Consider the following 113221-nt stretch of genomic DNA (forward strand, 5'->3'; position numbering starts at 1 on the left):
GCGACTTGGTGATGGTGGCGAAGGCACCGCCGATGATCACGCCGACCGCCAGGTCGAGCACATTGCCTCGAGCGATGAACGCCCTGAAATCCTTCAACATGTTCGTCTCCCTGCCGCTCTCGTTGCGGGCAGATCCAGGTTAAGCCCGGATTGTCGCTTCGCCAACCCGCCCCGCTGACCTAGAGAGGCGCCTCCCGACGCCAGCACTTAGCGAGACCCCCATGAGCAAGCCGCATCGTGACGCCGACGCCCCCGCCGAAACCGCCTGGGCCGGCCGCTACATCGAGGTCAAGACGCAGGGGCAGTGGGAGTATGTCGCGCGCCGCAACGGTATCCAGGCCGCGGTGATCGCCGCGATCGACGACGCCGATCGGGTCGTGCTGGTCGAACAATATCGCGTGCCGCTCGGCCGCCGCTGCCTCGAACTTCCCGCCGGACTGATCGGCGACGAGACCGCGGGCGAGGCGGTGGCGGCCGGCGCCGCGCGCGAACTGGAGGAGGAGACCGGTTATCGCGCGGGGCGGATCGAAGAGCTCGGCTTCTTCTACTCGTCGCCCGGGATGAACAGCGAGGGCTTCACGCTGGTGCGCGCGCACCAGCTGGAGAAGGTCGGACCGGGGGGCGGCGAGGCCGACGAGGACATCGAGGTGCATCTGGTCCCACGCGCCGAGCTGGCGCGCTTCGTGCTGGCGAAGCGCACCCAGGGCGTCGCGATGGACGTCAAGATGCTGTTGCTGCTGGCGGACGGGCTGTTGGGGTAAATCCTCCCCAGCACGGGTAGGGGGATCGCCGGGCGCAAGGCCGGTGGTGGAAGGGGCTGTCCGCGAGTGCTCCGCCTGCGGGGAGCCCCTTCCACCAGCCTGCGGCTCGTCCCTCTCCCCGCGAGCGGGGACGAGTTGTGAGCGGAACCCACCGACCTGAAAGCGATTATCTCCGCAATGACTGCCACACCGCGCAAGGTCGGTATCCTGACCTTCCACCGCTGCATCAATTATGGCTCCTACTGGCAGGCGCGCTGCCTGACGGAGGGATTGCGTTCGCTCGGCCATGACGCGCGGCTGCTCGATCATCACAGCGATCAGGTCGCGCGCGCCGAGTGGCGCTGCTCGTTCCAGCCGACCTTGCCCGAGCGTACCCGCCGCGCCGACCTGCCCGCCTACAAGGTCAAGGGGCGCAAGTTCGTCGCGGCCTTCGATCGCCTGCCGCAGTCGCCGCGCTTCCCGCTGCATCGGCCGGACACCAGCGGCTATGACGCGATCGTCGTCGGCAGTGACGAGGTGTGGAACTTCCGTCACCCCTGGTACGGCGGCGCACCGATCTTCTTCGGCGAGGGGCTGAGTGCGCCGCGGCTGGTCTCCTATGCCGCCAGCTTCGGCAACCATGACGCCGCCGACGGCATCTCGGACGATTGGGCCGCCAAGCTGCGCCGCTTCACCGCGGTATCGGTGCGCGACGCCAACTCGCGCGCACTCGTGCAGACCGCGCTGGGCGCGACCCCGCCGCTGGTGCTCGATCCCGTGCTCCAGTTCGGCGATCGCGTCCACGCAGCCGCTCCGCCGACAGGCAAGGGCGGCTATGCCTTGGTCTATGGCCACGGCTTTCCGGAGTGGCTCCAGCGCCAGATGCGCGAATGGAGCCGGCGCAGCGGGGTTCGACTGGTCAGCATCGGCTATCGCAACGACTGGGCCGACGAGCAGGACATCGCCGCCGGCCCCGAGGAGTTCGCGCAACGCGCGGCGAACGCCAGCGCGCTGGTGACCAACTTCTTCCACGGCTGCGTCTTCGCGCTCAACAATCGGACGCCGTTCGTCACCGCGCCGTCGCCCTATCGCTTCAACAAGGTGCGCGACCTCGCCGCGGCGCTCGACGCGCGCCGGCACATCGTCTCGCCCGAGCTGGAGAGCGCCGACTACGACGCGCTGCTCGGCGCGCCGCCCGCTTCCGCGGTCTACGAGCGTATCGACGACCTGCGCGCCGAGTCGCTCGCTTATCTGCGCCACGCGCTTGGCTGAGCCGCTCTCGCCACGCGACGTGGTGCGTTCGGGGCTGTGTATCGGCTGCGGCGGGTGCGCGGCGGACTCCCCCGTCGGCGGGATGGCATGGGATCGCTACGGCACGTGGAAGCCCGATGGCGCCTTCGCTGCCGCGCCGAGCGAGGAGTTCGCGCAGCGCTGCCCCTTCTCGCCCGACGCGCGCGACGAGGACATGATCGCCGCTGAGCGCTTCCCCACCGCGCCTCGCGCGACACCCCTGCTCGGCCGCCATGAATCGACCTGGGTCGGCCATGTCGCCGAGGGGGCATGGCGCGAGTCGGGCAGTTCGGGCGGCATGGTGAGCTGGGTCGCCGCCGAGCTACTGCGCACCGGCGCGATCGACGCGGTCGCGCATGTCGCCCCGGTCGCGGCGCCGCAGGAGGACGGGCGATACTTCGCCTATCGCCTGTCGCGCGACGCGGGATCGTTGCTGACGGGCGCCAAGTCACGTTATTTTCCGGTCGAGCTCTCCGCGGTGCTGCGAGAGATCCGCGCCACGCCGGGGCGCTACGCGATCGTCGCGGTGCCGTGCTTCGCCAAGATGATCCAGCTGGAGCGGGCGCGCGACCCGGTGCTGCGCGAGCGCGTGCCGCACGTGCTCGGGCTGTTCTGTGGGCATCAGAAGAGCGCGCGGTTGGTCGACAGCTTCGCCTGGCAGCTGGATACGCCGTTGGCGCGCGTGCGCGCGGTCGACTATCGCATCAAGGACGCCGGGCGACCGGCGAACTGGTATCGCGCGCACCTGACGCTCGACGATGGCAGCGCGCGCGCCGAGGACTGGTGGCATCTCGCCGACGGTGACTGGGGTGCGGGGTTTTTCCAGAATAGCGCGTGTGACATGTGCGACGACGTTGTCGCCGAGACCACCGATGTCGCCTTCGGTGATGCCTGGGTCGAGCCCTACTCGTCCGACGGCCGCGGCACCAACGTGGTGGTGGCGCGTACGCCGCTGATCGACGGGCTCATCCGCGCCGCGGCGGCCGAAGGGCGGCTCGCGCTGGAGGAGGTCGACGCGGCCTTCGTTGAGGCCACGCAGGCGGCCGGGTTCCGCCACCGCCGCGAGGGGCTGGCCTACCGGCTGACGTGGCGGCGCTGGCGCGGCGGCGTGGCCAAGCGCAAGCGCGTCGCGCCCGCCGCCCGCGCGCTGCCGCTGCGCCGCCGCCTGGTGTATCGCACGCGCGGCGGCATCGCGCGCTGGAGCCACCGGCTGGCGTGGCTGTCGGCGCGGACCGGGGCTCCCGGGCTCTACCTGCGGTGGGCGCGGCCGGTGCTGTCCTTCTATCGCGCGCTCGCCTGGTCACACGGTCGTCTCGGCGGCTGGATCGATCGGGTGCTGCCCGACGCACGGCGCCAGTAGCTTCGGGCGCTACGGCGTCAGAAGAACCGCAGCCAGCGGCTGGCGCTACGCCGCTTCACGCCGGCGAACCAGCGCGTCGCCCACCAGAGAGGCGGCGCCACCACGGCGGCGAGCAGCCAGACGTGGCCGATCGTCGGCAGCTCGCGCCCGCCCGCGGCGACCGCCAACAGGTGCAGGGCGTAGAGGTGGAGCAGGTAGAAGAACATCGGCGCGCTTCCCAGCACCGTCAGCCAGCGCGGCGCGCGCTGCTCGAGGCCGGCGAGCAGCAGCGCGCCCAGGCCCAGGGTCGCGAGAAGGAAGCCGAGCGAGGGCGGGTATTTGGTCAGGTTGAGGAAGGACAGCAGCGTTGGTAGCGGCGACGTGCCCGCCTGCCACGGCACTGGGTCACCGTAGCGATTGATCGCGCGCAGCAGCACGAAGCCCAGCAGCAGGAGCGCGCCCGTCGCCGACAGGGCGCGTCGCCGCGACGCCGGGGATGCCTGGAACCACGGGCCGACCGCGTAGCCGAGCGCGATCACCCCGATCCACGGCAGCACCGGATAGGAGGTCCGCGCGGTCACTCCGCCGCCCAGTGCGATCAGGTCGCGCTGGTGGAGGATCGCCCACAGAGGATGCAGCGGATGGTCGGCGGCGAGCCGCACCGGATCGAGCAGGTTATGCCCTGCAACCAGCACGACCGCCGCCGCGACCACCGCCGCGCGCGGCAGCCAGAGCAGTCCCGCCAGCGCGATCATCGACCAGCCGATCGCCCAGATCACCTGCAGGTAGATCATCGTCGGGGAGAGGGAGAAGCTCCAGGCGAAGCCGACCAGGGTCAGCTCGAGCAGCAGCAGGAACAGCCCGCGCTCGATCAGGAAGCGCGCGGCCGCCGCGCGCGGTCTCGCCGCGCCGTAGAGCCACGCCGAGATGCCGGCGAGCGCGACGAAGACGGGCGCGCACAGGTGCGCAGCGAGCCGCGCGGCGACGAGGCCGGGCGTCGCGGCGCGCAGGTCCATCGGGTCGCTGACCGGCGCGCTGAGGAAGAAATACTCGCGCGTGTGATCCGCCAGCATCAGCAGCATGGCCAGCCCGCGCAGGGCATCAATCGAGTCGAGCCGACGGTTCGCCGCCGCACGTGATGTATCCTGTGGCGGGGGAGAGGCGGTCAGCTGGAGCATGACATCGCCAATGATATATTATCACGTGGGGCGCAACGCCTGGATCGGCGCCTAGCGGTGACCGCGTCGCTACACCGCGGTGCGGCGTTCGCGTCCCACCATCACCGTCGCCACCGCGCCGAGCAGCATCAGCGTACCGGCGAGCAGCAGCACCGCGCGGGCGTCGCCGCCGAGCAGATTGTGGTAGAACAGCGGTATAGACAGGCTCTCGATCATCATCGGGATGACGATGAACATGTTGAAGATCCCCATGTAGACGCCGTTGCGCTCGGGCGGGATCATGTCGGTGAGCATCACATAGGGGTTGCCCATCATCCCGGCCCAGCCGATCCCGATCCCGACCATCGCGACGTAGAGCCACGTCTCCTGCCCGATCGCGGGGATCGCCAGCATCGCCGCGCCCGAGGCGGCGAGACAGCAGGCATGGACCCGCTTCGCGCCGTGTCGCCGCGCCAGCGGCATCAACGCGAGGGCAGCGACGAAGGCGACCGCGTTGTAGAAGGCGCCGAGCTGCCCGACGGTCAGCGTAGTGTCGCGGAACGCCTGGCTGGTCGCGTCGGCGGTGCCGTGGAGCGAGCGCGCCAGCGCGAAGGCGATGAACTGCCAGTAGGCGAACATGGCGTACCACTGGCACAGCATCGCCAGCGCGAGCTCGCGCATCGGGCGCGGCATCTCGACCAGCGCGGTGCGGAGATCGGCGAGGGCGGAGCGCAGGGTCAGCGGCTCGGCGTCGAGTCGCGCGCGTTCCTCGCATGGCAGCGGTAGCTCCGGGACCCGCCAGACCGACCAGAGGATCGTCGACAGCGACAGCACCGCGCCGATCACGAAAGCGATGCGAGTGATGTCGGGGATGCCGTTGGCGTCGACCGCGTCCTTGTTCAGCCCGAACCAGACCAACAGGCTGGGCGCGAGATAGGAGAGCGTCTGCGCCAGCCCGGTGAAGGCCGACTGCGTGAGGAAGCCGGTCGGCCGCTGGTCGGGCGCGAGCCGGTCGCCGACATAGGCGCGATACGGCTCCATCGTCACGTTATTGGCGGCGTCGAGCACCCACAACAGGCTCGCGGCCATCCACAAAGCGCGGCTGTACGGCATCGCGAACAGGCACAGGCTACACAGCACCGCGCCGACGAGAAAGTAAGGCGTGCGACGGCCGAGGCGCGAGTTGGTCCGGTCGCTCATCGCCCCGATCAGCGGCTGGACGAGCAGACCGGTGACGGGTCCGGCGAGCCACAGCAGCGGCAGCGTCGCCTCGTCGGCGCCGAGATAGCCGTAGATCGGCGCCATATTGGCCTGCTGCAGCCCGAACGAGAATTGCAGGCCGAGGAAGCCGAAGTTCATCTCGACGATTCGCGCGAGCGACAGGCGGGGGCGCGACGCGCCCGGTGCGGCCCCTGTCGTCGCCATCATCGCTCTCCCTCCAGCCAGACCATGCCCCAGCCCGGCGCAGTGTCGGAGAATGTGCCGGTCAACCGATCGCGGCCGGCCGAGGCGAGAGCGACGGGCGCCGCGCCGAAGTTGAGGAACACGCGGTCCCTCCCGCATCGCACGCCGAGCAGCGCCGGAACGCTCGTCTCGATCAGCGCCGGTGCTCCCGCGCCGCCACTCGCCACCCGCGCCGCGCGGAGCGAACACAGATCGCCGCTGATCCGCTGCGCCGCCGCGCCGTCGACGGCGTCCCAGTCCATCTCGGGCCGGTGCAGCCAGCGACCCTCGTGGGCGCGTTCCAGGTCGCCGCGATAGGCATAATCGTTGAGCAGCCCGAGCTCGTCACCCATGTAGGTCGTCGCCAGCCCGCCGCTCGCGATCGCCAGCGCATTGAGGAGCGCGATGCGCCGGTAAGCCGCCTCACGCTCCTCGTCGTCGCGCGCCGCCTCGAGCCCGGCGAACGAGGCCATCGTGCCGTTGCTGCCGTGGAGCACCGCGCCATCGGTCTGGAACGGCGCACCGCGGCCCCAGCCGCCGTCCGCGCCCTCGAGAAAGTGCGCCGCCGCGGCGAGCCGCCGCTCGGGCGCGGGATCGATCGCGCGCAGGTCGCCCAGCACGGAGCCCCAGCCAATGTCGTCGTGGCAGCGCGCGTAGCTCAGCCAGTTGGCGCCGCGCGGCAGCCCGCCGCTCGCGCCGATGATCGCCGCCGGCAGCGCCGCCGACTGCTCCGCGAGGCCGACCCAGCCCGCCACCATCAGCGAGTTGTTGTAGACGAGGTGGCACTCCGGCTCGAATCCCTCGCCCTCGTCCAGTCCGAAATAGGGCGGCACGAACGCCGTGGGCACGATCGCCTCCGCCTTGAGCAGGGTCGCGGGCGCGGCGATGTCGAGCGCGGCGCGCAGCGCGCGGACGATGTAGTGAGTCTCGGGCAGGTTGCGGCAGTCGCTGCCCGGCTGCTTCCACAGGAAGGCGATGCTATCGAGCCGGAACGCCTCGAACCCCTTGTTGGCGAGCCGCAGCGCGACGTCCAACATCGCCAGGAAGACCTGCGGGTTGCGCCAGTTCAGGTCCCATTGGAAGGGGTAGAAGGTGGTCCAGACCTGGCCGCCCATCTCCGGCACGAGCGTGAAGTTGCCCGGCGCGGTGGCGGGAAAGACCTGCGGCAGCTCAAGGTCGCGTGCCGCGGCCTCGGCGGCGTCGACGGTGATGTAGAAGTCGCGGTAGAAGGGATCTCCGGCCTTTGCCGCTTTGGCCCAGAGATGGTCGTCGGCGGTGTGGTTGAGCGCGAGATCGACGCACAGGCTGATCCGCGCCTCGCGCAGCCGCTCGGTGAGCGCCCCGACCTCGTCGATCGTGCCGAGCCGCGGCTCGACCGCGAGATAGTCCGAGACCGCGAAGCCCCCGTCGCTGTCGCCTTCGCGCGCCTTGAGCAGCGCGAGGAGGTGGAGGTAGCGCACGCCGAGCGCCTCGAGATGGTCGACCCGCCCGGCCAGACCCGCCACCGTGCCGGCGTAGCGGTCGACGTAGGTGGAATAGCCCAGCATGTCGGGGCGGACGAACCAATCGGGATCGGCCAGCCGCGCCGCGTCGAGCTCGCGCAGCGCCTCGGGCCGCTCGGCGTGGCGCTCGCGCAGCAGCGTCTCGGTCGCGGCCCATAGCGCGTCGGTGTCACCCTGCGCGCCGTAGAGCCGGTCGAGCTGCCGCCGCAGCCGCGGTGCGATCGCGGCGAGCCGCTCCTCCATCGTCATCCTCCCAGTCACATCGCGCACCATAGACGCGCCGGGTGCCGCCGCCACGCCGCGCGTCAGAAATCGAAGCGGACCGAGGCGGCGATGGTGCGCCCGTTGATCGAGCGCGCGCGCACCAGCCCGTTGGCGGGGATGCTCGCGTCCTCGGCCTCGGTGATGCCCTTTACGTCGAAGATGTTGTTGGCGTTGAGGTTGAAGCTGACGTTCTCGGCCGCGCGCACCAGCAGGAAGCCGTTGACCTGGGTGTAGGCGGGCATCTTCAGGTCGTTGATCGGCTGGGTGTAGCTCGAGGTGGTGCCGATCACGTTGGCGCCGAAGCTCACCCGACCGAAGTCGAGCTGCGGCGTCGCCTGGTAGACGAACGCGGCCTGGCGCTGCGGGCGGTTGCCGTCGAGCGTCGCGTCGGTGGCGTCGCGCTTGATCTTGGCGTCCGTATAGGTCCCCGCCGCGGTCAGCGAGAAGGGGCCCGCGCGGAAGCGGCCCTCCAGCTCGACGCCGGTCGCCTCATAGTCGCGGCTGGTGAACTGCTGCTGCGACAGCAGGTAGTTGGTCTCCTGCGTGCGCGCGTTGAACACGGTGGCGTAGAGCGCCAGCGGTCCGGTCGAGAACTTCAGCCCGCCCTCCGCCTGCTTGACGAAGTCATACGGCTTGGCGCCCGCGACCAGCCCGCCGGTAGTGGTGTCGATCTGCGGGCCGAACAGCAGCCGGTCGGCGTTGACGCGGCCGCCGCGGCTGTAGCGCGCGAACGCCGCGAGCGTGTCGCTCAGCCGATAGTTGATGCCGGCCGAGTAGGAGAGGTAGCGGTAGGTATAGTCGACCGGCGTGCGGTTGGCGGGGATGAACGCCACCGCCTGCTCGGCCGCTGAGAGGAAGCCGTCGCCGTCGATGTCCTGCGCGCGCGTCGTGGTGGCGCCGGGCAGGTCGCCCGCGATGCTGCCCTTCGCGCTGCCGAAATCGTAGCGCAGCGAGCCGTCGACGTTGAGCCGGCCGAGCTCGAAGCCGAGCTGCGCGAACGGCGCGTTGGTGGTGTAGCGCATGTCGTAGCTGCGGCGGCAGCAATTGCCGAAGAAGGACGACGAGTAGAGCGTGCCCCCCGCGGTACGCGCCACGCCGCTCGAGTCACGCACGTCGACCAGCACCGATCGGCCGTCGCCCTGCACGGTCTGGTAGAAGCTGGTCCACAGCCAGTCGGTGACGATGTCCTGGCGCGAGTTGTAGATGCCCGCCGCGAGCGTCACCGCGCCGCCCCCGAGATCGACCTTGCCGTTGACGCGCAGGTCGTTGGTGATGTTGTTGAGGCTCTTCAGGTCGACGTCGAACAGCACCACGCTGGCGAGCAGGCCGTTGCCGCCGAGCGTCGACGGGCTGGCGATACGCTGACCGGAGAGCGGCCCGCTCGCGTAGTAGAGCTGCGCGTTAGGTCCGGCGAGCGCGTTGGCCGCGGTCTGCGCGTCCCCCACCGCGGCGGGGAAGGGAGAGACGAAGTCGCCCGAGATGTCCGAGTAGCGGAACCTCTCGGTCACGTTCCAGCCGTCCGCGATCTCGAACTGGCCCTCGAAGCCGACCGACTTGACGTCGGGGTGCATGCCGTCGCCGATGTTGCGGCGCACGGGATCGTTGTCGCCGTCCAGCGTCAGCACCGAGCCGATGTAGCGGCTGTGCAGCGTGTCCTGGTTGATCGAGAAGCCGGGCACGTTGCTGTAGCTCGGGTCGCCACCGCTGCCGCTCACGCGCACCGGGTTGGGAAGATAGGCGATGCTGCGGTCGTCGAGATACTTGCCGTACAGGCGGATGTAGCCGCCGTCGAACTCGCGCGTGATGTTCGCCTTGATCTGGCCGCCGCGCATCGCGTCATAGCCGACGTCGCGCGGACCGTCGCCGAGGCGGTAGAAGCCGCTCAGCTCGTAGCGCGTGTTGGCGTCGATCCGGCCGCCATAGGCGAAGTCGGCGCGATACTCGCGATAGTCGATGCCGGACGACAGCTGGAATGAGCCACCCTCCTGCTCGCCCGTCTTCGAGATGAAGTTGATGATGCCGCCGGGCGAGTTGCTGGCGAAGGTGGAGGCGGAGCCGCCGCGCACCGACTCGATGCGCGCGAGCGACAGGTCGTTGCGGATGAAGATGTCGGCGTTGCCGAAAATGATGTCGCCGAACTCGAGGACGGGCAGGCCGTCTTCCTGGAGCTGGAGGAACTTGGAGCCGCCCGAGGCGACCGGCAGGCCGCGCACGGCGATATTGGCGTTGCCCTCGCCGCCCGACGCCTCGACGCGCACACCGGGCAGGTTGCGCAGGATCTCGGCGGTGTTGCGCGGCGGGATCTTGCTGGTGAGGTCGGCGTCGAGCGAGCTGACCGACACCGAGGTGTCGAGCCGGTTACGCCCCTGCGCGACGCCGGTGACGACGATGTCCTCGGCGGGCGCCGGTGTGTCGCTAGTCTGGTCCGCCGTCCCGGTAGCGGGGGCGGTTGTCTGCGCCTGGGCAGCAGTGGCGAGCAACAGCGCCGGTATCCCGGCGAGCAGGCGGTAACGCGCGATCATGATATCCTCCCCAGCGGGCCTGTCGGTCGTCTCTGCGACCCGATGGCGAGCTAATGCACGTTATCGCAATCGATTGCAACAAATTTTGCAATCGATTGCGGCAGCAGGTTGGGGGCTTGTTCTCCAGGGTTCACGTTGTGGACGAGGCGTTCACCCCGCGGTATTGGCTCAGGTCGAGGCGCGCACCACCAGCTCGGGCGCGATCACCGCGTGCTCCGCCGGTTCCCCCGCGACGCGCGCGAGCAGCCGCTCCACCATCAGCGCCGCGCCGCGGGCGAGGTCCTGGCGAATGGTCGTCAGCGGCGGTGAGGTGTGCGCGGCGAGCGTGACGTCGTCGTAGCCGATGACCGCCACCTCGCGCGGCACGTCCAGTCCGGCCTCGCTCACGGCACGCAGCACGCTCATCGCGGCGACGTCCGAGGCGGCGAAGATCGCGTCCGGCAAGGTGCCGACCGCGAGTCGGGTCCGCATCGCGGCGTGGACGCGATCCGGGTCCATCGCGGTGGCGAGCACCTCGGCGCGCACCCCGGCCGCGCGCGCGGCCGCGGCGAAGCCGGCGAAGCGATCGCCGAATTCGGGTGGGGCGGGGTCGCCGACGAAGAGCAGCCGGCGGCGACCGCGCTCGAGCAGATGCTCCGCCGCCAGCCGCCCGCCAGCGACATTGTCCGAGCCGATCGCGAGATGACGCTGCCCGTCGCGGTGGACGCCCCAGGCGACGAGCGGCCCGTAGCGCGACGCGACCCGTTCGATCGTCTCATATTGGTCGGACTGGCCGACGAGTAGCAGCCCGTCGACCCGCCCGGCGTCGACCAGCCGATCGAGCCAGTCGCCGTTCTCCGGCAGCACGCGCGACAGCAGCACGTCATAGCCGCGATCGACCAGCAGGTCAGCGATGTAGCCGAGCAGCGAGAGGAAGAAGGGGTCGGTCAGATGCTGCGTGCGCGCGTGTCCCAGCGGCATCGCCAGGCCGATCGCGCCGGTGCTGCGCAGCCGCAGGTTGCGCGCGAGTTGGTTGGGCCGGACGTCGTGCTCGCGCGCCAGCGCCTGGATCCGCGCCTGCGTCGCCTTGCTCACCGACGGGTGACCCGACAGCGCGCGCGACACCGTGGCGGTCGACACGCCCGCGAGCGCCGCTATGTCCGCGAGCTTCGTCGGCTTCGACAACAAACGCAAACCCCCCTGAAATTGCTCGGACATTTAGCCGCGAGGGCGGCATGGCCGCAACCGCCTCGGGGTCGTAGTCGGCGGCGATCAGTCCTGCGCGGCGAGACGGTCGATCTCGCGGTCGACGAAGTCCATCAGCAGCGCCATGACCGCGGCCGGCGTCTCCTGCTTCTTCACCACGCGGCGCTGGAAGATTCCCGCCGAGACGACGAGGATCGACTCGGCGAGGCAGCGCAGCGGCTCGGCCGCGCTAGGTTGCGGCACGATCGCGCTCAGCGCCTGGATCAGCCGCTCGCGTAGCCGCTCGTCGACCGAGCGGAAGATCGCGGCGAGGCGCGGGTTACGGGTGGTCTCCGCGATGATCTCGGAGACGAGCCGCTCGTCCGGCATGTCGGCGCAGGTGATGAAGCGTTCGACCCAGGCGCGCACCGCGGCACGATCGACCACGCAGGCGCCGGGGCAGAGCTCGTCACCGCCGAGGAACTCGGCGAGGTCCTGCTCCGCCAGCTCGGCGACGATCGCCTCCTTGTTGGCGAAGTCGCGGTAGATCTGCCCGACCAGCACGCCCGAGCGTTCCGAGATACGCGCCATGCCGGTGGCGTGGAAACCGTTCTCGGCGAAAAGTTCCCGCGCGGCCTGAACGATCTTGGCGCGGCGCGCGTTGGCCTTGGCACTGCGATCGCGCGGCTCCTGCACCGCATCGCCCTCTGAAATCATGTTCATACTCGTCTTGACGATCCACCTTCTTCGCAGTAGCAGCATAAGTGAGTGAGCGATCACTCACACACATTCGACGAGAAGTCCATGGCAAAACAGGGGTTGGCGCTCGCGGCGCTGGTGATGGTTCCGCTCGCTGCGTGCAGCGGCGGCGGGAATGAGCAGGGTGCTGCCAAGGGCGGCGCGCAGCAGCAGGGACAGGCGGCCCCGCCGCAGGTCGGCGTGGTCACGGTGCAGCCCGAGTCGGTCACGCTGACCAATGTGCTGCCTGGGCGTACCAGCGCCTACGAGACCTCCGAGGTGCGCCCGCAGGTCAACGGCCTCGTCACCGCGCGGCTGTTCACTGAAGGCGATTCGGTCAAGAAGGGCCAGGCGCTCTACCGCGTCGATCCGCAGCCCTATCAGGCGCAGGTGGCGAACGCCCGCGCCGCACTGGCACGCGCGCGTGCCGCGATCGCGTCGAGTGCCGCCTTGCAGCGGCGCTACGGCGAGCTCGTCAAGATCAACGCCATCGCCCGTCAGGATTTCGAGAACGCGGTGACCTCCGCCGAGCAGGCGCGCGCCGATGTCGCCGCGCAGCAGGCGGCGCTGCGAACCGCCCAGATCGATCTCGCGCGCACCACGATCCGCGCGCCCATCTCGGGGCGGATCGGGCGCTCGATCGTCACCACCGGCGCGCTCGTCAGCTCGGGGCAGACCACCGCGCTGACCACGATCCAGCGGCTCGACCCGATCTACGTCGACGTCAGCCAGTCGAGCGGTGACCTGCTGCGGTTGCGCCAGCAGATCGCCGCGGGCGCGCTGTCGCGCGGCGGCGGCGCCGCGCGCGTTCAGCTGCGGCTCGAGGACGGCTCGGTCTATCCGATCCAGGGCAAGCTCCAGTTCGCGGACGTCAGCGTCGATCCCAACACCGGCACGCAGACGATACGCGCGCTTTTCCCCAACCCGCGTGGGCTGCTGCTCCCGGGCATGTACGTCCGCGCCGAGCTGGTCGAGGGTACGCAGGCCAACGCGCTGCTGGTGCCGCAGCGCGCGGTGACGCGCGACGAGAAGGGCAACCCGAGCGTGCTGGTCGTCGGTCCCGACGGCAAGCTCCAGCCGCGCGCGCTGACCGCGCCGCGCACGATCGGCGAGAACTGGCTGGTCACCGCCGGGCTCAAGCCGGGCGACAAGGTGGTGGTGGAGGGCGCGATGATGCTGCGCCCGGGCATGCCGGTGAAGGCCGTGCCGTACAATCCGAACGCGGCCCAGGCTGCCCCAGGGCAGGGCGCGCCGGGCCAGCAGGGTGGCGGGCAGGGCGCGTCGCAGCAGGGCCAGCCGGCCCAGGGAAAGTAACGCCGCATGTCGCGCTTCTTCATCGACCGGCCCATCTTCGCGTGGGTCATCGCCTTGGCGCTGATGCTGGCGGGGATCATCGCGATCCGCAGCCTGCCGATCGCGCAATTTCCCGAGATCGCGCCCCCCGCGGTCGCGATCACCGCCAATTACCCGGGTGCCGACGCCGAGACGCTCGAGCGCACCACCACCCAGATCGTCGAGCAGCAACTGCGCGGCATCGACAACCTGCGCTATTTCTCCTCTTCCTCCTCCTCGGCGGGCGTGGTCACGATCACGCTGACCTTCGAGCAGGGCACCGACCCCGACATCGCGCAGGTGCAGGTCCAGAACAAGTTGCAGGCGGCGACCCCGCTGCTGCCGCAGGAGGTCCAGCGCCAGGGCATCCAGGTGACCAAGTCGGCGGCGAGCTTCCTCGCGGTCGTCGGCCTCGTCTCCACCGACGGGTCGCACAGCAACAACGACCTCGCCGACATGGTCGTCTCCAAGTTCCAAGACCCTGTCAGCCGCATCAACGGCGTCGGCGAGCTCCAGGTGTTCGGCTCGCAATATGCGATGCGCATCTGGCTCGACCCGCTCAAGCTCAACAATTACGCGCTGACCGTGGCCGACGTGACGTCGGCGGTGCAGGCGCAGAACGCACAGGTCTCCGCCGGCCAGATCGGCGCGCAGCCCGCGCCCAAGGAGCAGATGCTCAACGCGACCGTCTCGGTGCAGTCGCGATTGCAGACCCCCGAGCAGTTCGGCACCATCCGGCTGAAGACCGGCACCGACGGCTCGGTGGTGCGGCTGCGCGACGTCGCCAGGGTCGAGATCGGCGCCGAGAATTACGGCTTCGACGTGCAGTATAACGGCAAGCCGGCGTCGGGCTTCGGCGTCCGGCTGGCGGCGGGGGCGAACGCGCTCGACACGGTCGACCTGCTCAAGGCGCGAGTGGCCGAGATCGGCAAGACGCTGCCTGCCGACGTCAAGGTGATCTATCCCTACGACATCACGCCGTTCGTGCGGCTGTCGGTGGAGCAGGTGATCCACACGCTGATCGAGGCGGTGGTGCTCGTCTTCCTCGTCATGTTCCTGTTCCTGCAGAACTGGCGCGCGACGCTGATCCCGACCATCGCGGTGCCGGTGGTGCTGCTCGGCACCTTCGCGGTGATGGCGCTGGCGGGCTTCACGATCAACACGCTGACGCTGTTCGGCATGGTGCTGGCGATCGGCCTTCTGGTCGACGACGCGATCGTCGTGGTCGAGAACGTCGAGCGCCTGATCGTCACCGAGCATCTCAGCCCCAAGGAAGCCGCGCGCAAGTCGATGGACGAGATCAGCAGCGCGCTGGTCGGCATCGGCATGGTGCTCTCGGCGGTGTTCCTGCCGATGGCCTTCTTCGGCGGCTCGACCGGCGTGATCTATCGCCAGTTCTCGATCACGATCGTCTCGGCGATGGTGCTCTCCGTGCTGGTCGCGCTGATCCTGACGCCGGCGCTCTGCGCGACGATCCTGAAGCCGCACGATCCGGACAAGCAGGAGGGCAACGGCCCGCTCGCGCGCTTCTTCCGCTGGTTCAACCGCAACTTCGACCGCGCCCAGCATCGCTACGAGGGTGGTGTGAAGAGCACCGCGCGCCACTGGAAGCGCTCGCTGCTGGTCTATCTGCTGATCGTCGCCGGCATGGCGCTCGTCTTCATTCGGCTGCCCTCGGGCTTCCTGCCCGACGAGGATCAGGGCTTCGTGCTCGCGCTGGTGCAGGGCCCGGCGGGCGCGAGCACCGCGCGCACCGAGAAGGGGCTGGCGCTGACCCGCGATCACTTCCTCAAGCAGGAAGGCAAGAACGTCCAGGGCGTCTTCACGATCAACGGCTTCAGCTTCGCCGGCCAGGGCCAGAACACCGGCCTCGTCTTCGTCAACCTCAAGCCGTGGGAGGATCGCTCGGGCGGCGACAATCGCGCCCAGGCGATCGTCGGGCGCGCGATGGGCTCGTTCTCGCAATATAAGGACGGCCTGATCTTCGCGCTGATCCCGCCCGCGGTGCAGGAGCTCGGCAACGCCACCGGCTTCGACGTGCAGCTGGTCGATACCGGCGGCGTCGGGCACGAGAAGCTGACGCAGATCCGCAACATGATGCTCGGCATGGCATCGCAGGACCCGCGGCTCGCCCAGGTGCGCCCGCTGAGCCTGGAGGACGCCCCGCAGCTCAAGGTGAAGATCGACGAGGACAAGGCGCGCGCGCTTGGGCTCGACCTCGCCGACGTCAACAGCACCATCGCGACCGCGTGGGGAGGCGGCTATATCAACGACTTCATCGACCGCGGTCGCGTGAAGCGCGTGTACGTCCAGAATGACGGGCCGTACCGCATGGCGCCCGAGGATGTCGGCGAGCTGTATGTCCGCGGCGCGAACGGGCAGATGGCGCCGTTCACCGCCTTCTCGACGCTGGAATGGGCTAACGCGCCCGTCTCGCTGACCCGCTACAACGGGCAGCCGGCGATGCAGCTGCAGGGCTCGCCCGGGCCGGGGCAGAGTACCGGCGCCGCCATGGAGGCGTTGCAGGAGATCCACGCCAAGCTGCCCCCGGGCACGACGCTGGAATGGACCGGCCTCTCCTATGAGGAGCGGCTGTCGGGCGGGCAGGCGCCGGCGCTGTACGGCCTGTCGCTGCTGATCGTCTTCCTCTGCCTCGCCGCGCTGTACGAGAGCTGGTCGGTGCCGATCTCGGTGCTGCTGGTGGTGCCGCTCGGCATCATCGGCGCGGTGCTCGCGGCGTGGCTGACCGGGCTGAACAAGGACATCTACCTCCAGGTCGGCCTGATCACCACGATCGGCGTGTCCGCCAAGAACGCGATCCTGATCGTCGAGTTCGCGGAGGAGCGCATGGCGGAGGGGATGAACTCCTTCGACGCGGCGGTGGAGGCGGCCAAGCTGCGCCTCCGCCCGATCCTGATGACCAGCCTTGCCTTCGTCTTCGGCGTGATGCCGCTGGCGGTGTCGACCGGCGCGGGCGCGGGCGGCCAGAACGCGATCGGTCGAGCGGTGGTGGGCGGCATGCTGTCCGCGACGGTGCTGGCGATCTTCTTCGTGCCGATGTTCTTCGTCGTCGTGCTGCGGCTGTTCGGGCATAGCGGTCACGCCGCGACGCCCGACCGGATCGACGGCGCCGACCCCCGGGCGGACGACGCCTCCCCCGACCATCATCCCGGGGCGCCGCGCCCCGAGGGAGCCTGACGTGACCCGTTCCGCGATCCTCGCCGCGCTGGCGCTGTCCACCGCGCTCGCCGGCTGCAATCTGGCGCCCAAGTACGAGCGCCCCGGCGGCGCCGTCCCCGCCGCGCTGCCGCAGGGCGGGGTCTATCCCGCCGCGGCGAGCGACGCCGCCGACGTCAGCCAGATCGGCTGGCGCGACTTCTTCCTCGATCCCCGCCTGCGCGGTGTGATCGAGACCGGGCTCGCGAACAACCGCGACCTGCGCGTCGCGGCGGCCAACGTGCTCCAGGCGCGGGCGCAGTATCGCGTCCAACGCGCCGACCTGGTGCCGAGCACCACGATCTCGGGATCGGGCACGTTCACCAACAACATCTTCGGCGCCGCTGGGGCGGCGGCAGGAGCGGGCACCGGCACCGGCACCGGCACCGGCACCGGCACTGGAACGGGTACTGGAACCGGCACCGGCACCGGCACGGGTGGCAGTACCGGCGTAGGTACTGGCGGTGCTGTCGGCAGCACCTCGTCGAACGTTGAGTTCTTCTCGGTCAACGCCGGCTTCTCCGCGTTCGAGCTCGACCTGTTCGGGCGCGTGCGCAATCTCAACCGCGCCGCGCTCGAGCAGTATTTCGCCTCCGAGGAGGCCCAGCGCTCCACCCGCATCAGCCTGATCGCCGAGATCGCGACGGCATGGCTGACGCTCGCCTCCGACCAGGAGCAACTGCGGCTGAGCCGCGAGACGCTCAAGACCTTCGAGGAGACCGTGCGGCTCACCAGCGCGCAGTTCCGCATCGGCGTCGCCTCCGAGCTGGAGGCGCGGCAGGCCGAGACCAACTACCAGGCCGCGCGCAACGACATCGCGGTGCTCACCACGCGCGTGGCGCAGGATCAGAACGCGCTCAACCTGCTGGTCGGTACCACCGTGCTCGCCGAGCAGCTGCCGACCGCGCTCGACGACACGCCGCTGACACGCGACGCATTGCCCGGGGACGTCTCGTCCGAGGTGCTGCTGCGCCGCCCCGACGTGCTCCAGGCCGAGCACCAGCTGATCGCGCAGAACGCCAATATCGGGGCGGCGCGCGCAGCCTTCTTCCCACGCATCTCGCTGACCGCGACGATCGGGACGATCTCGTCCGCGCTGTCCGGCCTCTTCGGCGGGGGCAGCTTCACCTACACCGGCTCGCCCTCGGTCGGGCTGCCGCTGTTCGATGGCGGGCGCAACGCGGGCAACCTCGACTATGCCAAGGCATCGCAGCAGGCCGCGGTCGCGACCTACGAGCGCGCGATCCAGACCTCCTTCCGCGAGGTGGCGGACGCGCTGGCGCAACGCGGCACCATCGGCGAGCAGGTATCGGCGCAAACCGCGCGGGCCGAGGCAGCCTCGATAGCGGCGCGCCTGTCCGACGCGCGCTATCGCGCGGGCGTGGACTCGTTCCTGACCTCGCTCGACGCGCAACGTACCGCTTATTCGGCGCAGCAGCAGCTGGTGAGCACGCGGCTGAGCCGGGCGAGCAACCTGGTGGAGCTGTATCGCTCCCTGGGCGGAGGGCTGCGCTGACGCGCGAACCTCTGCTTGCTAAGGTCTAGATACAGCGTACTCTCCTCTCAAACTAGGTGAGGAGAGAGCGATGCTGTCGAACGAGCGCGCCGGTGACGAGAGCATCGTCATCCTTCAGTCGCTGCTGTGCCTGATGCGCGAGAAGAACCTGCTGTCGCGCGCCGACATCGAGACGCTGTGTGAGCGCGTCGCCGTCCGCGCGGCGCAGGCCGAGCGCGACCCGATGCCGTGCTGCGCCGAGGCGACGACCGCCGCGGCGCATGAGATGGCGCGGATCGGCAGCTACATCGGCCAGCGCTACGGTGGCAAACACAAGCGGCTGTGAGGGGAGCGTCAAAGGTCGCGGCAGTGGTCAAGTAGCGGCTCCCCGCGAGCGGGGAGGATTGAAGAAGGACCCTTGTCACCACTTCGTTAACCAGCGACAGTCGCCGCCGTGGCCAGCGTCGACATCCAGGGGCTAGCGAAGCGCTTCGGCGCCAGCGACGTGCTCCGCCCCACCGATCTCCAGATCGCCGATGGCGAGTTCGTGGTGATCGTCGGCCCTTCGGGCTGCGGCAAGTCGACCCTGCTCCGCCTCATCGCCGGGCTGGAGGAGCCGAGCGCGGGCCGCGTGCTGATTGACGGCCGCGATGTCACCGACGCGGCGCCAGCGGACCGCGAGCTGGCGATGGTGTTCCAGTCCTACGCGCTGTATCCACACCTCACCGTCTACGAGAACATCGCCTTCCCGCTGAAGGTGGCCCGGCTGGCCAAGGCCGAGGTGCGCCGCCGCGTCGAGGAAGTGGCCGAGGCGCTCGATCTGCTGCCGCTGCTCGCCCGCCGGCCCAAGGCGCTGTCGGGCGGGCAGCGCCAGCGAGTCTCGATCGCGCGCGCGATCGTGCGCCGCCCCAAGGTGCTGCTGCTCGACGAGCCTTTGTCCAACCTCGACACCGCACTGCGCGTGCGGATGCGCCACGAGTTCGCGCGGCTGCATCAGCAGCTCGGCAGCACGATGATCTACGTCACGCACGACCAGCTCGAGGCGATGACACTCGCCAACCGCATCGTCGTGATGAGTGCGGGCCGGGTCGAGCAGGTGGCGCCGCCGCTCGAGCTCTACGCCGCCCCCGCGACGCTCGAGGTGGCTGCCGCGATCGGCTCGCCGGGAATGAACCTGCTGGTGGTGACGATCGCCGCGGCCGACGACGACGGCGCGACGGTGCGGCTGGCGGACGGCGCCGCGCTGCGCATCGCGGTCGCGGTGCCGCCCGCCGCGGTGGGTACCGCCGCCACGCTCGGCGTGCGCCCCGAGAACCTCCATCCCGCCGACGACGGCGCCTTCACGGGCGCGGTCGAGCTGTTCGAGCGGCTCGGCCCGCTCTCCTTCGCGCACCTCGGCACGGTCGGCGATCACCCCGCGGTGGTGGCGCAGCTCCCCGGCGACCGCGCGGTGACCCTGGGCGAGCGGCTGCGCTTCGCGGTCGCGCCCGGGGCGGCGCATCTGTTCGACGGCGACGGTCGCGCCTATCCGCGCCCGGCCTCAGCCCTTGACGCTGCCGCCGAGTAGGCCGCTGATGTAGTAGCGTTGGAGCGGCACGAAGAGGATCAGCACCGGCAGTGTCGTCACCACCGCCGCCGCCATCATCAGCTCGCCGTCGGCGGCATGTTCGCGCGAGATCGCGGCGACCGCCACCGGCAAGGTGTACAGGTGCTGGTCCGCCAGCACGATCAGCGGCCAGAGAAAGTCGTTCCAGCTGCCCAGGAACATGAACAGCGCCAGGGTCACCGTGATCGGCGCGAGCAGCGGCAGCACGATCTGCGCGAAGATGCGCCGCTCGCTGGCGCCGTCGAGTCGCGCCGCGTCGAGCATCTCGTCGGGGATCGACAGCGCCGCCTGGCGGACGAACAGGATCGCGAAGATGCCCGCGAGCGAGGGCAGGATCACCCCCGCGTAGCTGTTCACCAGCCCGAGCTCCTTGAAGATCAGGAACAAGGGCAGCATCGCAACCTGCCCCGGCACCACCAGCGCGCCGACGAGCAGCTGGAGCAGCCGCTCGCGCCCGCGGAAGCGCAATTTGGCGAAGGCGTATCCCGCCGGCACGGTCAGCAGCAGCCCGAGCAGCGTCGAGAGCCCGGCCACCGCGAGGCTGTTCCACAAGGCGGGGACGATGCGATAATCGAACCAGGCACCGTCGATCAGCCGCCGCGCGAGCAGCTCGTGGTAATTCTCCCACGACCAGCGCGAGGGCCACAGCCGCGGCGGGAAGCGGCTCGACTCGCCGCGCGGCATGAACGAGACGAGCACCATCCACAACAGCGGCGCGGCGGTGAGCAGCGTCGCCGCCGCCACGGCGGCGTTGGTGGCGATCGCGCGCCAGCGGCGGCGGGTCACAGCCACTCGTAGCGCCGCCCGATCCGCGCCTGCACGAGGGTGAGCGCGAGAATCATGAGGAAGAGGATGAACGCCACCGCCGAGGCCTGGCCGAGGTTCCACCATTTGAACCCCTCGTCGAACATGAAGTACAGCACCGTCGTCGTGCTCTGCGCCGGCCCGCCCAGCGTCATCACATAGGGTTCGGCGAAGATCTGGAGAAAGCCAGCGACGCTCATCACCGCGGCGAGCAGCAGCGTCGGCCCGATCGCGGGCAAGGTGACGTGGCGGAAACGAGTCCAGCGCGACGCGCCGTCGAGCCGCGCCGCCTCCATCAGGTCGTGCGGCACCGCTGACAGTGCCGCGGTGAAGACGATCATGTTGTAGCCGAAGATCTTCCAGGTGACGAACAGCAGGATGGCAGGGATCGAGGCGTGCGGGTCGCCCAGCCAGTCGACCGGTGGCACGCCGACCCAGCCGAGCGCGTGGTTGAGCAGCCCGAAGCGTGTGTTGAGCAGGAAGCGCCATACCACCGCGGTCGCCACCACGCTGGTGACATAGGGCGCGAACAGCAGCACGCGCCACAGCGGCTTCCAGCGGACGCTGGCGTCGTGGAGCAGCAGCGCCGCCGCGAGCGAGGTGCCGACCGCCATCGGCACGCCGAGCAGCGCGAACAGCGCGGTGTTGCCGAGCGCGCGCCAGAACAGCGGCGTCGTGAGCAGGTCGGTGAAGTTGCCGAGCCCGACGAAGCGCAGCGCGCCCCAGTCGGCGAGCGCGTAGATCGAGTAATCGGTGACGCTCAGCGCCAGCGCGAGCACAGTCGGCAGCGCGAAGACGAACAGGATGATCGCGAGCACCGGCAGCACGAAGCCCCAGGCGGTGCGCTCCTGCCGCGTCATGCCAGCCGCGCCGTTTCGACCAGCGCGCGGCGCTTGGCGAGCAGCCGGTCGACACGGTCGTCCATCGCCACCAGCGCGGCGTCGATCCCGAGCTGGCCGCGGACCACGCGCTCGGCGATCAGCTGCACCTCGATCCGGATCCGTTCCCACTCGACGATCATCGGCTCGCGCGTGGGATCGCGCATCTGCTCGGCGAAGGCGCGTAGCGCGGGCTGGCGCAGCTGCGGCGTCTCCCAGGCGGCGGCGTTCGCGGGCAGCGTGCCGATCAGCCGCTGATAGGTCAGCTCGCTCGCCGACGAGGTGAGATGGCGGACCAGCGCCCAGGCCGCGGCGGGCCTGCGCGAGCGCGCCGAGACGCACAGGCTCGCGGCGATCCCCGATACCCGCCCCGGGCCATGCGGTCCGGGCATACGCGCGGTGCTCCACAGCGCCGGCGGGATCTCGGCGGCGCGGCGATGCAGGTCGAGCGTCAGCGTCGGACCATAGGGATAGACCGCGAAATAGCCCTGCGCGAAGGCGGCGACCGGGTCCTGCACCTCGGTCGACAGCGCCGGCGGGGCGAGTCCCTCGCGAAACAGCGAGACGTAGAAGGCCAGCGCCTCGCGGAAGCGCGGGTCGCGGAAGTTGCCGCGGGTGTCGCGCTCGCGCAGCGGACCCGCGCCGGTCTGGCCGGCGAAGGTGAAGAGCGTGTCCCACCAGTTGAGCAGCATGAGGAAGGCGAAATTGTCGGGCGCGCGCCCCTTGAGCCGCTGCCCCATGCGGCGCCACGAATCCCAGTCCTCGGGCGGCGCGGCATAGCCGGCGCGATCGAGCAGGTCGCGGCGATAATATTGCACCTGCGGGGCGACCGACCAGGGCACCGCATAGGGCTGACCGTCAGCCCCGACGACGGCGGCGACGCCGGGGAAGAGGCCGCCGAGCAGCGTCGCGTCGGTCACCGGCGCGAGCGCGCCGATCATGGCGAACTCGCCGACCCAGCCATCGGGCAGCATCAGCACGTCTGGAAGCGAGTCGCCGGCTTGGGCGGTGAGCAGTTTCTCGTGCGCCGCGGTCCAGGGCAGGGATTGTACCTCGACGCGTAGACCGGTCGCACGCGTGAAGGCGGGCATGAGCATGGGGGAATAGTCGCCCTCGTAGCTCATCGCCCAGAGGTTGACCGTATCGGACGAGTGTCGGGCTACGCAGCCACCCGTCGCGGTCAGCGAGAGCGCCGCGACTATCGAGCGCCGGGACCAGGCCGCGGCACCCGCGAGCTTCCCCCCGTCTGTCACGCCGCGTCAACGTCTTGCCCGAAAGTAGGTTGCGCCAGATTGTTAACAATTAGAAACTTTTGGGACCGCGGAGAGTTGAGGCGGGAAAGAAGAAGCCGGCGTGCAGGGGCCGGCACGGCCTGAAGGGGGATTAAGGATGCCGTCTCACCTATCGCCGCGAGCCATGTTGCTCGCGGGCGCACTCGCCTGTGTCGCTGCCGCGCCGGCCTGGGGGCAGGCCGCGGCACCCGCCGACGCCGCGCCCGATACGTCGGGGACGGGATCGAGCGAGGACATCGTCGTCACCGGATCGCGCATCGCTCGCCCCGACTATGAGGCGCCCAACCCGATCGTCTCGTTCGACAGCCAGCGTATCCAGCAGTCGGGCAACACCAACGTCACCACCTTCCTCCAGCGCGTCCCCGCGCTGACGACCTCGCTCGACAATGCCGACAGCGCAGGGCCGAACCGGCCCGACAACCAGCTGTACGGTGCGGCGGGGCTCAACCTGCTCAGCCTGCGCGGGCTCGGCTCGGCGCGCACGCTGGTGCTGGTCAACGGGCGGCGTCACGTCTCGGGGCAGATCGACACCGCCGCGGTCGATATCAACTCGCTGCCGACCGACCTGATCGAGCGGGTCGACGTGCTCACCGGTGGCGCATCGGCGGTGTATGGTGCGGACGGCGTGTCGGGCGTGGTCAACTTCATCCTCAAGCGCGACTTCGACGGCGTCGCGGGCCGCACCCAGTTCGGCATCTCGGAGCAAGGCGACGCGGGCAACCGCTTCGCCTCCCTGATGGCGGGCAAGAATTTCGCGGACGGGCGCGGCAACGTCACCGCTTACTACGAGTATAACGCCGACGATCCGCTCCAGAACGACGACCGCTCCTTCCTGCGTCGCCAGAACCGGCTCTACACCGTCTCCAACCCCGCTTATGGAGGGCTTGGCTCGGGGACCTACCAGCAGGTGCTGGCGGGCGACCTGCGCTACCCCGGCGGATCGCCAGCGGGCGTGATCGACGTCGGCGGCACGCTCTACAACGGCGACGGCTCGCGCTACGACCCCGGCACCGATGCGGGCGGCGGCTTCGTCAGCGGCGGCAGCGCCACCTCGGTCGCGGGCTACGTCGGCGACCTGCTGCCCAAGACCGAGCGCCACGCGGTCAACCTGCTGACCCACTATGATGTCTCGGACGCTTTCCAGCTCAGCCTGGAGGGCAAGTTCGTTCAATCGACCGCCACCACCTTCGGCGGGTTCACCGGCAATTACACCGGCGACTTCACGCTGGATAACCCCTTCCTGCCGCTCAACCTGCGTGATGTCGCACTCGCCAACGCGCAGCGCGTGATCTCGTCCAACCGCAACAACACCGATTTCCCGCGTTTGGGCGAGAGCGACCGCCGCCGCACCTGGCGCGGCGTGATCGCGGCGACCGGCGCGGTGAGCGACCATGCGCGCTACGACGTCTCCTATACCTACGGCCAGACCGACGTGCGAATCACCAAGCTCAACGATCGTTGGGAGGACCGCTACTACGCCGCGCTCGACGTGGTGACCGATCCCTCGACCGGCCGCCCTACCTGTCGCTCCAACCTCAACCCCGCCGCGGTGCAGGTGCCGACGGTCAGCTTCACGCCGGGGCCGAACAGCGGCTGCCTCCCGATCAACACCTTCGGCGTCAACGTCACCGATCCCGCGGCGCTCGCCTGGGCGACCAACAACAATGTCAGCAGCGCGCGCGTCACCCAGTCGGTCGCGAGCGCGGCGCTGACCGGCGATCTCGGCGCGCTGTTCGCGCTGCCCGGCGGACCGATAAAATTCGCGCTGGGCGGCGAATATCGCCGCGAGACCAGCCGCTTCGATCCCAACAGCTTCCTCACCGGGGAGCAATGGTACCAATATGACGAGGGCAACAAGTTCGACCCGACCTTCGTGATCTCGCCCTCGCGCGGCGCCTTCGACGTGTGGGAGGTGTTCGGCGAGGTCGACGTGCCGCTGCTGCGCGACCAGCCCTTCTTCGAGACGCTATCCGTCGGCGCGGCGGGGCGCTATTCCGACTATTCCACGATCGGCAGCACCAAGGCCTATCAGTTCAACGGCGTCTGGGCGCCCGTGCGCGACATCAGCTTCCGCGGCAGCTACAGCCAGGCGGTGCGCGCGCCGAACATCGGCGAGCTGTTCGCGCCCGTCGGGCCGACCAATAACTTCTTCTCTGACCCCTGTTACGTCGAGAACCGCAACGCGGGCACCTCGACCCGCGCCGCCAATTGCGTGGCGTTGGTGAGCGGGCTTGGTGCCGACCCCGCGAGTTTCACCGCGGCGAACAACCCTGACGCGGCGTCGCTGATCAACGGTTCGCGCAGCGGCAACCCGGGTCTCAAGGAGGAGACCGCGCGTACCTGGACCGCGGGCACGGTGCTACGCCCGCGCTTCTTGCCAGGGCTGACGATCTCGGCCGACTGGTACGACATCCGCCTGAACGACGCGATCAGCATCGCCGACGCCAACACGATCGCCAATCTCTGCGTCGACCAGCCGACGCTCGACAACGTCTATTGCGCCGCAATACGGCGCCGCCAGGGCACGGGCTACATCAACGGCTATACGGTGCAGCCGCAGAACGTGGCGCGCTTCGCCACCGCGGGGCTCGATCTCAACGTCAGCTACGTGCTGCGCACCGCCTCGGCGGGGACGTTCGATATCCGCTTCGTCGGCGGCTATCTCAACAAGCTCGAGCAGATCGCGACGCCGGGCGCGCAGGTCGAGGACCAGGTCGATCAGTTCAACCGCCCCAAGTACAATTTCGTCTTCTCGCCGACCTGGTCGCTGGGCGCGGTTACGCTGAGCTATAACCTGCGCTGGTTCGACGCGACCCGTCGCTTCGCCAAGCTGACCACCGACAATAACCCCGACTATGCGCCCGCCTCGCTGCTGCGCTACAAGGAGCTGTGGCAGCACGACGTGCAGGTGCAGCTCGCGCCGGACGAGGGCGTCGGCTTCTACGTCGGCGTCAACAACCTGGCGAACCAGCGGCCGTCAGTCGACTCGGTCGATCAGCCGATCTCGTCGCTCGGCCGCTACTTCTACGCCGGTGCGAAGGTGCGGTTCGGGGCGTAGGTTTTCGTGTCCGGCGAAGGTCGGGCCCAGTTGGGAGAGGCCTCCGGCCACACGAACGACGTCCCACCTGTGCCCCGGCCTCCGCCGGGGCACAACGATCAAAGATGCCGCTTGCCCAGCTTCCGCGCGAGGGTGCGCCGGTGCATGCCGAGCCGCCGCGCGGCCTCGGAGACGTTGAAGCCGCAGTCCGCCAGCGTCTGGTGGATATGCTCCCACTCCAGCGTGCGCAGCGAGGTGGGATGCGCGACCAGCTCGACCGAGGCGTCGCCCTCGCCCGAGGCCTGGAAGGCGGCCTCGATATCGTCGGAGTTGGCCGGCTTGGACAGGTAGTTGGTCGCCCCCAGCTTCACCGCCTCGACCGCCGTGGCGATGCTGGCGAAGCCGGTGAGCACCACGATCCGCATGGCCGGATCGATCGCGTGGAGCCGCTCGACGCAGGTCAGGCCCGAGGCGCTGCCGAGCCGCAGGTCGACCACCGCGTGATCGGGCTTGAGCTCGGTCGCGGCGGAGTCCAGCTGCTCCGGATCGGTGATCGCGCGCACTTTGTAGCCGCGCCGCTCGAACGAGCGCGCCAGCGTGCGAGCGAACACCGCGTCGTCCTCGATGATCAGCAAGCGGCGCGCGCTCATGCGGTCTCCTCCGGGATCGAGATGGCGGCGAGCGGCAGCGTCAGCGTCACCTCGCTGCCGCCGCGCTCGCGCGCACGCGCGGATACGGTGCCGCCGAGCGTCCGCAGCACGTTGACCGCGAGGAAGAGGCCCAGCCCCGCGCCGCGCCGCGCCTTGGTGCTGAGATAGGGCTTGCCCAGCCCGTCGAGGATCGATTGCGGGAAGCCGGCGCCGTCGTCACGCACCGACAGCACTAGCCGGTCGCCGTCCCACCAGGCACACAAGGCGATCGTCCTGGCACCCGCCTCGACGGCATTGTCGAGCAGGTTGGTGATCGTCTGCGCCAGCGCCTTGTCCGCGACGATTCGAGGGTCGCTCGTCATCAGATGCTCGTAGGCGGCGGTCGGCCCCTTGCTCTCGTTCCACGAGCCGACGATCCCCGACAGGAAGGTGTGCAGCGTGGTGCGCACCGGCGCGTGGCCGCGCACCTCGCCCGAGGCGAGCAGCACCTGGCCGAGGATGTCCTTGCAGCGGGTCACCTCGGCGCGCATGTCGTCGAGGTCGGCGAGCAGGGCCGGCGAGCGCGCGATCGCGGGCTCGCGCCGCCAGTCGCCGAGCATCACCGCGATCGAGCTGAGCGGCGTGCCGAGTTCGTGCGCCGCGCCGCTGGCGAGCAGCCCCATGCGGACGATATGCTCCTCCTCGGCGGCGCGCTGGCGCAGCGCGGCGAGGCGCGCGTCATGCTCGGAGACGTTGCGGACGATGCGCGTGACGAACAGCGCCAGCAGCGTCGCGGTGAGCGTGTAGTTGAACCAGCTCGCCGCGACATAGGGGATCGAGAGCTCGGACGCCCAGAAGTGCGGCAGCGGGAAAGGCGGGGCGGCCCAGGCGAGCCAGGCGAACAGCGTGCTGGTGATCACCACCATCGCCCAGCTCGTCCAGCCGCGCAGCAGCAGTGCGGCGATCACGACCTGGAGCAGGAAGAGCGTGACGAAGGGATTGCTCACCCCGCCGCTGAGGTAGAGCTGGGTGGTGAGGCAGGCGACGTCGACCAGCAACGTCGCGAACAGCGCGGCATTGGTGATCGGTCGTCGCTCGACCACCTGGTTGACTGCGACGTTGAGCGCGACCAGCACCGCCAGCGCGCCCAGCATCGGCAGCAGCGGCAGGTGGACGCCGATCACGAAATGCACGAGCAGGATCGCGGCGAGCTGCCCCGCCACCGCGAGCCAGCGCAGCAGCGCGAGCAGGCGGACGTTGCGTCCGCCCGGTCCGCCGCGCGCGAGCGGCCCGAGCATGTTGGCGAGGTGCGGCATAGGGTTCAGTCTATCGCTTTTCGCGCGAGAGCAGAACGCCCTCGAGCCCACGTCCTTCGTGTTGCTGCGTCTGCAGGAATCCAGGGTCACGGAGGATGACGCTCGTGGCTCTGGACTCCTGCGTCCGCAGGAGTACGGGACCGGCGCTCACGGGTCCCGCGGCGCGCGGGCGATGCGATACGCGAGATAGCCCATCATCGCCGCGAGCGTGAACCAGGTCAGCGCGTAGATCAGGTGCGTGTTGCGGAAGCGGACCACCGTCAGGCCGCCGCGCGGCCAGCCCGCCGCGCCGCTCGCGTCGGCGTCGATGAAATAGGGGGCGACCTCGCCCAAACGCCGCGCGCGCGCGATCGCGGCGGTGTCGCGCGAGTACCAGCGGTCGGCGGCGGGATCGTTGTCGCGCAGGAAGGCGCCCTTGGGCTCGGTCACCCGCAGCAGGCCGGTGACGCTCGCGTTGCCGACGGGCGCCAGAACCGCGGCGCGGTCGCCGAGCGGCACGAAGCCGCGGTTGATCAGGATCGTGCCGCCCGGCGCGTCGAGCGGGGCGAGCACCCAATAGCCACCGCCATAGTCGGTCACTGCCTGGACGAACACCGGCGCGCCGGCGCGCCAGCGGCCGCTCGCGCGGACGCGAAGATAGGCGCTGTCGTCGTCGATCGCGCGCCACGCCGCGCGCGGCGGCGCTGTTACCGGCGCCGCGGCGAGGCGGCGCTCGACCCGGTCGATCAGCGCGAGCTTCCACGCGCGCCGCTCGACCTGCCACACGCCCAGCCCGGCGAGCAGCGCGGTGCCGAGCACCGCCAGCGCCAGGAAGACGTGCCGCCGAGTCACATGCCCGCGCTCGACATCTCCGCCTGCATCGATGGCATCATGTTGAGGTTCATGTGATACATGACCCAGAGCGAGCCCGAGATCACGATGAACACGATGATCGCGGTGAAGATCAGCGCCATCATCGTCCAGCCCGCCTCGGACTTGGTGTTCATGTGCAGGAAGTAGATCATGTGGACCACGATCTGCACCATCGCGAGTGCCATCACGATCCCCGCGGTGAGCCGAGGGTCGGCGATGACGCCGCTCATCACCAGCGCGAAAGCGGGCGCGGTGAGCAGCACCGAGAGCAGGAAACCGATCCAATAGCCCTTGCGCGAGCCATGTGCGGAGCCGCCGTGCGGGGCGTCGTGGCCATGGTCATGCCCGTGGCCGTGCGCGTGATCGGCGGCGTGGCCGTGATGCGTCTCGGCGCTCATCAGCGCAGCACTCCCAGCAGATAGACGAAGGTGAAGACGCCGATCCAGATGACGTCGAGGAAGTGCCAGAACAGCGACAGGCACTGCAGCCGGCGCAGGTTGGCGTCGACCAGCCCGCGGCGCGACACCTGCACCATCAGCGTCCCCAGCCAGACCAGGCCGAAGGTGACGTGCAAGCCGTGCGTCCCCACCAGGGTGAAGAAGGACGACAGGAATGCGGAGCGCTGCGGCCCCGCGCCCTCGTGGATCAGGTTGCTGAACTCGTAGAGCTCGATCGCGAGGAAGGCGGCGCCGAACAGCGCCGTCACCGCGAGCCAGCCGAGCACCGCGCCCTGCTTGCGCTCGTCCGCGCTGATCATCGCGAAGCCGTAGGTGATCGACGACAGCAGCAGCATCGTCGTGTTCACCGCCACCAGCGGCAGCTCGAACAGCTCGCGCGCGGTCGGCCCGCCCGCGTAGCTGCCGCCGTAGACGCCGTATGCGGCAAACAGCATCGCGAAGATGAGGCAGTCGCTCATCAGGTAGAGCCAGAAACCCAGCATCGTGCTGTGCCCGGGCGGGTGCTCGTGCTCGTCCAGGTCGTAGAAGACCGGGTTCTCCGCGCCGGGCGGAGTCTGCGTCAACGTGCTCATGTGTCTCAGATCCCCGCGCTCTGGAGCGCGCGGGTGCGCACGTCCTCGTTCTTCACGACATCCTCGGCGGGGATGTGGAAGTCGCGGTCATAGTTGAAGGTATGGCCGATCGCGACGGCGAGCAGCGCGACGAAGCCAAGCGCGGCGAGCCACCAGATGTACCAGATCATGGCGACGCCGACGACCGTCGACAGCCCGGCCAGGATGATCCCAGCGCCCGTGTTCTTGGGCATGTGGATCGCGCGGAAGCCCTCGGTCGGCCGCTCGGCCTTGCGCTGCTTCATGTCGTGCCACGCGTCGAGGTCGTGGATCACCGGCGAGAAGGCGAAATTGTACGCCGGCGGCGGCGACGAGGTGGCCCATTCCAGCGTGCGGCCGTTCCACGGGTCTCCGGTGGTGTCGCGCAGCTTCTCGCGGTCGCGGATGCTCACGTAGAACTGCATCAGCATGGCGCCGATGCCCGCGGCGATGATCAGCGCGCCCACCGCAGCGATCACGAACCAGATCTGCAAGCTGGGATCGTCGAAGGCGCGCAGCCGGCGGGTGACGCCCATCAGGCCCAGCACGTACAGCGGCGTGAAGGCGACCCAGAAGCCCACCACCCAGCACCAGAAGCTGACCGTGCCCCAGAACTTGTCCAGCTTGAACCCGAAGGCCTTGGGCCACCAGTAGTTCACGCCAGCGAACATGCCGAAGAGCACGCCGCCGATGATCACGTTGTGGAAGTGCGCCACCAGGAACAGCGAGTTGTGGAACTGGAAGTCGGCGGGGGGCACCGCCAGCATCACGCCGGTCATGCCGCCGACGACGAAGGTCAGCATGAAGGCCACCGCCCACATCATCGGCAGCTCGAACCGGATGCGCCCGCGATACATCGTGAACATCCAGTTGAAGATCTTCGCTCCCGTCGGGATCGAGATGATCATTGTCGTGATGCCGAAGAAGCTGTTGACGCTCGCGCCCGATCCCATCGTGAAGAAATGGTGCAGCCACACCAGGTACGACAGGATGCAGATGACGATCAGCGCGTAGACCATCGACGTATAGCCGAACAGCCGCTTGCCCGAGAAGGTGGAGACCACCTCCGAGAAGACGCCGAACGCGGGCAGGATCAGGATGTACACCTCCGGGTGGCCCCAGATCCAGATCATGTTGGTGTACATCATGGGGTTGCCCCCGCCGGTGTTGGTGAAGAAGTTGGTCCCGACGTAGCGGTCGAGGCTCAGCATCGCCAGCACCGCGGTCAGCACCGGGAAGGCCGCGACGATCAGCACGTTGGTGACCAGCGCCGACCAGGTGAAGATCGGCATCTGCATCAGGCCCATGCCGGGCGCGCGCATCTTGATGATGGTGGCCAGCAGGTTGACGCCGGAGAGCAGGGTGCCGACACCCGCGATCTGGAGCGCCCAGACGTAATAATCGACTCCGACATCGGGCGAGTAATCGATCCCCGACAACGGTGCCATCGCCAGCCAGCCGGTCCGCGCGAACTCGCCGACGAACAGGCTCATCATCACGATGACCGCGCCGCTGACCGTCATCCAGAAGCTGAAATTGTTGAGGAACGGGAAGCTGACGTCGCGCGCGCCGATCTGGAGCGGGACGACGAAGTTCATCAGCCCGGTGACGAACGGCATCGCCACGAAGAAGATCATGATCACGCCGTGCGCGGTGAACACCTGGTCATAATGGTGCGCCGGCAGGAAGCCCTCGTTACCACCGAAGGCGATCGCCTGCTGCGCGCGCATCATCAGCGCGTCGGCGAAGCCGCGCAGCAGCATGACCAGCGCCAGCACGATGTACATGATGCCGATCTTCTTGTGATCGACGCTGGTGAACCACTCCTTCCAGAGATAGCCCCACAGGCGGAAATAGGTCAGTGCACCCAGCAGTGCGACGCCGCCGAGCGCGACCATCGCGAAGGTGCCGACCAGGATCGGCTCGTGGATCGGGAAACTCTCGATCGAGAGCCGACCGAAGATCGTCTTGGTGAGATCGTCCGACATAGGTCCTCAAGCCTCCTTCGAGGCACGGGCGCGGAGCGGCGCCGGCAGGTGGAGTTCAGTCATGTTGCGGTTGCTGCCCGCGCCGGGATCGTTCTGCCCGGGCGCCTGACCGCGCGGTGCGCTGAGATGTGGCGACTCGCCCTTCTCGGACGGCTCGCGCGTCAGCGCCCCCTTGGCTTCGCCTTCGCGTGGCGCGCGGTCGTTCACTGCCGGCCCGGCATGCGACATGCCTTCCATGCAATTGGTCCCGGGCTTGACGCAGATCGCGACGACGCGGCGGAACAGCGTGGGGTCGACGCTGCCGAAGCCGAGCGGCGGCACCTTCTCGGTCGGCTGCTCCAGTTTGACATAGGTCGCGGTGTCGAGCCGCCAGCGATTACGCTTCACGCCCGCGGCCCATTGCTCGAACCGCGCCGGCGAGACCGAATGCGTCCAGAAGGTCATGTGCGAGAAGCCGGCGCCGGAATAATTGGCCGAGCGGCCGGCGAACTTGCCGGTCCGGTTGAGCACGCCGTGCAGCACCGTCTCCATGCCGGGCATGGTATAGACCATGCCCGCCATCGCCGGCACCCACAGTGCGTTCATCACGCTCGACGACGTCATCGTGAACTTCACCGGGCGATTGACCGGCACGACCAGCTCGTTGACGGTGGCGATCCCCTGCTCGGGGTAGATGAACAGCCATTTCCAGTCGAGCGATATGACCTGCACCTCGAGCGGGCGATCGGTCGCGGTGACGACCTTCCCGGGCGCGGTGCGCGCGAGCGGGCGATAAGGGTCGAGCGTGTGGGTGGCCACCCAGGTCAGCGCTCCGAGCGCGATGATGATCAGCAGCGGCGCCGACCAGATCACCAGCTCGAGGCCGGTCGAGTGGTCCCAGTCGGGCTCGTAGGTCGCCTCGGTGTTGGTCTCGCGGTAGCGCCAGGCGAACACCACCGTTAGCGCCATCACTGGCAGGATGATCAGCAGCATCAGCACGACCGACCAGATGATCAGGCTCGACTGCTGCACGGCGACGTCACCGGCGGGGTTCATCACCACGGTATCGCAGCCGCCGAGCAGGGCCAGCGCGCCGAGCGCGAGCAGGCGCGCCGAGACGGGGGCCACACGCGGCGCGGGTGAGGGAGAGGGCAGGGAGATCATGGGCGCGCAGCTAAGCTTTGCTGCGGCGCAGCGGAATAGGACATTTTGTCCCATCCCCGCGTTGTGGCACTTAGGCTAGGGAGCCGTGAGATACGTCCGATCGGGAACATGTAATGGCCACCGCACATTCCGCGCCGCTCGAGCGCGGCGCTCGCAACGTCAACACCCGGGGCGACCATCAGGTCCGTCCCGGCGAGATCGCGATCGGTGTGATCATCGGGCGAACGTCGGAATTCTTTGACTTTTTTGTCTACGCCATCGCCTCGGTGCTGGTCTTCCCGACGGTAGTGTTCCCGTATATGGAGCGGATCACGGGGACGCTCTGGTCGTTCGCGCTGTTCCCGCTGGCATTCATCGCGCGGCCGATCGGCACGCAGATCTTCATGTGGGTTGACCGCCGACACGGACGCGGCACCAAGCTGACCATCTCGCTGTTCCTGCTCGGCACCTCGACCGTGCTGGTCGCCTTCCTGCCGGGCTATGCCGAGATCGGCGGCTGGTCGGCGATCCTGCTGGCGCTGTTCCGCGTCGGCCAGGGGATCGCGCTGGGCGGCGCGTGGGACGGTCTGGCCTCACTGCTCGCGCTCAACGCGCCCGAGAAGCAGCGCGGCTGGTGGGCGATGGTGCCCCAGCTCGGCGCGCCGCTAGGCCTGGTGGTGGCGAGCGCCCTCTTCGCCTTCTTCGTCTCGACGCTGCCCGCGGTGGACTTCATCTCCTGGGGCTGGCGTTACCCGTTCTTCGTCGCCTTCGCGCTCAACGTGGTGGCGCTGTTCGCTCGGCTACGCATCGTCGTGACGCCGGAATATACCGAGCTGTTCAAGAGCCGCGAGCTCACTCCCTCGCCGGTCGGCGCGACGGTGAAGGCGCAGTGGCGCAACATCGTCATCGGCGCGTTCGCGCCGCTCGCCAGCTTCGCCTTGTTCCACATGGTGACGGTGTTCCCGCTCTCCTGGGTCAACCTCTTCACGCGCGAGGACATCGCCAGCTTCCTGCTGATCGAGACGATCGGCGGCGTGGTCGGGCTTGGCGCGATCGTGCTGTCGGGGCTGCTCGCCGACCGGATCGGTCGACGCAGCGTGCTCGGCTACACCGCGGCGGGGATCGCCGCGTACAGCGGGTTCGCGCCGCAGCTGCTCAACGGCGGGCGCGCCGGCGAGGTCTTGTTCATGGTGATGGGCTTCCTGCTGCTCGGCCTGTCGTTCGGCCAGTCGTCGGGTGCGGTGACGAGCAACTTCCCCAAGCGCGCGCGCTACACCGGCGCGGCGCTCACCTCGGACCTCGCCTGGCTGTTCGGCGCGGGCTTCGCGCCGCTCGCCGCGCTCGCGCTGACCCAGGCGTTCGGTCTCGTGGCGGCAGGAGCGTATCTGCTCTCGGGCGCGCTCGGCACGCTCGCGGCGCTGGGGCTCAACGTCGAGCTGGCGCGTCGGCTCGACTGAGCCGCGCCGCCGCCTCGGCGAGCGTCGCGGCGATCGCCCGCGGCACCGCCGGGCTGGTGCAGACATAGGTGGGAGAGGGGTGCGGCATCGTCAGCACCTCGACCTGAGGCCGCTCGCGCTCGACCAGCGCGGCGGCCTCCCGCGCGACTCGGCCGGCGAGCACGACGACCGCGAGCCGCGGGAGCAGGTGAAGGAGTGGCGGGACGAGCGTGAGCCCCTCGGCGATCTCGCCGCGGCGGAGCGGGCGGTTGCGTTCACCGGGGGCGTGGACGTTCCACGGCACCGCGTTCCACAACAAAGTGTCGCGTCGCGCGATCCCGGCTTCGGCGAGGAAGCGCTTGAGGTTGCGCGACGTGCCCGTGGCGTGATCGCGCGAGACGATCGCGGGGCCGTGCGCGCCAGGGGTCTCAAGTAGCAGCAGGAGGCGCGCCGCGGCGCCGCCGTCGTTCGGGTCGAAGCCGGGGACGTCGCGGCCCGTCGCCGCGAGCTGCGAGCGCCAGTGCTCGAGGGCCGTGTGCGCGTCGGCGTTAGGGGGCATCACTTTATTTTATCACGCGCCGAGATGAGCGTCTGCCGGTGTAGCGATCCGGCAGACGCAAGATCGAGTTCGAGCCATCTGACGTAGCGGCGTCCGCAACGTAGATCCTCCCCGCTCGCGGGGAGGAATGCTTGCCACTCGCCCTGACGCGCCGTCGCGCTCACGCCGCAGCGCGTTCGCCCGCGTCGTCGTTCGCCGCCGGGACGGTGAGCCCGCCGTCCGCTGCGAGCTGCGCGAAGGCGCCGCCGCGCGTGAGCAGCTCGTCGAAGCCGCCCTGCTCGACGATCCGGCCCTGGTCGAGCACCACGATCCGGTCGGCAGCGCGCACGGTCGAGAGGCGGTGCGCGATCACGAAGGTGGTGCGGCCCTGGCGCAGCCGCTCCAGGCTCTCCTGCAACCGCGCCTCGGTGGCGACGTCGAGCGCGCTGGTCGCCTCGTCGAGCAGCAGGATCGGCGCGTTCTTCAGCAGCGCGCGCGCGATCGCGATGCGCTGGCGCTCGCCGCCCGACAGGCCGGCGCCGCGGTCACCGACCGGGGTGGCGAAGCCCTGCGGCTTGCGCATGATGAAGTCGTACGCGCCGGCGATCCGCGCCGCGTCCTCGATCTGTTCCATCGTCGCGTCCGGGTTGCCCATCGCGATATTCTCCGCGATCGAGCGGTTGAACAGCCCGGCCTCCTGGAACACCACCCCGGTCGCGGCGCGCAGCGATGCGAGCGTCACGCCGCGGATGTCCTGCCCGTCAACCAGGATGCGGCCGCTCTCCGGATCATAGGTGCGCTGGAACAGGCTGAGCGCGGTCGACTTGCCCGAGCCGGTCGGGCCGACGATCGCGACCGTTTGGCCGGGCTCGACCTCGAAGCTGAGATCGCGCACCGCGCCCGAGCCGGTGGGATAGCGAAACGAGACATTCTCGAAGGTGACGCGGCCGTGTCGCACGGCGAGCGGCTGTGCATTGTCCGCCTCACCGATATGGCTCTGCTGGTCGAGCACGTCGAAGAACTGGACCAGCGCGGGGAGGCGCTGCGCCTTGTCGACGATGAAGCTGGTGATCGTCTCGAGCCGCGCGATCAGCAGCGTGGCGAACCCGACGAAGGAGACGACGTCACCGATCGTCGCCAACCCGCGCGACACCAGCGCCGCACCGAAGCCGAAGATCGAGACGATCGCGATCGACGAGGCGCCGCGCGTCAGCACCGCCGAGACCGCCCACCAGTTGAGCACCGGATATTGGGCGTGGAGCAGGTCGTGGAGCGAGCGACGCACGTTGCCGAGCTCGCCCGGCACGGCGAGGAAGCTCTGCAGCACCGTGACGTTGCCGAACAGGTCGCCGAGGTTGCCCGAGATGTCGGTGAACCGGTCTTCCACCTGCGCCTGGCCTGTCGAGGTATGGCGCATCACCACGACGTTGACCGCCGAGTAGACGACCATCAGCGCGACCAGCACCAGGGCCAGTCGCCAGTTGGTGGCGAGTGCGATCGGTAGCAGCACCAAGACGATCGCGAGGTTGGTGATCTGGTCGCGCAGCAGCGGCAGCCACAGGTTGAACAAAGCGTCGCAGCCCGAGATCATGATGCGCATGAGCCGGCCCGAGCGCGCCTGGGTGTGGAACGACGGTGGCAGCGCGAGCAGATGCTCGACGTAGGACGACATGGCGGTGAGGCGGCGGCGGTGCGCCATGCGATCGGCGAGCAGCGAGATGACGACGCTGGCGAGGAACACCGCGACGCTGATCCCGCACCACATCGCGACATAGCGCATCGGCCCCGCACCCGAGGTGAGCCCGTTGACCGCCTTGCCGAACAGCAGCGGCTCGCTGACCTGGAGCAGCGCCACGAGCAGGCCGGCGCCGATCAGCGAGCCGGCCTTGATCTTCTCGGGTCGCAGCAGCGCGAGGGCGCGGACGAAATACAGGTGCGAGCGCTTGGGCTCGACGTGCGGAAGGGGGGCGGACATGGGCAGGGCCATGATCGGTCTCGTCGCTGGAGCTGGAAAGGTGTTCCGCCGTCGCCGCTTGCTGATCGTTCGGAACGAGGTCCCTCTACGCCCGCGATGGTTAATGCTTGATGATGGAGCGCCAGAATGAGGCCTATCATCGATGAGGCGATCGGATCGCGTGGAACTCTGTCGCCGCAGCGGATCTCATTTACCTCGTCATCCCCGCAGAGGCGGGGATCCAGACGCGCGAACGTCCGTGAGCAGAGGGCGCCGTTTGTCATGGACGACTCGGACGCGGGGCGATCCCGACCAGCCTACAGCGACGCCCGGCTTGCCCTCAAAGGTGGGATAGCGCGTCTGGATTCCCGCCTTCGCGGGAATGACGGAAAAAGGGCGGGCACGGGTGCGTGACAGGAGCGCGCCGGCCCCTTCGCACGACCTCAATGCTCGCGGAACGAGGCCCAGAAGCCACCCACTAGCGGCTCCACCGCATAGTCGAGCGCGGTGCGCTTGCGCAGCGGGATCAGCACCTGCGCGGGCATGCCGGCGCGCAGCTGGAAGTCCTTACCGCGGAAGCTGGACAGCAGCCGCAGCTGCGACGGCGGCACCACCACCTCGCCAGTGAAATAGCTGCGTCCGGTCTTCTCGTCGGTGAAGCTGTCCGCCGACAGGCGCGTCAGCTCGCCGGTCAGCTCGGGCAGGTCGCGCTCGTGCAGGCTGGGGAACTTGACCAGCGTCTTCTGGCCGACGTTGAGGTCGTCGGCGTCGTCGGGCGAGATGCGCGCCTGGATGCGCAGCGGGGTGCGCTCGGGCACCACGTCCATCAGCTTCTGCCCCGGCGCGATCACGCCGCCGGGCGTGAACACCGTGAGCCCCACCACCGCGCCGGTCGCGGGCGAGCGGATCTCGGTGCGCGCGAGCTGGTCGCGCGCCGCGCCTAGCTTGGGCAGCACGTCGCCGAGCTTGGTCTCGACGTCGCGCAGGTCCGCCGCAGTGCGCTCGCTGAAGGTGCGCTCGGCCTCGAGTCGCTCGATCTGGCTCTCGCGCGCGGCCTCGCGCGTCTGCGCCACGCTGGCGGCATATTGGCCGCGCTGGCCCCGCAGCTCGGCGCGCATCCGCTCCAGCTCGCGCAGGCGGGTCTGCGAGACGAACCCCTTGGCGGCGACGGGGCGCAGCGCGTCGAGCTGCGAGTCGAGCAGCTTCAACTGCTCCTGCGCCGAGGTGACCTGCTCGCCGTAGCCGCGACCCTGCTCACGCGACTGAGCGCCGCGCTGGCCGAGCGCGTCGCGCTGCGCCGACAGGGTGGCGGTACGCGCGCGCAGCTCGGTCTGCTGGAGCCGCATCGCCAGCGCGATCTCGGGCTTGTCCTCCTCGGGCATGGCGGCGAACTCGACCGGCACCGCGATCTGACCCTGACCGAGTTGCTCGGCCTGGAGCCGCGCGCGCTGTGCCAGCAGCCGGATCGCCTGCGACGCGAGCGCGCGCTCGGTGGCGCGCACCTCGGGCGAGGCGAGTCGGATCAGCAGCTGGCCGCGCCGGACGCGCTCGCCCTCGCGGACGAGGATGGTCTGCACGACGCCGCCGTCGCGGTGCTGCACCGTCTGGCGCTGGCCCGAGACCTGGAGCACGCCCTCGGCATAGGCCGCGGCGTCGAGCCGCGCGAACGCGGCCCAGCCGAGGAACAGCACGAAGAACAGTACCGCGATCACGACGCCGGTGCGGATGTCGCGGCGCGGGTCGGCGGGCAGGTGGACGGTGTCGGTGATCGGCAGGCTGGCCATGTCAGGCGCTCGCGGCGGGAGTGGGGAGGTCGGCGGCGGGGGCGGGAGCGGCCCCGCCGGCGGGAACGGTGCGCAGCTTTGGCGGCGCGATGCGCTGGAGCACCTCGTCGCGCGGGCCGAAGAGCTCGACCCGGCCGCCGCGCATCAGCAGCAGTTTGTCCACCACGGGCAGGATGCCGAGCTTATGGCTGACCACCAGGATGGTGTGGCCGGCGCGCTTATAGTGATCGATCGCGGCGAGCAGCGCGGCGTCGCCCTCCGAGTCGAGGTGGGCGTTGGGCTCGTCGAGCACCAGCAGCGCCGGGTCGCCGTACATGGCGCGCGCCAGCGCGACTCGCTGCGCCTGGCCGGCGGAGAGGCCGCGCCCGCCGGGCTTGAGCAGATGGTCGAAGCCGTTCGGGAGCCGTTGCACCAGCTCGCGCGCGCGGGCGCGCTCGGTCGCGGCGATCGCGGCGGCGTCCAGCGCTGCGCTCTCCTCGCCCAGCTCGCCGCGGAAACGCGCGATGTTCTCCTTGATCGTGCCCGCGAACAGCGTCGGCTCCTGCGGCAGGTAGCCGACGTGCGCGGCGAGCCGCTCCGGATCCCAGTCGCCGAGATCGGCGCCGTCGATCCGCACGCGCCCGCGGTCAGGGCGGACCGCGCCAGCGATGATCCGCGCCAGCGTCGACTTGCCCGCGCCGCTCGGGCCGATCATCGCCACCACCTCGCCCGGCGCGATCTGGAGCGTGACGTCGGAGACGATCGTGCCGTCGCGCGTGTCGTTGAGCAGCGTCACGCCCTCCAGCGCGATCGCGCCCCGCGGGGCGGGCAGCAGGGTCGCGGGCGCGGCGTGCTGCGTCTCGATCAGCAGCTTGTCGAGTCGGCGATAGCTGCCGAACGCCTGCGCGATGCCCTTCCAGCCGCCGATCAGCTGCTCGATCGGCGCGAGCGCGCGCGCGATCAGGAAGGAGGAGGCGAAGATCGCCCCCGCCGAGATCTGATTATCGATCGCCAGCAGCGCGCCCAGTCCAAGCGCCAGACTCTGCAGGGCGAGACGGACGAATTTGGTCGCCGTAAGATAGTTGCCGCCGGTGAAGCCCGCCGCGGTCTGCTGCGCCAGCATCGCCTCGCGCAGCCGCAGCTGGCGCGCCACCATCGCACGGCGCATGCCGAGCGCGCGCACCGCCTCAGCGCCGCCGAGCATCGCCTCCTGGCTGGCATAGCTGTTGGCGGCAGAGATTTGCGCGCGCTCCAGTGCCGTCCTGGTGGCGCGCTCGTTGCGCCACGCCAGGATCGGCAGGATCGTACCGCCCGCCAGCGCCACCGCGCCGATCGCGGGATGCACCAGGAAGCATACGAAGATGTAGATCGGCGTCCAGGGCGCGTCGAACAGCGCGAGCACGCCCGCGCCGCTCAGCGTCTGGCGCAGCGTGTCGAATTCGCGCAGCGCCTGGCGGGCGATCGGCAGGTCGGGCCGGCCGAGCGTCGAGTCGAGCAGCGCCGGCGCCAGCGCGGCGTCGAGCTGCACGCCGGCGCGCACGAGCAGTCGCGTGCGGACGCGGTCGAGCAGCGACAGCGTCACCAGCGCGAACAGCAGCACCAGCGTCAGGAACAATAGCGTGAGCTGGCCCTGAGTCGGCACCACCCGGTCGTAGACCTGGAGCATGTACAGGGTCGGTGCGATGTAGAGTATGTTGACGAGAGCGCTGAATCCGAAGGCCGCCGCGATATGGCGGCGGCACAGCGCCACGGCACGGCGCATCGGACTGTCGGCGGCAGGATCGATCATTCGTCGCGCTCCACGGGATGAGCGCACCATCGCCGATTTTGGTTAACGACGCTATAACTCCGGCGCCCTCACCACGCGTAGCGCACTGTGCCCACCACCGTCCGTGATGCGCCATAGTAACAGCTGTTGTTGAAGAAGCAGCTGGCGATATGGCGCGTGTCAAACAGGTTGCTGGCGTTGACGCTGAGGCTCAGCCCGTCCCAGCGGCGATCGATCGCGCCGAGGTCATAGCCGAGCAGCGCGTCCGCCAGCACATAGCCCGGCGAGTCGAAGCGCTCGACGACCGTGGCATTGTTCCGGACATAGCTCGCGGTGCCGTCCGACTCCCCGACGTATCGTACGCCGCCGCCGATCGTCAGCCCGCCGAGCGCGCCGGCGACCGAGTCGCCCAGATCCCAGGAGAGGAAGCTCGACGCGCTCCACCGCGGCACCCCGAGCGGGCGCGTGCCGGTGACGCCGGCGAGCTGGCCGCCGCTGCCGACCGCGACGGTGCCGCTGGTGACGAGCGGGTCGGTGTAGCTCCCCGCCACGACGACGGTGACGCCGGGCGCCACCTCGCCGCGACCGTCGAGCTCGATGCCGCGCACCTTGACCTCGCCGACCTGGATCTGGAAGTTCGGGCGCGACGGGTCGGCGACGGGCACGTTCTGCCGGCGCAGGTCGAAGGCGGAGAGCGTGAACAGCGCCTCGGTGCCGCGCGGCTGGAACTTGAGCCCGGCCTCATATTGGCGCCCGGTGACCGGCACGAAGGCCGTTCCCTCGAAGGTGGCGCCGGTCTGCGGCTCGAAGCTCTCGGCATAGCTGGCGAACGGCGCCACGCCCCACCTGGTCTCGTACAACGCGCCGAGGCGCGCGGTGAAGGCTGTCTGCGACGAGCGCGTCACCGCGCCGCTGGTGCGGTTGCGCGTGAGCTGGTCGTACCAGTCCCATCGCCCGCTCGCGATCAGGTTGAGCCCGCCGAGCGTCATCTGGTCCTGCAGATAGGCGCCGGTCTGATCGATGCGGCGGAAGTTGCGCGTCTGCGTCAGCGCGAATCTGGGCAGGGTGCCGCCGTAGCGCGGCGCGAACAGGTCGAAGTCGCTGATGCTCGTGGTGGGATCGCTGGTCTCGCCGGTGAGGAAGCCCTGGTCGTTGCGCCCTTCGTTGTGCGCATAGTCGAGCCCGGCGAGCACGACATGACGCACCGGCCCGGTGGCGAGCTCGGCGGCGAGCCGATTGTCGAGCGTGATCGTGCGGAAGCGCTCGTCCGATCCGCCGCCGCCGCGCACGATCGTCGCGAAATCGGTGCCGCGCGCCGCGCCGGCACCGATGGTGCGGAACGCCGAGAGGTAGATCTGGCGATAGTGGAGGTCGACGTCATAATAGCGCGCGTTGGTCGTCCAGGTCAGCGCGTCCGACAGGCGGTGGCGGAACAGCAGCGTCGCCGACTTCTGCTTGCGGTCGAACGCCTCATAGCCCGGCTCGGAGACGTTGAGGTCGACCGGCAGCGTGCCGAGGGGATTGGGCAGCGCCGAGCCATAGGCCGGCACGCCGCTGTAGGACGCGGCATCGGGGTCGCGCTGGTAGCTCAGGATCAGCGTCACGCTGGTCCGATCGTCGGGCGTGAAGGTCAGCATCGGGCGCGCGTAATAGCGGCGGTTGCGGGTGTAGCGCAGGAAGCCGTCGCTGCGCTCGCCGCCGGCGATCACGCGGAACTGCCAGCGACCGTCGCGGTCGAGCGGCTGGTTGAGGTCGATCGCCGTGCGCAGCAGGTCGAAATTGCCGCCGGCCAGCTCGATCCGCCCGCCCGCCTCGGCATAGGGGAGCTTGCTCGTCAGGTTGATGAGCCCGCCTGGCGTGCCGCTGCCGTAGAGGACCGAGGCCGGGCCCTTGATGACGTCGACCGACTCGGCCAGGTGGAAGTCGGTCTGCGGGCTCGAATACACGCCGCCCTGCTGGCGCATGCCGTCCATGAAGACAGCGGGCGTGAAGCCGCGCAGGAAGAGCTGGTCATAGCGCGTCGCCACGTTGCCGCGCTGGTTGGGTGCGACGCCCGCGACATAGCCGAGCGCCTGGTTGATCGACAGCGCGTTGCGGCGCGTGAGCTCGTCGTCGTCGATCACGGTGACGGTCTGCGGCAGCGCGATCAGCGGCGTGTCTGTCTTGGCGCCGGTGCGCCCGTCGCGCCGCGCGCGCTCGCCGGTGACGAGGATGTCGTCGCGCTCGCTTGAGTCGTCCGCGGAAGCGTCGGCGCGCGCGAGCGGCTCGACGACCGCGAGATCGGCGAAGGGCCGCGCCAGCGCGGGTGCGGCGGTCAGCGCGATACCGCCGGCGAGCGTCGACGCGAGTAGCCGAACGGTGCGCTTGTTGTTCATGATGACCCCTAATTTCGCTATTGCTAGTGACTCGCAAAGACCGCTATAAGCCATCGGGCGACAGGGCAAGGGGAAAGGTCGAATGCTGATGCAGCGAGGGGAGATGCCGCGACGCCGGGTGCTGATCCGCCCCGCCGCGCTCGCCATGCTCGCGCGCTGCATCACCGCGCTGCTGGGCGGCTATGCCGCCACCGCGGCACTGGTGAGTCTCGTGTCGCGGCTGCTGCCGCTGTCGCGGGCGGAGGCGACGGCCTGGGGCATGATCACCAGCTTCCTGGTCTATTCGGTGATCGGCCTGTGGTGCTTCCACGAGCCCAAGCTGGTGCGCGTCGCGGCGCTGGTGTGGGGCGTCGCGCTAGTCGGTGGCGGGACGATCTGGCTGATCGGCGCGCGCGCGTGACTCGCTCGCTGCGGCAGTCGATGGCGTGGATACACGGCTGGCTCGGCCTGCTCGCGGGCTGGATCCTGTTCGCCATGTTCCTCACTGGCACCGCGAGCTATTTTCGCCCCGAGATCACGCAGTGGATGCAGCCCGAGCAGCCCGCCAACCGCCTGAGCGGGTCGGCGGCGGCACAATCGGCGGTGCGCTACCTCTCGCGTGTCGGGGTCGGCGACGAGCAATGGTACATCTATCTGCCCGACGACCGCACCGCGACCACGCGCGTCTTCGCGATTCCCGGCGCCGAGGCAAAGCCCGCCAAGCGTCGGCGCCCACCAGAGCTGGAGCTCGACCCGCGCAGCGGCGAGCCGATCCACGCGCGCGAGACCCGCGGCGGCGAGCATTTCTACCGCTTCCACTTCCAGCTTCAGCTGCCGCATCCCTGGGGGCGCTGGCTCGCTGGGCTGTGCGCGATGTTCATGCTCGGCGCGATCGTCTCGGGCGTGGTGACGCACAAGCGCATCTTCGCCGACTTCTTCACGCTGCGCTGGAACAAGGGGCAGCGCAGCTGGCTCGACGCCCATAATGTCTCGGCGGTGCTCGCGCTGCCCTACCACGCGATGATCACCTACACCGGGTTGATGACGCTGGTGCTGATGTACATGCCCTGGCCGATCACCGCCAATTACCAGCAGCCCGAGGACTTTAGCAAAGAAGCTTATGGCTATGTCTTCGACGACAAGGCGAGCGGCCGCGCCGCGCCGTTGGTCGCCGTGGCACCGCTGATCACTGACGCCGAGCGCCGGCTCGGCCAGCGCGCGCAGCGGGTCGTGGTCCGCTTCCCCGGCGACGCCGCGGCGACCGTGGCGGTCGCGTCGGGCGGGGCGAGCGGTCTCAACGCGCGCGGCGGCACCGTGACCTATGCGGGCGCGACCGGTCGCGTGACCGCGGCGGACGTCGGCGCCGGGCCGGCGCTGTCCACCGCCGGGGTCATGCTGGGGCTGCACACCGCGCAGTTCGCCGCGCCGGCGCTGCGCTGGCTGTTGTTCGCGCTCGGGCTCACGGGAGCGGCGATGGTCGGCACCGGCCTGCTGCTCTGGACCGCGGCGCGACGCCGGCCGAACGCCGCGCCGTTCCTGGGGCTACAGCTGGTCGAGCGGCTCAACATCGCCGCGATCGCCGCGCTGCCGATCGGCATGGCGAGCTATCTGCTGGCCAACCGGTTGATCCCCGCCACGGCGGCGGGCCGCGCCGACACCGAGGTTGCAACGATGTTCTACGCCTGGGGCGGTGCCGCGCTGCTTCAGCTGGCGCGCCCGGCCAGACGCGCCTGGTGCGAGCTGTTCGCGCTGGGGGCGCTGCTGTTCGGCGCGATCCCGTTCGTCAACGCGGCGACGACCGACCGCGGCTTCGTCGCCTCGATGCGCGCCGGCGACGGTCTGTTCGTCGGCTTCGACGTGGCGATGCTGGCGATCGCGGCGCTGCTCGCCGCGGCGGCGTGGAGCGCCGGGCGCGAGCGGAAGGTGAAGACACGCAGGAAGGTGGGGGAATTGGCGCATGTGTGAGGGTTTCATGCTGTGCGCGCTGGCGTTCGTGCTGCTGGCCGCCGCGTCACACCGCTTCCACCGCGAAGCGGGTGCGACGTTGCACGCGCAGCGGCGCTGGCTGCGCGGCCTGGGCACGGCGCTGATCGTGGTGGCGCTGCTGCGCGCGGGCACCGCGATCGACGGCGAGCGCTGGGTCCGGCTGCTGGTGTGCGCCTCGCTCGCCGCGGTGACGGTGGTGCTGACGCTGTCGGTGCGCGCGCCGGCGGTGCTGTATCCGCTGCGCCGGCTGCTGACGCGCCGCGCGGAGACGGCGGCGCGCACGCGCGAGGTGGAGGTGCTTGCGGGGGTGCGGGGATGAGCGGGCGCTGACAATTGCCCCTGGCACTGGCGTCATCCTGAACTTGTTTCAGGATGGACTGGCCCGCAGGCACTGCCGCCGCGGCGTACGCGGCACGGTGGATCCTGAAACAAGTTCAGGATGACGCAGGGGAATGAAGCGGAAGCGCATCCGCCATTCCTCACTCCGCCGCGAGCAGCGCCGCCGCCTGCAGGTCGACCGACACTAGCCGGCTCACGCCGCGCTCCACCATCGTCACCCCGAACAGGCGGTGCATGCGGCTCATCGTCACCGCATTGTGCGTCACGATCAGATAGCGCGTGTCCGTCTCGCGGCTCATCTGCTCGAGCAGGTCGCAGAAGCGCTCGATATTGGCGTCATCGAGCGGGGCGTCGACCTCGTCGAGCACGCAGATCGGTGCCGGGTTGGTGAGGAACAGGCCGAAGATCAGTGCCACGGCGGTCAGCGCCTGCTCGCCGCCCGATAGCAGGGTGAGCGACTGGAGCCGCTTGCCCGGCGGCTGCGCCATGATCTCGAGCCCGGCCTCGAGCGGATCGTCCGAGTCGACCAGCGCCAGATGCGCCTGGCCGCCGTCGAACAAGGTGGTGAACAGCCGTCGGAAATGGCCGTTGACCGCCTCGAAGGCGGCGAGCAGCCGCTGTCGGCCCTCGCGATTGAGCGTGCCGATCGAGCCGCGCAGCCGGTTGACCGCCTGACCAAGCTCCTCGCGCTCGGCCGCGGTGGCGGCGCCGCTCGCCTCCAGCTCCTCCAGCTCGCGCTCCGCGACGAGATTGACCGGGCCGAGCCGCTCACGGTCGAGCGTCAGCCGCTCGTGCGCGCTCGATTCGTCCTGCGGCGAGCCGACATCGGCCGAGGCGAAGCCGATCTTCTCCGGCAGCACCGGCGCGGGGCATTCGAAGCGCTCGCCCGACACGCGCCCCATCTCGACGCGGCGCAGCTCGTGGTTCTCGGCGCGGGCGGTGGCGCCGGCGCGGGCCTCTCGCGCGGTGGCGTGCGCCTCGGCGGCGCGGGCGTGCGCGGTGTCGGCCTCGCGCAGCGCGGTCTCGGCGGCGCGCTCCTCGGCCTGGGTCGACTCGGCGGCGGCGCGCGCCGCGGTCACCTCCCGATCCAGGTCGGCGATCTCGGCGGCGAGCGCGTCGGGGCGCGCGGCGAGCCCGGTAAGCTCGCGTTCCAGGTCGCCGGCTCGCTGGTCCATGTCGGCGATGCGCTTGGCCGCCTCGCCGGCGCGTGTTCGCCAGCCCTGCGCCTCGCTCTTGCCCGCGGCGCGGCGCTCGCGCGCGTCGGTCAGCTCGCGCTCGCGCGTCGCGCGGTCGGCGCGCGCCAGCGCCACCTTGGCGCGCGCCGCCTCGGCCTCGCCGCGTAGCCGAGCGGTCTCGCCCGCCGCTGTCGCCCCGTCGGGCAGCGCGGCGAGCGTATCGGCGGCGCGCTCCTGCTCGGCGAAGGCCTCGGCCGCCTCGGCGGTGACCCGCTCGGCGCGCTGTGCGAGATCGGTCCGCTGCCCGGCGAGCCGTTCGAGCTGCGCCGCGGCGCGGTCCTCGTCGCGCTGTGCCGCGCGGACGTCGGTCTCGCCCTGGGAGAGCAGCCCGCGCGAGGACTGCGCCGCGGCGCGCGCGCGGGCGATACGCTCGTCGATCTGCGTGCGGCGCTGCGTCGCGCGCCCCACCGCCGCCTCGGCCGCTGGCCGCTCTGCCTCGAGGGCGGTGAGGCGGTTGCGGCGCTCCAGCCGCTCCGCCGCGGCGACGCCGCCGCTGGTGCTGACATAACCGTCCCAGCGCCGCACGCGCCCCTCGCGGGTCACGAGCCGCTGGCCGGGGCGGAGCGGTTGCGCCGAGTCGGTCTCCACCAGGAACACCTGCGACAGCCGCCGCTCCAGCTCGGGCGGCGCGGTGACCCGCGCGGCGAGCGGCAGCGTGCCGATCGGGGCGGGGGGATCGTCCTCACCGAGCGGCGAGCCGTGCCAGTCGGCCAGCGCGGTCTCGAGCTCGTCGCCGAGCGCGGCGGCGAGCGCGCGCTCGAAGCCGGGCTCAGCGCTGACCGAGTCGAGCAGTTTCTCACCCTTCTGTTCGATCGCGCGCGCGAGCGCCGCCGCCTCGCCGTCGAGCGCGGCCAGCGCCGCCAACGCGGTGGCGCGCGCGGCCTCGGCCGGATCGCGCTCCTCGCGCGCCTCGGCCTCGCTCGTCTCGGCCCAGTCGAGCGCGGCGCGCGCCTTGGCGACGCGCCCCTGCGCGTCGGTCTGCGCCGCGCGCGCGGCGTCACGCGCCGCCTCCAGCGTGGCGGGATCGTCGAGCGCCTCGATCGCCTCGGCCAGCCGCATCGCCTCGCGCCGCGCGCGCTCGTGGCGCGCCGCGGCGGCGACGTGCGCGGCGGCGGCGACGCGGCGCTCGGCCGCCTCCGCCGCCTCGGCCGACAGGGCCTGGGCGAGCGCCACCTCGACGTCGCGCGCGTGGCGTTCCGCCTCCGCGAGCGCGGCGTCGAGCGCCGGCAAAGCACCGCTGCCCTCGGCGACGCGGCGGTCGAGCGTCTCGGCCTCGGCGGCGATCCGATCGAGCGCGGCGGCCGCGTCGTGCGCGAGCGAGTCCTCGCGCGCGCGGTCCTCGCCGATGCGGCGGCGCGACGCCTCCATTTCGGCCAGCCGGCGCTGCACGCCGAGGCGCTGCTCGCGCGCGCGCGTCAGCTGGTGTGCGAGCTCGCCGGCGCGGTCGCGCGCCGCCAGTGCGGCGGCGCGCGCGGCGGAGACCTGTTCCGCGGCGGCGCGCTGCGCGGCCAGCGTCGCCTGCTCCGCCGCGGTGGCGACGGCGACCTGCGCCGCGGCGGCGTCGGCCTCCTGCTTGGCGGCGGTCGCGGCGGCGGCGGCGTCGCGCCAGCGCGCGAAGATCATTCGCGCCTCGGCCAGCCGGATCTGCTCTGACAGTAGCCGGTAGCGCTCGGCGGCGCGCGCCTGGCGGCGCAGCGCGGCGATGCGCGTGCCCTGGTCCGCCATCAGCTCGTCGAGCCGCGCTAGGTTGGTCTCGGTCGCGCGCAGCCGCGCCTCCGCGTCCTTGCGGCGGACGTGGAGCCCGGCGATGCCCGCGGCCTCCTCCAGCATCGCGCGGCGCTCGCCCGGCTTGGCCGCGATCACCGCGCCGATGCGGTTCTGGCTGACCAGGGCGGGGGAGTGCGCGCCGGTCGCGGCGTCGGCGAAGAGGAGTTGGACGTCCTTGGCGCGGACGTCGCGTCCGTCGAGCCGATACGCCGAGCCGGCGCCGCGCTCGATCCGGCGGACGATCTCGCGCTCCTGCGCGCCGTCGGGCGCGTCGATCTCGGCGAGCAGCGCCACCTCGGCGAAGTCGCGCGGCGGCCGCGTCGCGGTGCCGGCGAAGATCACGTCCTCCATGCCGGCGCCGCGCATCGACCGGGCGCTGTTCTCGCCCATCGTCCAGCGCAGCGCCTCGAGCAGGTTGGACTTGCCGCAGCCGTTGGGGCCGACCACCCCGGTCAGACCCGCTTCGATGCGCAGGTCGGCGGGGTCGACGAAGCTCTTGAAGCCGGTCAGCCGCAGCCGCTTGATGCGCATCGAGGGTCAGCCCCGCGTCATGCTCGGAGTCAGGCGCCCGCGGACTTGAGCGCGGTCTCGATCGCCTGCCAGGTGACGCTGTTGTCGAGTTTGCGGCCGTTGAGGAAGAAGGTGGGCGTTCCGGTGACGTCCTGCTTCTCGGTGGCGTCCTGCGTCATCTTGGTCAGCGCCTCGATCGCCTTGGGATCGTTGAGGCAGGCGCGCGCCTGCGCCTCGGTGATGCCGCGCTGCTTGACGAACTCGACATAGCCCATCTTGTCCGCCCAGCCGTTCGCGACCTGCGCTGGCGTGGCGCTCTGCGTCGACTGGAGGAATGACTGGTCCTGCGCCGCCTTCATCTGCGCGTCGAGGAACTTCGGCTGGTCGACGTACATCTGCTCGAGGATCGGGAAGAACGGCGCGGCGCCGGCGCAGCGGCCGAGCAGCGAGGCCGCGAAGTCGGGCGGGCCGTGCACCAGGAAGTCGCGGAACTCATACGAGACCTTGCCGGTCTTGACGTAATTCTCCTCGAGCGGGCGCATGCCAGTCTGGCCGAACGCGCCGCAGGTGGGACAGGTGCGCGAGCCATACTCGACCAGCTTGAGCGGCGCGTCGGGATTGCCCATGACATAGCCGCCCTCGGGAGTCTGGCGAACCTGCTGGGTCCAGTCCGAGCCCGCGGGCGCGGCGACCGCCTTGACCGAGCCGGCCGGCGCGCTGGGGGCGCTGCCGTTGCCGTCACCGCCGCTGCCGCAGCCGGCGAGCAGCGCCGCGGCGGTGAAGAGCAGGGGAGATGCGAGACGCTTCATTCGGTCACTCCGTTGATAAGACCGTATAGTTGTCATGTAATCCTCCCCTTGCAGGGGAGCTTTCCTCACCGCGCGCCGGCCGTGCGCAACTGCGGCTCGAGCTGCGCCCAGCCGACATTCTCGATCAGCCTGCCGTTGATCTCGAAGGCGGGCGTGCCCTTGACCTTGCTGGTCGCCTCGGAGCCAGCGATGGCGCGCTTCACCTGCGCGTCGGTGGTGAAGCAGGCGTCGATCGCCGCGGCGGGCGCGCCGGCCTGTTTGGCGATCGCATCCAGCCCGGCGCCCTGCGCGACGGCCTTGAGCTGGTCCAGCTGCGGCCAGGACGCGATGCGCGCGCGATTGCCCTCGCTCCACGAAGCGCCGCGCTCGTACCATTCCTCCTGCTTGACGTAGAACGCCTCGTGCAGCGCGGGGAAGGCGGCGGGACCCGCGCAGCGCGCCAGCGTCGCCGCGGCGAGGTCGATCCCGTCGTGGATCTGGTTGCGCACCTCGACGCTGGTCGAGCCCGAACGCACCATCGCGCCAAGTGTCGCGCGCGACTCGGCGGCGAAATGACCGCAGTGCGGGCAGGTGTAGCTGACGTACTCGACCAGCTTCACCCGAGCCTTGGGGTTGCCGATCAGGTAGCTGCCCGTCGCTACCGGGGTTGCCACCGCGGTCCAGGGACGCGGCGCGGCGGCGCCGGCGGCGGTGCCGAGTGCGAGCGCGGCGAGCGGCAGCAGGAGCGAGCGGAAACGGGTCATCGTACCTTCGGCAGCGCGGGAGGATTGGCAGCGACGCCCGAGGCGAGCGCCTCGAGCACCGCCTTGAGCTCGGGATCGGCGATCGACTTGAGGCTGCTCCCCAGCTCGGGCGCGGGGGCGAGCGACGGCGGCGCGCGGCGCTCCGGGCGCTTCGTCACCTCGCCGTGGCGGATCGCGACCTTGCACACCGCGGCATAGCCGAAGAAGCGGTTGACCCGCTCGATGATCTCCACCGTCAGGTGGCTCATCATCGGCGCGTGCGCGCCGCGGACGGTGAGCGTGAGCGTGCCGTCCTGCTTCTTGCCGACCGGGAAGCGGATCGACTCGGGCGTGCTCGCGGCGGCGAGCTTCTCGCCGACGATGTCGGGCCAGCGCGACACGATCGCGGACTGAACGAAGCCGAAGCGCCGGAACGCCGCACCGCCGACCGCGGGCAGCAGCTCGGCGACCTGGCGCGACCGGTTCTGCCGCTCGGGAGGTTGATCGGAGACGCGAGGGCGCTTGCTCATTCCCGCCCCCATGCCATAGCCGGGGCATGGACGCCAAGCGCGCGATCACTGCCGCCAAGCCCTTGCTACACTGGTATGACCGCCACCGCCGCGCGCTGCCGTGGCGCGTGCTGCCGGGCGAGACGCCCGATCCCTATCGAGTCTGGCTGAGCGAGGTGATGCTGCAGCAGACGACCGTGGCGACGGTGCGCCCGCGCTTCGCTGCCTGGGTGGCGCGCTGGCCGAGCTTCGCCGACCTCGCCGCGGCGGACGAGGCCGATGTGATGGCGGCCTGGGCGGGACTCGGCTATTACGCCCGCGCGCGCAACCTGCTCGCCGCGGCGCGCGCGATCGCGGCCGAGCATGGCGGCGCGCTGCCCGACACCGAGGAAGCGCTCCGCGCGTTGCCGGGCTTCGGCGATTATACCGCCGCCGCCGTCGCAGCGATCGCCTTCGGGCGGCGCGCGGTGGTGGTGGACGCCAATGTCGAGCGCGTCGTGGCGCGGCTGTTCGCGATCGACGTGCCGCTGCCGGGCGGTCGCCGTGCGATCCGCGCCGCCGCAGCGACGATCACGCCCGACGCGCGCGCCGGCGATTACGCGCAGGCGATGATGGACCTCGGCTCGGCGATCTGCACCCCGCGCAAGCCGCGTTGCCTGCTCTGCCCGCTCGCCGATCGATGCGCGGCGCTCGCGCTCGGCACGCCCGAGGCCTTGCCGGTCAAGAAGCCCAAGGCGGCGCGACCGCACCGCTACGGCACGATCTTCTGGCTCGAGCGGGATGGCCACGTGCTGCTGGTGCGCCGCCCGGAGAAGGGGCTGCTCGGCGGCATGCGCGCGCTGCCGACCGGCCCGTGGGAGCTTGCGCCGCCGGGGCTGCGCGACGCACCAGCCGAGGCGGCGTGGCGCGTGCTGGAGCGACGAGTCGAGCACGGCTTCACGCATTTCACGCTGGACCTGGACGTGGCGGTCGCCGACACCGAGCGCGCGACCAACCTGGGTGAGTGGTGGCCGGTCGCGACACTGGACGAGGCGGGGCTGCCGACCTTGTTCGCGAAGGCGGCAGCGGTGGCGAGGAGCAGACAGGCATGACGGTGTTCCGGTGGTTCGGTACGGCAGCGCTCGCCGCGCTGGTGGCGGCGACCCAGCTCTCGGCGCAGCGGGCGCCGGCGCCGCGTCCGCAGACCGCGTCTCCCGCGCCGGGGACGAGCGCGCTCCAGGGCCTGCCCGGCGCGCAGATCCTTCCGACAACCCAGGCGCTGTTCGACGGTTATGTCCGCGACAGGAAGATGCCTGGCATCGTCGGTGCCTTCGGGCTGGGCGACCTGCCGACCGTGTTCGTCAGCGCCGGCACTGTCGCGACCGACCCGGGCGCGCAGCCGGCCGGCCCTGATTCGCTGTGGCGCGTCTACTCGATGACCAAGCCGATCACCGGCATGGCGGCTATGCTGCTGGTCGAGGAGGGCAGGCTGTCGCTCGACGACCCGCTCTCGAAGTATTTCCCCGGCTTCGCGCACATGAAGGTGCTGACCAGCCCGGACACATCGCTGGAGACGCGGCCGGCGCGCGCGCCGATCACGATCCGCGAGCTGATGACGCACAGCTCCGGCATCGGCTATCAGATCAACGCCCAGGGGCCGCTGCTCAAGGAATATGAGCGGCTTGGCCTCGTCCCTTTCTCCGCCAACGCGCAGACCGAGGCGGTGGCGCGCAAGACGCGGCCGGCCTCGCTGATCGCCTTCGCCGAGCGCGTGGCGCAGGCGCCGCTCGTCGCCGAGCCGGGCACGACCTGGCATTATTCGATGGGGCTCGACGTGCTCGCCGCGGTGATCGAGAAGGTCTCCGGGCAGAAGTTCGAGCGCTTCGTCCACGCGCGTATCCTCGATCCGCTCGGCATGAGCGCGACCGACTTTCAGGTCGCGCCCGGCAACGTCGCGCGCTTCGCCACCAACTACGCCTTCGCGGGCGACCAGCTGATCCCGCTCGACCCCGCCGCGCGCTCGGTGTTCCTCCAGCCGCCCAGCTTCCCCTACGGCGGCGCCGGGCTGGTCGCGTCGGCACGCGACTATGACCGTTTCCTTCACATGCTGCAGGACGCGGGCACGCTCGACGGCGTGACGATCATGAAGCCCGAGACGGCGCGCCTGGCGATGTCGAACCTGCTGCCGCCGGGGGTCAGCTATAAGAACAAGGAAGGCGTGGCGCAGGGCTTCGGCGCGGGCGGGGTAGTGTATCTCGCCGACGAGGCCGGCGGCGCGTCCAAGGGCAGCTATGGCTGGGGCGGCGCGGCGGGGACGGTGGCGATCGTCGATCCCGCGCGGCGTTTCAGGGGGACGATCATGGTCAACTACTTCCCGGGGGAGCGCTATCCGCTGGCCAAGGAGACGTTCGCGGCGCTGGCGCGCGACGCGGCGCGGCTCCACCCCGGCGTGCCGCGGTGATCGCGACCGGCTTCACCGGCGGCACGCTCGATCGCGCCGACGCCCTGCGCCACGACGCCGAGGGCCTCGCCGCGGCGGCTGCAGACCCGGCGGCGCGGTTGCTGGTGCTCGAGTCGTTCGAGCCGGTGGTGGGCGAGGGCGGCGCGCTGGCCTGGGCGCCGCTGTCCGCCGCGCCGAGCGACGCCGAGCTCGTGCTGCTCGGACTGGACGCGGGGATGCCGCGCTTCGCCGCAGTCGTTCCCGGCGCGGGTACCCCGCCGCCGTTCCGCTCGCCCAGCCTTTTCGGCCTGCTCGACCAGCTGCGCGGGGGCGAGGCGGCGACCTTCGCGGCGGCGCGCTCGCTGCTCGACTGGCACGCGCGGCACCGCTTCTGTGCTAATTGCGGCAGCGCCACCGCGCTGTTCCGCGCCGGCTGGGGACGGCGCTGCCCGACCTGCTTGGCCGAGCATTTCCCGCGCGTCGACCCGGTCGTGATCATGCTGGCGGAACATGACGGCCGCGCTTTGGTGGGGCGGCAGCCGAGCTGGCCCGTGGGGCGCTACTCCGCGCTGGCCGGCTTCCTCGAGCCGGGCGAGTCGATCGAGGAGGCGGTGGCGCGCGAGATCGCGGAGGAGGCGGGCGTCCGCGTGGGCGACGTCCGCTACGTTGCGAGCCAGCCGTGGCCGTTCCCGTCCCAGCTGATGATCGCCTGCATCGCGCAGGCGGCCGATGACACGATCACGCTCGACGCCAACGAGCTGGAGCATGCGATGTGGGTCACCCGCGACGAGGTGCGCGCCGCGCTCGCGGGCGAGGCAGGCCGTTTCGTCGCGCCGCCATCCTACGCGATCGCGCACACGCTGCTGCGGGCATGGGCGGGCTGACCGCGCCGGGCGTGTGTGTTCGCGCGGAGACGCGAAGAAGGGTGGTTCACGCGGAGACGTTGAGGCGCGGCGAGGTGAAGAAGGCCCGTAGCGCCTGTTCAAGTGGCTGCTGCGAGCGCGTTCGACGGTGGGCTGGGCGACGGCGCTCTCTTGTCAGGAGCGCTTCAAGGTTGCTCGACTCACGCGTCCCCTCGCCGTGTTCCGGCGAAAGCCGGAACCCAGGGCCAAGCAGAACAACCTTCGATGGAGTGTGTGGCACTGGGCTCCTGCTCGCGCAGGAGCACGGGACAGAATGCCACCACCATCCTGTTGTCAGGGGCGACGCTCGTCCCAAACGGTACACCTCCGCGTCGCCGCGCCTCCGCGTGGACCACCCTTCTTCGCGTCTCCGTGTCACCGCGTGAACCAACCCGCCACCGCCTCGGCAGGCGAGACGCAGCGGATCGGGCGGAACGCAACCGTCTTCCCTCAGTCCGGCACCTTCAACCGCTGCAGCGCGAACGCCTGCCACTCCGCACCCTGGCGGTAGCGCTCGAACCGCCCCGACTTGCCGCCGTGTCCCGCCTCCATGTTGACGCGATAGACCAAAGGCGCGTCGCCGGTCTTCAGCTCGCGCAGCCGCGCGACCCATTTGGTCGGCTCGTAATATTGCACCTGGCTGTCCCACAGCCCGGTGCTGACATACATCGCCGGATAGGCCTTTGCCGCGACATTGTCGTAGGGCGAGTAGCTCAGCATGTAATCGTAATAGGGCTTCTGCGCGGGGTTGCCCCATTCGTCATATTCGAAGGTGGTCAGCGGGATCGAGGAGTCGAGCATCGTCGTCACCACGTCGACGAACGGCACCTGCGCGATGATCAGCGCGTAATCCTGCGGCGCCATGTTGGCGACCGCGCCCATCAGCAGGCCGCCCGCGCTGCCGCCCATCGCCGCCACCCGGCCCGGCGCGGCATATTTCTGCGCGACAAGGTAGCGGGTGACGTCGACGAAGTCGGTGAAGCTGTTCTTCTTGTGCAGCAGATGGCCGTCGTCGTACCAGCCGCGCCCCATCTCCTGGCCACCGCGGATATGGGCGAGCGCGTAGACCACGCCGCGATCGAGCATCGCGATCCGCGCCGGGTCGACCGCCGGATCCATCGACAGGCCGTAGCTGCCATAGGCATATTGGAAGAGCGGCGCGGTGCCGTCGCGCCTCACGCCCTTGCGGTACACCACCGAGACCGGGACCTTGGTGCCGTCGCGCGCGGTCGCCCACACTCGCTCGGTGACGTAGTTGGACGAGTCGTAGCCGGGCACAGGCGCGACCTTGAGTACGCGCCGCTCGCCTGTCCTCGCGTTGACCTCATAGGTGGTCGTCGGCGTCACGAGCGAGGCGTATGTGTAGCGCACCCAGTCGGTGTCGGGCTCGGCGTTGACCGCCAGCTCCATCTGATAGGCCGGCTCGTCGGCCTTCACCGGTGCCGAGCGGCGATCGCTCAGCAGGCGGATCATGCGGTTGCCGCCCTCACGCTGGTCGAGCGCGATGAAGCCGCGGAACGGCTTGAAGTCCTCGATGAAGACGCTGTCGCTCGCCGGCGTCAGGTCACGCCAGGCGGTGACGCCGCGGGCGAGCTCCCCGTCCGCGACGGTGACGAGCTTGTAGTTGCGCGCGTCGCGGTTGGTGCGGATGATCCAGCGGTCACCCATGTGATCCGCGCCGTAGCGGAACTCGCGCGCGCGCGGCGCCACCAGTTCGAACCGGGTCGGCGCCGCGGCGCGCGCGCAGCGCTGCTCGTCGCTCACCGTGGCGGACACGCCGATGCAGAGGAAGCGATCGTCGCTGGTACGGCTGATCCCCATCTGAAAGGTGTCGTCCTTCTCCTCGTAGACGAGGCGATCGGCGCTCACCGGCGTGCCGAGCACGTGCGCCATCACGCGATAGCCGCGCAGCGTCACCGGATCCTTGGCGATGTAGAAGAGCGTGCGGTTGTCGTCGGCCCAGACGAGGTTGGGCTCGACGTTGGTGATCGTGTCCGGCAGCAGCTGTCCGGTGGAAAGGTCCTTGACCTGGAGCACATATTGCCGTCGGCCGACGGTGTCCTCCGCATAGGCCACCAACCGGTTGTCCTGGCTCACCGACCAGTCGCTCAGCGCGAAGAAACTATGCCCCTTCGCCATCGCGGGCTGGTCGAACAGCACCTCCGCGGTCGCGTCGGGCGCACCCTTGCGGCGCTCGACGATGGGATAGTCGGCGCCCGGCGTGAAGCGGGTCTGATAGTAATAGCCGCGCTCACGATAGGGGACGCTGCTGTCGTCCTGTTTGATATGGCTCACCGTCTCGGCGTACAGTCTCTCCTGTAGCGGCTTGAGCGATGCCAGCGTGGCGTCCGCGTAGGCGTTCTCGGCGGCGAGATAGGCGAGCATCTCAGGGTTCTTGCGGCTATCATCGCGCAGCCAGTAATAATCGTCCTCGCGCGTGCCGTTGGGCGAGGTGATCTGGTGCGGCTTCTTCACGGCGCGCGGCGGCTGCGGAGCGGCCTGGGCCCAGGAGGGCAACGCCGCGACGGCGGTGAGCGCGGCGCCGGCCAGCAGCAAGGTCTTCATCACGCGTCGGTCCCCACCCATGGTCGTCGCGCCGCACGATAGGACCGGGCGCGGCGCGCGCAAGGGCGCGGTCAGCCGCGTCTGCGCGCCTGACGGTAGGAACCGAGCACGCGCAGGTGCTTGGCGTGGAAACCCAGTTCGGCCATCGCGCGGTCGAAGCCGGGCTCGCCCGGTCGCCCCTCGACGTCGGCGTAGAATTCGGTCGCGGCGAAGCTGCCGCCGCGCTGGTAGCTCTCCAGCTTGGTCATGTTGACGCCGTTCGTCGCGAAGCCGCCCATCGCCTTGTACAACGCCGCGGGCACGTTCTTCACCGCGAAGATGAAGGTCGTCATCCACGGTCCCTCGCCCTCGAGCGGTATGCCCTCGCGCGCCAACGTGACGAAGCGGGTCATGTTGTGGTCGGCGTCGGCGATGTCGGTGGCGAGCAGTTCGAGCCCGTAGATCGCCGCCGCGCCGGGCGGGGCGAGCGCGGCGACGCTGGGGTCGCGCAGCTCGGCCACCACCGCGGCGGCGCCAGCCGTGTCCGGGTAGCTCACCGGCGCGATGCCGTGCGCCTTGAGCCAGTGACGGCACTGGCCGAGCGCCTGGGGATGGCTCATCGCGCTGGTCACCGCGTCGCGCGGGCCGAGGCCGATCAGCGCGTGGCGGATCGGCAGGAAATGCTCGCCGATGATCACCAGGCCGGACTCCGGCAGCAGGAAGTGGATGTCGGCGACGCGGCCGTGCAGCGAATTCTCGATCGGGATCAGCGCGCGCGCGGCGCGTCCCTGCTTCACCGCGTCGAGCGCGTCGTCGAAGCTGAAGCAGGGCAGCGGGAGCGCGTCGGGAAGGGCCTCGCGCACCGCGACATGGCTGTTGGCGCCGGGCGCGCCCTGGAAGGCGACGGCGTCCCCGGGCGCGCGCGCGGCGGCCTCGGTCAGGCGTTCGACGATCGGTAAAGCGGGGGCGGCGTAGCTGTCCATCTCGGTTCCGGCGCGTAGAAGAGCGCGGCGCGCCGCTCAAGCGCTTGCGGTGCGGTGGCGGCTTTTCTATGGGTCGACCTAATTAGAGAGGGGCACACGGGCGACATGGACGATCGTAGCAACACGATTTTCGGCTGGGTCTTGGCGGGTGCCGGAGTCGCGCTGGGGCTCTCGATCGTCGGCAGCCAGGTCTTTCACGGCGAGCGCCCGGAGAAGATGGGCTATGCGATCGAGGGTGTCGAGGAGGCGGGCGGCGGTGGTGCCGCGGCCGAGGTGCCGATCGCCGCGCTGCTCGGCAGCGCCGATCCGGCCAAGGGCGCCGAGGTCTTCAAGAAGTGCGCCGCCTGCCACACGATCAACCAGGGTGGTGCCAACGGCATCGGCCCGAACCTGTACGCGACGCTGGGCGAGGGGATCGCGCAGGGGAAGGGCGGCTTCGCTTTCTCGGACGCGCTCAAGTCGGTCGGTGGCACCTGGGACTTCGATAAGATGAACGCCTGGCTCACCAGCCCGCGCAAGTTCGCCAATGGCACCAAGATGACCTTCGCCGGCCTGGGCAACCCGCAGGACCGCGCCAACGTCATCGCCTATCTGAACCAGCAGGGTTCGAACCTGCCGCTGCCCGCGGCACCCGCGGCTGGCGCGGCGCCGGCGGCGGGTGACCAGGCCGTTGCCAACGTTACCGAGAGCGCGAAGGGCGACACTGCCGACCTGTCGAACACCGGCACGCCGGCCTCGGGCGCGCCCTCGGTCGATCCCGCGGCCAAGGACAACAAGGCGCTCGGCGCCGAGCCGCCCGCCAAGCCCTGAGCCGAAGCGGGGGGGGCAGTAGGTCGCTCGACGGCGTCGTTGGCTTGAAGGTCGCGCCCCGCCCCCTTTCCCGCCTCAGGCGATATCACGGCCGGACTGACATTGCTCCGGCGAACGCAGGAGCCCAGGGCAACGAGGGGTAAGGTCCGCGGCCCTGGGCTCCTGCGTCCGCAGGAGCACGGTTCAGACCTCCCCCAGCGCGCTCCACTTCACGTCGGACTGCGCGTTGGCGACCACCGCCTCCACGAACGCCATGGTGCGCACGCCGTCGTCCACGCCGGGATACCACATCGCCGGTGACGCCGCGCGGATCGCGGCGGCGAAGCCGCGGTAGATGTTGGCGAAGGCCTCGATATAGCCCTCCGGGTGGCCGGCCGGCGTGCGCGTCCGGGCCGCGGCGCCCTCGCTCAGCGCCGGGCCGCCCGTGCGCAGAACCTCGACTGGCTTGTCGAGCCAGCGCAGCGTCAGCGTGTTGGGCTCCATCTGCGCCCAGTCGAGCCCGCCCAGTTCGCCGTGGACGCGCAGCCGCAGGCCGTTCTCGTCCCCCGCCGCGACCTGGCTGGCCTTGAGCACGCCGCGCGCGCCGCCCGCGAAGCGCAGCAGCACGCTGACGTCGTCATCGAGGCGGCGGCCGGCCACGTGCGTGGTCAGCTCGGCGCAGAGCGACTTCACCTTCAGCCCGGAGACGTGCTCGGCGAGCTGGAAGGCATGGGTGCCGATGTCGCCGAGGCAGCCGCCGAGGCCGGCGCGCGCCGGATCGGTGCGCCACTCGGCCTGCTTGTTGCCGTCGCGGTCGATCGCGCGCGCCAGCCAGCCCTGCGAATATTCCACCTGCACCAGCCGGATCGCGCCGAAGTCGCCGCGCTCGACACGCGCGCGCGCCTCCTCCACCAGCGGGTAGCCGCTGTAAGTGAAGGCGAGCGCATAGTGGCGTCCGCTCCGCTCCACCGCGGCGGCGATGGCCTTGGCTTCCTCCAGGTTGAGCGACATCGGCTTCTCGCAGATGACGTGGAAGCCAGCGTCGAGCGCGGCGATCGACATCGGCGCGTGGAGATGGTTCGGCGTCACGATCGCGACGGCGTCGACTCGCTCGTCCTCGGGCAACGCGCGCTCGGCGGCGAGCAGGTCCTCGAACGTGGCGTAGACCCGCGCCGGGTCGAGCCCTAGCGACTCGCCGCTGCGCGTGTTGCGCGCGGCGTCGCTGCTGAAGGCGCCCGCGACCAGCCGCCAGTCGCCGTCGACGCCCGCCGCCATGCGGTGGACCGCGCCGATGAAGGCGCCCTCGCCGCCGCCCAGCATCGCGAGCCGAAGTGCTTGCCGTTGCGCCATAGTTCATCTCTCCCGTCGCATTGTCCCACCGTGACGCAGCGTCACCAAGCGGGTTGATCCCCGCTTGTTTAGCGCTAAACATACGACAAACAACCAATTGGAGAGAGTCGCGATGAAGCTGATCGCCGGACTAGCCGCTCTTCCGGTCGTCGCTGCCGCGGCGATCGCCCTGATGCCCGCGCCCTTGGCGGCCCAGGCCGCCACGCCGCCGGCCTTCGCTGCGTGCAAGGCCTGCCACACGGTCGAGAAGGGCGGTCCCAACCGCATCGGTCCGAACCTCTACGGCGTCGTCGGCCGTCCCGCCGGCACCGCGCCTGGCTTCAACTATTCGGCCGCGCTCAAGGCATCGAAGCTGACCTGGGACGAGAAGTCGCTGAGCGAGTTCATCGCCGGGCCGAGCAAGAAGGTGCCGGGGACGCGCATGCCGATCGGCATGGCCGACCCGACGAAGCGCGCCGCCGTCATCGCCTATCTCAAGACGCTCAAGTGAGCGGCGCGGCGGCGATGCGCGGGCCGGGAGTGTTCCTCGCCCAGTTCATGGGTGAGGCGCCCTTCGACACGCTCGACAGCGCCGCGCGCTGGATGGCGGAGGCGGGCTATGCCGGCGTGCAGATCCCGACGTGGGACGCGCGCTGCATCGACCTGGAGCGCGCCGCTGAGAGCCAGACCTATGCCGACGAGCTGATCGGCCGCTGCCGCGAGGCGGGGGTGGAGATCACCGAGCTGTCGACTCACCTTCAGGGGCAGCTCGTCGCGGTCCATCCCGCCTATGACGAGCTGTTCGACGGCTTCGCGCCGCCCGAGCTGCGCGGCAAGCCGGCCGAGCGCCAGAAGTGGGCGGTCGAGCGGCTGCGGCTCGCCGCCAAGGCGAGCCGTCGCCTCGGGCTGAGCGCGCACGCGACCTTCTCGGGCGCCTTTGTCTGGGGCTTCGTCTATCCCTGGCCGCAACGTCCCGCCGGGCTGGTGGAAGAGGCGTTCGCCGAGCTGGGCCGGCGCTGGACCCCGATCCTCGACGCCTTCGAGGAAGAGGGGATCGACCTCTGTTTCGAGCTGCACCCCGGCGAGGACCTGCACGACGGCGTCACCTTCGAGCGCTTCCTCGACAAGGTCGACGGTCACCAGCGCGCCAACATCCTCTACGACCCCAGCCACATGGTGCTGCAGGCGATGGACTATCTCCAGTTCATCGACATCTATCACGAGCGCATCAAGATGTTTCACGTCAAGGACGCGGAGCTCAACCCGACCGGGCGCGCGGGCGTGTACGGCAGCTACTCGGACTGGGTCGATCGCCCTGGCCGCTTCCGCTCGCTCGGCGACGGGCAGGTCGATTTCGGCGGCATCTTCTCCAAGCTCACCCAGTACGATTACTCGGGCTGGGCGGTGCTGGAGTGGGAATGCGCGCTCAAGCACCCGCAGGACGGCGCACGCGAGGGAGCGCCGTTCATCGAGGCGCACATGATCCGACGTCCCGAGCACGCTTTCGACGATTTCGCCGGCGGCAGCGATCCGAGCGCCAACCGTCGCCTGCTCGGCCTCGGCTGATCCCGCACCGCCTACGATAACGACAGAGAAAAAAGGGAGAGGACCGAGTGGAGCAGGCAGGAGTGAACCGAAGCCGATTATTCTGGCTCGGCGTGCTGGCACTGGCCACCGCCGCGATCAGCGCGTCGTTGCGCGCCGCGGTCGCGAGCAGTCTGAAGGCGGAATGGATCGATCCTATCGCGCCCGTGCAGGCGGGTGAACTGATCGGCGCGGCGCTCGGTTCCGCCTTCCTCGGCTTCGCGATCACGGTGTTCATCGTCAGCGCCCTGCTCGACAAGATCGGCGCCAAGCGCGTGCTGATCGGCTGCGGCATCTGCTTCCTGCTCGGCACCGGGCTGATCGTCGGCGCCGGGCATCTCGCCACCGGCATGGCGGTCTACAATCTCGTCTGGTTCGGCATGCTGCTGAGCGGGATCGGCTGGGGCCTCGCGGAGGCCTCGATCAACCCGCTCACCGCGCGGCTCTACCCGGACGAGACGACGCACCGGCTCAACGTGCTGCACGCCTGGTATCCGGGCGGGCTGATCATCGGCGGCCTCGCCGGCGTGTTCCTCGCCGACGTGCTGCCCTGGCAGGCGATCATGGGCTCGGTGCTGATCCCGGCCGTCGGCGTGGTCGTGATCGCGGCCACCACCACCTTCCCGGCGCCCCCGGCCGAGGTGGAGGGCGCCGGCTTCGGCGACATGATCGGTGAAGTGTTCCGCCGCCCGAGCTTCTTCGTCTGGTTCGGCGCGATGTTCCTCACCGCCTCGTCCGAGCTCGCGCCGGGCCAGTGGCTCGACGTCGCGCTGACCAACCGCGTCGGCATGCGCGGCATCCTGCTGCTGGTCTATGTCAGCGCGCTGATGTTCGTGTTTCGCCACTTCGCGGGGCGGCTCGCGAACCGCCTGTCCAACCCCGGCCTGCTGTGGATCTCGAGCCTGCTCGCGGGCATCGGTCTGTTCCTGCTGTCGCTGGCGCAGTCGCCGGTCGCGGCGATCCTCGCCTCGACTGTCTGGGGTCTCGGGGTCTGCGCGATGTGGCCCACCATGCTGGCCTCGGTCGCCGAGCGCTACCCGCGCGGCGGTGCCTGGGCGATCGGGCTGGTCGGCTCGGCCGGTGCGCTGGCGAGCTTCTTCGTGCTGCCGCTGCTCGGCGGGATGTTCGACGAGGCCAAGGTGGCGATCGCCGGCGGGCCGGAGGCGTTCAAGCAGCTGACCGGCGCCGCGCTGCGCCAGGTCGAGGATGCGGCGGCGTCGCAGTCCTTCGCCAAGCTGGCGCTGTTCCCGGTGGTGCTGCTCTTCGTGTTCGGCGGCATCTGGCTGGCCGAGCGGCGCGCGCGCGGCGCCACGCTCGCGCGTGGCGACATCGCGTGACGCCGACGCGCCGCTCGCTGATCGCCGCCGGGGCGGCGCTGCCGCTGGCGACGTCCGCGGCAGCGGCGCAGCGCGGGGCGACGTCCAACGCGGCGCGCTTCTCGCTCGGCTTCGCGCCGCACGAGGGCAGCTTCAAGAGCCGCGGCGGCCTGCTCGAGCAGATCGCCTTCGCCGCCGACCAGGGCTTCCGCGCCTGGGAGGACAATGAGGCGAGGGCCCGGCCGGTCGCGCAGCAGGAAGCGATGGCGAAGGCATTGCAGCAGCGCGGCATGGCGATGGGCGTGTTCGTCGCGAGCATGCCGCGATGGTCGGAGTTCCGCCCGATCTTCGGCAGCGACGACGGCGCCGAACGCGAGGCCTTCCTCGCCGACGTGCGCGCCTCGATCGAGGTGGCCAAGCGCCTCGACACGCAACGCGCCACCGTCGTCACCGGCTTCCTCGACCCGCGCGTACCGATGGAGATCCAGACCGCGCGCGTGATCGACCTGATGCGCCGCGCCGGCGACATCGTCGCGCCGCACGGGCTGGTGCTGGTGATGGAGCCGCTCAACACGCGGGTGAACCACCCGCACGTCTACATGCAGAGCTGGTCGGCCGGCTATGCCGTGGCGCGCGGGGTGAACAATCCGGGGATCAAGATCCTGGCCGACTGCTACCACGAGCAGATCCAGTCGGGGAATTTGATCAACTCGCTCGCCACCTGCTGGGACGAGATCGGCTACATCCAGTTCGGCGACAATCCCGGCCGCAACGAGCCGGGCACGGGCGAGATCAATTACGCCAACGTCGTCCGCTGGCTGCGCGACAAGCGCTACGCCGGCGTGATCGGCATGGAGCACGGCAATGCGCGCGAGGGGCGCGCGGGCGAGGAGCGGCTGATCGCCGCCTATCGCGCGATCGATCGGGTCGCAGGGGAGGAAGCATGACCAACACGAGCAGCGGCGCCCGCGCGGGCGCACGGAACGGAGAAACCAAGTGATCGACCGCAGAGACGCGCTCGCGGGCATCGTCGCGATGTTCGGCAGCCAACTCTTCGCCCCCATCGCGCGCGCCGCGGGAGCCGCCTCGCAGCAGGCGTTCGGGGTGATCAACACCGGCCCGCCCTCGGTGCAGGTGTTCACGCCGGCGCAGAAGGCGCTGATGGCCGCGCTGAGCGACCGCGTGATCCCGACGACCGACACGCCCGGCGCCATCGCCGCGGAGGTGCCGCAATATATCGAGAAACTGCTCGCCGACTGGTCCGAGCCGGGCGACCGCGTCCCGATCATCGCCGGGCTCGACGCGATCGAGGCGCGCAGTCGCGCCGACTTTAAGAAGAGCGCCGCCGCGGTCACCCCGGCGCAGCAGGACGCGCTGCTGACGCTGGCGATGAACGACACGATCCCGGGCGGTGCGGCCTTCTTCGAGCCGTTTCGCCAGATGGTGGTCATCGGCTATTACACGTCCGAGATCGGCATCACGCAGGAGCGCGAGTATCTGCCGGTGCCCGGCCAGTATGACGGCGCCTTCCTCTACTCCAAGGTCAACAAGGTCTATTCCTCATGATGACGGATCGTCGCACGTTCCTGGCCGGCAGCGCCGGTCTCGCCGCCCTCGGTGTCGCGGGCGCGCTGCCCGCGTCGGCCGCGCAGCTCGGCAAGGTGGGCATCCAGCTCTACACCGTCCGCGAGCTCTTCCAGAAGGACCCGGTCGCCACGCTCGCGCAGATCGCGAAGATCGGTTATCGCGAGGTCGAGTACGGCGGCGGTGGCTATGACAGCATGGATCACGCCATGCTGCGCAAGACCATGGACCGGTTGGGCCTGACCTCGCCGTCGATCCACGTCGGCTACGACCTGCTGCTGAACAAGTTCGACGACAGCGTGAAGATGGCGAAGACGCTGGGCGCCGACACGATCGTGCTGCCGTTCATGACGCCGGAGCATCGCACCGCCGAGGGGTGGGAGGCGGCGCTGCCGAACTTCAACAAGTTCGCGCGCGAGCTGGCGCAGAACGGGCTGGGCTTCGCCTATCACAACCACGATTTCGAATTCACCACCAAGCCGGATGGCGTCAGCCTTTATGACCGCTTCATTAAGGCGACCGATCCCAAGCTGGTAAAGGTCGAAATCGACCTCTACTGGGCGATCCACGCCGGTGAGGACGCCGCTGCGCTGATCAAGCGCATGGCGGGGCGGATCTACGCCTATCACGTCAAGGACCAGCGCCCCGACGGCAACATGACCTCGGTTGGGCTCGGCACGATCGATTTCGCCAAGCTGTTCAAGCTCAACAGCATGGCCGGCGTGAAGCATTTCTACGTCGAGAACGACGAGTCGCCCGCGCCCTACATCCCCGACATCACCACCAGCTTCCAGACGCTGCGCAAGCTGCGTTTCTGACGACACTCATCCCGGGAGGGGATCATGGCAGCTACCAACAAATACGACGCGATCGTCATCGGCTCCGGCGTCAGCGGCGGCTTCGCCGCCAAGGAGCTGACCGAGAAGGGCATGCGCGTCCTGATGCTCGACCGTGGCATCATGGTCGAGCATCAGACCGATTATACCTATGACGGCAAGCCCGCATACGAGATCCCGGCCCGCGACAACATGCCGCCGGAGCTGGTGAAGAGCGACTATTTCATCACCACGCACGGCTATGTCTCGCCGAGCACGCAGAAATATTACAACAACGACCGGCTGAACCCCTATGCCTACGATGAGGGCAGCAAATTCTACTGGATCCGCCCCGCCGCGGTCGGCGGCAAGTCGCTGATCTGGGGCCGCTGGTGCTTCCGCTGGAGCCCGGCCGACTTCGAGGCGAACAAGAAGGAGAATGTCGGCGGCGACTGGCCGATCCGCTACGACGACGTGTCGCCGTGGTACGATTACGTCGAGAAATATATCGGCGTGTCGGGCTCGCACGAGAACCTGCCCTATCTGCCGGACAGCCAGTTTCAGCCGCCGATGCCGATGAACGTCGCGGAGAAGTGGTTCAAGCAGCGGCTCGAGGGCTCGTTCCCCGGGCGCAAGCTGATCAACACGCGCCTGTCCAACATGACCGAGGACAAGCCCGACCAGAACCGCAGCAAGTGCCAGGTGCGCAACCAATGCGGTCGCGGCTGCTCGTTCGGTGCCTATTTCTCGACCCAGGCGGTGACGCTGCCGGCGGCGCGCGCCACCGGGCGCTTCACGCTACGCTCGGACGCGGTGGTGACCAACCTCGAATATGACCCGCAGCGCAAGCGCGTGACGGGCGTGCGCTTCGTCGACGCCAAGACCGGGCAGGCCGAGACCGTCAACGCCGACATCGTCTTCCTCTGCGCCTCGGCGATGGCCTCGACGCAGATCCTGATGAACTCGCGTGCGCCGGGCAGCACCAAGAGCTACTTCGACAATAGCGGCACGCTCGGCCGCTACGTCATGGATCACATCTTCCGCGTCAACATCTCCGGCGAGATCCCGGGGATGGACGAATATATCGAATATGGCCGTCGCCCCGGCGGCGTCTACATCCCGCGCTTCCGCAACAACAACGGCGACGAGGGGCTCGGCTTCAAGCGCGGCTACGGCTACCAGGGCAGCGCGCGGCGCGACCCGGCCAAGCCGCAGGGCTTCGGCGCGGCGATGAAGCAGGGGATGCGCCAGTACGGTCCGTGGCAGTTCTCGATGGGCGCGTTCGGCGAGTGCCTGCCGTACGAGGACAATCACGTCTCGCTCCACGCCGACAAGGTCGACCGCTTCGGCGTCCCGCTGATGCGCTTCGACGTGCGCTTCCGCGAGAATGAGCTGAAGATGATGGCCGACGCGCGCGTTCAGGGTGAGGAGATGCTCAAGAAGGCCGGGCTGCGCAACGTTCGCAGCAGCGAGGACGAGCACGTCCCGGGCGACGCGATCCACGAGATGGGTGGCGCGCGCATGGGTCGCGACCCGCGCGCCTCGGTGCTCAACGGCTTCAGCCAGGCACATGACGCGCCCAACCTGTTCGTCACCGACGGCGCGCAGATGGCCTCGATCTCGTGCATCAACCCCTCGCTCACCTTCATGGCGCTGACCGCTCGCGCGGCGGACCATGCGGTGAGCGCCAAGAAGGCGGGGCTGATCTGACGACGTGCCACCCCGCGCCCGGCGGCTGAGCCGATGCGGCGCCCGCCCGTGACCGGCCGCGCGCGATGAGCGAGCGGCGCGGCGAGCGCGGGGTCACGATGCGCGCGGTCGCGGCGCGCGCCGGCGTGTCGCCGATGACGGTCTCGAACGTCATCAACGGCGCCGGCCGCGCCGCCCCGGCGACGGTCGCCGCGGTGCGCGCCGCGATCGACGAGCTGGGCTATGTCCCCAATGTCAGCGCCCGGCTGCTCGCGCGCGCGCGCGCCACGACGGTGGGGCTGATCTACAGCGGCGCACGCACGCCCTTCCTCGACGCCATCCTCACGGGCTCGCTGCGCGCCACCAACGCGCACGGGCTCCAACTGCTGTTACGCGAGGAGCAGCGGCTCACCCACGAGGCGGCGGAGGCGGCGGCGCGCGCGCTGGTGCGCGGCGGGGCGGACGCGCTGCTGCTGATCCCGCCCTTCGCCGAGCTGCTGAGCGAGGCGGGCGTGGTGGACGCGCTCGGCGTGCCTGCCGCCGCGATCGCGACCGGCGCGACGCTGCCGGGCACCGCCACCGTCAGGATCGACAATCGCGCGGCGATGCGCGCGCTGACCCGGCGCCTGATCGATCGCGGCCATTATCGCATCGCGCTCGTGTCAGGCCCGCCGAACCATTCCGACAGCGCCGACCGGATCCACGGTTATCACGATGCGCTCGCCGCGGCAGGGATCACGGCGAACGCGCGGCTGCTTTTCGAGGGCCGGTTCGACCATGAATCGGGTATCGCCGCCGGCTCGGCGCTGCTGTCGCCCGCCGATCGTCCGAGCGCGATCATGTGCAGCAACGACGACATGGCGGCGGGGGTGATCGGCGAGGCGCATCGCCGCGGGCTGCGGCTGCCGCGCGACCTGGCGGTGACCGGGTTCGACGACACGACGATGGCGTCGCTGATCTCGCCCGCGCTCACGACCGTGCGCCAGCCGATCCAGCTTATGGCCTATCGCGCCGCGGAGATGCTGATCCGCGCGGGCCGCCGCGGCGAGCTCGCCGAGGCCGAGGACGAGCTGGTCGACTATGAGCTGATCGAGCGCGAGTCGACCGCGGGGTAAGGTGGGTTCGGGAGTTCCCGTTACATGGCTCTCGTTGACGCGGCTGCTCACAGAGGCGAGGCGCTTTAACCTTCGGCGCCCAGTACAAACGCCCGTCATCCCGGCCTAGCGCCGGGATCCATGTCACCGCGAAAGTCGAAGCCGTTGCGTTCGCGGGACCACGGATCCCGGCGCACGGCCGGGATGATGATCATCGTGCGGGAAATCTCGTCCGCTCGCCGGTCAGCCCTTCAGCTTGGCTGCCGTCTCGGCGATGCGCTTGCCCTGGTAGCGCGCGCCGTCGAGGTCGACCTGGCTCGGCTGGCGGCTACCGTCGCCGTCGGCCAGGGTCGAGGCGCCGTAGGGCGTCCCGCCGTGCACTTCCTTGACGCCCATCTGGCCCTGGTAACCGTAGTCGAGCCCGACGATCGTCATGCCGTGGTGGAGCAGGTTGGTGATGATCGAGAAGAGCGTGGTCTCCTGGCCGCCGTGCTGGCTCGCGGTCGAGGTGAAGGCGCCGCCGACCTTGCCGACGAGCGCGCCCTTCATCCACAGACCGCCGGTGGTGTCCCAGAAGGCCGCCATCTGGCTGGGCATGCGGCCGTAGCGGGTCGGCGCACCGACGACGATCGCGTCATAGCCGGCGAGCGCGTCGGGGCCCTCGATCTCCGGATGCGCTGTGTCGGTCTTGAAGCCGGCCGCGGCGACGACCTCGGCGGGGGCGGTCTCCGCGACGCGGCGGATGTCGACCTCGGCGCCACCGGCGCGCGCGCCCTCCGCGACCGCGTCGGCCATCTTCTCGATATGGCCGTAGGACGAATAATAGAGGACGAGAACCTTGGTCATGTCAGTGGCTCCTGGTGCGGGTTAGGGCAGGGCGCGCGTCGGTGACGCGCTGGGGTGCGATCAACCTAGGTAAGCGGAGGTCGCGACGGAACGCGCCCGATTGAAACGGATCGTTTCGGGCTCTAGGCCGGGAGGCGATGCGGCTCCCCGATCTCGAGGCCTGGGCGATCTTCGCGGCGGTGGCCGAGCACCGCTCGTTCAGCGCGGCGGCGGACGCGATCGGGCTGAGCAAGGCGACGGTCTCCAAGGGCGTGTCGCGGCTGGAAGCGCAGCTGCAGGTGTCTCTGTTCCATCGCACCTCGCGCCGGCTCGCGCTGACCGAGGCGGGGCGCCCGCTCGCCGAGCACGCCGCGCGGATCGTGGCGGAGGCGCATGCCGCCGAGGAGGCGGCGCGCGACGGCGCGCGCGCACCAGCCGGTCGAGTGCGACTGGCGGCGCCGATGACCTTCGGGCTCAAGCATGTCGCCCCCGTCGTCGCCGACTTCCTCGCGGCGCACCCCGCGATCGAGATCGAGCTCCACCTCGCCGACTCGCGGGTCGACATCGTCGCCGAGGGCTTCGACGTCGCGTTGCGGATCGCCGACCTGCCCGACAGTTCGCTGCGCGCGCGTCGCCTCTGCACGATCACGTCCCACGTCGTCGCCGCGCCCGCGTATCTGGCGGCGCACGGCACGCCGACTCACCCGTCGCAGCTCGGCGAGCATCGGCTGCTGGGCTACACCAATCTCACCGGCCCGTGGCGATTTCGCTCGCGCGAAGGCGGCGAGGTCTCGGTCAAGGCGCAGGGCCCGCTCGCGGCGAACAGCGGCGATGCGCTGGTACCCGCGCTGGAGGCGGGGCTCGGCATCGCCCGACTGCCGGGCTTCATCGTCGGCGCCGGGATCGCGGCCGGGCGCGTGGTCGAGATCCTGCCCGACTGGGCACCCGCGCCGATCGGTCTGCACCTCCTCACCCCGCCGAGCGCGCTGCGCCCGGCGCGCGTCGAGGCGCTGATCGCCTTTCTCAGCGAGCGGCTCCGCGACTGACGGCGCGACCCGCGAAAGCCCTCTTCCTTCCCCGGCGCAACTCGGCCATCGTCCCGGGAAAGAAGGGGGAATTTACATGAGACTGACCATCCTGCCGCGCGTCGCCGCGGCTCTCGTCGCGCTCGCCGGTTCTGCATCGGCGAGCGCCGAGACCGTGGTCGTCACGGCGGCGCGGATGCTCGACGTCGACAAGGGCGCGATCGTGTCCGACCCGGTGATCGTCGTCACCGACGGGCGGATCGCGGCGGTCGCCGCCGGCGGGGCGAGCCGGCCCGCGATTCCCGCCGGCGCGCGCCGGGTCGACCTCGGCGACGTCACGCTCGTCCCCGGGCTGATCGACATGCATGTCCACCTCACGAGCCTCGCCGAGATCGGCGGCTATCAGACGCTGAAATATACCGACAGCTTCTGGGGTGCGGTGAGCGTCGCCAATGCCGCCAAGACGCTGCGCGCCGGCTTCACCACGGTGCGCAACGTCGGCGCGGGGGACTTCCAGGACATCGGGCTCAAGGAGGCGATCGACGGCGGCTGGGTGATCGGCCCCCGCATCGTGCCCGCGGGCTACGCCATCGGCGCGACGGGCGGCCATTGCGACGACAACGCGCTGCCGCCGTCCTACGACAAGAAGCTGCCCTCGGTGATCAACTCGCCCGAGGAAGCGCGCGCCAAAGTGCGCTGGCTGCACAAATATGGCGCCGAGGTGATCAAGATCTGCGCCACCGGCGGCGTCTTCTCGCTCGGCGACTCGGTCGGCGGGCAGCAGCTCAGCGAGGAGGAGATGCGCGCGATCGCCGACGAGGCGCACATGCTTCATCTCAAGGTGGCGGCGCACGCGCACGGCGACGAGGGGATCAAGGCCGCGATCCGCGCCGGCATCGACACGATCGAGCATGTCAGCCTCGCCTCCGACGAGGCGATGAAGCTCGCGATCGAGCACAAGACCTGGTTCGACATGGATATCTACAACGACGATTATATCCTCGCGACGGGCACCAAGAACGGCACCGAGCAGGAGAGCCTCGACAAGGAGCGGGTGATCGGGCTCAAGCAGCGCCAGACCTTCCAGCGCGCCTTCCGCATGGGCGTGGCGATGACCTTCGGCACCGACGCGGGCGTCTATCCGCACGGCGACAATGCCAAGCAGTTCGCCAAGATGGTGGAGTGGGGCATGACCCCGCTCGACGCGATCCGCGCCGCCACCACCAGCGCCGCGCGCGCGCTGGGGCGTGAGAGCGACGTCGGCGCGATCGCGGTCGGACATTACGGCGACCTGGTCGCGGTGCGCGGCGACCCGCTGCACGACGTCTCGGTGCTGGAGCACCCTGTGACGGTGGTGAAAGGTGGCGTCGAGGTGAAATGAAACCCTTCGTTCTCCTCGCGCTTTCACCGCGCAAGGAGAATGACATGGCCGCGCAGAGCGACGATCACGACCGGATCGCCAAAGACTTTAACGCGGCGGTCAATATGAGCCCGGCCGAGCTGGAGCGCTTCCTCGACAGCGACGACAGCAAGCGCGTCGGCTGGAAGGGTGAGGATGGGAAGGGCGGCGGCGAGAGCGTCGGCCATCGCTCCGGCCGCCGCATCGTCGAGCTCAAGCGGACCAAGAAGGCCGACCTCAGCGACGACGATTATGCGCACATGAAGAAGGTGGTCGGCTACGTTCACCGCCACCTCGCTCAGGGCGGACCGGCGAAGGACAAGGAACATTCTGACTGGCGCTACTCGCTGATGAACTGGGGGCACGACCCGCTCAAGTGAGCGGGACGGCGGGCGATTGACCGACGAGCCCGGCGCGCGTATAGGCGCCTCCGTTCGGGTGGAATGCAATTTCTGCCCGGCAGCTTGAACATTGCTGGATGCATCAAGGGCCCGAGGCCGCCGAGATCGGCTGCCGCACGGTCCTTTTCGTATTCCAAGTCTTGTCAGGGCTCCAGCAAAGTAACCTCCAGATAAGGTGAAGGCTTCATGCCGACGATCAACCAGCTGGTCCGCAAGGGCCGCGAGCCGCAGAAGGCCAAGTCCAAGGTCCCTGCGATGGAGCAGAACCCGCAGAAGCGCGGTGTCTGCACCCGTGTTTACACGACGACCCCGAAGAAGCCGAACTCGGCGCTGCGCAAGGTGGCCAAGGTCCGCCTGACCAACCAGCGCGAGGTCATCAGCTACATCCCGGGTGAGGGCCACAACCTGCAGGAGCACTCGGTGGTGCTGATCCGCGGCGGCCGTGTGCGCGACCTTCCGGGCGTGCGCTACCACGTGCTGCGCGGCGTGCTCGACACACAGGGCGTCAAGGACCGTCGCCAGTCGCGCTCGAAGTACGGCGCCAAGCGGCCGAAGTGACCGGAGGGCGGCGCCTGGCCGCCCGGTACGTCAACTCGGCGCAGGCCGGGACCCGGAGCCGCAAGCGGCTCGGTTGATCTAAGAAGGAAATCCACATGGCGCGTCGTCGTCGTCCCGAGAAGCGGGAAATCCTGCCTGACCCCGTGTACGGGGATGAGGTTCTCTCCAAGTTCATGAACTCCGTGATGTACGACGGCAAGAAGTCGGTCGCGGAAGGCATCGTCTATTCGGCGATGGAGACCGTCGAGACCCGCGCCAAGCGCGAGCCGATCGGCGTGTTCCACGACGCGCTGAACAACATCAAGCCGGGTATCGAGGTCCGCAGCCGCCGCGTCGGCGGTGCGACCTACCAGGTCCCGGTCGAGGTCCGTCCGGAGCGCGCGCAGGCGCTGGCGATCCGCTGGCTGATCACCGCAGCGCGCGGCCGCAGCGAGAACACCATGTCGGCACGTCTTTCAGGCGAGCTGCTCGACGCCGCGAACAACCGCGGCAACGCGGTGAAGAAGCGCGAGGATACGCACCGCATGGCCGAGGCGAACCGCGCCTTCTCGCATTATCGCTGGTAAGCGACTATATCGGGTGCAGGAGGCCGAGAGATGGCGACTGCACCCGATCCCTCCGTCGACGAACTGAACCGGGAAACGGCGCGGATCGAGGCGGAGGCTCGCAAGCTGCGAGCGGAAGCGGAGAAGCTGAGCGCCGAGCAGTACAAGCTGGTCGCCGAGCAGTACAAGCTTGAGGCGGAACGCTTCAAGCTGGAGCGTGACAGGATGCTGTCGCCGTGGCTGCTTCTCGCTCAGGGGCTGATCGGTGGTGCCGCGCTGTTCGGTGCTGCTCTGGCGCTCCTCAAATATCTCGCCCCGTAGGCGAACCGTCTCACGTCCGACCCCTAGTCCGAAGGACCACCTGTCATGGCCCGCAGCCATCCGCTCGAACTCTACCGTAACATCGGCATCATGGCGCACATCGACGCCGGCAAGACGACGACGACCGAGCGCATCCTCTATTACACCGGCAAGTCCTACAAGATCGGCGAGGTCCACGAGGGCACCGCGACGATGGACTGGATGGAGCAGGAGCAGGAGCGCGGGATCACGATCACGTCGGCCGCCACCACCTGCAAGTGGAAGGCCGAGGAGGGGAATGGCCCCGAGCATCTGATCAACATCATCGACACGCCGGGCCACGTCGATTTCACCATCGAGGTGGAGCGCTCGCTTCGTGTGCTCGACGGCGCGGTCGCGTGCTTCGACGGCGTCGCCGGCGTGGAGCCGCAGTCCGAGACGGTGTGGCGCCAGGCCGACAAGTACGGCGTGCCGCGCATGTGCTTCGTCAACAAGCTCGATCGCACCGGCGCCGACTTCTACTTCTGCGTCCAGTCGATCATCGATCGCCTCGGCGCTAAGCCGGCGGTGCTGTACCTGCCGATCGGTATCGAGGGCGGCTTCAAGGGCCTCGTCGACCTGGTCGAGAACCGCGCGATCATCTGGCTCGAGGAGAGCCTGGGCGCGAAGTTCGAGTATCAGCCGATTCCGGACGACATGGCGGAGAAGGCGGCGAAGTATCGCAACGAGCTGATCGAGCTCGCGGTCGAGCAGGACGATGACGCCATGGAGGCGTATCTCGAGGGCAACGAGCCCGACTCGGCTACGCTCAAGAAGCTGATCCGCAAGGGTACGCTCAGCATGGCGTTCGTGCCGGTGGTGTGCGGCTCCGCGTTCAAGAACAAGGGGGTCCAGCCGCTGCTCGACGCGGTGGTCGACTATCTGCCCAGCCCGCTCGACGTGCCGGCGATCAAGGGCGTCAAGCTCGACGGCGAGACGCCGGACGAGCGCCCCTCGTCGGACACCGCGCCTTTCTCGGCGCTGGCGTTCAAGATCATGAACGATCCGTTCGTCGGCTCGCTCACCTTCGCGCGGATCTACTCGGGCGTCCTCACCAAGGGCACCTACATGAACTCGGTGAAGGACAAGAAGGAGAAGGTCGGCCGCATGCTCCTCATGCACGCGAACTCGCGTGAGGACATCGAGGAAGCGCGCGCGGGCGACATCGTCGCGCTAGCGGGCCTCAAGGAGACCACCACGGGCGATACGTTGTGTGACCCGGCCAACCCGATCATCCTGGAGCGCATGGAGTTCCCGGAGCCGGTGATCGAGCTGTCAGTGGAGCCGAAGACCAAGGCCGACCAGGAGAAGATGGGCGTCGCGCTCAACCGCCTGGCCGCCGAGGACCCCTCGTTCCGCGTCTCAACCGATCACGAGTCGGGGCAGACCATCATCAAGGGGATGGGCGAGCTCCACCTCGAGATCCTGGTCGACCGCATGAAGCGCGAGTTCAAGGTCGAGGCCAACGTCGGTGCGCCGCAGGTGGCGTATCGCGAGTATCTCAAGAAGCCGGTCGACGTCGATTACACCCACAAGAAGCAGTCGGGCGGCACCGGTCAGTTCGGTCGCGTGAAGGTCAAGCTGACGCCAGGTGAGCGCGGCGCGGGCATCGTCTTCAAGGACGAGGTCAAGGGCGGTAACATTCCGAAGGAATATATCCCCGCGATCGAGAAGGGCTTCCGCGAGACCGCTGCGACCGGCTCGCTGGTTGGCTTCCCGATCATCGACTTCGATATCGTGCTGTACGACGGCGCGTACCACGACGTCGACTCGTCGGCACTGGCCTTCGAGATCACCGCGCGTGGCGCGATGCGCGAGGCGGCCCAGAAGGCCGGCATCACGCTGCTCGAGCCGGTCATGAAGGTCGAGGTCGTCACCCCCGAGGATTATCTGGGCGACGTCATCGGCGACATGAACTCGCGTCGCGGCCAGATCCAGGGCACCGACACGCGCGGCAACGCGCAGGCGGTGACGGCGATGGTGCCGCTGGCGAACATGTTCGGCTACGTGAACTCGCTGCGCTCGTTCACCCAGGGGCGTGCGAGCTACTCGATGCAGTTCTCGCACTATGACGAGGTGCCGCAGAACGTCGCCGACGAGGTCAAGGCGAAGCTGGCGTAAGGCGCGCGGGGTGGAGGCGACTCCGCCCCGAGACGCCGCAGGCTCGGCCCGCCGGTTCCGGCCCTGACAGGGCTAGGGATTTGCGCAACGCGAATTGAGCCGCTATGGGGCCGCCTTCACGGCGAGTCCTGAGTGCGGCTCCAGTGGAAATCAGAAGGTAGGGAAACAATGGCTAAGGCTAAGTTTGAGCGGAACAAGCCGCACCTGAACATCGGCACCATCGGTCACGTCGACCATGGCAAGACCTCGCTGACGGCCGCCATCACCAAGGTGCTGGCGGAGAACGTCGCGGGCAACGCGGCGGTCGACTTCGCCAACATCGACAAGGCGCCGGAAGAGCGCGAGCGCGGCATCACCATCTCGACCGCGCACGTCGAGTATGAGACCGCCAACCGCCACTATGCGCACGTCGATTGCCCGGGGCACGCCGACTACGTCAAGAACATGATCACCGGCGCGGCCCAGATGGACGGCGCGATCCTGGTCGTGTCGGCCACCGACGGCCCGATGCCGCAGACCCGCGAGCACATCCTGCTCGCGCGTCAGGTCGGCGTGCCGGCGATGGTCGTGTTCATGAACAAGGTCGACCTGGTCGACGACGAGGAGATCCTCGAGCTCGTCGAGCTGGAAGTCCGCGAGCTGCTCAGCTCGTACGAGTTCCCGGGCGACGACATTCCGATCATCAAGGGTTCGGCGACCTGCGCCCTGTCGGGTTCGGACCAGAAGCTCGGGCCCGACGCGGTCATGGAGCTGATGAAGGCGGTCGACGAGTACATCCCGCAGCCGGAGCGTCCGCTCGACAAGCCGTTCATGATGCCGATCGAGGACGTGTTCTCGATCTCGGGTCGCGGCACCGTCGTGACCGGTCGCGTCGAGACGGGCATCGTCAAGGTCGGTGAGGAAGTCGAGATCGTCGGTATCCACCCGACCGTCCGCAAGACCACCGTCACCGGCGTCGAGATGTTCCGCAAGCTGCTCGACCAGGGCCAGGCCGGCGACAACGTCGGTGCACTGATCCGCGGCGTCGCCCGCGACGAGGTCGAGCGGGGCCAGGTGCTCTGCAAGCCGGGCTCGATCAAGCCGCACACCGACTTCCAGTCGGAGGTGTACGTGCTGTCGAAGGACGAGGGTGGCCGTCACACGCCGTTCTTCGCCAACTATCGTCCGCAGTTCTACTTCCGTACCACGGATGTGACCGGCACCGTCGAGCTGCCGGAGGGCACCGAGATGGTCATGCCCGGCGACAACGTCGCGCTCGGCATCAAGCTGATCGCGCCGATCGCGATGGACGTCGGCCAGCGCTTCACCATCCGCGAGGGTGGCCGCACCGTGGGTGCGGGCGTGGTGAGCGCCATCTCGAAGTAAGCCGTATCGGGCCGGTTCGCCGGTCGGTTACGAAAGCTGCCGCCCGATGCGCCGAATGGTGCGTCGGGCGGTTGCCTTTTTATGGAAGCGCGGTTATGGCCGCGCCTTCGCTTTGGGTTCGAGAACAGCAAGAGGTGCTCTCGTCCCGTCAGACCGGTCTCGGCCGGGGTCTTGTGGCAGCGTAGCGCTAGCGTAGCAGGGCTTCGGTCTCGGCCGGAGTGACGGGGGAGGAAGTGCCCCGCTCTTTCGCATTGGTAGGGATCATGGACAGCAACATCCGCATTCGCCTCAAGGCGTTCGATCATCGCGTGCTCGATCAGGCGACCGGCGACATCGCCGACACCGCTCGCCGCACCGGCGCACTCATCCGTGGCCCCATCCCGTTGCCGACGCGCATCGAGAAGTTCACGGTCAACCGTGGCCCGCACATCGACAAGAAGTCGCGCGAGCAGTTCGAGGTGCGCACCTACAAGCGCATGCTCGACATCGTGCAGCCCACCCCGCAGACGGTGGACGCGCTGATGAAGCTCGACCTCGCCGCCGGTGTTGACGTCGAGATCAAGCTCGCGTAAGCGCGCCTCTTCTCGCGAGAGGTGAGTCATCCCTCTCGCGTCATCCCGACTAAGGTCGGGATCTTTACGGAGAGGGTGGGGCGTCTGCCATCATCCCTCACCAGAAGGTGCCGGCACCCGCCGGCATGACGACAGGACAGAGATACCGCCGGCCGCTCTCGGGTGGCCGGGTCAGCGTCTCCCGTCTGTCTTCCCTCGGGGAGGCGCCCAGCCCGGGACGGGGGCACGCTTCGCATATTCCGGGCTGACCGATCCGCGCCATCAGGCATGGGTCACAAGCACCGTGGGGATGGGCCTCGCGGTGCCTCTGTCGAGGAGCAACGGATCATGCGTACTGGCGTGATCGCGAAGAAAATGGGGATGACCCGCCTGTTCCAGGACGACGGCCGCCACGTGCCGGTCACCGTCCTGCAGATCGAGGCGCTTCAGGTCGTCGCCCGTCGCGAGAAAGACCGTGACGGCTATACCGCCGTCCAACTTGGCGCCGGTGTCGCCAAGAGCAAGAATGTCGCCAAGCCGCAGCGCGGCCACTTCGGCAAGGCCGAGGTGGAGCCCAAGGCCGTGGTGCACGAGTTCCGTGTCACCGAGGACAATCTCCTCGACGTCGGCGCTGAGCTCGCCGCGGACCATTATGTCGCCGGCCAGCTGGTCGACATCCAGGGCCGCACCCAGGGCAAGGGCTTCGCCGGCGCGATGAAGCGCTGGAACTTCGGCGGTCTGCGCGCGACTCACGGCGTGTCGGTGTCGCACCGCTCGCACGGTTCGACCGGCAACCGCCAGGATCCCGGCCGCGTCTTCAAGAACAAGAAGATGGCGGGCCACATGGGTGACAAGAATCGCACCCAGCAGAACCTCGAGATCGTCGGCACCGACGTCGAGCGCGGCCTGATCTTCGTCAAGGGCTCGGTGCCCGGCTCGAAGGGCGGCTGGCTGTTCGTCAAGGACGCGGTCAAGCAGGATCGCCACGAGAGCGCGCCCTATCCGGCGTCGATCAAGTCGGCGGCCAACAACAACAGCGCGGCGAACACGCCGGCCGACACGTCGGCCGATGCCCCCGCGACCGACGGCCAGGAGGGCTGAACGTGAAGGTCAAGGTTTCCTCCTTCGCCGGCACCGACGCAGCGGACATCGAGCTCAACGACGAGGTCTTCGGCCTCGACCCGCGCGCCGACATCCTGCACCGCGTCGTGACCTGGCAGCTCGAGAAGCGTCGCGCCACCGCACGCGGCACGCGTGAGCGCGCCGACGTCGCCCGCTCGGGCAAGAAGCTCGGTCGCCAGAAGGGCGGCGGTGTCGCGCGTCACGGCGATCGCCGCGCCCCGGTGTTCATCGGCGGCGGTAAGGCGCACGGCGCCCGCGTCCGCGACTTCAACCCCGGGCTCAACAAGAAGATTCGCGCGCTCGGCCTCAAGATGGCGCTCAGCAGCCATGCCAAGGCCGGCTCGCTGATCGTGCTGGACGCGTTCGAGGTGCAGAAGACGAAGGAGCTCAAGGGTCACTTCGCCACGCTCACCACGGGCAAGCGCACGCTGGTGATCGACGGCGAGGCGGGCGAGAGCTTCCGCGCCGGTCGCAATCTGCCGGGCGTGGACCTGCTCCCGGCGGTCGGCGCGAACGTCTACGACATCATCAAGGCAGACACGCTGGTGCTGACGCGCGCGGCGGTCGAGAAGCTGGAGGCGCGCTTCAATGGCTAAGCCGGCAGAGGCGATCGACAACCGTCACTATGACGTGATTGTCGCGCCGCACATCACCGAGAAGGCCACTCTGCTCTCCGAGCAGAACGCGGTGGTCTTCAAGGTCGCCACCAAGGCGACCAAGCCCCAGATCAAGGCGGCCGTGGAGGCGCTCTTCGGCGTCAGCGTCACGGGCGTGAACACGATCGTCCAGAAGGGCAAGACCAAGCGCTGGAAGGGTGCGCCCTACCGTCGCTCCGATGTCAAGAAGGCGATCGTCACGCTCCGCGAGGGCCAGTCGATCGACGTCACCGAGGGGGCCAAGTAAGATGGCACTCAAGCATTATAACCCGACGTCGCCGGCGCAGCGCGGCCTCGTCCTCGTCGACAAGTCGGCGCTGTATAAGGGCAAGCCCGTCAAGGCGCTGACCGAGGGCAAGCGCAAGACCGGCGGCCGCAACAACAAGGGCCATGTGACCTCGCGCGGCATCGCGGGCGGTCACAAGCAGCGCTACCGCCACGTCGACTTCAAGCGGCGCAAGTGGGACGTCGAGGGCACCGTCGAGCGGCTCGAGTATGACCCGAACCGCACCGCCTTCATCGCGCTGATCAAGTATCCCGACGAGGAGCTGGCCTATATCATCGCGCCGCAGCGGCTCGCGCCGGGCGACAAGGTGGTCGCGGGCAAGAAGACCGACGTGAAGCCGGGCAATGCCATGGAGCTGGGTCAGATCCCCGTCGGCACCATCGTCCACAACGTGGAGATGAAGCCGGGCAAGGGCGGTCAGATCGCGCGTTCGGCGGGCACCTACGTGCAGGTCGTCGGTCGCGACCGCGGCATGGTCATCGTCCGCCTCAACTCGGGTGAGCAGCGCTACATCCACGGCGAGTGCATGGCCACGATCGGTGCGGTGTCGAACCCCGACAACCAGAACCAGAACCTCGGCAAGGCCGGCCGCTCGCGCTGGATGGGCAAGCGCCCGCTGACGCGCGGCGTGGCCAAGAACCCGGTCGACCACCCGCACGGCGGTGGTGAGGGCCGGACCTCGGGCGGCCGTCACCCGGTCACACCGTGGGGCAAGCCGACCAAGGGTGCCCGCACCCGCCACAACAAGTCTACGGACAAGATGATCATCCGTAGCCGCCACGCGAGGAAGAAGTAATGGCTCGCTCTGTCTGGAAGGGCCCGTTCGTCGAACTGAGCCTGCTCAAGAAGGCCGAGACCGCGCAGGATGCCGGTGGGCGCGCGCCGATCAAGACCTGGTCGCGCCGCTCCACCATCCTGCCGCAGTTCGTCGGTCTGACGTTCTCGGTCTATAACGGCCGTAAGTTCGTGCCCGTGTCGGTCAACGAGGACATGGTCGGCATGAAGCTCGGCGAGTTCGCGCCGACCCGGTTCTTCCCGGGTCACGCGGCTGACAAGAAGGGCAAGCGCTGATGAGCAAGCCTGCATCCCCCCGCAAGGTCGGCGAGAAGGAAGCGCTCTCGGTCGGCACGCAGATCCGCGGTTCGGCGCAGAAGCTGGGCCTGGTCGCGGCGCTGATCCGCGGCCGCTCGGCGGCCGACGCGATGAACATTCTCGCCTTCTCCAAGAAGTCGATGGCGATCGACGCGCGCAAGGTGCTGGCCTCGGCCATCGCCAACGCCGAGAACAACCACAACCTCGACGTGGACGCGCTCGTCGTCGCCGAGGCGTCGGTCGGCAAGTCGATCACCATGAAGCGGTTCGCCACACGCGGCCGCGGCAAGTCCACCCGCATCCTCAAGCCGTTCTCGCGGCTGCGGATCGTCGTGCGCGAGCAGGAAGAAGCCTAATGGGTCACAAGAGCAATCCCATCGGTCTGCGCCTGCAGATCAACCGCACCTGGGACAGCCGCTGGTACGCCGAGGGCGACGATTACCGTCGTCTGCTGCTGGAGGATCTCAAGATCCGCCAGTACATCATCAAGACGCTGCCGCAGGCCGCGATCTCGAAGGTGGTGATCGATCGTCCCGCCAAGCTGTGCCGCATCTCCGTCTTCGCCGCACGCCCCGGCGTGATCATCGGCAAGAAGGGCTCGGACATCGAGAAGCTGCGCAAGACGCTCGGCGCGATGACCAGCTCCGACGTGTCGCTGAACATCGTCGAGATCCGCAAGCCTGAGGTCGACGCCAAGCTCGTCGCGCAGGGCATCGCGGACCAGCTCGAGCGTCGTATCGCCTTCCGTCGCGCGATGAAGCGCGCGGTGCAGTCGGCGATGCGTCTCGGCGCGGACGGCATCAAGGTCTATTGCGGCGGCCGTCTCGGCGGCGCCGAGATCGCGCGCTCCGAGAGCTACCGCGAGGGCCGGGTGCCTTTGCACACGCTGCGCGCCAACATCGACTATGCCGATGCCGAGGCGCACACCGCCTATGGCGTCTGCGGCGTCAAAGTGTGGGTGTTCAAGGGCGAGATCCTCGGGCACGACCCGATGGCGACCGATCGCCTCATGATGGAGGCTCAGACCTCCGGCGTGCGCCCCGCGCGCGATGACCGCCGCTAAGGAATAAGGCAATGCTGCAACCGAAGCGCACCAAGTTCCGCAAGGCGTTCAAAGGCCGTATTCACGGCGACGCCAAGGGCGGTACCTCGCTGAACTTCGGCTCCTATGGCCTCAAGGCGATGGAGCCGGATCGTATCACCGCGCGTCAGATCGAGGCGGCCCGCCGCGCGATCACGCGCCACATCAAGCGCCAGGGGCGTCTGTGGATCCGCGTGTTCCCGGACGTGCCGGTGTCGAGCAAGCCCGCCGAGGTCCGCATGGGCTCGGGCAAGGGTTCGCCGGAGTTCTGGGCCGCCCGCGTCAAGCCGGGCCGGATCCTGTTCGAGCTCGACGGCGTCGAGGGGCCGCTTGCCGCGGAGGCGTTCGAGCGCGCCGCGATGAAGCTGCCGATCAAGACCAAGGTCGTGGCGCGTCTGGGCGACACCTCGCACCTGGGAGGCGAGTAAGATGGCGAATACCACTGACTTCACCGGCCAGAGCGACGACCAGCTCGCCGAGAGCCTGGGCAACCTGAAGCGCGAGCAGTTCAACCTCCGCTTCCAGGCGGCGACCAGCCAGCTGGAGAAGCCGAGCCGCGTGCGCGAGGTCCGCAAGGACATCGCCCGCATCAAGACCCTGCAGGCGCAGCGCACCGCTGCGGCTGCGGCCAAGTAAGAGGACGACGCACATGCCGAAGCGCGTGCTGACCGGAGTGATCGTCTCCGACAAGGGCGAGAAGACGGTGATCGTCAACGTGGAGCGCAAGGTGAAGCACCCGCTCTACGGCAAGATCATCCGCCGCTCGAAGAAGTATCACGCCCATGACGAGGCGAACGAGTATAAGCAGGGTGAGACCGTGCGCATCGAAGAGACCGCGCCGATCTCCAAGCTGAAGACCTGGAAGGTCGTCGACCGCGTGAACACGCATGTCGCGCCCGAGCGGGTCGACGTCGACGCGTAAGCGTCGTTGAGCGCGCCCGCCGGCGTTTCGGGAAGGGTCCGCGGCCTGGTCGCGGAGACCAGCCGAGCCTGGCGGGAAGACGTGGGGCAGGGCACTTGCCTTTCGCCCGCGGAGCGGCTAACCGGCCGCTCCCCTCGGTACGGCCATGCGCCTGCCGGGGGTCGTTTTTTTAGGCGGGGCTGGGTCGGTATCCACCCCAAGGCGAGAAGGAAGCGGATCGATGATCCAGATGCAATCCAATCTCGACGTCGCTGACAACAGCGGCGCGAAGCGGGTGCAGTGCATCAAGGTGCTTGGCGGGTCCAAGCGCCGCACGGCCGGCGTCGGCGACATCATCGTCGTCAGCGTCAAGGAAGCGCAGCCGCGTGGCCGCGTGAAGAAGGGCGACGTTCACCGTGCGGTGATCGTGCGTACCGCCAAGGACATCCGCCGCGCCGACGGCTCGGTGATCCGGTTCGACGGCAACGCCGCGGTGCTGGTCAACAAGAACGAGGAGCCGATCGGCACCCGTATCTTCGGCCCGGTCGTGCGCGAGCTGCGCGGCAAGAAGCACATGAAGATCATCAGCCTCGCGCCGGAGGTGCTGTGATGGCCGCCGCGAAGATCAAGAAGGGCGATCAGGTCATCGTCCTGTCCGGCAAGGACAAGGGGAAGACCGGCACGGTCACTCAGTCGATGCCGAAGGATAGCAAGGTGATCGTCGGCGGCGTCAACGTCGCGACCCGTCACCGCAAGCCGACCCAGGCCAATCCGCAGGGCGGGCTCGAGCGCATCGAGGCGCCGCTGCACGTGTCGAAGGTGGCGCACGTCACTGCCGACGGCAAGGCGACGCGCGTCCGCTTCGAGACGCAGGACGGCAAGAAGGTCCGCGTCGCGGTGAAGACCGGGGAGAAGATCGATGGCTGATGCCTACAAGCCCCGCATGAAGGCGATCTACGACGATCGCATCGTCGCGGCGATGACCGAGAAGTTCGGTTACAAGAACGTCAACGAGATCCCGCGGATCGACAAGATCGTGCTCAACATGGGCGTCGGCGAGGCGACTCAGGACAAGAAGCGCGTCGACCAGGCCGCGTCGGAGATGGAGCTGATCGCCGGTCAGAAGCCGGTGGTCACCAAGGCGAAGAAGTCGATCGCGCAGTTCAAGCTGCGCGAGGGCATGCCGATCGGCGTGAAGGTCACTCTTCGTCGCGAGCGCATGTACGAGTTCCTCGACCGCTTCATCACCATCGCGCTTCCGCGTGTCCGCGACTTCCGCGGGCTGAACCCGAAGAGCTTCGACGGTCGCGGCAACTACGCCTGCGGCATCAAGGAGCAGATCGTGTTCCCGGAGATCAACTATGACCGCATCGACAAGGTGCGCGGCATGGACGTGATCGTGACCACGACCGCGAAGAGCGACGACGAGGCGCGTGAGCTGCTCCGTCTGTTCGGCTTCCCGTTCCCGATCGAGGACGAAACGACCGACGCGAAGAAGGCGGCATGACCGTCTCGCTGGTCTGATAAAGAGAGCTTAAGTCCATGGCGAAACTGAGTTCCGTGAACAAGAACGAGCGTCGCAAGAAGCTGGTGGCGCAATATGCGCCCAAGCTGGCGAAGCTGAAGGCAACCGCGAACGACCAGTCGCTCGACGAGACCGAGCGTCTCATCGCGCGGCTGAAGATGGCGGAGCTGCCCCGCAATGCCAATCCGACGCGGATCCGCAACCGCTGCGCGCTGACCGGTCGTCCGCGTGCTTACTACCGCAAGTTCGGGCTTGCCCGTGTGATGCTGCGCGATCTGGCCAACAAGGGCCTGATCCCGGGTCTCACCAAGTCGAGCTGGTAAGGACGTACGATGGCAGTGACCGATCCCCTGGGTGACCTGCTCACCCGCATCCGCAACGGCCAGCGCGCGCGCAAGGACAGCGTGCTGTCGCCCGCGTCGAAGCTGCGCGTCCGCGTGCTCGACGTACTCCAGCGCGAGGGCTATATCCGCGGTTATTCCGAGGAGGAGCTCGCGCTCGGAAAAGGCGCGTCCACGAAGGGCGTCCGCATCGAGCTCAAGTATTTCGAGGGCCAGCCCGCGATCAAGCACGTCGCCCGCGTCTCGAAGCCGGGCCGTCGCATCTACTCCGGCGCCACCGAGCTGCCGCGCGTGATGAACGGCCTGGGCATCACCATCGTGTCGACGCCGAAGGGCGTTCTGTCGGACGCCGAGGCGCGCGAGCAGAACGTCGGCGGCGAAGTGCTGGCGGAGGTGTTCTGATGAGCCGCATCGGCAAGAAGGCGGTCCCGATCCCGTCGGGCGTCACCGCCACCCGCACCGGCAACGAGCTCTCGGTCAAGGGCCCCAAGGGCACGCTGACGATGCCGCTGTCCGACCTGATCAGCTACGATGTGCAGGGTGACTCGATCGGCGTGCAGCCGGCCAACGACACCAAGCGCGCGCGCGCCTTCTGGGGCATGCAGCGGACGTTGGTGCAGAACCTCGTCACCGGCGTGACCGAGGGCTTCACCAAGAAGCTGCTCATCACCGGCGTCGGCTACCGCGCCGCGGCGCAGGGGCGCAACCTGCGCCTGCAGCTCGGCTACAGCCACGACGTCAACATCGAGGTGCCCGAGGGCATCGAGGTGAAGACGCCGGACGCGACCACCGTCGAGATCAGCGGTGCGGACAAGCAGCGCGTCGGTCAGCTGGCCGCCGAGATCCGCCGCTGGCGTAAGCCCGAGCCGTACAAGGGCAAGGGCATCAAGTACGACGGCGAGTATATCTTCCGTAAGGAAGGGAAGAAGAAGTGACCAAGGGTCTTTCGCTTTTCGACAAGCGGCGTCGCCGCAACCGCACCGCGCTGCGCGCCCGTGCCGGCACGCGTCCGCGCCTGTCGGTGCATCGCTCGGGCAAGCACATCTACGCCCAGGTCATCGACGACGCCAATGGCCACACCGTGGCCTCGGCATCGACCCTGGCGAGCCACGAGGGCAAGACCGCGACCGTCGCGGCCGCGACCGAGGTGGGCAAGCGCGTCGCCGAGGCGGCCAAGGCCGCCGGTGTCACGCAGGTCGTGTTCGACCGCGGTGGCTTCCTCTTTCACGGCCGGGTGAAGGCGCTGGCCGAGGCCGCGCGCGAAGCCGGACTGGAGTTCTAAGACATGGCTGACGAGAACCAGCAGACCCCGGCGCCCGAGGGCGAGGCGCCCGCGGCAGCGGCTCCGGCGGCGTCGCACGACAATGGTCCCCCGCGCGGTGCGCGCGGCGGCCGCGGCGGCGGCGGTGGCCGCGGCGGCAATGATCGTGGCGGCAACCGCGGGGGCCGTGACGGCAACCGTGGCCGTCGCGACGATCGGCGCAACAACGACGACGGCGGCGAGGAGCTGATCGAGAAGCTCGTCCACATCAACCGCGTGTCGAAGACGGTGAAGGGTGGTAAGCGCTTCGGCTTCGCGGCGCTGGTCGTGGTGGGCGACGGCAAGGGCCGCGTCGGCTTCGGTCACGGCAAGGCGCGCGAGGTCCCCGAGGCGATCTCCAAGGCGACCGCCGCGGCCAAGAAGAAGATGGTCCGCGTGCCGCTCAAGGAAGGCCGGACGCTGCACCACGACGGCAACGGCCACTTCGGCGCGGGTCGCGTGACGCTGCGCTCGGCGCCGCAGGGCACCGGCATCATCGCGGGCGGTCCGATGCGTGCGGTGTTCGAGAGCCTCGGCGTCGCCGACGTGGTGACCAAGTCGGTCGGCACCTCGAACCCGTACAACATGATCCGGGCGACCTTCGAGGCGCTGGGGACGCAGACCTCGCCGAAGGCGGTGGCGCAGCGTCGCGGCAAGAAGATCGCCGACCTGCTCGGCCGCGCGCACGGCGCGGACGCGGCGACCGCCGAGGCGGATGCCGCGGCAGTGGTGGAGTGAGCGACATGGCGACCATAAAGGTGAAGCAGACCGGCTCGCCGATCCGGCGGACCAAGGACCAGCGCGCGACGCTCGTCGGCCTGGGCCTCAACAAGATGCACCGCGTCGCGGAGCTGCAGGACAGCCCCGAGGTGCGCGGCATGATCCGCAAGGTGCAGCACATGGTCGAGGTGGTGGAGGGCTGAGCCTTCCCCATCTGACTAGTGACAAGACGAGGGAAGGGGGCTAACCGGCCCCCTTCCTGTTTTTCAGCGCGACAGAAGCGAAAGCGAGTGCATATCATGAAGCTCAACGAACTCAGCGACAACCAGGGCGCCCGCCACCGCAAGATCCGCGTCGGCCGGGGCATCGGCTCGGGCAAGGGCAAGACCGGCGGTCGCGGCGTCAAGGGGCAGAAGAGCCGCGAGGGCGTAAGCATCGCGGGCTTCGAGGGCGGCCAGATGCCGCTCCACATGCGGCTGCCGAAGCGCGGCTTCAACAACATCTTCGCCAAGGACTATGCGACGGTGAACCTCGGCGAAATCCAGAAGGCGATCGAGTCGGGCAAGCTGACCGGCACCGACCTGGACCATGCCGCGCTCAAGGCGGCGGGCCTGGCGCGCGGTGGCAAGGATGGCGTGCGGCTGCTCGGCAAGGGCGAGCTGACCACCAAGCTCAACTTCACCGTCGCGGGCGTGTCGGCGTCGGCGCGCGAGGCGGTCGAGAAGCTCGGCGGCTCGGTCAATGTGCCCGAGATCGTCCCCGCCGCGGACAAGCACAAGGCCAAGCACCGCACCGCGCAGGCGGCGCGCAAGCAGGCGCAGACCCAGGCGTAAGCCGCTCCGCTTACCCTCGTCGTCATCCCGGGCTTGAGCCGGGATCCATGCTCCCGCACCCGCGGCGCCGGTCGTCGTTCGCGGCGCGATGGACCCCGGATCAACTCCGGGGTGGCGGACGCGGGGTTGCAGGATGCTCGCGCCGCGCGTGATCCGGACAGACCGGGTTAGACAAGGCGCCTGCTGCGCCTATATGAGCGGCGGGGCGGTACAAACGCATCCCGCCGTTCTTCGTTTCCAGGATACACCGATACGATGGCATCCGCAGCCGACCAGATGGCGCAGAGCATCAGCCTCGCGAAATTCGCGCAGGCGACCGACCTCAAGAAAAGGCTGTGGTTCACGATCGGTGCGCTGATCGTCTTCCGGCTGCTGAGCTACGTGCCGCTGCCCGGGATCGACCCGACCCAGCTCGGCGTGCTCGCCGATCGCATGAAGGGCGGCGTGCTCGACTTCTTCAACACCTTCTCCGGCGGGTCGCTGTCGCGCGCGTCGCTGATCGCGCTGGGCGTGATGCCGTACATCACCGCCTCGATCGTGGTGCAGCTCGCCACCTCGCTGAGCCCGCAGCTCGCGGCGATCAAGAAGGAAGGCGAGTCGGGGCGCAAGAAGCTCAACCAGTACACGCGCTATGGCACCGTCGCGCTGACCGCGGTGCAGGGCTATTTCATAGCGCGCGGGCTCGAGGCCGGGGGCGCGGTGATCGAGCCGGGCATGGTGTTCCGCGTCGGCGCGGTGATCTCGCTGATCGGCGGCACGATGTTCCTGATGTGGCTGGGCGAGCAGATCACCAGCCGCGGCATCGGCAACGGTGTCTCGCTGATCATCATGGCGGGCATCGTCGCGCACCTGCCGACCACGCTGGTCAACCTGCTCGAGGGCGGACGCTCGGGGTCGATGAATCCGATCTCGGTCGTGCTGATCGTCGCGGTGGTCGCGGGGCTGATCCTGCTGATCTGTTTCATGGAGCGCGCGCAGCGCCGCATCCTGATCCAATACCCCAAGCGCCAGACCCAGCGCGGCATGCAGGCCGACCGCAGCCACCTGCCGCTGAAGATCAACACCGCTGGCGTGATCCCGCCGATCTTCGCCTCGTCGCTGCTGCTGCTGCCGCTGACGATCACGCAGTTCGCGGGCAACCGCGTCTCGGGCGAGAGCCGCTTCGGCGACATCCTGATCGGTCTGAACCAATATCTCCAGCACGGCTCGCCGGTGTACATGGCGCTGTACGCCGCCGGCATCATCTTCTTCTCCTTCTTCTACACCGCGGTGGTGTTCAACCCGGAGGAGACGGCGGAGAACCTGAAGCGCTACGGCGGCTTCATCCCAGGCATCCGCCCCGGCAAGAACACCGAGAGCTATTTCGACTATGTGCTGACGCGGATCACCGTGATCGGTGCGGCCTATCTGACGTTCATCTGCGTCGTCCCCGAGTATCTGGTGTCGGCGCTGTCGATCCCCTTCTATCTCGGCGGCACCAGCCTGCTGATCGTGGTCAACGTGACGATGGACACCGTCACGCAGATTCAGTCGCACCTGCTCGCGCATCAGTACGGCGACCTGATCAAGAAGGCGAAACTGAAGGGCGCGCGCCGCCGCTGACCGCGGGGCGCGGGACGGCGACGCGACAGGGAGGCGTTATCTCGTGAACATCATTCTGCTGGGGCCCCCGGGGGCGGGCAAGGGCACCCAGGCGCAGCGGCTGGTAGAGGAGCGTGGGATGGTCCAGCTCTCCACCGGTGACATGCTGCGCGCGGCGGTGAAGGCGGGCACGCCGGTAGGGCTGCAGGCGAAAGCGGTGATGGAGGCGGGGGAGCTCGTCTCGGACGCGATCGTCTCGGCGTTGATCGGCGAGCGTATGGACGCCGGCACCGGGAGCGGGGCGATCTTCGACGGCTACCCGCGCACCGCGGCGCAGGCCGACGCGCTCGACCTGCTGCTGAGCGAGCGCGGGCAGGCACTCGACCATGTCATCGAGCTGGGGGTCGATGAGGACGCCTTGGTCGAACGGATCGTCGGCCGCTTCACCTGTGCGGTGTGCGGTACCGGCTACCACGAAACGTTCAAGCGTCCGGTGGTCGATAATGTCTGCGACGTCTGCGGCGCGAGCGAGTTCAAGCGCCGCCCCGACGACAATGAGCAGACCGTTCGGACCCGCATGGCCGAGTATCGCGCCAAGACTGCGCCGATCATCCCGATCTACGAGTCGCGCGGACTGGTGCGTCGAGTCGACGGCATGGCCGACATCGGCCAGGTCACCGCTGCGATCGAGTCGATCCTCGACGGTCGCTGAGCTGCGGCGGCGCGTCCGGGCGACGCGCGGCGAGCACGATTGCCGCGCTGCCCACCACGATCGCCGCCACCATTCCGCCGAGCGCGAGCAGTCCCCTCGGGGTGACTTCCACCGCTGCACGCGCGCGCAGCCGCGACGTCTCTATCGAGGCGAAGGCGCGTTGTAGGTCCTCCATGCCGAGCGAACGCGCGGGGGCGGCACTGGATGCGTCCGCTGCCGCCGGTGTGGCTCGAAGCGGAGATCGCGACCGATACGGTCGCCGTTTCACGGACATGACCGAAAGTTCATGCGGCTGCCACGCTGCGGAAGCGGCGCGCGGGGTAGAGCAGGGCCACGGGCGGCGGTGGTCGCCGCCCGATCGCCGAAGACAATACGAACTCGTCACCTTCTCTCCCGGTGGTGACGAGGCCGGCGGAGGGTTCCCTGTCCTCCGCCGGCTCTTCGCGTGTCTGGCATCGGTCCGGTCGCGTCCCCACCGACGATCACTCGCCCGCGATCGCCGCCTTCTAGTCAGGCGTCCTCCTGGCGCGCTCTCCGTCTTCGTTACCCCGCGAAGGCGGTGATCCGTCAACGCTGACGGTCTGGTCCGTTGGCGAAGGTTAGCGCGTCTGGATCACCGCCTTCGCGGGGATGACGGAGAGAGCGCCGGCGGACGACCCGCATGGCGGAAGCGCGGGCGTGGAGAACGCGCGGGAGGCTGACCGCTCGGTGATTCCCGCTCACCGAGCCTATTGGCTCTGGCCGCTGCCGTCGCCATGCGGCACACCGGGTGCGTGGACGCTGTCACCTTCTTCGGCCTCTTTGCCGTCTCCTTCATGCTTCTGTGCTATATGATGGAGGACCGTGCGCCTTATTGGACGCTGCTGTTCGCCCTGGGATGCCTGATGGGCTCCGCCTACGGCTTCCTCCAGGGTGCGTGGCCGTTCGGACTGGTCGAGCTCGCCTGGTTCGTCGTGGCGCTGCGAAAATGGGCCGCGCTGCGGCGATCGGCCGCCCGCGACTCGGAACCGCTTGCTTGACAGTGCGTTCCCGCGCGCTTATCCGCCCTTCCTTCCAACCTCTCACCCGTCGGCGTCGCACTCGTGCGCACGTCGCGTTTCCTGCGTTCGGCGGGGAGCGACTCGGGCAGGCGGGGGCGCGGAAGGCAATGCGTTGAGATGGGATGCGTGCAGCCATGCCGCTTCCCGTGGAGCACAGGAGACATATAGCACATGGCACGTATCGCGGGTGTTAACATCCCGACCAACAAGCGCGTGGTGATCGCGCTGACCTACATCCACGGCATCGGGCCGGCCAAGGCCAAGGAACTGACCGAGAAGCTGAACATCACGCCGGAGCGGCGCGTGCAGGACCTGACCGATCAGGAAGTGCTGCAGATCCGCGAGGCGATCGATGCCGGCTACACCGTCGAGGGCGATCTTCGTCGCGAGACCGCGATGAACATCAAGCGCCTGATGGACCTCGCCTGCTACCGCGGCCTGCGTCACCGCAAGGGCCTGCCGGTCCGCGGCCAGCGCACGCACACCAACGCGCGCACCCGCAAGGGCAAGGCGAAGCCGATCGCGGGCAAGAAGAAGTAAAAATCGTCCTGGAGACGATTTCCATCTTCTTCTCCGCCGGAGGCAGGCGCGAGGCGGACAGCCCGCCGGCCCCCGTATTGGAATCTAAGGTCAGGAACACCATATGGCTCAGGCACCGCAGCGCATTCGCCGGCGCGAACGCAAGAACATCACCGCGGGCGTCGCTCACGTGAACGCCAGCTTCAACAACACCATGATCACCATTACCGACGCGCAGGGCAACGCCATCAGCTGGTCGTCCGCGGGCATGATGGGGTTCAAGGGCAGTCGCAAGTCGACCCCGTACGCGGCACAGGTCGCGGCCGAGGACGCGGGCAAGAAGGCCGCCGAGCATGGCGTCCGCACCCTCGAGGTCGAGGTCAAGGGTCCGGGGTCGGGCCGCGAGTCGGCGCTGCGCGCGCTGCAGGCGGTCGGTTTCCAGATCACGTCGATCCGCGACGTGACCTCGATCCCGCACAACGGCGTGCGTCCGTCGAAGCGGCGTCGCGTCTGATCTGATGTTCTTCGCGTGGCCGCTGACGAGCGGCCGCGTCCATTACCCGGTCGGCGCCCGCCAGCGCCTTCCCAACCCCAGGGGACGAGAGCTTGTCTGTCAACGCAAAGAACTGGCAAGAACTGAAGAAGCCCAACCAGCTCGAGAAGAAGAGCGGTGACGGCAAGCGCAAGGCGACCTTCGTCGCGGAGCCGCTGGAGCGCGGCTTCGGGCTGACGCTGGGCAACGCGCTGCGCCGCGTCCTGCTCTCCTCGCTGCAGGGTGCCGCGGTGACCTCGATCAAGATCGAGAACGTGCTGCACGAGTTCAGTTCGCTCGCGGGCGTGCGCGAGGACGTCACTGACATCGTCCTCAACGTCAAGCAGATCGCGATCCGCATGCAGGGCGAGGGACCGAAGCGCCTCCAGCTCTCCGCGACCGGTCCGTCCGAGGTCAAGGCGGGCGACATCGCGGTCTCGGGGGACATCGAGGTGATGAACCCCGAGCTGGTGATCTGTCATCTCGACGAGGGCGCGACGCTCAACATGGAGCTCACCGCCGACGTCGGTAAGGGCTATGTCGCCGCGGTCAACAACCGCCCGGCCGACGCGCCGATCGGTCTGATCCCGGTCGACGCGCTCTACTCGCCGGTGCGCCAGGTGTCATACAAGGTCGATCCGACCCGCGTCGGGCAGGACCTCGACTATGACAAGCTGACGCTGACGATCGAGACCGATGGCACCGTCACTCCCGAGGACGCGGTGGGCTATGCCGGCCGCATCCTGCAGGACCAATTGGCGCTGTTCGTCCACTTCGACGATTCGTCGGTCACGCGCTCGGCCCCGGTCGGCGTCGCGGCGCCGGCGGCGTCGGGCGGCGAGGTCGCGAGCGACACCGCGCAGATCAACCGCTACCTGCTCAAGAAGGTCGACGAGCTCGAGCTCTCGGTCCGCTCGGCCAACTGCCTCAAGAACGACAACATCATCTATATCGGTGATCTCGTCGGCAAGACCGAGGCGGAGATGCTGCGGACCCCGAACTTCGGGCGCAAGTCGCTCAACGAGATCAAGGAAGTGCTCTCGTCGATGGGGCTGCGGTTGGGCATGGAAATTCCCGGCTGGCCGCCTGAGAACATCGAGGAAGTCGCCAAGAAGCTCGAGCAGGAGATCATGGGCTGATCCGCACGCGCATCGCGTGAGCTATGCGCGAGACGGATAGTGCCCGTCGGATGCCGCGTCCGGCACCCGACCGACGCCGCGGCTGAGCCGCGGCGCCATCCGGTCTACTATAGTATAGAGGCTCCCGCGGGAGCGACGTGACGACGGTGGGCTCAAACGTCCCCACCAGGCCCGGGGTACCTCACACGGCCCCCTGACGAACGAAAGGAAAGACCCATGCGTCATAGAGTTGGCGGTCGTAAGCTGCAGCGCACCTCGGCCCATCGCCAGGCGCTGTTCCGCAACATGTCGGCGGCGCTGATCAAGCACGAGCAGATCACCACCACCGTCGCCAAGGCGAAGGAGCTGCGGCCGTATATCGAGAAGCTGATCACGCTCGGCAAGAAGGGCGGTCTCAGCAACCGTCGTCTCGCTCACGCGCGGCTGCTCGACGACGCGCAACTGGTGAAGCTGTTCGACGTGCTCGCGCCGCGCTACGCGTCGCGCAACGGCGGCTACACCCGCATCATCAAGGCGGGCATCCGCGCCTCGGACGCGTCGCCGATGGCGATCATCGAGTTCGTCGACCGCGACGTCGCTGCCAAGGGCCAGGACTCGGGCCCGGTGACGACCGACGAGGACTTCGACGTCGCCGCCTGATCCAGGCGCGCCGCGAGGCTGAAAGCAGGGCCGTCCCGGGATGCCGGGGCGGCCCTTCTGCTATGCGGCGGTGACGCGGTCTTCCCTTTTGGCGCGACGCGGGATAGCCGCCGAACCATGACTGAGCTCGCCAAGACCTTCGACCCCGCCGCGATCGAGCGCCGTTGGTACACGCACTGGGAAGACAAGGGCCTGTTCCGCCCGGAGCGCCCCAACGCCCAGCCCTGGACGATCGTCAACCCGCCGCCCAACGTGACCGGCTCGCTCCACATCGGCCACGCGCTCGACAACACGCTGCAGGACATTCTGACGCGCCACGCCCGGCTCAAGGGCAAGGACGCGCTCTGGGTGGTCGGCACCGACCATGCCGGCATCGCCACGCAGATGGTGGTGGAGCGCCAGATGGCGGCCAAGGGCGAGAAGCGCACTGATCTCTCGCGCGACAACTTCGTCGCGCGCGTGTGGGCATGGAAGGCGGAGAGCGGCGGCGAGATCACGCGCCAGCTGCGCCGGCTCGGCTGCTCGATGGATTGGGCGAACGAGCGCTTCACCATGGACGAGGGCTTCTCGCGCGCGGTGCTCAAGGTGTTCGTCGAGCTGCACCGCCAAGGGTTGCTCTACCGCGACAAGCGCCTGGTCAATTGGGACCCGGGCCTCGGCACCGCGATCAGCGACCTGGAGGTCGAGACGCGCGAAGTGCGCGGCAGCTTCTGGCGGCTAAGCTACCCGCTCGCCGACGGCTCGGGATCGATCGAGGTGGCGACGACCCGCCCCGAGACGATGCTCGCCGACATGGCGGTGGCGGTGCACCCCGAGGACGCGCGCTACACCGCGCTGGTGGGCAAGCAGGTGCGGCTGCCGATCACCGGGCGGCTGATCCCGATCGTCGCCGACGAGCACGCCGATCCGGCGCTCGGCTCGGGCGCGGTGAAGATCACACCGGGGCATGACTTCAACGACTTCGAGGTCGGTCGCCGCGCCGGGATCGAGGCGCGCGATATGCTCAACATGCTCGATGCCAAGGCGCGCGTGGTGCAGACCGCGGACGGGCTGATCCCGGCTGAGTTCCTCGGCCTGCCCGGCAACGACGCCAAGGCCGCGCAGGACGCGCGCCGGCTGGTCGTCGCGCGACTCAAGGAGGCGGGCGTGCTGATCCCGCACGTCGACAAGGAGGGCGTCGAGCACGACGCCGAGCCGCGCGTGATCCAGACGCCGTTCGGCGACCGCTCGGGCGCGGTGATCGAGCCGTGGCTCACCGACCAATGGTATGTCGACGCCGCGACCCTGGCCAAGCCCGCGATCGAGGCGGTGCGCTCGGGCGCGATCCGGCTGGTGCCCAAGTCGTGGGAGAAGACCTTCTTCAACTGGATGGAGAACATCCAGCCGTGGTGCGTGTCGCGCCAGCTCTGGTGGGGCCACCGGATCCCGGCGTGGTTCGACGCCGATGGCCGCGCCTATGTCGCCGAGACCGAGGCGGAGGCGCAGGCCGAGGCGGGCGCGGGCGTGGCGCTGACGCGCGACCCCGACGTACTCGACACCTGGTTCTCCAGCGCGCTGTGGCCGTTCGCGACGATGGGCTGGCCCGACGCGGCGGATCGCACGCTCGGCGGCCGCTACCCCAATGACGTGCTCGTCTCGGGCTTCGACATCCTGTTCTTCTGGGACGCGCGGATGATGATGCAGGGCATGCACTTCATGGGCGAGGTGCCGTTCCGCACGCTCTACCTGCACGGCCTGGTGCGCGCCGCCGACGGCGCCAAGATGTCCAAGTCCAAGGGCAACACCGTCGACCCGCTGGGACTGATCGACCGCTACGGCGCCGACGCGCTGCGCTTCTTCATGGCGGCGATGGAGAGCCAGGGGCGCGACATCAAGATGGATGAGAAGCGCGTCGAGGGCTATCGCAACTTCGCGACCAAGCTGTGGAACGCCAGCCGCTTCGCCCAGGCCAACGGGATCGGCGGCTCGACCACGCTGGAGCCGCCGCTCGCGGCTAATCCGGTGAACAAGTGGATCGTCGCGGAGACGGTCGCGACGGTGCAGGCGGTCGACCTCGCGCTCGCCGACTATCGCTTCGACGCCGCTGCCAACGCGATCTACCAGTTCGTGTGGAGCCGCTTCTGTGACTGGTATCTGGAGCTGATCAAGCCTGTCTCGAGCGAGGCCGAGAGGGGACAGATCGACGGCGAGACCAAGGCGGTCGCGGGCTGGGTGCTCGATCAGATCCTCGTGCTGCTCCATCCCTTCATGCCCTTCATCACCGAGGAGCTGTGGCACGCGCTGGCGCCGCGCGAGCACGAGCTGATCGTCGCGCACTGGCCAATGGCGGACGCGCGCGCGCTCGATCCTGCGGCGAAGCAGGAGGTCGAGCGGCTGATCGAGCTGGTCGAGGCGGTGCGCGGCGCGCGCGCCGAGCTCAACGTTCCACCGGGCACGCGCATTGCGCTCCACACCCGGGCGGGCAGCGTGCCGGCGACGATCGCTCCCTACGTCGAGCGGCTCGCGCGCGTCGCGCTGACGCCCGGCGAGGCGAGCGGTGCGCGCGCGCCGATCCTGTGGGGCGCGGAGACGTTCGCGCTCGCGCTGGACGGCGTGATCGACCTGGAGGCGGAGCGCCAGCGGTTGCAGAAGTCGCTGGCGGCCGCGGAGAAGGAGCGCGACTCGCTGGCGGGGCGGCTCGGCAATGCCAGCTTCGTCGAGCGCGCCAAGCCCGAGGCGGTGGAGAAGGCGCGCGCCGACCATGCCGAGAAGGCCGCGGACGCCGAGCGGTTTGCCGCGGCGCTGGCGCGGCTGGGGTGAGGGCTGGGGCAGCGCACGTGCGGCTTCTGGTCTGCACGCGTTTGGCTTTCGGTTGCCTGCGGCGTGGCGGCCGTCCAGTCGCTACCTTCATCCCGGCCATGAGCCGGGATCCGTGGCTCCGCGAGAGCAACGCTCATGGCGTGGGCGGCGGCATGGATCCCGGATCAAGCCCGCGATGACGCTGTAAATGGACGCAGTGGGCCAACCTCCCACCCACCTTGCGTCCCGCGCCCATTTCCTCTAACAGTCGCCGCACGTTCCACCGTTGAACGCGATCGACATGCGCCCCTGTGGTGCCCGCTGGCCGGCGAGGTTTCGCCCGCCGGCGCTTTTGCGTTTTGCGGCGGATGGGAAGGATACACGATGTTCGATAGCCTCAGCGATCGTCTTGGCGGCGTCTTCGACCGGTTGCGTGGCCGCGGCGCGCTGACCGAGGCGGACGTGCGCGCGGCGATGCGCGAGGTGCGCGTCGCGCTGCTCGAGGCCGACGTCGCGCTGCCGGTCGCGCGCGCCTTCGTCGACGAGATCACCGAGGAAGCGGTCGGGCAGAACGTCCTGCGCTCGGTCACGCCGGGGCAGCAGGTCGTGAAGATCGTCAACGACGCGCTGGTGCGGATGCTCGGCGGCGACGATCCCGCCGCGGCCGAGCTTCAGCTCAACGTCGCGCCACCTGCGGTGGTGATGATGGTCGGCCTGCAGGGCTCGGGCAAGACGACCACTACCGCCAAGATCGCCAAGCGTCTGTCGAGCAGCTCGATGACCGGGCGCTCGGCCAAGAAGGTGCTGATGGCGTCGCTCGACGTCAACCGCCCGAACGCGCAGGAGCAGCTCGCCACACTCGGCACGCAGGTCGAGGTGGCGACGTTGCCGATCGTCGCGGGCCAGCAGCCGGTCGAGATCGCGCGCCGCGCGCTCCAGGCCGCCAAGCTGCAGGGCTTCGACGTGCTGATGCTCGACACCGCGGGTCGACTCCACGTCGACCAGGCGCTGATGGACGAGATGAAGGCGGTCGCCGAGGTGGCGGCGCCGCAGGAGATCCTGCTCGTCGTCGACTCGTTGACCGGCCAGGACGCGGTCAACGTCGCGCAGAACTTCTCCGAGCAGGTGCCGCTCACCGGCGTGGTGCTCACCCGCATGGACGGCGACGCGCGCGGCGGCGCCGCGCTGTCGATGCGCGCGGTCACCGGCAAGCCGATCAAGTTCGCCGGCGTCGGCGAGAAGCTCGACGCGCTCGAGGCCTTCCACGCGTCGCGCGTCGCGGGTCGCATCCTCGGCATGGGCGACGTGGTCAGCCTGGTCGAGCGCGCCGCCGAGTCGATCCAGCAGGAAGACGCCGAGCGCATGGCGAGCCGGCTCGCCAAGGGCCAGTTCGACATGAACGACCTGCGCGGCCAGCTCGCACAGATGAAGCGCATGGGCGGGCTGGGCGCGCTCGCGGGCATGCTGCCTGGCATGAAGAAGGCGCAGGCGGCGATGGACTCGGTGCCGGGCAGCGACAAGATGCTGGTGCACCTCGACGCGATGATCGGCTCGATGACGGTCAAGGAGCGGGCCAAGCCCGAGCTGATCAACGCCAAGCGCAAGATCCGCATCGCCAAGGGCTCGGGGACGACCGTGCAGGAGGTCAACAAGCTCCTCAAGATGCACCTCGAAATGTCCACCGCCATGAAGAAGATCAAGAAGATGGGCGGGCTCAAGGGCATGATGGCGATGCTCGGCAAGGGCGGGCTCGGTGGGCTCGGCAACGCCATCGGTGGCGCCGACATGGGCGACATGATGGGCAAGCTCGGTGGTCCGGGCGGCGGTCCGGGGCTGCCGGGGCTTCCCGGCGGCGGTCTGCCCGGCAACATCCCCGGCGGCCTGCCGCCCGGGTTCCGGTTCAAGAAGTAAATGACGCGCGTCGCCGAGGCGGCGCGGACGTGACGACATTCACCTAGACGATCCCGGCGCCTGCCGGGGCAGAGACAGACAGAAGGAAGACGAACACCATGGCACTCAGCATTCGCCTGTCGCGCGGCGGCTCGAAGAAGCGTCCCTACTACCGCATCGTCGTCGCCGACGCGCGCAGCCCGCGCGACGGCAAGTTCATCGAGAAGATCGGCAACTACAATCCGCTGCTGGGCAAGGACGACGAGAAGCGCATCGTGCTCGACGGCGATCGCGCCAAGCATTGGCTGGGCATGGGCGCGCAGCCGACCGACCGCGTCGCCCGCTTCCTCGACGCCGCCGGCGTGAAGGAGCGCACCGTGCGCAGCAACCCGAAGAAGGGCGAGCCGGGCGAGAAGGCCAAGGAGCGTGCCGAGGAGCGCGCCGAGAAGCTGAAGGCGCAGCAGGAGGTCGCCGCTGCCCCGGCCGAGACCGCCGAGCCCGAGGCGGCGAGCGCCGAGTAAGCTGGCCGGGAAGCCGATCGTCCGCTCGTGCGTTACCCCCGGCTCCAGCGAGACCCGAGAGGACCGCACGATGACGACCGATCCCGACCCGCGCACCGCGCCCGACGACGATGACGACTCGACCACCCAGGACGCCACCAACCAGGGCGTCTCGAGCCAGCAGCCCGCCGAAGGGGACGACGACGCCCCCGCCGGCGGCGCCGGTTCGCCCGACCAGGCCTGACCCTTCGTCCGTCGACCCCGACACGGTGGTGCTCGCCGCCGTGGCGGGGGCGCACGGCGTCGCCGGTGAAGTGCGGCTCAAGGTGTTCGCCGAGGCGCTGGGCGCGCATCGCACCTTCAACGGCGGTGCGCTCACGCTGGTAAAGCTGCGCGACGGCACGATCGCGCGGTTCGCGGAGGTGAACGACCGCACCGACGCGGAGCAACTCCGCGGCACCTTGCTCACCGTCGCGCGCGCGGACCTGCCGCCCCTCGGCGAGGGTGAGTATTATCATGCCGACCTGCTCGGCCTCGCCGCGGTGTCGACCGCGGGCGAGCCCGTCGGTCGCGTCGTCGCGGTGGAGAATTTCGGCGCGGGCGACGTGATCGAGATCGAGCGCGACGGCGGCAAGCGCTTTATGGTGCCGATCAACGCGGTGCCCGAGTGGGACCGTACGCGACTCATCGTGGAGGCGGCGTTCGTGGAGTGAAGGGAGGGGGGGCGCTTCTCGCCTACCTTCCCCCTGCCATCATCCTGAACTTGTTTCAGGATCGACCGACCCGCGAGATCAGCGGTTGCCGCGCTGGCGTAGCAGTAGGTCCTGAAACAAGTTCAGGGTAGCGCCGTGAGAAGGTCGGTCGGGCCAGCCCCCCTCACCGGCGCAGCGGGCACTGTTCCGCCAGTAGGTTGCGGATCGTCGTGGCGGCGACGCCGGCCTCGCCCATGGCGTGGCTGATCTGGTCGAGCCCTTTCACCACGTCCCCCGCCGCGAACAGTCCGGGCACGCTGGTACGCTGATGGTCGTCCACCTCGAGACAACCGTCCTCGCTCGCGCGCGCGCCGGCCTCGACCGCGAGATGCGAGCGGATGCGCGAGCCCAGTGCGGGATAGACGCTGTCGAACGCCATGCGTCCGCGCGCGGTGTCGAGGGCGAAGCGGTCTCCCTCGATCGCATAGTTCCCGCACGGGCCGTCGACGCGCACCACCCCCGCGTCATCGAGCGCCTCGGCGCAGGCCGAGTCGAGTAGATGCTCCGCCTCGGGCGCGATCAGCGTGATGTCGCGGGTGAAGCCGCGCAAGAATAACGCCTCGCGCATGCCGCGCTCGCCCGTGCCGATCACCGCGACCCGCTTGTCGGTCACCTCATAGCCGTCGCATACCGGGCAGTAGCGTAGCAGGCCCCGCGCCAGCGCCGGGTCGTGCACCTCGGGGAGCAGCCCGTGCGGGCGGTGGTTCACCACCCCGGTCGCCAGCAGCACGGTGCGCGCGCGGTGCGTGCCGTGATCGGTGGTGGCGACGAAGCGGTCCCCGTCCTGCGCCAGCCTCGTGACCTTCACCGGCTCGCGCCGGGCACCGTATCTCTCGGCCTGGGTGAGCATCAGGTGCAGCAGCTCGGTGCCAGCGACCCCTTCGGGATAGCCGGCGTGATTATGCGTGCGCGGGATCATCGCGGCGCGGCTCGACCCCGAGTCGAACATTCGGATCGAGAGATGATAGCGCGCCAGGTAGATCGCCGCGGTGAGACCGGCGGGCCCGGCACCGATGATGAGGCAGTCGTCCATCTTGCTGTCGTTCCCGCGCGTATATACATCCCGTGTATACGGGAGATCAGCGATGACTAACGAATATCGCGCCAAGGTGTTCAAGTCGGGCAATTCGGTCGCGCTGCGCCTGCCCAAGGCGCTGGGGCTGAAGGAGGGTACGGAGATGGTGGTCCGCGAGGAACGCGACCATTATGAGTTCGCGCCCGTCGTGAGGGACGATCGACTCGATCTCACGTCAGTATGGGGCAAGTGTTCCGGGCTCGTACCGCCCTTGGCTGAAGAGCGCGCGTTCGAGCCGTCGCCCCGCGCCTGGGACGATCCTGACTGGTCTGGCTGGGAGGGGGACGCCGACCGTTGAGGTACATGCTCGACGCCGACATCGTCATCGCGCTGCTCGCCGGCGAACCCGCCGCGTTGCGCGCGCGCGTCGAGCGTTGTCGCCGCGGCGACATCGTCATCTCCTCCATTGCCTTAGCCGAGGTCGCGCTGGCTAGCGCTAGCGGCAAGCGCCCTTCGTCGGAAATCCTGGAGCAGCTCACCCGTCTCTTCGACGTCCTCCCCTTCGATGCGGGCGCAGCATGGTCCTATGCCAGGCTGCCGTTCCGCCGCGGCAGCTTCGACCGCCTGATCGCGGCGCACGCGCTGGCGCTCAATGCCATCCTCGTCACCAACAACGAGCGCGACTTCGCCGGCATCCCCGGCCTCGCCGTCGAGAATTGGACCCGATGACCTTCCGTGCCACGATCCTGACGCTCTACCCCGAGATGTTCCCTGGCCCGCTCGGCGCCGCGCTCGCCGGGCGCGCGCTTCGCGAGGAGCGGTGGACCTGCGATCCGGTCAACATCCGCGACTTCACCGAGGACCGCCACCGCACCGTCGACGACACCCCCGCGGGCGGCGGGGCGGGGATGGTGCTGCGCGCCGACATCGTCGGCCGCGCGGTCGACGCGCATGCCGACGGTCGCCCGCTGATCGCGCTCACCCCGCGCGGCGCGGCGCTGACGCAGCGCCGCGTGCGCGACCTCGCCGTAGGGCCGGGGGCGGTACTGCTGTGCGGGCGCTTCGAGGGCTTCGACGAGCGACTGTTCGCGGCGCGCGCGATCGAGCAGCTCTCGATCGGCGACTATATCCTCTCGGGCGGCGAGATGGCCGCGCTGGTGCTGCTCGACGCTTGCGTTCGGCTGCTTCCGGGGGTAATGGGCGCGGCTTCGAGCGGTGACGAGGAGAGCTTCGAGAGCGGCCTCCTCGAATATCCGCATTATACCCGACCTGTCGAATGGGAAGGGCGCACGATCCCCGAGGTGCTGCGATCGGGGGATCATGCGAGGATCGCGGCGTGGCGTCAGTCACAGGCCGAGATCGACACACGGCTACGGCGGCCGGACCTGTGGGAGCGTCACGAGGGCGCTCGGGTCGGCTCGCCCTCTGGCGCGCGGCACGGAAGTAAGGATTGACGCGATGAACCTGATCCAGACGCTCGAGGCCGAGCAGATCGCCAAGTTCCATGAGACCAAGCAGCTCCCCGAGTTCCGCCCCGGTGATACGCTGAAGGTCGGCGTGAAGGTGGTCGAGGGCGAGCGCACGCGCGTCCAGAATTTCGAGGGCGTGTGCATCGCGCGCGCGAACCGGGGCATGGGCTCGTCGTTCACCGTGCGCAAGATCAGCTTCGGCGAGGGCGTCGAGCGCGTGTTCCCGCTCTACTCGCCCAACGTCGATTCGATCGAGGTGGTGCGCAAGGGCGCGGTGCGTCGCGCCAAGCTCTACTATCTGCGTGGCCGCACCGGTAAGTCGGCGCGTATCGCCGAGCGCCGCGACAACCGTCCGCAGCCGCAGGCCGCCGAGTAAGCGACCCCCGGTTCTGACCGGAGCGCCCGGGGGCGCGGTGGGAGACCACCGCGCCCTTTCCTCGTTGGGGGGCGGCGGGCATCGCACCGCCGGGTTGCCGCAGCTGGCGTCATCCTGAGCTTGTCTCAGGATCCACTGTGCCGCTCGCTCAAGTGCCGGTGGTGCTCGCGGACGGATGAATCATGAGACGAGCTCGGGCTGACGGTAGCGAGATGGGCTACGTGCCTTGTATCTCCAAGTGTCACCCCGGCGGACGCCGGGGTCCAGGTGGGGACGTTGGTGATGGCCACGCAGGCCTTCCCAACTGGACCCCGGCGTTCGCCGGGATGGTGAGCTTATGGTGAAGGAGCGCTCGCGCCGCGCCGGCATCAGCGTTTCACCTGAGGAGCCCCGCACCACGACAGCAAGGGTGCCGCTTTACCTCGCCGTCTCCCGCCGCGATAAGAGCGGCGCGCCCGGTCCCGGGTCGTGATCCCGGAGGAATGGATGCGTTCATGGTTGGCGGTGTTGGCGCTCGCGACGGTTGCAACAGGAGCGCTCGTGGCTGAGTCCGCACAAGCGCAGGCGCGCACGACAAGAACCGCCCCGCAGCGCCTCACCCTCGAGCGCATCTTCGCCGCGCCCGATCTCGGCGGTCAGCAGCCGCGCTCGCTGAAGCTATCGCCCGACGGCCGGCTGCTCACGTTCCTCCGCCCGCGCGCCGACGACCGCTTTCGCCTCGACCTCTGGGCGCGCGACACCGCTACCGGGCAGGAGCGGATGCTGGTCGATAGCACGCGCGTCGGCAGCGGCGCGGCACTCTCCGAGGCGGAGAAGATGCAGCGTGAGCGCGCGCGCATCGGTGCGCTGACCGGGATCATCCGCTACGACTGGTCGCCCGACGGGCGTCAGTTGCTCGTTCCCGCGGACGGCGACCTGTACCTCGCCGGGCTGGACGGCGCGACGCGGCGGCTCACTGAGGTGAGGGGCGGTGTGCTCAACGGCGAGGTCTCGCCGCGCGGCGGCTTCGTCAGCTACGTGCGCGACCAGAACCTGTGGCTCCAGCCGCTCGCCGGCGGCGCCGCGCGCGCGCTCACGCAGGGCGGCGGGGGCACGGTCCATTTCGGCGAGGCCGAGTTCGTCGCGCAGGAGGAGATGGACCGCCGCACCGGCTATTGGTGGAGCCCCGACGATCGCTATGTCGCGGTCGAGCGGTTCGACGAGGCGCCGGTGCAGGTCTTCACCCGCGCCGCGATCGGCGCTGCCGGCACCGAGATCTACCAGCAGCGCTATCCCGCCGCGGGCACGCCCAACGTCGCGGCCGAGCTCCACGTGATGCGCGCCGATGGCAAGGGGCAGGTGAGGGTCGATCTCGGCACTGACCCCGATATCTATCTGGCGCGGGTCGACTGGCTGCCCGACGGCTCGGCGCTGCTCGTCCAGCGCGAGAACCGCGCCCAGACCCGCTTGGACGTGCTTCGCGTCGACCCCGCCACCGGCAGGGCCACCCCGCTGTTCAGCGAGACCGCCGCGCCGCGCAGCTGGATCAACCTCACCGACAGCTATCGCGCGCTCGGCGACGGCGGGCTGCTGTGGCGTTCCGAGCGCGACGGCTACGGCCACCTGTGGCTGCTGCGCGGCGGCCAGTGGACCCAGCTGACCAAGGGACCGTGGGTGGTCACCGGGCTGGTCGCGGTCGACGAGGCCGCGGGCAAAGTCTATTTCATGGCCAACAAGGACGACGTGCTCGAGCAGCAGCTCTACGTCGTCCCGCTCGCCGGCGGCACGCCCGAGCGGCTGACCGAGCGCGGCTGGCAGAACAGCGTCACCGCCGATGCCGCGGCGCAGCGCTTCCTGGTCACCCGCTCCAACCCGAACCAGCCGCCGCAGGTCTATCTCGCCGACGCCGCCGGCAAGCGGCTCGCCTGGGTCAATGAGAACCGGATCGAGGGCGGTCACCCCTATGCGCCCTATCTCGCCGCGCACCGCCCGGTGACGTTCGGGACGATCAAGGCGGAGGACGGCACCGAGCTGCACTGGCAGATGGTCACGCCGAAGCTGAAGGCGGGCAAGCGCTATCCCGTCTTCTTCCAGCATTACGGTGGGCCGGGCCCGCAGAACGTCGCGCGCGACTGGAAGAACCCGCTGATCCAGCACATCGTCGACCGCGGCTGGATCTATTTCGAGCTTGATAACCGCGGCTCGGCCAACCGCGGTGTGAAGTTCGAGAGCGCGATCTGGCATGCAATGGGCACGGTGGAGGTCGCTGACCAGCGCGCCGGCGCGACCTATCTCAAGTCGCTGAGCTACGTCGACCCGGAGCGGATCGCGACCTACGGCTGGTCGTACGGCGGCTATATGTCGCTGAAGATGATCGAGGCCGATCCCGGCCTCTACGCCGCCGCGATCTCGGGCGCACCGGTGACCGACTGGCACCTCTACGACTCGCATTACACCGAGCGCTACATGGGCGATCCGCGCACCGACACCGCGGCCTATGACGCGTCGCGCGCGGTGCGCGACCCGAAGCGCATCACCACGCCGCTGCTACTGATGCACGGCATGGCCGACGATAACGTCTTTCTCGACAATTCCACCAAGGTGGCAGCGGCGCTGCAGGGCGCGGACATGCCGTTCGACCTGATGTTCTACCCCGGCAAGACCCACTCGGCGGTGCGCGACATCCACGTCTGGACCACGATCGAGCGCTTCCTCGACGCGCATGTCGGCAGCGGGCCCAAGTAAAGCTTGCTGTCGCCCGCGCGGCGGGCGCAATAGGGCCGTCGCGGAATGAGAACGCGCGCACCGAGCGCGCCGGGAAGGACAGACATGGGTTATCGGGTGGTGGTGGCGGGGGCCACGGGCAACGTCGGGCGCGAGATGGTCAACATCCTCGCCGAGCGCGAGTTTCCTCTCGACGAGATCGCGGTGCTGGCGTCGAGCCGCAGCCAGGGCGAGCAGATCGAATATGGCGACACCGGCAAGATGCTCAAGGTGCAGAACATCGAGCATTTCGATCCCGCCGGCTGGGACATGGCGCTGTTCGCGATCGGCAGCGAGGCGACCAAGGTCTATGCCCCCAAATTCGCCGCGGCGGGCTGCACGGTGATCGACAATTCGTCGCTCTACCGCATGGACCCGGACGTACCGCTGATCGTGCCCGAGGTGAACGCCGCCGCGATCGACGGCTACAAGCGCAAGAACATCATCGCCAACCCTAATTGTTCGACCGCGCAGATGGTGGTGGCGCTCAAGCCGCTGCACGACGCCGCGACGATCAAGCGCGTGGTGGTGGCGACCTATCAGTCGGTCTCGGGCGCGGGCAAGATCGGCATGGACGAGCTGTTCGAGCAGAGCCGCAACATCTTCGTCGGCGACCCCGCCGAGCCGAAGAAGTTCACCAAGCAGATCGCCTTCAACGTCATCCCGCACATCGACAGCTTCCTCGACGACGGCTCGACCAAGGAAGAGTGGAAGATGGTGGTCGAGACCAAGAAGATCCTCGATCCCAAGATCAAGGTGGTCGCCACCTGCGTGCGCGTGCCGGTGTTCGTCGGCCATTCCGAGGCGCTCAACGTGGAGTTCGAGAACGAGCTGTCGGCCGAGGACGCGCAGCGCATCCTGCGCGAGGCGCCCGGCGTGATGCTGGTCGATAAGCGCGAGGACGGCGGCTACGTCACCCCGATCGAGAGCGCAGGCGACGACGCCACTTATGTGAGCCGCGTGCGCGAGGATCCGACGGTGGAGAACGGGCTGGCGCTGTGGTGCGTCAGCGACAATCTCCGCAAGGGCGCGGCGCTCAACGCGGTGCAGATCGCCGAGCTGCTCGGCCGCCGCCACCTCAAGAAGGCGGACGAGACGGATGACGCCGCCTTCGACGCGGTGTTCGCCGAGGACGAGTGAGGGAGCGGCAGAGTTCGCCGCATCGCTCGCTTAATTACCCGCCGTTCATGCTGGGGAGAGGCCGAGTTCGTCGAAGCCTTGTCTCGAAGCACGGCTGCCGCCGACGTGGCCTTGCTTCTAGGCTGCACTTCGACGTCGCTGAGTGCCCCCTCAGCACGAACGGCGGAGCGAAGAGCCCTGCGTCCTCCGTGTTCCTGCGCACGCAGGAACCCAGGGCCACGCACCTCGCGCTTGCCGCCCTGGGCTCCTGCGTCCGCAGGAGCACGCGGTGACTCAATAGCCGGTATACCGCCCCGGCCGGTGCCAGGCGATCAGGATGCCGCTGATCGCCGCCGCGGACAACGCCGACCACGCTACGCGCTCGACCGGCAGCGCCACCAGTGACACCAGCAGGATCACCGCGTCGATCGCGATCTGCGTGCGGCCCGCGTTCCAGCCGCGGCGCTGCTGGAGCCAGAGCGTGACCACGCCGGTCCCACCGATTCCGGCATGGTGCCGCGCCAGCGCCAGCGCGCCGAAGCCGATCACCGACCCGCCCGCCAGCGCGGCGAAGGCGGGATCGATGTACGCGATGCTGAGGCCGTAGCGGGTCACCGTGCCGAGCCCGGCGACGCCGATCCCCACCAGGGCCGTGCGCAGGGTGAAACGCCGCCCCATCGCGCGCCACGCCAGCCAGAAGAACGGCAGGTTGAGCAGGGTGAACAGCACCCCGCTCGGCAGCGGCACCGCATAGGAGAGCAGCAGCGCCACCCCTGCGATCCCGCCCGTCACGAGCCCGGCAGCGTGGAGCAGCGCGAGCCCGAGCACGACGAGGATGCAGCCGAGCGCGAGCGCATAGGCGTCCTCGATGGCACTGTGCGGGAGAGAGGGGGGGCGACTCACCACCGCGCTGTGCCAGCCGCCGGCCACTGCGTCGAGTGTTGCGCTGCACCATGAGACGTGCGTTTACCCGAGACGCCGCCACAGCTAGGCGAGCTCATCGGCGGAGGGAGCGGCGGTATGGTGCACGAGATGACCGGAGGATGCCAGTGCGGCGGCGTGCGCTACGCCGTGCTGGTCGACGACGACGACGCCTACCTGTGCCACTGCCGGATGTGCCAGCGCGCCACCGGCGGCGTCTTCGCCGCGCTCAAGCAGGTGTCGCGCGCCGCGCTGCGCTGGACCACGCGCGAGCCTGACCGCCGCGCTTCCTCAGCGATCGCGCAACGCGGCTTCTGCCGCGACTGCGGTACCCCTCTCACCTATGAGGGCAACGGCGCCGACCAGCTCGACCTCACCGTCGGCAGCTTCGACGACGCTCGCCGCCTCCGCCCGGTCGGTCATTTCGGCGTCGAGAGCCGCCACGCCGCCTGGTGCGACACCGCCGGGCTGCCCGAGAAACGCACCGACGAGATCCCGCATCTCGTCGCCAAATGGATGGAAACGAGTGGCAAGCTCCCCGACTGAGACACGCTTCTTCAACAGTTTCGACGGCACGCCGATCGCCTGGCGCGAACTCGGCGAGGGGCGGCCGCTGGTGCTGATCCACGGCTATTTCTCGGACGCGCGCACCAACTGGCTGCGCTACGGCCACGCCGCCGCGATCGCCGCGCGCGGCGTACGGGTCATCATGCCCGACCTGCGCGCGCACGGCGGGAGCGGCAAGCCGCACGACGCCGCCGCTTACCCGCCCGACGCGCTCGCGCTGGATGGCGCGGCGCTGGTGCGCCACCTCGGGCTCACGGACTATGACCTCGGCGGCTACTCGCTCGGCGCGCGCACGGTGGTGCGGATGCTCGCGCGCGGCGCGACGCCGCGGCGCGCGGTGCTCGCCGGCATGGGGCTCGAGGGCATCGTTGGCGCCGAGCGCCGCGCCGACCATTTCCGGCACATCCTCACCAGACTCGGCCAGCACGAGCGCGGCAGCCCCGAGTGGCTCGCCGAGGCCTTTCTCAAGACCATCGGGGGCGACCCGGTGGCGCTGCTCGGCGTGATCGACACGTTCGCGAGCACGCCGGCGGAGGTGCTGGCGACGCTCGACTTGCCGACGCTGGTGCTCAGCGGCGTCGACGATCACGACAACGGCTCGGCCGCGGCACTCGCCGACGCGTTGCCGAACGCGCGCTACGCCGAGATGCCAGGCAACCATATGAGCGCGGTGACGAAGCCCGAATTGGGTGAGGCGATCGCGGACTTCGTGGCGGGGTAGCGGTCCCGCTGTGCTCCTGCGGAGGCAGGAGCCTAGGGCCGGCTGCGACGACGTGCGTGGCTCTGGGTTCCTGCGTTCGCAGGAACACGGCTACGCGCCGCACTACCATCGCCGCGCATCAGCTCTTCAGCTTCCACCCGCGCTTGAGCAGGACGTAGCACAACACGCCCAGCGCGACGTCGATCGCGAGGATCACGACGCTTCCCACCGCCACGGGCGAGTCGGCGCTGCCGAGAAAGCCGTAGCGAAAGCCCGAGATCACGTAGAAGAACGGGTTGACGTGGCTGAACGCGCGGAACGCGGGCGCGAGGTGGTCGACCGAGTAGAAGGTGCCCGACAGCAATGTCAGCGGCGCGATCAGGAAATTGGTCACCGCCGCGGCATGGTCGAACTTGTCCGCCCATATCGAGGTGAGCACGCCCGCGAACGACAGGAACATCGCGCCGAGCAGTCCGAACCATAGCACCGCGAGCGGATGATGCGGGGTCACGTGCACGCCCGGCCACAGCGCCATCGCCAGCCACACCGCGCAGCCGACGCAGAAGGCGCGCGTCACCGCGGCACCGACCAGCGCCGCGAGCAGCTCGCCCGTCGACAGCGGCGGCTGGAGATAGTCGACGATATTGCCCTGGATCTTGCCCACCAGCAGCGAGAAGCTCGCGTTGGCAAAGGCATTGTTGAGCATGCCCATCAGGATCAGCCCGGGCGCGATGAAATCGGCGAAGGCGACCGGCGCGCCGCCGACGTTCACCGGGCTTCGCGCCCCATTGGCGACGGTGAAGATGACGAGGAACATCAGCGTCGTCACCGCCGGTGCCCAAACCGTCTGGAGCTGCACCTTGAAGAAACGGCGCACCTCCTTCACATAGAGGGTTCGCAGGCCGCCCCAATTGACGTTCCGGATCACCGGTTCGCCGGGGGCGTGCCTGATGGCTGACGGAATTTGTCCGGTAGGAAGCTGGCTGCTCATCGCCTGTGCGGGTAACCGCTGCGGCGCGCGCCCGCAACCGGAACGCTAGAGGAAGACAAGGATGTCCTGGACCGACGAGCGGATCGATACGCTGAAGACGATGTGGGAGGCGGGCCAGACCGCCAGCCAGATCGCCGAGGCGCTCGGCGGCGTCAGCCGCAACGCGGTGATCGGCAAGGCGCATCGCCTCGGGCTGCAGTCGCGCCCGTCGCCGGTGACGACCAAGGAGGAGGCGCGCGCCGCCGAGCCGGCGCCGGTCGCCGCGCCGGTCGCCGCCGCGCCCGCGCCGGCGCCTGCTCCCAAGCCGGCTGCCGCGCGCGCGCCCGCCCCCGCCCCCCGCCCGTCGCCGCCACCGTTCGAGACCGGGTCGGCGCCGGACGTGGGGGCCGCGGCCGGCGACGCCGAGGACGAGGCGGACGAGACGCCCAGCGCGCCGCCCGCCAAGCGCGAGCCGCTGTTGCGCTCGGTCGGTCCGGGCGGCTTCGTGCGTCAGGCGCCCGGCGAGCAGCAGCCGCCGATCGCGCCGGCCCCGCCGCGTCGACTCGTGCCCGCGCGTACCGCGCCCGAGTTCGCCAACAAGACGTCCCTGCTCGATCTCAACGACAAGATCTGCAAGTGGCCGCTCGGCCACCCCGGCGAGCCCGACTTCCATTTCTGCGGCGACAAGGTGAACCCGGGCTTCCCTTATTGCGTGGACCATTGCGGTCATGCCTATCAGGCGCAGCTGCCGCGGCGCGATCGGCGCGCGCCGCCGCTACCGTTCGGCGGACCCCGCATGCGCTGAGGTTCACCCTCGAGGACGCAGGACCGTGCTGCCTTGCAATGGTGCGAGCGGGGGAAGTCCGCGGCTCGGACGGCCGCGACACGGGCGGCGTTGGTGAAGGGCGCGTCCGCGGGATCGCGGCTCTCGCGACCGGTGTCATCCTAGCCGCACGCCGATCGGGGCGGCGCTTGGGTCGGCGGCCTCGGCTGGTTATAGGGATGCCATGGCCGATCTGTTCGCTTCCCCCACCGCCGGCACCCCTGCCTACGACGCCTCGTCGATCGAGGTGCTCGAGGGACTGGAACCGGTGCGGCGTCGGCCGGGCATGTACGTCGGCGGCACCGACGAGCGCGCGATGCATCATCTCGCCGCCGAGGTGCTCGACAACGCCATGGACGAGGCGGTGGCGGGACACGCCACGCGGATCGAGATCACGCTGGAGGCGGGCAACCGCCTGACCATCGTCGACAACGGCCGCGGCATGCCGGTCGACCCGCATCCCAAGTTCCCGGACAAGTCGGCACTCGAGGTGATCCTCTCGATGCTCCACTCGGGCGGCAAGTTCGCGGGCAAGGCCTATGCGACCTCGGGCGGCCTGCACGGCGTCGGCGTGTCGGTGGTCAACGCGCTGTCGAGCGACACGGTGGTCGAGGTCGCGCGCGACCGCCAGCTCTACCGTCAGCGCTTCAGCAAGGGGCAGACGCTCGGGCCGCTGGAGACGGTCGGTGCGGCGCCCAACCGCCGCGGCACCTCGGTGGCCTTCACCCCCGACACCGAGATCTTCGGCCCCGAGCTGCTGTTCAAGCCGGCGCGGCTGTACCGTCTGGCACGCTCGAAGGCTTACCTGTTCGCAGGCGTCGAGATCCGGTGGCATTGTGCGTCCGAGCTGATCACGGATGACACGCCTGCCGAAGCGATCTTCCAGTTCCCCGGCGGCCTGTCGGACCATCTGCGCGAGCAGATCGCCGGCCGCGATTGCGCCACTGCCGACTTCTTCGCCGGCCAGCAGGACTTTCCCGACCGGCAGGGCAAGGTCGAGTGGGCGGTCGCGTGGCCGCTGTGGAGCGAGGGCAGCTACAGCTGGTATTGCAACACCATCCCCACGCCCGATGGCGGCACGCACGAGCAGGGGCTGCGTCAGGCGCTGGTGCGCGGACTGCGTCAGTTCGGGGACCTCGTCGGCAACAAGCGCGCCAAGGACCTCACGGCGGACGACGTGATGGTGGGCAGCGAACTGATGCTCAGCGTCTTCATCCGCGAGCCGCAGTTCCAGTCGCAGACCAAGGACCGGCTCACCTCGCCAGAGGCGGCAGGCCTGGTCGAGAAGGCGATGCGCGACCATTTCGACCATTGGCTCGGGCACAATATGGAGCGCGGCAAGGCGCTGCTCGGCTATGTGCTCGAGCGGATGGACGAGCGGCTGCGGCGCAAGGCCGAGCGCGACGTCAAGCGCAAGACCGCCACCTCGGCGCGCAAGATCCGGCTGCCGGGCAAGCTCACCGACTGTTCGGCTGACAGTTCGGAGGGCACCGAATTGTTCATCGTCGAGGGCGACTCGGCGGGCGGCTCGGCCAAGCAGGCGCGCGACCGCAAGACCCAGGCGATCCTGCCGATCCGCGGGAAGATCCTCAACGTCGCCTCGGCCACCTCGGCCAAGATCTTCGCCAACCAGGAGATCGCCGACCTGGTCCAGGCGCTCGGCTGCGGCACCCGCAAGGACTGCCGCCCCGAGCAGCTGCGCTACGAGAAGATCGTGATCATGACCGACGCCGACGTCGACGGTGCGCACATCGCGACGCTGCTCATGACCTTCTTCTTCCAGGAGATGCCCGAGCTGGTGCGGCAGGGGCACCTGCACCTCGCGCAGCCCCCGCTCTACCGGCTGACGGTCGGCGCCAAGTCGCTCTACGCGCGCGACGACACCCATCGCGCCGAGCTCGAGCGTACCGTGTTCCGCGGCAAGAAGGTGGAGGTCGCGCGCTTCAAGGGCCTGGGCGAGATGAACCCGAGCCAGTTGCGCGAGACGACGATGGATCCGGCGAAGCGCAGCATGATCCGCATCACGCTGCCGCAGGAATATGAGGAGCGTGCGGGCGTGAAGGACCTGGTCGAACGGCTGATGGGGACCAATCCCGCGCATCGCTTCGCCTTCATCCAGGAGAATGCGGCACGCCTCGACGAGGAGGCGATCGACGCGTGACCCGGCATCCACGACGCGAATGGTGGCTCGCGATCGCGCTGGCGGCGCTGGCGGGCTATGTCGACGCGATCGGCTTCCTGCGGCTCAACGGCCTGTTCGTCTCCTTCATGAGCGGCAATTCGACGCGGCTGGCGGTGGCGCTGGCGGGCGGCTCGCCGCTGGCGTTCACCGCCGCGTCGCTGATCCTCGCCTTCGTCGCGGGCGTGGTGGTCGGCGCGACCGCGGGCGCGGCGCTGGGGCGCTGGCGTCGCCCAGGAGTGATCGTGCTCGCCGCGGTGCCGCTCGCGGTGGCGGCGGCGCTTCCCGAGTTCGGCCCACTCGGTGGGCTCGGCACGGTACTGCTGGCGCTGGCGATGGGCGGACTCAACACCGTTTTTCAGCGCGACGGCGAGGTCAGCGTGGGGGTGACCTATATGACCGGCGCGCTGGTCAAGCTCGGCCAGCATCTCGCGGGCGCGTTGATGGGGGACGGCGCGCGTTGGGACTGGCTGCCGTATCTGCTGCTGTGGTTGGGGCTGGTCGCGGGCGCCTTCCTCGGCACGGCCGACTATGCCGCGCCCGACAATGTCGCGCTGTGGCGCGCGACGGCGGCGGCACTGGGCATCGCGCTGCTGGCGGCGGCGACCGCGACCGCGGGAGAGCGAGCGCCGCGCGAGTGAGACCGGTAGGGGGGTAGGATGGTGGACGGCGAGGCGATCGGCGGGAGACGCGAGCGCCCGTCGCCGCGACGGTACTCGGCCCGTGTCGCGCGACATCGTCTCGCACGCCGGCGTCAAAGTCCGCGGGGCAGTGAATACCGAGGCAAGGTCGGGATGACGCCCGTCATCCCGTGGCGCGCTCTCTGCTCCGCCGCCGCACGCCCCGCGCCATGATCGACCTCGCCCGCGCTGCTGATCTCGAGCTGGCCGGGCTCACCGTCCGCCCCTCGCTCCGCACCGTGTCGCTGGGCACGCGCGTGGAGCTGCTCGAGCCGCGCGTCATGCAGGTCCTCGTCGCGCTGGCCCAGGCCGGCGGGGCGGTGGTGTCGCGCGACGAGCTGGTGTCGCGATGCTGGGATGGCCGCATCGTCGGCGATGACGCCATCAACCGCGTCGTGGGGCGACTGCGCCGCCTCGGAGAGGGCCTGGGTGCGGGCCGCTTCCGCATCGAGACGATCGCGCGGGTCGGCTATCGCCTGATCGTTCTCGACGGGACGGCAAGGTCGACGGCCGCTCGCGTAGCCGACGAGGCGTTCATCCCGCCCGACGTGTCCCCGCAAGCCGGGATCGCCGCCCTGCCACGTCGCGCGCTGATCGCCGGCCTCGGCGTCGCGAGCGCGACGGCCGCGGGAAGCGCCTGGTGGTGGCATCGCGGTCGCGGTGAGTCGCGCTCGCCCGAGGTCGCCGCGCTGATTGCCCAGGCACGCGACTCGCAGCGTCAGGCCGACCGCCAGGGTCTGTGGCAGGCCATCGGGCTGTTGCGCCGCGCGGTCCTGCTCGCGCCCGACGACGCCGACGCCTGGGGCCAGCTCGCGCTCTGCTGCGCGGTCGCCGCGCGGATCGCTGCCGCGGCCGACCGCGCCGCCTTCGCCGAGCGCGCGCTCGCCGCCGAGCGCCGCGCCGAGGTGATCGAACCGGGCAACACCTACGCCGCGCTCGCCCGGATGCGGCGCGCGCCGCTGCTCGGCAACTGGCGCGCGCAGGAGCAGGTCACCGCCCGCGCCGCGCGCGCGCATCCCGACGATGACATGATCGCCGACGCGCTGGGTCGCATGCTCCAGATGGTGGGGCGGATGCGCG

At 69.3% G+C, this 113221-nt stretch carries 111 protein-coding genes (2 of these 111 running past the window's edge); 78 read left to right on the top strand and 33 right to left on the bottom strand.

Features of this window, described 5'->3' with window-relative positions; all coding sequences use genetic code 11:
* Positions 1-100, bottom strand: the 5' end (the start) of a protein-coding gene (mscL, locus tag K7957_RS12395) for a large conductance mechanosensitive channel protein MscL (protein ID WP_223012329.1). The gene continues 377 nt to the left of window position 1, outside the view; 100 of the gene's 477 nt are visible here — the first part of the coding sequence; the start codon lies at positions 98-100; its stop codon lies beyond the left edge, outside the window.
* Positions 101-221: 121 nt separating this feature from the next.
* Here mscL and K7957_RS12400 point away from each other — a divergent pair, with 121 nt between their 5' ends.
* The 3 genes from K7957_RS12400 to K7957_RS12410 all read left to right on the top strand — a co-directional run bounded on the left by K7957_RS12400 (position 222) and on the right by K7957_RS12410 (position 3390).
* Positions 222-761 (top strand): NUDIX hydrolase, encoded by a 540-nt coding sequence (locus K7957_RS12400; protein WP_223012330.1) that lies wholly within the window; start codon positions 222-224, stop codon positions 759-761.
* A gap of 177 nt (positions 762-938) precedes the next feature.
* Complete coding sequence (locus K7957_RS12405; protein ID WP_223012331.1) at positions 939-2012, top strand: polysaccharide pyruvyl transferase family protein; 1074 nt, start codon at positions 939-941, stop codon at positions 2010-2012.
* 82 nt (positions 2013-2094) lie between these two features.
* Positions 2095-3390 carry a Coenzyme F420 hydrogenase/dehydrogenase, beta subunit C-terminal domain gene (locus K7957_RS12410; RefSeq protein ID WP_223012332.1) on the top strand — a complete coding sequence of 432 codons (1296 nt, stop codon included), beginning with the start codon at positions 2095-2097 and terminating at the stop codon, positions 3388-3390.
* Positions 3391-3407: 17 nt separating this feature from the next.
* Here K7957_RS12410 and K7957_RS12415 read toward each other — a convergent pair whose 3' ends face one another.
* The 6 genes from K7957_RS12415 to K7957_RS12440 all read right to left on the bottom strand — a co-directional run bounded on the left by K7957_RS12415 (position 3408) and on the right by K7957_RS12440 (position 12144).
* Positions 3408-4547 carry an acetyltransferase domain-containing protein gene (locus tag K7957_RS12415; RefSeq protein ID WP_223012333.1) on the bottom strand — a complete coding sequence of 380 codons (1140 nt, stop codon included), beginning with the start codon at positions 4545-4547 and terminating at the stop codon, positions 3408-3410.
* A gap of 69 nt (positions 4548-4616) precedes the next feature.
* On the bottom strand, positions 4617-5951 hold the full coding sequence (locus tag K7957_RS12420) for an MFS transporter (protein ID WP_223012334.1): 1335 nt from the start codon (positions 5949-5951) through the stop codon (positions 4617-4619).
* Positions 5951-7720 (bottom strand): alpha-amylase family glycosyl hydrolase, encoded by a 1770-nt coding sequence (locus K7957_RS12425; protein WP_223012335.1) that lies wholly within the window; start codon positions 7718-7720, stop codon positions 5951-5953. Before K7957_RS12425 ends, K7957_RS12420 begins: the two co-directional genes overlap by 1 nt.
* A gap of 56 nt (positions 7721-7776) precedes the next feature.
* Entirely contained in the window at positions 7777-10257 is a 2481-nt protein-coding gene (locus K7957_RS12430) for a TonB-dependent receptor domain-containing protein (RefSeq protein WP_223012336.1), read from the bottom strand.
* A 168-nt stretch (positions 10258-10425) separates the two neighbouring features.
* A complete protein-coding gene (locus tag K7957_RS12435) occupies positions 10426-11421 on the bottom strand; it encodes a LacI family DNA-binding transcriptional regulator (RefSeq protein WP_246617055.1) in 996 nt (331 codons plus the stop codon).
* Between the two features lie 87 nt (positions 11422-11508).
* Positions 11509-12144, bottom strand: coding sequence for a TetR/AcrR family transcriptional regulator (locus K7957_RS12440; protein WP_223012338.1), 636 nt, complete (start codon positions 12142-12144; stop codon positions 11509-11511).
* Between the two features lie 81 nt (positions 12145-12225).
* Here K7957_RS12440 and K7957_RS12445 point away from each other — a divergent pair, with 81 nt between their 5' ends.
* From K7957_RS12445 to K7957_RS20670, 5 genes are all read left to right on the top strand, one after another.
* Complete coding sequence (locus K7957_RS12445) at positions 12226-13473, top strand: efflux RND transporter periplasmic adaptor subunit (RefSeq protein WP_246617056.1); 1248 nt, start codon at positions 12226-12228, stop codon at positions 13471-13473.
* Between the two features lie 6 nt (positions 13474-13479).
* Complete coding sequence (locus tag K7957_RS12450) at positions 13480-16689, top strand: efflux RND transporter permease subunit (RefSeq protein WP_223012339.1); 3210 nt, start codon at positions 13480-13482, stop codon at positions 16687-16689.
* 1 nt (position 16690) lies between these two features.
* Entirely contained in the window at positions 16691-18223 is a 1533-nt protein-coding gene (locus K7957_RS12455; RefSeq protein ID WP_343228399.1) for an efflux transporter outer membrane subunit, read from the top strand.
* 70 nt (positions 18224-18293) lie between these two features.
* On the top strand, positions 18294-18548 hold the full coding sequence (locus K7957_RS12460; RefSeq protein WP_223012340.1) for a hypothetical protein: 255 nt from the start codon (positions 18294-18296) through the stop codon (positions 18546-18548).
* 108 nt (positions 18549-18656) lie between these two features.
* Positions 18657-19769, top strand: coding sequence for an ABC transporter ATP-binding protein (locus K7957_RS20670; RefSeq protein ID WP_223012341.1), 1113 nt, complete (start codon positions 18657-18659; stop codon positions 19767-19769).
* Here K7957_RS20670 and K7957_RS12470 read toward each other — a convergent pair.
* From K7957_RS12470 to K7957_RS12480, 3 genes are read right to left on the bottom strand one after another with little or no spacing between them, the layout of a single operon-like run.
* A complete protein-coding gene (locus tag K7957_RS12470) occupies positions 19743-20594 on the bottom strand; it encodes a carbohydrate ABC transporter permease (RefSeq protein WP_343228400.1) in 852 nt (283 codons plus the stop codon). The genes K7957_RS20670 and K7957_RS12470 overlap by 27 nt on opposite strands.
* Entirely contained in the window at positions 20591-21472 is an 882-nt protein-coding gene (locus tag K7957_RS12475; RefSeq protein ID WP_223012342.1) for a carbohydrate ABC transporter permease, read from the bottom strand. The genes K7957_RS12470 and K7957_RS12475 overlap by 4 nt, the downstream gene beginning before the upstream one ends.
* Positions 21469-22743: an extracellular solute-binding protein gene (locus K7957_RS12480; protein ID WP_223012343.1), complete on the bottom strand. Its 1275-nt coding sequence runs from the start codon at positions 22741-22743 to the stop codon at positions 21469-21471. The genes K7957_RS12475 and K7957_RS12480 overlap by 4 nt, the downstream gene beginning before the upstream one ends.
* Positions 22744-22906: 163 nt before the next feature.
* On the opposite strand from K7957_RS12480, the gene K7957_RS12485 reads away from it, so the two are divergent.
* Positions 22907-25840 carry a TonB-dependent receptor plug domain-containing protein gene (locus tag K7957_RS12485; RefSeq protein ID WP_223012344.1) on the top strand — a complete coding sequence of 978 codons (2934 nt, stop codon included), beginning with the start codon at positions 22907-22909 and terminating at the stop codon, positions 25838-25840.
* A 98-nt stretch (positions 25841-25938) separates the two neighbouring features.
* Here the strand turns inward: K7957_RS12485 and K7957_RS12490 are convergent, their stop codons facing one another.
* The 7 genes from K7957_RS12490 to cyoA all read right to left on the bottom strand — a co-directional run bounded on the left by K7957_RS12490 (position 25939) and on the right by cyoA (position 32795).
* Positions 25939-26469, bottom strand: coding sequence for a response regulator transcription factor (locus K7957_RS12490; protein WP_223012345.1), 531 nt, complete (start codon positions 26467-26469; stop codon positions 25939-25941).
* Entirely contained in the window at positions 26466-27764 is a 1299-nt protein-coding gene (locus tag K7957_RS12495; RefSeq protein ID WP_246617057.1) for an ATP-binding protein, read from the bottom strand. The genes K7957_RS12490 and K7957_RS12495 overlap by 4 nt, the downstream gene beginning before the upstream one ends.
* 147 nt (positions 27765-27911) lie before the next feature.
* Entirely contained in the window at positions 27912-28595 is a 684-nt protein-coding gene (locus K7957_RS12500) for an SURF1 family protein (RefSeq protein WP_223012346.1), read from the bottom strand.
* The gene (cyoD, locus tag K7957_RS12505; protein ID WP_223012347.1) at positions 28592-29014 is read right to left on the bottom strand and encodes a cytochrome o ubiquinol oxidase subunit IV; all 423 of its coding nucleotides are present in this window, start codon (positions 29012-29014) and stop codon (positions 28592-28594) included. Before cyoD ends, K7957_RS12500 begins: the two co-directional genes overlap by 4 nt.
* Positions 29014-29646, bottom strand: coding sequence for a cytochrome o ubiquinol oxidase subunit III (gene cyoC / locus K7957_RS12510; protein WP_223012348.1), 633 nt, complete (start codon positions 29644-29646; stop codon positions 29014-29016). The genes cyoD and cyoC overlap by 1 nt, the downstream gene beginning before the upstream one ends.
* A gap of 5 nt (positions 29647-29651) precedes the next feature.
* Positions 29652-31652 carry a cytochrome o ubiquinol oxidase subunit I gene (gene cyoB / locus K7957_RS12515; protein ID WP_223012349.1) on the bottom strand — a complete coding sequence of 667 codons (2001 nt, stop codon included), beginning with the start codon at positions 31650-31652 and terminating at the stop codon, positions 29652-29654.
* Between the two features lie 6 nt (positions 31653-31658).
* Positions 31659-32795: a ubiquinol oxidase subunit II gene (gene cyoA / locus K7957_RS12520; RefSeq protein WP_223012350.1), complete on the bottom strand. Its 1137-nt coding sequence runs from the start codon at positions 32793-32795 to the stop codon at positions 31659-31661.
* A gap of 113 nt (positions 32796-32908) precedes the next feature.
* Between cyoA and K7957_RS12525 the strand changes: the two genes are divergently transcribed.
* Positions 32909-34231 carry an MFS transporter gene (locus K7957_RS12525; protein ID WP_223012351.1) on the top strand — a complete coding sequence of 441 codons (1323 nt, stop codon included), beginning with the start codon at positions 32909-32911 and terminating at the stop codon, positions 34229-34231.
* Here K7957_RS12525 and K7957_RS12530 read toward each other — a convergent pair.
* From K7957_RS12530 to K7957_RS12550, 5 genes are all read right to left on the bottom strand, one after another.
* The gene (locus K7957_RS12530; RefSeq protein ID WP_223012352.1) at positions 34200-34769 is read right to left on the bottom strand and encodes a uracil-DNA glycosylase family protein; all 570 of its coding nucleotides are present in this window, start codon (positions 34767-34769) and stop codon (positions 34200-34202) included. The genes K7957_RS12525 and K7957_RS12530 overlap by 32 nt on opposite strands.
* Before the next feature lie 160 nt (positions 34770-34929).
* Entirely contained in the window at positions 34930-36735 is a 1806-nt protein-coding gene (locus K7957_RS12535) for a glucan ABC transporter ATP-binding protein/ permease (protein WP_223012353.1), read from the bottom strand.
* 410 nt (positions 36736-37145) lie between these two features.
* On the bottom strand, positions 37146-38486 hold the full coding sequence (locus tag K7957_RS12540) for an HlyD family type I secretion periplasmic adaptor subunit (RefSeq protein WP_223012354.1): 1341 nt from the start codon (positions 38484-38486) through the stop codon (positions 37146-37148).
* Position 38487: 1 nt separating this feature from the next.
* Entirely contained in the window at positions 38488-40254 is a 1767-nt protein-coding gene (locus tag K7957_RS12545) for a type I secretion system permease/ATPase (protein WP_246617058.1), read from the bottom strand.
* A 68-nt stretch (positions 40255-40322) separates the two neighbouring features.
* A complete protein-coding gene (locus K7957_RS12550; RefSeq protein ID WP_223012355.1) occupies positions 40323-42608 on the bottom strand; it encodes a TonB-dependent siderophore receptor in 2286 nt (761 codons plus the stop codon).
* A 103-nt stretch (positions 42609-42711) separates the two neighbouring features.
* On the opposite strand from K7957_RS12550, the gene K7957_RS12555 reads away from it, so the two are divergent.
* Genes K7957_RS12555 through K7957_RS12565 form a run of 3 tightly spaced genes read left to right on the top strand, consistent with a single transcriptional unit; the run spans position 42712 to position 44892 of the window.
* Positions 42712-43008, top strand: coding sequence for a hypothetical protein (locus K7957_RS12555; protein ID WP_223012356.1), 297 nt, complete (start codon positions 42712-42714; stop codon positions 43006-43008).
* Positions 43005-44552: a PepSY-associated TM helix domain-containing protein gene (locus K7957_RS12560; RefSeq protein WP_223012357.1), complete on the top strand. Its 1548-nt coding sequence runs from the start codon at positions 43005-43007 to the stop codon at positions 44550-44552. Before K7957_RS12555 ends, K7957_RS12560 begins: the two co-directional genes overlap by 4 nt.
* A complete protein-coding gene (locus tag K7957_RS12565; RefSeq protein ID WP_223012358.1) occupies positions 44545-44892 on the top strand; it encodes a hypothetical protein in 348 nt (115 codons plus the stop codon). The genes K7957_RS12560 and K7957_RS12565 overlap by 8 nt, the downstream gene beginning before the upstream one ends.
* Before the next feature lie 160 nt (positions 44893-45052).
* Here K7957_RS12565 and K7957_RS12570 read toward each other — a convergent pair whose 3' ends face one another.
* The 4 genes from K7957_RS12570 to K7957_RS12585 all read right to left on the bottom strand — a co-directional run bounded on the left by K7957_RS12570 (position 45053) and on the right by K7957_RS12585 (position 50485).
* On the bottom strand, positions 45053-48445 hold the full coding sequence (locus tag K7957_RS12570) for a chromosome segregation SMC family protein (protein WP_223012359.1): 3393 nt from the start codon (positions 48443-48445) through the stop codon (positions 45053-45055).
* A gap of 29 nt (positions 48446-48474) precedes the next feature.
* Entirely contained in the window at positions 48475-49233 is a 759-nt protein-coding gene (locus tag K7957_RS12575; protein ID WP_223012360.1) for a thioredoxin domain-containing protein, read from the bottom strand.
* A 65-nt stretch (positions 49234-49298) separates the two neighbouring features.
* Positions 49299-49976 (bottom strand): thioredoxin domain-containing protein, encoded by a 678-nt coding sequence (locus K7957_RS12580; RefSeq protein ID WP_223012361.1) that lies wholly within the window; start codon positions 49974-49976, stop codon positions 49299-49301.
* Complete coding sequence (locus K7957_RS12585) at positions 49973-50485, bottom strand: DUF721 domain-containing protein (RefSeq protein WP_223012362.1); 513 nt, start codon at positions 50483-50485, stop codon at positions 49973-49975. Before K7957_RS12585 ends, K7957_RS12580 begins: the two co-directional genes overlap by 4 nt.
* 26 nt (positions 50486-50511) lie before the next feature.
* On the opposite strand from K7957_RS12585, the gene K7957_RS12590 reads away from it, so the two are divergent.
* Genes K7957_RS12590 through nudC form a run of 3 tightly spaced genes read left to right on the top strand, consistent with a single transcriptional unit; the run spans position 50512 to position 53767 of the window.
* Complete coding sequence (locus tag K7957_RS12590) at positions 50512-51555, top strand: A/G-specific adenine glycosylase (protein WP_223012363.1); 1044 nt, start codon at positions 50512-50514, stop codon at positions 51553-51555.
* The gene (locus tag K7957_RS12595) at positions 51552-52904 is read left to right on the top strand and encodes a serine hydrolase domain-containing protein (protein ID WP_223012364.1); all 1353 of its coding nucleotides are present in this window, start codon (positions 51552-51554) and stop codon (positions 52902-52904) included. The genes K7957_RS12590 and K7957_RS12595 overlap by 4 nt, the downstream gene beginning before the upstream one ends.
* Positions 52901-53767: an NAD(+) diphosphatase gene (nudC, locus tag K7957_RS12600; protein WP_223012365.1), complete on the top strand. Its 867-nt coding sequence runs from the start codon at positions 52901-52903 to the stop codon at positions 53765-53767. Before K7957_RS12595 ends, nudC begins: the two co-directional genes overlap by 4 nt.
* Before the next feature lie 468 nt (positions 53768-54235).
* Here the strand turns inward: nudC and K7957_RS12605 are convergent, their stop codons facing one another.
* Both K7957_RS12605 and K7957_RS12610 read right to left on the bottom strand, forming a co-directional pair.
* A complete protein-coding gene (locus K7957_RS12605; RefSeq protein ID WP_223012366.1) occupies positions 54236-56350 on the bottom strand; it encodes a S9 family peptidase in 2115 nt (704 codons plus the stop codon).
* Positions 56351-56421: 71 nt separating this feature from the next.
* The gene (locus tag K7957_RS12610; RefSeq protein ID WP_223012367.1) at positions 56422-57312 is read right to left on the bottom strand and encodes a prephenate dehydratase; all 891 of its coding nucleotides are present in this window, start codon (positions 57310-57312) and stop codon (positions 56422-56424) included.
* Between the two features lie 105 nt (positions 57313-57417).
* On the opposite strand from K7957_RS12610, the gene K7957_RS12615 reads away from it, so the two are divergent.
* On the top strand, positions 57418-58122 hold the full coding sequence (locus K7957_RS12615; protein ID WP_223012368.1) for a c-type cytochrome: 705 nt from the start codon (positions 57418-57420) through the stop codon (positions 58120-58122).
* Positions 58123-58305: 183 nt separating this feature from the next.
* Here K7957_RS12615 and K7957_RS12620 read toward each other — a convergent pair whose 3' ends face one another.
* Positions 58306-59451 (bottom strand): Gfo/Idh/MocA family protein, encoded by a 1146-nt coding sequence (locus tag K7957_RS12620; RefSeq protein ID WP_223012369.1) that lies wholly within the window; start codon positions 59449-59451, stop codon positions 58306-58308.
* 112 nt (positions 59452-59563) lie between these two features.
* On the opposite strand from K7957_RS12620, the gene K7957_RS12625 reads away from it, so the two are divergent.
* The 8 genes from K7957_RS12625 (at position 59564) to K7957_RS12660 (ending at position 67533) form a co-directional block, all read left to right on the top strand.
* The gene (locus K7957_RS12625) at positions 59564-59941 is read left to right on the top strand and encodes a c-type cytochrome (protein WP_183942629.1); all 378 of its coding nucleotides are present in this window, start codon (positions 59564-59566) and stop codon (positions 59939-59941) included.
* Positions 59942-59955: 14 nt separating this feature from the next.
* Positions 59956-60996, top strand: a complete 1041-nt coding sequence (locus K7957_RS12630; protein WP_223012586.1) for a sugar phosphate isomerase/epimerase family protein — start codon at positions 59956-59958, stop codon at positions 60994-60996.
* A 62-nt stretch (positions 60997-61058) separates the two neighbouring features.
* The gene (locus K7957_RS12635) at positions 61059-62351 is read left to right on the top strand and encodes an MFS transporter (protein WP_343228401.1); all 1293 of its coding nucleotides are present in this window, start codon (positions 61059-61061) and stop codon (positions 62349-62351) included.
* Entirely contained in the window at positions 62348-63277 is a 930-nt protein-coding gene (locus K7957_RS12640; RefSeq protein ID WP_223012371.1) for a hydroxypyruvate isomerase family protein, read from the top strand. Before K7957_RS12635 ends, K7957_RS12640 begins: the two co-directional genes overlap by 4 nt.
* Positions 63278-63326: 49 nt before the next feature.
* Entirely contained in the window at positions 63327-63896 is a 570-nt protein-coding gene (locus K7957_RS12645) for a gluconate 2-dehydrogenase subunit 3 family protein (RefSeq protein ID WP_223012372.1), read from the top strand.
* Positions 63893-64732 (top strand): sugar phosphate isomerase/epimerase family protein, encoded by an 840-nt coding sequence (locus K7957_RS12650; RefSeq protein ID WP_223012373.1) that lies wholly within the window; start codon positions 63893-63895, stop codon positions 64730-64732. The genes K7957_RS12645 and K7957_RS12650 overlap by 4 nt, the downstream gene beginning before the upstream one ends.
* Positions 64733-64756: 24 nt before the next feature.
* Positions 64757-66439 carry a GMC family oxidoreductase gene (locus tag K7957_RS12655; RefSeq protein ID WP_223012374.1) on the top strand — a complete coding sequence of 561 codons (1683 nt, stop codon included), beginning with the start codon at positions 64757-64759 and terminating at the stop codon, positions 66437-66439.
* Positions 66440-66504: 65 nt separating this feature from the next.
* Complete coding sequence (locus K7957_RS12660) at positions 66505-67533, top strand: LacI family DNA-binding transcriptional regulator (RefSeq protein ID WP_223012375.1); 1029 nt, start codon at positions 66505-66507, stop codon at positions 67531-67533.
* Positions 67534-67755: 222 nt separating this feature from the next.
* Here the strand turns inward: K7957_RS12660 and wrbA are convergent, their stop codons facing one another.
* Entirely contained in the window at positions 67756-68358 is a 603-nt protein-coding gene (gene wrbA, locus K7957_RS12665; protein WP_223012376.1) for an NAD(P)H:quinone oxidoreductase, read from the bottom strand.
* Between the two features lie 137 nt (positions 68359-68495).
* Between wrbA and K7957_RS12670 the strand changes: the two genes are divergently transcribed.
* The 41 genes from K7957_RS12670 (at position 68496) to rimM (ending at position 98541) form a co-directional block, all read left to right on the top strand.
* Positions 68496-69383, top strand: a complete 888-nt coding sequence (locus tag K7957_RS12670) for a LysR family transcriptional regulator (protein WP_223012377.1) — start codon at positions 68496-68498, stop codon at positions 69381-69383.
* 76 nt (positions 69384-69459) lie between these two features.
* The gene (locus K7957_RS12675; protein WP_223012378.1) at positions 69460-70743 is read left to right on the top strand and encodes a Xaa-Pro dipeptidase; all 1284 of its coding nucleotides are present in this window, start codon (positions 69460-69462) and stop codon (positions 70741-70743) included.
* Between the two features lie 44 nt (positions 70744-70787).
* Positions 70788-71141 (top strand): DUF3140 domain-containing protein, encoded by a 354-nt coding sequence (locus tag K7957_RS12680; protein WP_246617059.1) that lies wholly within the window; start codon positions 70788-70790, stop codon positions 71139-71141.
* A 207-nt stretch (positions 71142-71348) separates the two neighbouring features.
* The gene (rpsL, locus tag K7957_RS12685; protein ID WP_029936467.1) at positions 71349-71720 is read left to right on the top strand and encodes a 30S ribosomal protein S12; all 372 of its coding nucleotides are present in this window, start codon (positions 71349-71351) and stop codon (positions 71718-71720) included.
* Positions 71721-71815: 95 nt separating this feature from the next.
* Positions 71816-72286, top strand: a complete 471-nt coding sequence (gene rpsG / locus K7957_RS12690) for a 30S ribosomal protein S7 (protein WP_219753909.1) — start codon at positions 71816-71818, stop codon at positions 72284-72286.
* A 30-nt stretch (positions 72287-72316) separates the two neighbouring features.
* Entirely contained in the window at positions 72317-72586 is a 270-nt protein-coding gene (locus K7957_RS12695; RefSeq protein ID WP_223012380.1) for a hypothetical protein, read from the top strand.
* Positions 72587-72631: 45 nt separating this feature from the next.
* Positions 72632-74725 carry an elongation factor G gene (gene fusA, locus K7957_RS12700; protein ID WP_223012381.1) on the top strand — a complete coding sequence of 698 codons (2094 nt, stop codon included), beginning with the start codon at positions 72632-72634 and terminating at the stop codon, positions 74723-74725.
* 168 nt (positions 74726-74893) lie between these two features.
* On the top strand, positions 74894-76090 hold the full coding sequence (tuf, locus tag K7957_RS12705) for an elongation factor Tu (RefSeq protein ID WP_219753906.1): 1197 nt from the start codon (positions 74894-74896) through the stop codon (positions 76088-76090).
* 263 nt (positions 76091-76353) lie between these two features.
* On the top strand, positions 76354-76662 hold the full coding sequence (rpsJ, locus tag K7957_RS12710; protein ID WP_007406109.1) for a 30S ribosomal protein S10: 309 nt from the start codon (positions 76354-76356) through the stop codon (positions 76660-76662).
* Positions 76663-76989: 327 nt separating this feature from the next.
* Positions 76990-77742: a 50S ribosomal protein L3 gene (gene rplC / locus K7957_RS12715; RefSeq protein ID WP_219753905.1), complete on the top strand. Its 753-nt coding sequence runs from the start codon at positions 76990-76992 to the stop codon at positions 77740-77742.
* A 2-nt stretch (positions 77743-77744) separates the two neighbouring features.
* Complete coding sequence (gene rplD / locus K7957_RS12720; RefSeq protein WP_132909136.1) at positions 77745-78359, top strand: 50S ribosomal protein L4; 615 nt, start codon at positions 77745-77747, stop codon at positions 78357-78359.
* Entirely contained in the window at positions 78352-78666 is a 315-nt protein-coding gene (locus tag K7957_RS12725) for a 50S ribosomal protein L23 (protein WP_219753903.1), read from the top strand. Before rplD ends, K7957_RS12725 begins: the two co-directional genes overlap by 8 nt.
* A gap of 1 nt (position 78667) precedes the next feature.
* Positions 78668-79501, top strand: coding sequence for a 50S ribosomal protein L2 (gene rplB / locus K7957_RS12730; RefSeq protein WP_223012382.1), 834 nt, complete (start codon positions 78668-78670; stop codon positions 79499-79501).
* Positions 79501-79776: a 30S ribosomal protein S19 gene (gene rpsS, locus K7957_RS12735; protein ID WP_219753901.1), complete on the top strand. Its 276-nt coding sequence runs from the start codon at positions 79501-79503 to the stop codon at positions 79774-79776. The genes rplB and rpsS overlap by 1 nt, the downstream gene beginning before the upstream one ends.
* Entirely contained in the window at positions 79776-80153 is a 378-nt protein-coding gene (rplV, locus tag K7957_RS12740; protein ID WP_219753900.1) for a 50S ribosomal protein L22, read from the top strand. The genes rpsS and rplV overlap by 1 nt, the downstream gene beginning before the upstream one ends.
* Positions 80153-80860 (top strand): 30S ribosomal protein S3, encoded by a 708-nt coding sequence (gene rpsC, locus K7957_RS12745; RefSeq protein ID WP_223012383.1) that lies wholly within the window; start codon positions 80153-80155, stop codon positions 80858-80860. Before rplV ends, rpsC begins: the two co-directional genes overlap by 1 nt.
* A gap of 11 nt (positions 80861-80871) precedes the next feature.
* Positions 80872-81306 carry a 50S ribosomal protein L16 gene (gene rplP, locus K7957_RS12750; RefSeq protein WP_022687059.1) on the top strand — a complete coding sequence of 145 codons (435 nt, stop codon included), beginning with the start codon at positions 80872-80874 and terminating at the stop codon, positions 81304-81306.
* Position 81307: 1 nt separating this feature from the next.
* A complete protein-coding gene (rpmC, locus tag K7957_RS12755) occupies positions 81308-81514 on the top strand; it encodes a 50S ribosomal protein L29 (RefSeq protein ID WP_183942615.1) in 207 nt (68 codons plus the stop codon).
* 13 nt (positions 81515-81527) lie between these two features.
* Positions 81528-81800 (top strand): 30S ribosomal protein S17, encoded by a 273-nt coding sequence (gene rpsQ, locus K7957_RS12760; protein ID WP_132909143.1) that lies wholly within the window; start codon positions 81528-81530, stop codon positions 81798-81800.
* Between the two features lie 220 nt (positions 81801-82020).
* Entirely contained in the window at positions 82021-82389 is a 369-nt protein-coding gene (rplN, locus tag K7957_RS12765; protein ID WP_022687056.1) for a 50S ribosomal protein L14, read from the top strand.
* Positions 82389-82706, top strand: coding sequence for a 50S ribosomal protein L24 (gene rplX, locus K7957_RS12770; RefSeq protein ID WP_223012384.1), 318 nt, complete (start codon positions 82389-82391; stop codon positions 82704-82706). Before rplN ends, rplX begins: the two co-directional genes overlap by 1 nt.
* Positions 82699-83286: a 50S ribosomal protein L5 gene (gene rplE / locus K7957_RS12775; protein WP_223012385.1), complete on the top strand. Its 588-nt coding sequence runs from the start codon at positions 82699-82701 to the stop codon at positions 83284-83286. Before rplX ends, rplE begins: the two co-directional genes overlap by 8 nt.
* A 35-nt stretch (positions 83287-83321) precedes the next feature.
* Positions 83322-83627 carry a 30S ribosomal protein S14 gene (gene rpsN / locus K7957_RS12780; protein ID WP_183921109.1) on the top strand — a complete coding sequence of 102 codons (306 nt, stop codon included), beginning with the start codon at positions 83322-83324 and terminating at the stop codon, positions 83625-83627.
* Positions 83628-83636: 9 nt separating this feature from the next.
* Positions 83637-84047 (top strand): 30S ribosomal protein S8, encoded by a 411-nt coding sequence (gene rpsH / locus K7957_RS12785; RefSeq protein ID WP_132909147.1) that lies wholly within the window; start codon positions 83637-83639, stop codon positions 84045-84047.
* The gene (gene rplF, locus K7957_RS12790) at positions 84047-84580 is read left to right on the top strand and encodes a 50S ribosomal protein L6 (RefSeq protein ID WP_183942613.1); all 534 of its coding nucleotides are present in this window, start codon (positions 84047-84049) and stop codon (positions 84578-84580) included. The genes rpsH and rplF overlap by 1 nt, the downstream gene beginning before the upstream one ends.
* Positions 84577-84927, top strand: a complete 351-nt coding sequence (gene rplR / locus K7957_RS12795; protein ID WP_223012386.1) for a 50S ribosomal protein L18 — start codon at positions 84577-84579, stop codon at positions 84925-84927. The genes rplF and rplR overlap by 4 nt, the downstream gene beginning before the upstream one ends.
* 3 nt (positions 84928-84930) lie before the next feature.
* Positions 84931-85683, top strand: a complete 753-nt coding sequence (gene rpsE, locus K7957_RS12800) for a 30S ribosomal protein S5 (RefSeq protein WP_246617060.1) — start codon at positions 84931-84933, stop codon at positions 85681-85683.
* Between the two features lie 5 nt (positions 85684-85688).
* Positions 85689-85868 carry a 50S ribosomal protein L30 gene (gene rpmD / locus K7957_RS12805; protein WP_132909151.1) on the top strand — a complete coding sequence of 60 codons (180 nt, stop codon included), beginning with the start codon at positions 85689-85691 and terminating at the stop codon, positions 85866-85868.
* A 96-nt stretch (positions 85869-85964) separates the two neighbouring features.
* A complete protein-coding gene (gene rplO, locus K7957_RS12810) occupies positions 85965-86498 on the top strand; it encodes a 50S ribosomal protein L15 (RefSeq protein WP_223012387.1) in 534 nt (177 codons plus the stop codon).
* A gap of 255 nt (positions 86499-86753) precedes the next feature.
* A complete protein-coding gene (gene secY, locus K7957_RS12815) occupies positions 86754-88100 on the top strand; it encodes a preprotein translocase subunit SecY (RefSeq protein WP_219753892.1) in 1347 nt (448 codons plus the stop codon).
* A 43-nt stretch (positions 88101-88143) separates the two neighbouring features.
* Positions 88144-88791, top strand: coding sequence for an adenylate kinase (locus K7957_RS12820; protein ID WP_223012388.1), 648 nt, complete (start codon positions 88144-88146; stop codon positions 88789-88791).
* Between the two features lie 773 nt (positions 88792-89564).
* Positions 89565-89810, top strand: a complete 246-nt coding sequence (locus tag K7957_RS12825) for a hypothetical protein (RefSeq protein WP_223012389.1) — start codon at positions 89565-89567, stop codon at positions 89808-89810.
* A gap of 192 nt (positions 89811-90002) precedes the next feature.
* On the top strand, positions 90003-90371 hold the full coding sequence (gene rpsM, locus K7957_RS12830; RefSeq protein WP_132909157.1) for a 30S ribosomal protein S13: 369 nt from the start codon (positions 90003-90005) through the stop codon (positions 90369-90371).
* A gap of 103 nt (positions 90372-90474) precedes the next feature.
* Entirely contained in the window at positions 90475-90864 is a 390-nt protein-coding gene (rpsK, locus tag K7957_RS12835) for a 30S ribosomal protein S11 (protein WP_019516037.1), read from the top strand.
* A gap of 92 nt (positions 90865-90956) precedes the next feature.
* On the top strand, positions 90957-92021 hold the full coding sequence (locus K7957_RS12840) for a DNA-directed RNA polymerase subunit alpha (protein ID WP_183921102.1): 1065 nt from the start codon (positions 90957-90959) through the stop codon (positions 92019-92021).
* Positions 92022-92237: 216 nt separating this feature from the next.
* On the top strand, positions 92238-92660 hold the full coding sequence (gene rplQ, locus K7957_RS12845) for a 50S ribosomal protein L17 (protein WP_132909159.1): 423 nt from the start codon (positions 92238-92240) through the stop codon (positions 92658-92660).
* A 117-nt stretch (positions 92661-92777) separates the two neighbouring features.
* Positions 92778-95459, top strand: coding sequence for a valine--tRNA ligase (locus K7957_RS12850; RefSeq protein WP_223012390.1), 2682 nt, complete (start codon positions 92778-92780; stop codon positions 95457-95459).
* 363 nt (positions 95460-95822) lie between these two features.
* On the top strand, positions 95823-97349 hold the full coding sequence (ffh, locus tag K7957_RS12855; protein ID WP_223012391.1) for a signal recognition particle protein: 1527 nt from the start codon (positions 95823-95825) through the stop codon (positions 97347-97349).
* A 98-nt stretch (positions 97350-97447) separates the two neighbouring features.
* A complete protein-coding gene (rpsP, locus tag K7957_RS12860; RefSeq protein WP_223012392.1) occupies positions 97448-97849 on the top strand; it encodes a 30S ribosomal protein S16 in 402 nt (133 codons plus the stop codon).
* A gap of 70 nt (positions 97850-97919) precedes the next feature.
* Positions 97920-98072, top strand: a complete 153-nt coding sequence (locus tag K7957_RS12865; protein ID WP_223012393.1) for a hypothetical protein — start codon at positions 97920-97922, stop codon at positions 98070-98072.
* Between the two features lie 25 nt (positions 98073-98097).
* Positions 98098-98541: a ribosome maturation factor RimM gene (rimM, locus tag K7957_RS12870; RefSeq protein ID WP_223012614.1), complete on the top strand. Its 444-nt coding sequence runs from the start codon at positions 98098-98100 to the stop codon at positions 98539-98541.
* Positions 98542-98704: 163 nt separating this feature from the next.
* Here the strand turns inward: rimM and K7957_RS12875 are convergent, their stop codons facing one another.
* Entirely contained in the window at positions 98705-99613 is a 909-nt protein-coding gene (locus tag K7957_RS12875; RefSeq protein WP_223012394.1) for an NAD(P)/FAD-dependent oxidoreductase, read from the bottom strand.
* A gap of 52 nt (positions 99614-99665) precedes the next feature.
* Between K7957_RS12875 and K7957_RS12880 the strand changes: the two genes are divergently transcribed.
* From K7957_RS12880 to K7957_RS12905, 6 genes are all read left to right on the top strand, one after another.
* Positions 99666-99953 (top strand): AbrB/MazE/SpoVT family DNA-binding domain-containing protein, encoded by a 288-nt coding sequence (locus tag K7957_RS12880; RefSeq protein WP_223012395.1) that lies wholly within the window; start codon positions 99666-99668, stop codon positions 99951-99953.
* A gap of 5 nt (positions 99954-99958) precedes the next feature.
* Positions 99959-100324, top strand: coding sequence for a type II toxin-antitoxin system VapC family toxin (locus K7957_RS12885; RefSeq protein WP_343228402.1), 366 nt, complete (start codon positions 99959-99961; stop codon positions 100322-100324).
* The gene (trmD, locus tag K7957_RS12890; protein ID WP_223012397.1) at positions 100321-101049 is read left to right on the top strand and encodes a tRNA (guanosine(37)-N1)-methyltransferase TrmD; all 729 of its coding nucleotides are present in this window, start codon (positions 100321-100323) and stop codon (positions 101047-101049) included. The genes K7957_RS12885 and trmD overlap by 4 nt, the downstream gene beginning before the upstream one ends.
* Positions 101050-101053: 4 nt before the next feature.
* A complete protein-coding gene (gene rplS / locus K7957_RS12895) occupies positions 101054-101440 on the top strand; it encodes a 50S ribosomal protein L19 (RefSeq protein ID WP_223012398.1) in 387 nt (128 codons plus the stop codon).
* Positions 101441-101926: 486 nt separating this feature from the next.
* Positions 101927-104164, top strand: coding sequence for a S9 family peptidase (locus tag K7957_RS12900; RefSeq protein ID WP_223012399.1), 2238 nt, complete (start codon positions 101927-101929; stop codon positions 104162-104164).
* Between the two features lie 84 nt (positions 104165-104248).
* Positions 104249-105322 carry an aspartate-semialdehyde dehydrogenase gene (locus tag K7957_RS12905; protein ID WP_223012400.1) on the top strand — a complete coding sequence of 358 codons (1074 nt, stop codon included), beginning with the start codon at positions 104249-104251 and terminating at the stop codon, positions 105320-105322.
* A 273-nt stretch (positions 105323-105595) separates the two neighbouring features.
* On the opposite strand, the gene K7957_RS12910 is transcribed toward K7957_RS12905, so the two are convergent.
* Positions 105596-106204, bottom strand: coding sequence for a YitT family protein (locus K7957_RS12910; RefSeq protein WP_343228403.1), 609 nt, complete (start codon positions 106202-106204; stop codon positions 105596-105598).
* Positions 106205-106333: 129 nt separating this feature from the next.
* On the opposite strand from K7957_RS12910, the gene K7957_RS12915 reads away from it, so the two are divergent.
* Entirely contained in the window at positions 106334-106768 is a 435-nt protein-coding gene (locus tag K7957_RS12915; protein WP_343228404.1) for a GFA family protein, read from the top strand.
* Positions 106749-107510, top strand: a complete 762-nt coding sequence (locus K7957_RS12920) for an alpha/beta fold hydrolase (RefSeq protein WP_223012403.1) — start codon at positions 106749-106751, stop codon at positions 107508-107510. Before K7957_RS12915 ends, K7957_RS12920 begins: the two co-directional genes overlap by 20 nt.
* Before the next feature lie 118 nt (positions 107511-107628).
* Here the strand turns inward: K7957_RS12920 and K7957_RS12925 are convergent, their stop codons facing one another.
* Entirely contained in the window at positions 107629-108480 is an 852-nt protein-coding gene (locus K7957_RS12925; protein WP_223012404.1) for an ABC transporter permease, read from the bottom strand.
* 61 nt (positions 108481-108541) lie between these two features.
* Here K7957_RS12925 and K7957_RS12930 point away from each other — a divergent pair, with 61 nt between their 5' ends.
* The 4 genes from K7957_RS12930 to K7957_RS12945 all read left to right on the top strand — a co-directional run.
* The gene (locus tag K7957_RS12930; protein ID WP_223012405.1) at positions 108542-109264 is read left to right on the top strand and encodes a GcrA family cell cycle regulator; all 723 of its coding nucleotides are present in this window, start codon (positions 108542-108544) and stop codon (positions 109262-109264) included.
* Positions 109265-109466: 202 nt separating this feature from the next.
* The gene (gene parE / locus K7957_RS12935; RefSeq protein ID WP_223012406.1) at positions 109467-111443 is read left to right on the top strand and encodes a DNA topoisomerase IV subunit B; all 1977 of its coding nucleotides are present in this window, start codon (positions 109467-109469) and stop codon (positions 111441-111443) included.
* Complete coding sequence (locus K7957_RS12940) at positions 111440-112102, top strand: YoaK family protein (protein WP_223012407.1); 663 nt, start codon at positions 111440-111442, stop codon at positions 112100-112102. Before parE ends, K7957_RS12940 begins: the two co-directional genes overlap by 4 nt.
* 209 nt (positions 112103-112311) lie before the next feature.
* Positions 112312-113221: the 5' portion of a winged helix-turn-helix domain-containing protein gene (locus K7957_RS12945; protein WP_223012408.1), read on the top strand. It continues 665 nt past the right edge of the window; the window shows 910 of its 1575 coding nt (coding positions 1-910); the start codon lies at positions 112312-112314; its stop codon lies off the right edge, out of view.

The sequence above is a fragment of the Sphingomonas yunnanensis genome (assembly GCF_019898765.1).
In the GTDB taxonomy this organism is placed as follows: Bacteria; Pseudomonadota; Alphaproteobacteria; order Sphingomonadales; family Sphingomonadaceae; genus Sphingomonas; species Sphingomonas yunnanensis.

Bases quoted from the DNA above. Each gene is read 5' to 3' on its own strand.
- K7957_RS12555 (WP_223012356.1), top strand. From the start codon at position 42,712: ATGCCGCGACGCCGGGTGCTGATCCGCCCCGCCGCGCTCGCCATGCTC.
- K7957_RS12680 (WP_246617059.1), top strand. From the start codon at position 70,788: ATGGCCGCGCAGAGCGACGATCACGACCGGATCGCCAAAGACTTTAAC.
- K7957_RS12590 (WP_223012363.1), top strand. From the start codon at position 50,512: ATGGACGCCAAGCGCGCGATCACTGCCGCCAAGCCCTTGCTACACTGG.
- cyoD (WP_223012347.1), bottom strand. From the start codon at position 29,014: ATGAGCGCCGAGACGCATCACGGCCACGCCGCCGATCACGCGCACGGC.
- ffh (WP_223012391.1), top strand. From the start codon at position 95,823: ATGTTCGATAGCCTCAGCGATCGTCTTGGCGGCGTCTTCGACCGGTTG.
- parE (WP_223012406.1), top strand. From the start codon at position 109,467: ATGGCCGATCTGTTCGCTTCCCCCACCGCCGGCACCCCTGCCTACGAC.
- rplN (WP_022687056.1), top strand. From the start codon at position 82,021: ATGATCCAGATGCAATCCAATCTCGACGTCGCTGACAACAGCGGCGCG.
- K7957_RS12565 (WP_223012358.1), top strand. From the start codon at position 44,545: ATGTGTGAGGGTTTCATGCTGTGCGCGCTGGCGTTCGTGCTGCTGGCC.
- fusA (WP_223012381.1), top strand. From the start codon at position 72,632: ATGGCCCGCAGCCATCCGCTCGAACTCTACCGTAACATCGGCATCATG.
- K7957_RS12675 (WP_223012378.1), top strand. From the start codon at position 69,460: ATGAGACTGACCATCCTGCCGCGCGTCGCCGCGGCTCTCGTCGCGCTC.
- K7957_RS12425 (WP_223012335.1), bottom strand. From the start codon at position 7,720: ATGACGATGGAGGAGCGGCTCGCCGCGATCGCACCGCGGCTGCGGCGG.
- K7957_RS12930 (WP_223012405.1), top strand. From the start codon at position 108,542: ATGTCCTGGACCGACGAGCGGATCGATACGCTGAAGACGATGTGGGAG.
- rpsG (WP_219753909.1), top strand. From the start codon at position 71,816: ATGGCGCGTCGTCGTCGTCCCGAGAAGCGGGAAATCCTGCCTGACCCC.
- K7957_RS12410 (WP_223012332.1), top strand. From the start codon at position 2,095: ATGGCATGGGATCGCTACGGCACGTGGAAGCCCGATGGCGCCTTCGCT.
- K7957_RS12525 (WP_223012351.1), top strand. From the start codon at position 32,909: ATGGCCACCGCACATTCCGCGCCGCTCGAGCGCGGCGCTCGCAACGTC.
- K7957_RS12490 (WP_223012345.1), bottom strand. From the start codon at position 26,469: ATGAGCGCGCGCCGCTTGCTGATCATCGAGGACGACGCGGTGTTCGCT.
- cyoB (WP_223012349.1), bottom strand. From the start codon at position 31,652: ATGTCGGACGATCTCACCAAGACGATCTTCGGTCGGCTCTCGATCGAG.
- rplC (WP_219753905.1), top strand. From the start codon at position 76,990: ATGCGTACTGGCGTGATCGCGAAGAAAATGGGGATGACCCGCCTGTTC.
- K7957_RS12445 (WP_246617056.1), top strand. From the start codon at position 12,226: ATGGCAAAACAGGGGTTGGCGCTCGCGGCGCTGGTGATGGTTCCGCTC.
- K7957_RS12420 (WP_223012334.1), bottom strand. From the start codon at position 5,951: ATGGCGACGACAGGGGCCGCACCGGGCGCGTCGCGCCCCCGCCTGTCG.
- rplB (WP_223012382.1), top strand. From the start codon at position 78,668: ATGGCACTCAAGCATTATAACCCGACGTCGCCGGCGCAGCGCGGCCTC.
- K7957_RS12550 (WP_223012355.1), bottom strand. From the start codon at position 42,608: ATGAACAACAAGCGCACCGTTCGGCTACTCGCGTCGACGCTCGCCGGC.
- cyoC (WP_223012348.1), bottom strand. From the start codon at position 29,646: ATGAGCACGTTGACGCAGACTCCGCCCGGCGCGGAGAACCCGGTCTTC.
- K7957_RS12535 (WP_223012353.1), bottom strand. From the start codon at position 36,735: ATGGCCCTGCCCATGTCCGCCCCCCTTCCGCACGTCGAGCCCAAGCGC.
- rplQ (WP_132909159.1), top strand. From the start codon at position 92,238: ATGCGTCATAGAGTTGGCGGTCGTAAGCTGCAGCGCACCTCGGCCCAT.
- K7957_RS12695 (WP_223012380.1), top strand. From the start codon at position 72,317: ATGGCGACTGCACCCGATCCCTCCGTCGACGAACTGAACCGGGAAACG.
- rpsP (WP_223012392.1), top strand. From the start codon at position 97,448: ATGGCACTCAGCATTCGCCTGTCGCGCGGCGGCTCGAAGAAGCGTCCC.
- K7957_RS12570 (WP_223012359.1), bottom strand. From the start codon at position 48,445: ATGCGCATCAAGCGGCTGCGGCTGACCGGCTTCAAGAGCTTCGTCGAC.
- rpsH (WP_132909147.1), top strand. From the start codon at position 83,637: ATGGCAGTGACCGATCCCCTGGGTGACCTGCTCACCCGCATCCGCAAC.
- rplV (WP_219753900.1), top strand. From the start codon at position 79,776: ATGAGCAAGCCTGCATCCCCCCGCAAGGTCGGCGAGAAGGAAGCGCTC.
- rpmC (WP_183942615.1), top strand. From the start codon at position 81,308: ATGGCGAATACCACTGACTTCACCGGCCAGAGCGACGACCAGCTCGCC.
- K7957_RS12415 (WP_223012333.1), bottom strand. From the start codon at position 4,547: ATGCTCCAGCTGACCGCCTCTCCCCCGCCACAGGATACATCACGTGCG.
- K7957_RS12495 (WP_246617057.1), bottom strand. From the start codon at position 27,764: ATGCCGCACCTCGCCAACATGCTCGGGCCGCTCGCGCGCGGCGGACCG.
- K7957_RS12660 (WP_223012375.1), top strand. From the start codon at position 66,505: ATGAGCGAGCGGCGCGGCGAGCGCGGGGTCACGATGCGCGCGGTCGCG.
- K7957_RS12615 (WP_223012368.1), top strand. From the start codon at position 57,418: ATGGACGATCGTAGCAACACGATTTTCGGCTGGGTCTTGGCGGGTGCC.
- K7957_RS12605 (WP_223012366.1), bottom strand. From the start codon at position 56,350: ATGAAGACCTTGCTGCTGGCCGGCGCCGCGCTCACCGCCGTCGCGGCG.
- K7957_RS12850 (WP_223012390.1), top strand. From the start codon at position 92,778: ATGACTGAGCTCGCCAAGACCTTCGACCCCGCCGCGATCGAGCGCCGT.
- K7957_RS12925 (WP_223012404.1), bottom strand. From the start codon at position 108,480: ATGAGCAGCCAGCTTCCTACCGGACAAATTCCGTCAGCCATCAGGCAC.
- K7957_RS12440 (WP_223012338.1), bottom strand. From the start codon at position 12,144: ATGAACATGATTTCAGAGGGCGATGCGGTGCAGGAGCCGCGCGATCGC.
- K7957_RS12405 (WP_223012331.1), top strand. From the start codon at position 939: ATGACTGCCACACCGCGCAAGGTCGGTATCCTGACCTTCCACCGCTGC.
- K7957_RS12900 (WP_223012399.1), top strand. From the start codon at position 101,927: ATGCGTTCATGGTTGGCGGTGTTGGCGCTCGCGACGGTTGCAACAGGA.
- rpsS (WP_219753901.1), top strand. From the start codon at position 79,501: ATGGCTCGCTCTGTCTGGAAGGGCCCGTTCGTCGAACTGAGCCTGCTC.
- K7957_RS12450 (WP_223012339.1), top strand. From the start codon at position 13,480: ATGTCGCGCTTCTTCATCGACCGGCCCATCTTCGCGTGGGTCATCGCC.
- K7957_RS12655 (WP_223012374.1), top strand. From the start codon at position 64,757: ATGGCAGCTACCAACAAATACGACGCGATCGTCATCGGCTCCGGCGTC.
- rplS (WP_223012398.1), top strand. From the start codon at position 101,054: ATGAACCTGATCCAGACGCTCGAGGCCGAGCAGATCGCCAAGTTCCAT.
- K7957_RS12630 (WP_223012586.1), top strand. From the start codon at position 59,956: ATGCGCGGGCCGGGAGTGTTCCTCGCCCAGTTCATGGGTGAGGCGCCC.
- K7957_RS12580 (WP_223012361.1), bottom strand. From the start codon at position 49,976: ATGACCCGTTTCCGCTCGCTCCTGCTGCCGCTCGCCGCGCTCGCACTC.
- K7957_RS12650 (WP_223012373.1), top strand. From the start codon at position 63,893: ATGATGACGGATCGTCGCACGTTCCTGGCCGGCAGCGCCGGTCTCGCC.
- rplO (WP_223012387.1), top strand. From the start codon at position 85,965: ATGAAGCTCAACGAACTCAGCGACAACCAGGGCGCCCGCCACCGCAAG.
- rpmD (WP_132909151.1), top strand. From the start codon at position 85,689: ATGGCGACCATAAAGGTGAAGCAGACCGGCTCGCCGATCCGGCGGACC.
- K7957_RS12625 (WP_183942629.1), top strand. From the start codon at position 59,564: ATGAAGCTGATCGCCGGACTAGCCGCTCTTCCGGTCGTCGCTGCCGCG.
- rpsN (WP_183921109.1), top strand. From the start codon at position 83,322: ATGGCGAAACTGAGTTCCGTGAACAAGAACGAGCGTCGCAAGAAGCTG.
- K7957_RS12460 (WP_223012340.1), top strand. From the start codon at position 18,294: ATGCTGTCGAACGAGCGCGCCGGTGACGAGAGCATCGTCATCCTTCAG.
- rplF (WP_183942613.1), top strand. From the start codon at position 84,047: ATGAGCCGCATCGGCAAGAAGGCGGTCCCGATCCCGTCGGGCGTCACC.
- rplP (WP_022687059.1), top strand. From the start codon at position 80,872: ATGCTGCAACCGAAGCGCACCAAGTTCCGCAAGGCGTTCAAAGGCCGT.
- K7957_RS12585 (WP_223012362.1), bottom strand. From the start codon at position 50,485: ATGAGCAAGCGCCCTCGCGTCTCCGATCAACCTCCCGAGCGGCAGAAC.
- K7957_RS12595 (WP_223012364.1), top strand. From the start codon at position 51,552: ATGACGGTGTTCCGGTGGTTCGGTACGGCAGCGCTCGCCGCGCTGGTG.
- rpsJ (WP_007406109.1), top strand. From the start codon at position 76,354: ATGGACAGCAACATCCGCATTCGCCTCAAGGCGTTCGATCATCGCGTG.
- K7957_RS12540 (WP_223012354.1), bottom strand. From the start codon at position 38,486: ATGGCCAGCCTGCCGATCACCGACACCGTCCACCTGCCCGCCGACCCG.
- K7957_RS12915 (WP_343228404.1), top strand. From the start codon at position 106,334: ATGACCGGAGGATGCCAGTGCGGCGGCGTGCGCTACGCCGTGCTGGTC.
- cyoA (WP_223012350.1), bottom strand. From the start codon at position 32,795: ATGATCTCCCTGCCCTCTCCCTCACCCGCGCCGCGTGTGGCCCCCGTC.
- K7957_RS12885 (WP_343228402.1), top strand. From the start codon at position 99,959: ATGCTCGACGCCGACATCGTCATCGCGCTGCTCGCCGGCGAACCCGCC.
- K7957_RS12875 (WP_223012394.1), bottom strand. From the start codon at position 99,613: ATGGACGACTGCCTCATCATCGGTGCCGGGCCCGCCGGTCTCACCGCG.
- rpsK (WP_019516037.1), top strand. From the start codon at position 90,475: ATGGCTCAGGCACCGCAGCGCATTCGCCGGCGCGAACGCAAGAACATC.
- rpsM (WP_132909157.1), top strand. From the start codon at position 90,003: ATGGCACGTATCGCGGGTGTTAACATCCCGACCAACAAGCGCGTGGTG.
- K7957_RS12880 (WP_223012395.1), top strand. From the start codon at position 99,666: ATGACTAACGAATATCGCGCCAAGGTGTTCAAGTCGGGCAATTCGGTC.
- K7957_RS12620 (WP_223012369.1), bottom strand. From the start codon at position 59,451: ATGGCGCAACGGCAAGCACTTCGGCTCGCGATGCTGGGCGGCGGCGAG.
- K7957_RS12670 (WP_223012377.1), top strand. From the start codon at position 68,496: ATGCGGCTCCCCGATCTCGAGGCCTGGGCGATCTTCGCGGCGGTGGCC.
- K7957_RS12400 (WP_223012330.1), top strand. From the start codon at position 222: ATGAGCAAGCCGCATCGTGACGCCGACGCCCCCGCCGAAACCGCCTGG.
- K7957_RS12430 (WP_223012336.1), bottom strand. From the start codon at position 10,257: ATGATCGCGCGTTACCGCCTGCTCGCCGGGATACCGGCGCTGTTGCTC.
- tuf (WP_219753906.1), top strand. From the start codon at position 74,894: ATGGCTAAGGCTAAGTTTGAGCGGAACAAGCCGCACCTGAACATCGGC.
- K7957_RS12475 (WP_223012342.1), bottom strand. From the start codon at position 21,472: ATGACGCGGCAGGAGCGCACCGCCTGGGGCTTCGTGCTGCCGGTGCTC.
- rpsL (WP_029936467.1), top strand. From the start codon at position 71,349: ATGCCGACGATCAACCAGCTGGTCCGCAAGGGCCGCGAGCCGCAGAAG.
- rpsC (WP_223012383.1), top strand. From the start codon at position 80,153: ATGGGTCACAAGAGCAATCCCATCGGTCTGCGCCTGCAGATCAACCGC.
- rpsE (WP_246617060.1), top strand. From the start codon at position 84,931: ATGGCTGACGAGAACCAGCAGACCCCGGCGCCCGAGGGCGAGGCGCCC.
- K7957_RS12610 (WP_223012367.1), bottom strand. From the start codon at position 57,312: ATGGACAGCTACGCCGCCCCCGCTTTACCGATCGTCGAACGCCTGACC.
- K7957_RS12545 (WP_246617058.1), bottom strand. From the start codon at position 40,254: ATGATCGATCCTGCCGCCGACAGTCCGATGCGCCGTGCCGTGGCGCTG.
- rpsQ (WP_132909143.1), top strand. From the start codon at position 81,528: ATGCCGAAGCGCGTGCTGACCGGAGTGATCGTCTCCGACAAGGGCGAG.
- K7957_RS12575 (WP_223012360.1), bottom strand. From the start codon at position 49,233: ATGAAGCGTCTCGCATCTCCCCTGCTCTTCACCGCCGCGGCGCTGCTC.
- rplE (WP_223012385.1), top strand. From the start codon at position 82,699: ATGGCTGATGCCTACAAGCCCCGCATGAAGGCGATCTACGACGATCGC.
- trmD (WP_223012397.1), top strand. From the start codon at position 100,321: ATGACCTTCCGTGCCACGATCCTGACGCTCTACCCCGAGATGTTCCCT.
- secY (WP_219753892.1), top strand. From the start codon at position 86,754: ATGGCATCCGCAGCCGACCAGATGGCGCAGAGCATCAGCCTCGCGAAA.
- wrbA (WP_223012376.1), bottom strand. From the start codon at position 68,358: ATGACCAAGGTTCTCGTCCTCTATTATTCGTCCTACGGCCATATCGAG.
- K7957_RS12530 (WP_223012352.1), bottom strand. From the start codon at position 34,769: ATGCCCCCTAACGCCGACGCGCACACGGCCCTCGAGCACTGGCGCTCG.
- K7957_RS12485 (WP_223012344.1), top strand. From the start codon at position 22,907: ATGTTGCTCGCGGGCGCACTCGCCTGTGTCGCTGCCGCGCCGGCCTGG.
- K7957_RS12865 (WP_223012393.1), top strand. From the start codon at position 97,920: ATGACGACCGATCCCGACCCGCGCACCGCGCCCGACGACGATGACGAC.
- K7957_RS12905 (WP_223012400.1), top strand. From the start codon at position 104,249: ATGGGTTATCGGGTGGTGGTGGCGGGGGCCACGGGCAACGTCGGGCGC.
- K7957_RS12725 (WP_219753903.1), top strand. From the start codon at position 78,352: ATGGCTAAGCCGGCAGAGGCGATCGACAACCGTCACTATGACGTGATT.
- rplX (WP_223012384.1), top strand. From the start codon at position 82,389: ATGGCCGCCGCGAAGATCAAGAAGGGCGATCAGGTCATCGTCCTGTCC.